This window comes from Mesorhizobium sp. M0058, assembly GCF_040323095.1.
Lineage (GTDB): Bacteria > Pseudomonadota > Alphaproteobacteria > Rhizobiales > Rhizobiaceae > Mesorhizobium.
The window spans coordinates 335,301-447,351 of the sequence record NZ_JAMYUQ010000002.1 but is presented as its reverse complement, the minus strand read 5'-3'; the positions used below and the strand labels follow the sequence as shown (position 1 = coordinate 447,351).

The window sequence follows — 112,051 nt, the reverse complement described above, 5'->3', positions numbered from 1 at the left end:
TAGCGATACTCGCCTCGCAGCAGCAGATTGTCGGTCATGGCATAATCCAAGCCCACGCCTATCGTCCATCCTGTGAATGTATCTCCGAACGAAGGTCCGCCTCCATTATTACTTATGTCGACATCGCCAAACGCAACGCCACCCGCAATATAAGGAAGAAAGCGATCAACGGCATATCCTAGGCGCAGTCTTGCCGCCGCACTCCAGTTGAGTTCTTCGGTGGCGATGCCGCCCGGGATCGGGATACCAGGAGCGCTGAAGACTTGGCCGCTGCCATCAACATTCGCATATACGACGTCCAGCTCCGCGCCAATCACAATGTTATTGGACATCTGATAGTTGTAACCGGCGTAGACGCCACCAAGGAACCCGTCGGGATCTGTGTCGACAAAGCCCGGCCCACCGATTTCGTCTATGTTGCCATTCCCCCAAGCATAGCCTGCCTGTAGGCCGACATACCCACCCGTCCAGCTAAAGACCGGCGCGGCTTCTGCAACGATGGCATCGGCAGCATACGCCGACGAAGCCAGCAGAGACAACGACAGACCAAGAAGCAGCTTCTTCATAGGTGATCTCCTGTAACTAACCTTTTTGGTAGCAGAGCGCGCCGATTGATGCAGTTGTTTTTCTGCCACAGTTGGCCGAATTCAAATCGGCCGCCCGCACTTACATGAGAACCTTATGCCAACTCGCTGGTGGCGATCGGATCGCCCCTCGCCACAGTGGGCAACTGCTCGGCCACCCAAACTGTCCGGAACCTTCAGGCCGGGAACACTCATTCCGGTATCCCAGAATTAACATCGAGGAGGGTACGATAAAGGCTGTCGACCTCCTTGTCGTCGAACGCCTCGGTCAGCTCGCTTTCCGCAATCCCCTCAGCCTCCGCGTCGGCGATTAGGCGCTTTGCGAGCTGCTCGATCTCCGCTCGCTCTTTCGGCGCACCGGCGTCGGATAGATCGTGTTTTTTTATCCATTGGTTCAAAAATAGGACGGCCGGCTTGCTCATTCGGAAACACCTGGGGCAAAGTGCACGACGGCATCGACCAGCGTCCGATATAGGCTATCAACCTCTTCGTCGATCTCTTCGCGCTCGATCGTCAAGGCTTTAGCGTCGGCATACAATTTGTGTATGTACTCACTTACCGAAACGGCGTCGGTTTTAGCCGTTTCGGGGAAATTGTTGCCGATCCAGCGATCGAGAAAGTTGACGCCGCGTGTGCTCATGAAGCCTAAGCTCGATCCAGCGCTTAGGTTCCAGCAGGGCGCTCGACGGCAGCTTCGTCGACCTCGGCTTCCATTTCGTCGTTGACAGTCTTGGTCTTGCCGAAGGCGGCCACCGGCTCACCGTCAAAGCCCTGCAGCCACGCGTCGGCATGCTCTCCCCAGTAGGCTGGCACCGCACGTCTCCTTGCCATCCTTGCTCGCTTGGGCGTACATCCAGGCGTAGGTGGCGCGCTCCTGATCTTTCCTAGCCACGGCCATCTGTGTCATCCTCTCGGAAGTCCTGCAGTGAGGCGTGGCGCAGGTCATCCTCGCCGCGCAGGTGCTTTACGCGGCCGATCAGCCCCGGCTTGACCCATTGCGTCGCAGGCCGCTTCATGACGCCCTTGGGCGCCGTGCCTGGGTGCTCTTGGACGCGTTTCCATAGCCTCTCGCGCATTTCCCGGTTCAAGGTGACGAACGCGCTGCCGACATAGCGCCCTGTGCCCCGCTCGGCCATGAGAGCGAAAGCCGGCTTGCCCGCTTCACGCTCGACGCCGAGCAGATCGAACTCGTCGATCGCATAGCACTTGGCCTTCAGCCAGTTGGCTGACGGACCGCTGCGGTATTTGCTGTCCTTCCGCTTCGACACCATGCCTTCAAGTCCGGCTTGGTCGAGCAAGTGGAGGATCGCCTTGGCTTCGCCGGGCAGAGGCTCGCTGAACTGAATACGCCGCCCGGGCTTGATCATGCTGGCCAGGATCTCGCGCCGCACCTCAAGCGCCATGTCGCGCAGATCGTGCCCATTGAGGTGCAATAGATCGAAGGCGACGAAATAGAGGTCTTGCTGTCGGCGGGTGATCGCTTTGCGCAGATCGCCGAAGTCCGAAAGGCCAGCTTCGTTCAAGACGATGATCTCACCGTCGACAATCGCGCTTTCGGCACCAAGACTCTTTGCCTCCCCCACCAGGTCGCGATATTTCGCAGTCCAGTCGTGGCCGTTGCGCGTATAAATGCGTGTGCCGTCTTCATCGATGATCATCTGCGATCGGTAGCCGTCGAACTTGACCTCGTGGGTCCAGCCTTCACCCTCGGGAGGGTTCTCCACAAGGGTCGGCATCAACGGCTCGATGAACTTCAAACGCATGCACTGATCCGCCCTCCGGCGATTCAATAAGATTGAGCTAAAATAGTTCCGAAACCGGAAATCAGCCTCTTGGGTGCAACAAACACGTCAACTCGGCGTTGCGGGATGAGCGAAGGAGGAATCGATATGGCCGACGACAAGAGCAAGCGGGACTTTCGCGATCGGGACCGGGTCTCGGCCGATGAGGATTATGAAGTCGAGTATTTCGCAGCCAAGGCCGGGATCACCCCGCAGCAGGTCAAGGAATTGATCGCGAAGCACGGCAACCAACGCGAAACGCTGGAGCGAGAAGCGAAGGCTCTGCGGAAATAATGACCAGGCTATCGGATCTCGGCAGACCAATAATTGGGCACCGACATGAAGGCCCGCCCGCGAGCGAACTCGCGCATTTCCTCCCTTGCCCTGTTTGCGGGCAACAGATCGATATGCGCGATTTTCGCCAGGTCGCTTATCATGCCGATCCGGATCACGATCAGCCTCTCGAACTAGACGCTTAGGAACACAAGTGTCGAAATACCACGTTGAGGAAATGGATGGCGATACCGTGACGGCTACCCACATCGTGCACGCGACAACGCCGATCAGGGCGGCGCGGGAAGCGACGGAGCGCGACGTCACCCTGCGCACCAGCGAACCCATTTGGATCAGGGTTGCCGACGAGAAGCGCGGGCACGTCTTCGAATACTGTTTCAGCCTGTAGCTGGCGATCCAACCCGGCTGAGTTTGGATGGCATACCATGCCGTCGACTTCGATACGCAAGTTCGACTATGACCCGAACACCAGGGTTCTCTCGGTTTGGTTTGTAGCGAGCGGGAAGCATTACGAGTTTTTGGACGTACCTGCTGAGGCCGTTGCCGCGTTCAAAGCTGCCTTTGCCAAGGGCGTCTATTTTAACAGCCACATCCGCAATCGTTATGCATTCCGGCTCGCGGCAGGGAGGGCAGCAGCCGCATCGGGCGATTGACAGAATTTCAGATTCGAGGCGGCCCGCGCCATCGCAGGGGAGCAACTGTGCGAATTGACCAGGTTCCGAGGGCAAACGAAAAGCCGGCCGGCCGGGCCAGCGGGCGCGTATTATACTAAGCTAAGTGCTGGGCCTATTTGCCCATCATCATCGCAGTTTTGCAGAAGTTTTCATGGGCCTGTCGGACAGGTCTGCCACGACGGCGTGACCCACGGCGACGGGTCGGCAAACAGCGCACTCCTGCGCATCCACTGGGCTTACGAAGTCGGTCGGCTGCTCTGCGATCATAGTGCCCTTATCGGAGAACCGCGCTGAGCTCCGCGCAGTCACCGGTCTTGGCTACGGCCGGATCTATGATCAAAGCCCTGAGCCGGAGCCATCCGGGGTCTACGCCTGCCGCCCCGTATTTATTGTCACAACAAGGGGAACAACGGCAGCTCGGCCGTGTTGGGCCAGTTAAGCAATATTGCAGGAGCACAACATGCATTTCGTCAAAGCGCTTTTGGCTGCGATCACCATCGGTCTCATCAGCCCGGGGGCAATGGCTCAGACCGCGACGCCGTCCCCGCAGGAATTTGTCAAAGCAGCTGCGAGTTCAGACATGTTCGAGATCCAGTCGAGTGAGTTGGCGCTGCGGAAATCGAAGACATCACGAGTGAAGGAATTCGCTCGCATGCTGATCAAGGACCACACGACTTCTTCCAAGCGGCTCATTGCGGCGGCAAAGAAGGACGACGTCGCAGTGGCGCCGGAGATGACAAGCAAGCATGCTGCCCAATTGGAAGCGTTGAGCAACGACAGCAGCGGGGCGTTCGATAACGCCTATATCGACGCCCAGGTGGCAGCGCACCAGGAAGCCCTGACGCTGATGACCTCCTATGCAGAAAACGGTCAGGCAAAACATCTGGCGGCTCATGCGAAAAAGACCGCGCCGGTGATCCGGCAGCATTTCAAACATGCCCAGCAACTGAGCAAGAGCGGTTCTCAGGGCTGAGTGGATCTGGCCACGACGTTGGTTCTTCGCGGCGCTGTGGAGTCTGTGGCCAACACTGCCTCCGCCCTCAGGAACGCTGCAACCTTTAAGCGGTGGTCGATGCAGGAACTCTAAAGGTGCGTCGCTCAGGTAGTCCGGCGTGCAAGCACCAGCGTCGTCGAATTTGCCAAACGAACAGGAGACCTGACATGCCAAAGCTAAACGAGACCTCGCATTCGAGACGAAGTGACTTCGCCAATGATGAACCCATTCGCCCGGAGGATGCCGCCGTGTTGGACAGCCCCGTGGGCCACGAAGACAGGCACGGCGCGGAGCCAGGTTTCGTGGGAGCCGACGATGTCGACCAGCCGCTCGGCGCAAGGCCCCGCAGCGAAATTACCGGTCGTCATGATGAAGGGGCAGGCGCCAATGAGACGATCGACGGCTTAAGCGAAACCGAGGAACTGACCCGCAGCTACGCCGAGGACATACCAACCGGTGACAATGATGAGGAGGAGGAAGACATCCCTGTCTTCGAAAGAGGCCGAAGCAACACCGAACTCTGAGCGCGCCAGGTTGAACCCCGCACGGTGAGGAACATGACAATGAGCACATTCGGACTTCGGGTTGCGTCTTTGGGGCTCCGGGCCTTTTTGGGACTGGCGGCCTCGCTGACTTTGGGCGTCGAGGCATCTGCGCAGACAAGTCAGCCCGCGCAGCAATCCGGCGACTCGTCGCAAACAGCCAAGCAGGGTCGACTGCCGGCGCAAGGATCGTCGCCGACCGCCAAGGATGATGTCGGCGTTGACGTCTCGCTCGGCCGGCCGGAGGTGAAGCAACAGGTTGCAAGACATCTGGGAGTGGCTGAGACCGAGTTGCCACTGGCGGTGCACGTACCGATCGCGCTCGCTTCGCAAGTCTGCGGGCAAGAGGTATTTACCGCCCGCGCCAATGTAAACCGAAGCTGCACCGCGACGAAATTCATTCCGGAAATCGCCGAGGCGGCACGCAACCATCCACAAACCTCCGCGGTACCGGAGCAGTAGCACCGAAAATGTCCGAACCCGGCGCGACGGTCGTGCCATGCTTACCCGAGGGTAGCGCTCCAACCCGGGGTAAATCAGCCAGCCCCACCGCCGTCTGTTTTTGGCGGCATGCATGATGGCGTTCGCCGCCATCTCTTAACCAATGTGAATGCTGTTGCTCCGCAGCCACGCTACGAGATCCTGTCCGAAGCGGAGGCAGGCAGATGCCACTGGAATCCCTGATCGATCAATATGTGAGCAGCCGCAAGCGGCGGGGTCTTTTGTCGATACGGCACGCTCTCGAGGCGTTGAAAGAGGCCGTTCCGGCGCTGTCGATCGGCGAAAGCCATCTTGTCAATATGATCGCCGAGCGAGCGCTCGCCTTTGGCCTCGCCATCCACTTCGATCATTCCGGCGAGAATGCCGGGTAGACTCCACGAGCGTCTGCTGATGCTACAGGACGAGGAACTCGGTGTTCGCGTAGCTTCATTGCCTGGTGGGCGGATCTTTCCGAGGCTGCTCCCATCCGTGTTCTGGGCGGGTGGTTAAAGTCGCCGAAGCGATGCCACGGCGTGCACCGAGCCCACCCCGGCATTGGACAAGCTCCCCCAGCTTTCGCCAGTTGGAGCTTTCGTCTACTCGCAGCAGCCCTAGCGAGGCTCGATCAGCCTCCGCGTTCGGCGGTCTCGGAAGTTTTGCTCCAGCGGGCGGTTCGGGCCGGCGAATTGAGGTTGAAACGAGAAGATGATGACGGACAACAAAACCGAGCGTGATTTTCGCGACAGGAACCGGGTCTCGTCCAACGAACGCAACGAACTCTTCCATTTTGCCCAGCAGAACGGCATCACGCCTGAGCAGGTGATGGAGCTCATCAAAGCCGTCGGGAATGACCGCGCCTCGTTGCGGCTGCGAAGGAATTGAAATCAGTTTCCCGGGGCGGCTCGCTTACGGCATGAAGCCTCGCTGCCGAGGAGAACCTTGAGCCGTGGTGAGAATTTGAGTGTAGCATCATCCTGACGCACACGCGGAGCAGGTCGAGCGTGAAAGTGAAAATTGTACCCCTGCCCAACATGCGGCAAGCGCTGGAGGTTCGAGGCTGCGCAGATCGGCTATGGTCACCCCGAACCATAATCCACTCCAACCCGAGTCCTGGACGCACGGCGTGGCACCGAGCCTACTTCCTGCCGTCGTTCAATAATAATCCCGCGCCGCAGTCAGCCAGCGAGATCACCGTCGTCTGCCGGACGCGTGTCGGCTTCCAAACTGACAACGCACCGCCTTTGTAGCGACGCTTTCCAGCCACGATCACCTGCGCAGCTTTGCCGCGCTCGCTGCGCACCAATAAATTCCATCTCCTTCCCTCACACTGATCTTGTTCAGGCGGTCGTTTTGCCGCTGCGGTAGGCGCTGTCCTTCCGCTTCGATCGCGGTAGCGCCCAGTATCAACGCTGCCAGATCAAACCGCACAATCAGCACCTCAAAGCTGATCAGCAGAAGCAGCAGTGAATCAGGACCTCGTCGATCAGGGTCAAAGGGCCAAGCACATATGTCTGGGCACGGTGACCGTGGCATAGCCGGCGCTGCAATGACGGCGTCGGTGCCCGTCTTGTGGAGCCGGAAAGCCCAACTTAGAAAACAGTCGGCGGTGCCGATCTCGAAGAAATTCTAGCCCGGCACGGTGAACAGGCTGGGGGCCGCATCGCGATCTAGGGTTCAGCACAACTCCGGCGGCATCGAGACGATCGACCTCAGCCCGGTCGGCGGCCCTCGGCCACGTCCATGACCAGCACGCGCAGCATGGTCAGCTGGCGCTTACCCTCCATGGCGCGCCCGTCGGCGACGGTCTGTCTCTTTCGGCTCAGGAAAACGTCACTCTGAGTTTGCTAAACGCGGTGCTGGACCGGTTACCACGCGTCAGATCTGGATCATCACCTTGCCGGCCTCGATTCTCATCGGATAGATCGCGAGCTTGACGCAGACCGGCGCGCCCTTGACCTGGCCGGTCGCAGAGCGGCCAATGTGCTTCAAGGCATTCGATGACGTCGTCGATCACCAGCCCTTCGGCTAGATGCGCCTTCTCATGGGTCCAATATCCGTCGGTGGCGAAGAGCTCGTCATCGGGCGAGCGGCAAACCGCGAGGATCGAAGCAGATGACATACTCTTCCTCGATGTCATCGACCGCGCACGCTTCAATCCAGTCGGCCATCTCCGGCTCCCGCACCATCCGCTATGGCTATTCAGCCGCCGCCGACATATCCACCTGGTGAAATTCGCCGCGATAGGGTCTGGCTGTCGGCGGCAATTCGCGCTTGAGATAAAAATCCTCGTACCGCAGCTGCTTCAGCAGCACCGGCCAGACCTCGCGATAGGCATGCCACATCGACGGGTTCGCTACCGGCAGGTCGTGCTTGATCAGCTCGTGCAGCCTCGGCAGCGCATGATAGGGCACCATCGGGAACATGTGGTGTTCGACGTGATAATTCATGTTCCAGTAGATGAAGCGGCTGACCGGGTTCATGTAGACGGTGCGGGTGTTCAGCCGATGGTCGACCACGTTGTCGGCCAGGCCGATATGCTGCAGCAACCCTGTCAGCACCATGTGCCAGCTGCCATAGAGGCGCGGCAGGCCGATCAGCACCAGCGGCAGCAGCGACCACGTGAACAGCGCCAGCCCGACTGTCGCCGCATAGATGGCGACATGCCAGCGCGCAGCGATCACCGCCTTGTGCTGCTCCATCTCGGGGATATAGCTCTTCTCTTCATCGGACAGCTTGCCGAACGCCTGGCGCACCAGCGCCGGCAGCGAATAGCGGAAATCGAGAATACCGGTGAAGGCGAGCGCCGCCCGCAGCAGATCTGGGGGGCGCATGACGGCGATTTCGGCATCGCGGCCGACGATGATGGTATCGGTGTGATGGCGGGCATGGCTCCAGCGCCATTGCACGGGGTTGCGCATCAGCATGAAGCTTGAGATCTGGTAGACGACATCGTTCATCCAGCGCGTCCGGAACGCGGTACCGTGGCCGCATTCGTGCCAGCGCGAGTCGCTGGACGAGCCGTAAAGCACGCCATAGACGAACAGGAACGGCACCACCCACCACGTGGCCCAGAACCATACGATGCCGGCGGCCGACACCAGGATCGCGGCGACCCAGATGATCGTGTCGCGGATCGCCGGCCCGTCGGAGCGTTGCATCAACTCCTTGATCGCCTTGCGCGGGACATCGGTGTGATACCATTCGGCCGAAGCCAATCCGGTCTCAATGGCGCGCTTGGTGCTTTCACCGACCAGGCTGTAGTCGCGCTTCCTGCTTGCCGTCATCGTCATCTCCGCTTTCCCGCCTGCGCTCCGCAAGGGCCGCCTGGGGCCGGCCGGGCCGCGCCTGCTTCCGTATTCCGGCGCACTTCCCGCCCGCCGCGGCAACCGATCGTGCGTTTCAAGCCGGTCACGCCTGCAGTCTCGCAAAAGCGCCCGACGGCGCAGGGTAATCCTGTTGCGGCTGCCGGGCGATCGACCCTATCCTCGCTTCCGCTTGGGCGATCTGGCCGGCACCGTCGAGCACCCGGAACACGGCGTCATAGGAGCGGCTTTCGCCATGGTCCAGCCAGATCATCTCGCCCCGTTCGCGCGCGGCGAGATTGCCCAGAACATGATGCGTCGAAGGTTCGATTCCCAACGCATATAGGCCGGCCTGGAAGTTCTGCCACTGATAGGTGCAGGGCAGCTGATCCTTGCGGGTAACGACCTCGAAGCCGAGGCCCAGGTGGTCATTGACGACGGCCACCGGCACCTCGCCCGCCGCATCGGAGCCAAGCTCGTGCTCCCAGACCTGCTCGCTGAACCCCAGCTGCGGCGCCGGCACGGTTCGGTAGCCGACTTTCTGCGCCTCGTAGCGTTCGCCGGCGTGCGCCGCCCAGACGACATCCCGGATCGGCGCCAGGTAGCGCGAACCCTCGTCGAGCAAGGGATGGCTGACATTGACGTGATAGAAATACATATGCGGCGTGCGGCTGAAACCGTGATTGACGACGCGGTCCGACAGGCGGATCTCGCTGCCGCCGACATCGGCCTCGATGCGGCGCAGCAAATGGAGATCCTCGCCGAACACGGTTGCCTGCTGGACGATGCCTTCCGCCCACAGCACGCAGCGGTCGCCGTCCCAGGCCTCGCCGTAGCCGGTCAGCCGCGCCGGCACGGTGCCGATGCGGCCATGCAGCGAGTGCAATACCCGCTTGCGCCCGGGATAATTGTAGCTTTCGGCCGGCACGTCTTGCCGGCCCAGTATATGATCGAGGCCGCAGGTGACGAGCAGCCCCGAGAACGACCGGCCAAAGGCGAAACCGTCCTCCCCTTCATGCTCGTGCAGTCCGGGGTGGCGAAAGCCACTCGGCGAATGCCAGCCGATCGCCTGGCCCCGGAAGTCGCAATCGGCGATATCGAGCGCCCGGTCGACCAGCGCCGTGAAGCGCAGGCCGGAGCCGGTGCGGAACTCGAGCATCCGGATGCCGCGCTCCACGCCGTCGCCGAGCGTCATCAGCCGCACGCCGGCAAACTGCGACAGCATGCCGGACCGCTCGGCCACCTGCCTTCGCGACAGCGTCTTGCCGTAAAGCTCTACCATGCGACGTCCTTCACTTTGCCCTCGCCTCCTTGAGCAAGGCCGACATGTCGGCGCCGGTGATGATGCTTTCCACCGTCAACAGGTCGGTGTCGGCGACCGTCTGTTCCGCGACGATTTCGCCGCGGCGCATGACGATGATGCGGTCGGCGACCTGGAACACGTGGTGGATGTTGTGGGTGATGAGCAGCACCGAGTGGCCGGCGTCGCGCACCTCCTTGACGAAGCGCAGCACGCCGTGGGTTTCCTCGACGCCAAGATTGTTGGTCGGCTCGTCGAGTATGATCACCTTGGCGGCGAACTGCATGGCGCGCGAGATCGCGATCGATTGCCGCTCACCGCCCGAGAGCGTGCTCACCAGTGCATCGGCATCGAGCTTTTTCGAAATGCCGACCCGCTTCAGCAGCGCCGAGGCGGCGTTGCGAAGCTTGGCGAGATCGAGCGGCGCAAACACGCCGAGCCAGCCGAAATTGACCGGCTCCCGGCCCAGGAAAAGATTGCGCGCGATGCTGAGGTCCGGCGCGAGCGATGTGTCCTGATGGATGGTCTCGATGCCGAGGTCCATCGCGTCGCGCGTCGAGCGGATCGATGCCTTCTCGCCGCGCACGAAGATGTCGCCGTGGTCGGCCGGGAAGACGCCGGAGATCGCTTTGATCAGCGTTGACTTGCCGGCGCCATTGTCGCCGAGCAGGGCAACCACCTCGCCTTCGTTGAGGGTGAACGAGGCGTTCTTCAGCGCACGCACGTTGCCGAAGGACTTTTGCAGGTCTTGCAGACGCAGCACTTCCATCGTCAGCTCCTTGCGGCGTTCTTCTGCAGCAAAGCGTGCAGGATGAGCATGGCGAGGATGATGACGCCGACGAAGATGTTGTATGCCAAGCCCGGCACGCCGATCAGCACGATGCCGTTGCGGATGGCGCGCAGCATCAGCGCGCCGACGATGGTGCCGAGGATGGTGCCGCGCCCGCCGGTGAGCGCCGTGCCGCCGACCACCACCATGGCGATCACTTCGAGTTCGTAGCCGGTGCCGGCCACCGGCGAGGCGGCCGAAATCCGGAACGCGCTGATCATGCCGGCCAGCCCGGCCACCACCGAAGTCAGGATGAACAGCCAGATCTTCACCGCGTCGGCCGGCACGCCGCGCGCCACCGCTGCGTTGCGGTTGCTGCCGATGGCGCTGATCCAGTTGCCGAGCTTGGCGTAGCGCAGGATGTAAATCGCCAGCAGCGACAGGCCGATGAACCACCAGAGCGAGGTGTAGAACCGGAACGAGCCTACATTGAAGCTGCCGGCAAGCAGCGTGACGAAGAAGCCGGGCTGGTCCCACGACTTCAGGGGGAATCCCTGCGTGATGTAGAGCGCCGCGCCGCGCACGACGAGCAGCATCGACAGCGTGACCAGGAAGGAGGAAATGCCGATCTTGGTGACGATCAGCCCGTTGATGGCGCCGATCGCGATGCACAGCACAAGCCCGGCCAGGAGGGCGACGCCGATGTCGATACCGCCATTCTGCACCAGCAGCATCACCACGACGGGCGCAAGGCCGAACACGGCGCCGACCGACAGATCGAACTCGCCCGCCGTCAGCAGCAGCGTCATGCCGAGAGCGATGATGCCGAGCTCGGGCAGGAACGCCATCATGTTGGATATGTTGAGCGGCGACAGGAAGTTGCCGTCGGCGATGGCGAACACCACGAGCAGCACGATGAGGATGATGAGCGAGGAGAATTGCGGCGAACGCAGCAGCGCAGACCTGCCCTTCGCTCGCTGCGTGTCGTCGTCTGCTGTGATTGCCATATCTGTCAGGACCATGCGTTTCGTCCGGCGCCCGCCATTTCGCGGCGGGCGCCGATTGTCGTCACTTGTTGTAGAGTTTCAGGATCGGCTCGACGCTCGAGGTGTCGTAGAGGCTGAATGTGTGAATGTCGTAGCCGATCGGCTCGCCAGAGGCCGCAAGCCCGAGCAGCGCCACCGGCATGAAGCCCTGCGCCGACGGGTACTGCCAGGCCGCAGCATTGACGAAGCCGGACTTGACCGCCTCGGCCGTCTCCTTTGAGTTGCCCCAGCCGACGACCGGGACCTTGCCGGCCGACACACCGGCCCCGTCGAAGACGCGTTTGATGCTTGCTGCCACGGAATCGCCCAGTGCAATGATTGCCGGCGGATTGTTGGCGACCATGTAGTCGGTCATCTTGGCGATGATGCCGGCCGGGTCGGTGCCGCAATCGACCACGTCGTACTTGATGCCGAGCGGATCGAAGACGCTGGCGATGCCCTCGGTCTCGAGCTGCTGGTAGCTGGCGCCCGGCACTTCGACCGGCAGGAACACCTTGTCGCCCTGCTTCACCATCTTGTGGTCGACGAGATACTTGGCCCAGATGACGCCCGCTTCCCTGAGGTCGGCCCCGACATAGGCCTGCCGCCCGGTCGCCGGATCGTCGGTGTTGAAGAACACGATCGGTATGCCGGCGGCCTTGGCGGCCTTCACCTCCTCCGTCCACAGGCCGGGCTGAGCCGAGGTGGTAGCGATGCCGTCCGGCTTGGCGGCGAGCGCCGAGTTGAAAGCCTCCTTCTGCGCCGCCATGTCGCCGCCGCTGAACGAGATCTTGCAGGTCACCTTGAGCTGGTCGCAGGCCTTGGTCGCGCCGGCATTCCAGTCGATCCAGAACGCGTCCGAAGGGCCACCATGCGACAGCAGATAGAAGGTCTTCTGGCCGTCCTGCGCGAATGCCGGCAGGCTCAAGGAGACCCCGGCTACCAGCGTTGCCGCGGCAGCCACTTTCAATGCGAATTTCAACATTCATTCCTCCCTTGGTTGGAGTTGCGCCGCCATGCGCCGGCGGCGCAACCGGCGCTCACAGGCCGTTGGCGCGGAACTTCCCGTCGAGGAATTTCTTCGCGCGCGGCACGTCGTCTTCCGAGAGATGCTCGATGATGACCGGGATGTTTGGGTGCTTTTCCGCCAGCCGCTGCAGATAGAGATCGTAATTCAGCGATCCCAGCCCGGGCGCCGGCAGCTCGATCTCGCCGACGCCGCGGAACGTGTGGCTCTCCATCGCATCCTCGTCGCCGATGTCGGCATGCTTTTCCGACTTGTCGCTGCCCGAACGCTTGACGTCCTTGGCATGTGCGATCTTGATTTTGTCGGTCAGCGTATCGAACACCTGGTTCAGGATCTGGTCCATCCGGTCGATGTTGTGGGTTTCGAAATAGTTGGTCGGATCCATCAGCAGGCCGAGGCCCGGATGGTCGACCTGCGCGAACATCTTCACCGTCTCCTCGACCGAACCGACGACATTGTTGACGTAGGTCTCGAGCAGGAAGACCGCGCCGTGGTCATAGGCGGTCTGGGCAAGCTCGGCGATCACCTTGCGGCATTCCTCGAATCCTTCCTCGGTCTTGTTCTTCGGGTGATGCACCCAGTCGGATTCGGTGTTGTAGGTACCGGTCTCGGAGATCACGTAGGGCGAGCCGAAGGCGCGCGCATTGCGGATGATCTCCTTGAGATAGCCGACGCGCTTGTCGCGCTCGGCCTTGTCGGGATGAATGATGTTGGTGTAGCCCGACACGCAGCAGATCGGCAGGTTGTTGTCGCGGAAGACGTCGCGCACCTGCTTGGCCTTGTCCTCAGTGATCTGCCCGGCCGACAGATCGATATCCCTGAAATGCAGGTCGATCTGCACCGTGTTGAAACCGAGCCCGCGGATCTTCTTTGCCGTCTCTTCGAGGCCGTACGGGAAATAGCCCGTGAAAATACCTGCCTGCATCATGATGTGAACTCCTCCCTAAGCGATTCAGTTGGCTGATTTTATCGAGATTTCGGAAACCTTGACGGTGCGGCCCTCGTCGATCGAGCGGTAGCCGGCCTCGACCAGCGCCATCGTCTTGACGTTGTCGGCAACCGATAATGCCGGCGGCGCACCGGTCTTCACCGCGTGCTGCAATTGCTCCATCACGCCGATGAAGGCATGCGGGAACCACATCGTGTCCCAGCTCGGGCTGACCCATTCGCCGCCGGTCGTCTCGGTCGAGGCATAGGTCAGCGTCGAGGCCACGCCTTTCGGCCAGCCGATCGTGCCTTTGGCGACACCCTTGGTGCCGTCGACGCGCCAGTTGATGTGCTGGTCGTCCAGATAGCCCTCCTGGCGCGGTCCGGACCAGACATCCTCCAGCGACACGGCGAGCACGCCGGAGGGAAAGCGCAGCGTCGAGACGGCGATGCCGTCGCTATGCTCGAATGTCGTGCGCGGGTCCTTGCGTGTCAGAGTGGTGATTTCCGAGGGATCGCCGAACAGGAAGCGCAGCACGTCGAGATGATGCACGCTCATATTGGCGAGCGTCAGCCGGTCGTAGTCCTGAAGGAAAGTCTGCCAGTGCGGGATCGCATGCATGTCGATCTGCGCAAAGACGATGTCGCCCAGTGCGCCGCTGTCGATGATCTGCTTCAGGACGCGCATCGACTGGTCGTAGCGCATGTTCTGGTTGACCGAGAGGATCTTGCCTGACTTGACTGCCTCGTCGCGCAGCTTCACGGCTTCATCGACCGACAGCGCCAGTGGCTTCTGCGCCAGGATCGCCTTGATGTGAGGCTGCTTCAGCGCATGGCGGATCAATGCCGGCTGCTGGTCGGGTGGAAAGGCAAGGTCGACGATCTCGATCTCGGGATTCTCGATCAGCTGTTCCGGCGTGTCGTGGACGGTCGGGATGTCCCAACGCGCGGCGACCTTCTGCGCATTGGAACGGGTGCGCGAGGCGATCGCCACCACGTTGAACTCCGCTTCGCGATAGGCTGCCAGATGGCACTCGGCCATGATCATGCCGGCGCCGATGCAGCCGATACGGTATTCTTTCGTGCGGACCTTCACGTCCGGCTCGAAGCCTTCGCTCGCCATGTCTTCCTCCCGAAGTTCTGTTTTCGCAGCCGCGATCATCTCGCCAACGCGCCTCCGTCCTGCCCGAAATAGTGCACCCGGGCCGGCTCGCAGGATATCGCTACCGCCGCATCCGGCCTGATGTCGGGCTGGCCGCGCAGCAGCGCCTTCAGCCGCGCCTCTCCGGCGGCGAGCGTTACCACCGTGTAGCCGCCAAGCGGCTCGACCTCGAACACGCGTGCCGGGCGGCCAACGCCCCCGTCGACCCAGGGCCGGACCTTGATGTCCTCCGGCCTCAGCCCGATTTCGATCGCGTCGGCCGGAGCAGCGCGATCGTCGATGCTGACCGCGCCTTCGGCGGCCTCGATGCCACCGTCGCCGCGCACCGATTTGAGGATGTTCATGACAGGCGAACCAAGCAGTCGCGCCACATAGGTGTTCGCCGGGCGGTCGTAGATCTCGGACGGGGCGCCGATCTGCCGGATCCTGCCATTCTCCAGAATGGCGATGCGGTCGGCGATCGACATCGCCTCTTCCTGGTCATGGGTGACGTAGATCAGCGTCTTGCCGAGTTCGCGCTGGATGCGCTTGAGCTCGACGCGCGTTTCCTCGCGCAGCCGCGCATCGAGCGCAGAGATCGGGTCGTCCATCAGATAGGCGTTCGGGTCGCGCACCAGGGCGCGGGCTATGGCCACGCGCTGCCGCTCGCCACCGGAAAGCTGCGCCGGCGGCTTGTGCAGGATATGGCCGATGTGGAGCTTGGCGGCCACGTCGGCGACACGCTTCTCGATCTGGGCCTCGGCGACCTTGCGCTCGACCAGCGGGAAACGCACATTGTCGCGCGCGCTCATATGGGGGAACAGCGCCAGGTTCTGGAACACCATGGCGACATTGCGCTCGGCCGGCGAGACGGTGTTGACCGGTTTGCCGCCGATCAGGATCTCTCCGGCATCAGGCGTCTCCAGCCCGAGCACGAGGCGCAGGATTGTCGATTTGCCCGCCAGCGGCGGCCCGAAGAAGCAGAAGAATTCGTTGTCATTGACGGTGAACGAGGCGTCGTCGACGGCGAGCGTCGTGCCGTAGCGCTTGCTGACATTGCGAAAGACGATATCGGCCATGTCAACCTGCCTTCATCGCAATGCCGCTGCGGGCATCGAAGACACGCACGGACGATGCCACGGGGGCGACGACGGCAAGCTCGCCGATCGACAGTCCGACATTATTGTCGAACACCGCCTTCACGGCGGTCTCGCCATCGCCGAGATGGACGACGGTCCTCGCGCCGATCCGCTCGACGAAGCTCACCGGCATGGCGAGGCCCTGCCCGCTCTGCACCAGCGACACCTGTTCGGGCCGGAAGCCGTAAAGCACCTCGGAGCGCGATCCGCGCAAGGTGGCGGCCAGCTCATCCGGCAGCGTCGGCGTGACCCCCAGCGGCCCGAGATCGACCACCAGGCCCCGATCGCTCTCCGCCGGCCTCCCCCTCAGCAGGTTCATGCCCGGGGCGCCGATGAAGCGTGCGACGAAGACGTTGGCCGGATTGTTGTAGACTTCCAGCGGCGTTCCCACCTGCTGCAGCACGCCGTGATCCATGACGGCAATGCGGTCGGCCATGGTCATGGCCTCGAGCTGGTCATGGGTGACGTAGACCATCGTCTGCCTGAACTGGCGCTGCAGCTGCTTGAGCTCGGTCCGCATCACCGCCCGGAAGGCGGCGTCGACATCGGACAGCGGCTCGTCGAGCAGGAAGATCGCCGGCTCCATGATTGCCGAGCGCCCGATCGCCACCCGCTGCAGGATGTTGACCGAGAGCCGGTCGGCCTTGCGGTCGAGCAGCGGCGTCAACTGCAGCAGCTCGGCGGTGGCGCCGACGCGGCGGTCGATCTCGGCTTTCGCCGCACCGCGCATCCGCGGCCCATAGGCAAGGTTCTGGCGCACCGTCATGTGGGTGAAGATGGCGTAGTTCTGGAAAACGAAGCCGACGCCGCGTCGGCCCATGGGCACGCCGGCCATGTCGCGCTCGCCAAACAGGATCTTGCCGCTGGTCGGCTCTTCCATGCCGGCGATCATGTTCATCGTCGTCGACTTGCCGCAGCCCGAAGGCCCGAGCAGCGCCATGAACTCGCCATCGGCGACATCGAGATCCATGGTCTTCAGCGCCGTGAACTCGCCAAAGGTCTTGACCAGGTTGCGCAGCTGGATCGCGCTCATGCCGGCACCAGCCTTGCCCGCGCCATGCGCTTCATGGCGAATACGGCAACGATCGAAAGCACGACCAGGATGGCCAGCGCGATCGCCGCCACATAGCCCCAGATCAGGTCCTGCGTCGTGACCTTGTAGATGTAGACGGAGATCGTCTCCGTGGCGACGCCGGGGCCGCCGCCGGTCATGATGTAGAGCGTGTCGAAGATCTTGAAGTTCTCGATGACGCGGATCGCCAGCGCGATGATGATGATCGTCTTCATCTTCGGCAGCACGATGGTGACGAAGCGCTGCCACGGGTTGGCGCCGAGCAGGGTCGCCGCCTTGATCTGGTCCTGCGGCACGCCGACCAGGCCGGCAAGCAGGATCAGGAACATCAGCGGCGTCCACTGCCAGATATCGGCGATGATCACCGCGATCAGCGCCAGTGTGGGGTCAGACAGCCAGGCGATGGTGACGCGGGAACCGCTGAGTGCCGACAGGATGTCGTTCAGCGGCCCGCCCGACTGGAACAGCATGAAGAACATGTAGCCGGCCACCGCCGGAACCACCATCATCGGCATCAGCAGGATCGAATAGAAGATCCGCTTACCCGGAAAATCGTCCGCGAACAGCGTCGCCAATGCCAGGCCAAGCAGGAATTCGACGGGCACGCACACGACCATGACGATGGCCGTGCGCCTCAGCGCGCTCCAGAAGCGCGCATCGGCGGCAAGGTCGGTGTAGTTGGCGAAGCTGTTCCACATCTCCCATGCGTTCCACCAGCCGAGGCCGGAGAGCGGCGACCAGTCGGTGACGCTGATGTAGAGCTGCATCAGCAGCGGGAAGACGGAGATGAAGAGCACCAAAACCTGCGCCGGCAGCGTCAGCCGGAATCCCAGCCGCGCTCCCTCGTCCCGCAGCGCGGGCTTGCCAAGCGCGGCCTTTGCGTCCTTTGAGACAGTCACGGTCACCGCGCTCATTGCTTGAGCGCGCCGAACGTCAGTCCGCGCACCAGATGGCGCTGGATGGCGATGCCCATGATGACCGGCGGCACCGCGGCGATAAGACCGAGCGCGGCCTTGGCGCCATAGAGCTGCCCGGTCATCGAGGAGGACAGCGAGGCCATGTAGACGGGGATCGTCACCCATTCACGCGTCGTCAGCAGCAGCGCGATCAGATAGTCCGACCAGTTGAGGATGAAGACGAAGAGGGCGGCGCTGGCCAGGGGTGCGCGCATCATCGGCAGCGTGATGCGCGTGAAGACGCGCAACCGCGAACAACCTTCGACAAGCGCCGCTTCCTCGATCTCGCGCGGCATGTCGTCGAAGAAGGTCTTCATGAGCCAGAAAGCGAACGGCAGGGTGACGATGCCGTAGATCAGGGCCAGGCCAAACCAGCTGTCGGTGAAGTTCAGGAAGGCCCACATGATCATGACCGGGATCATCACCGCCATTGGCGGAAACAGCCTGAGCTGGATCAGCGCCAGCGGCAGGTTCTGGCCGGAGCCGAAACGCGACAGCCCGTAGGCCGCAGCCGTGCCCGCCGACATTGCGATCGCCGTGCCGAACACCGAAGACAGCAGCGACGACAGGATCGGCTTCAGCGCGGTGCGGTCGAGCGCCACGATCAGATTGTTGTTGGACTCGCCGAAGACGAACTGGAAATTGCCGAGCGTCGGGTTCTTCGGCCACCATGTCAGGTCGGCGCCGGTCGCCGACCATTCGGCGATCGGCTTGAAGGCCATCGACACCGTCCACAGGATCGGTACCAGCGTCACCGCCATCGCTGCGAAGATCGCGGCGTAGCGGAATATCTCGAAGGGGACGGAACGCTTCATCTGGCTGCTTTGCTGGTGGCGTTGACTGCTGAGGGGAGGAACAGATGCTCCTCCCCTCCAGCGCTGATCCAGGGAGACGGATCAGCTGATCGGGTCGAGAACCGTCGGCCAGGCCTCCTTGTTCGTCCTGATGGCTTCGAGCAATTTGTCCTCGCCGATGCGGCGGGCGATCTTCTTCCACTCCGCTTCCGTGTCGGCCATCGCCTGTTCCGCTGTCTTGGCCTTGGTCAGCGACGCCATCAGATTTTCGTCCAATGCGTTGTGGAAGGCGGTGGCGCCGGGATAGTTGATCGTCGGCACCGTGCGGGCGACGGTCTCGCGCACCACGTCGATGTGGTAGGCGTGGTAGGTCTGGCGCACCAGCGGATCGGAGAAATCCGAGAGCCGGAACGGATCGAGATAGCCGCCCGGATTGGCGCTCATCCAGGCATAGATGCGGGCGGAGCCCAGCCACTGCAGCAAAAGGTAGGCGACCTCCTGGTTTTTCGACTGAGACGAGACCATGCCGGTCAGCGAGAACCACAGCACGGAACGGCTGATCAGCTTGCCGTCGACTTCGCGGCCGGGCGGCAGCATCGAGCCGATCTTGCCGGTGACGGCTGAATCCTTGTTGCCGGCATTGTCGAGGAATTTCGGCAGGTTCGAGAAGGCGCAGGTCATCGCCGCGCCGCCCTTGGCGAAATTTCCATACTGCTCCGGCCAGCCCCAGGAGATCGCGTCCGGCGAGTGATGAACGAGCGAGCCGACATATTCGTTGGTGGCGGCAATGCCGTGCTCGGAATTGATCAGCGGCTTGCCGTCGTCGCCGAACAGGAACTGGTTGGGCGATGCCATCGAGACATAGCGCTGATACCAGTTGGTGTAGCCCCAGCCCTGGTTGCGCAGGTCGGTGGAGCCGAACAGGCCCTTGTCGGGGCGCTGGAAGAAGCCCGCGATGTCACTGTGCTGCTTCCAGGTCTTCGGCGGCGCCAGATCGTAGCCGAATTTGTCCTTGAACGCCTTCTGCTCGGCGGCGTCGCCGAACAGGTCGGTGCGGTAGACCCAGGTCTGGAAGTCGCCGTCCAGCGACACGCCATAGTTGGACCCGCGATATTTGTTGAGCAGCGACACGCCCTTGGCGCCGTCGACATAGCCGGTCTTGGGATCGTCCCATTCGGGCTTGTACTGGGCGACGAAGTCGTCGAGCTTGGCGATGCCGCCGGTCTCGGCAAGGTCGCCGAGGCGGTTCCATTCCGTCGAGTAGATGTCATAGGCCCCACCCTTGGTGGAGATGTCCTGCATCGTCTTGGTGAATTCCTGGCCGTTCGGCAGGCCGACGATCTCGATCTGGATGCCGGTTTCCTTTTCCCACAGCTCCTGGATCGACGGCGCACCCGCCGGGAAAGGCTGTGTGAGTTGGCCAATCGAGCCATCCGACAGGCCAAGTACGATCTTGGCCGGTGCCTTGCCAGCTCCCTTCAAGGCCTTGGCCGCCTCAACGGCACGGCCTTCCGGCGTGTCGGCGCCATATTGATAGCGCTCGGCGCCCTCGAAACCGGTGGGGCCGCCGACCATGCCTGGCGCCAGCGCGTCGGCCGCAAGGGCACGGCCGGGACGGATGAATTGCGGGGCGATACCTGCCGCGGCTACGAACACCGCCGCCTTTCCTCCGGAGCCCAGCAATCGGCGTCGCGATATGCGGATCAGATCAGACATTGGAATTCCTCCCTCAGGGCCAATGTTTCCTCCACGAGCCCATTGAGGGATATTGACGGCAGCACCGGAAGGCTGTCAACATCGTAAATACTCAAAATACATCGTAACACCGCAACCGCAGAGAAAATACGTCATGCAAAGGTCGGCACACGGGCTCAATGCCTCGATTTGATGGGAAATCTGCCTTTCTGGCACGCGACTATCACGCCGGGCGACGCGATTTAGCCCAACCTCCTTGCGCATCGGCTAAGGCTCGATACATCATTTCCCATCAGAATCGCTGATGGCTGGCAGCTGTGGTGCCGTCGGACGGGCTAGCGGCATTGTGCGATCTGATGCATTGAGGAGATGAAGACGGTGCGTTCCACCTTGACTGACATAGCCCGGGAAGCCGGCGTTTCCGCCGCCACCGTCGACCGCGTGCTGAACAACAGGCCCGGTGTGCGGGCGCGCACGCGTGAGATCGTGCTCGAAATGGCGCAGCGCCTCGGCTACATCGCGGAGGGCCCGAACGGAGCGCCGCCCAGGCCCTCACCTGGAGAGGTCATCCGTCTCGACTTCGCTCTGCCGGCCGGCACCAATTCCTTCATCAAGATGCTGCATCGACACATCGAGGCGCAGGCCTTGGCGCGCCCCGATCTCGACGTCCACATCGCCACCATAGAGGGCTTCAACCCCGACCGGCTCGCCCGCCTGCTGCAAGAATTGCGTGGACAGACACAAGGCGTCGGCGTGATCGCGCTCGATCATCCAACGGTGCGCGAGGCGATCCGCTCGCTGTCGGCCAATGACGTCAAGGTAGTGACCATCGCCTCCGACATCCTGCATGTTCCGAGAGTGGCCTATATCGGCATCGACAACCGCGCCGCGGGGCGGCTGGCCGGCTATCTGCTCAACCGATTCATGGAATCGGGACGCCCAAGCAAGGTGGCGCTGTTCGCCGGCTCGCTGTCCTATCGCGGCCATGAGGAACGCGAGATGGGATTCCGGCACATCTTGACCGAGGAGTCGCCCAATCTCGAGATCGTCGAGATGCGCGAAATGCTGGATGACCGAGAGAAGGCTTATTCGGAAGCATCAGCGCTTCTGGACCGGCACCCCGATCTTGCCGCGATCTACAATGTCGGCGCCGGCAACACCGGCATCGCTCGGGCGCTCAAGGAGCGTGGACGCGCCAAAGACATTCTCTTTCTCGGCCACGAGGTGACAGACGGCACCAAGGAACTTTTGTTGGATGGGACGCTCGATGCGGTCATAGATCAAAATCCGCGCGTCGAGGCGCGGGAAGCCCTCAACATTTTAAGCCACTCTGTCAGGCACCTGACCTATGAACCGCATCAACCACGACTTCAGGTGATCTTCAAAGAGAATATACCTGAAATCTGATCAATGGATCCGTGATCTTATCGGAAAGCACTGCGTTGGCGTCGCCACCGGTCCCAAATACGAACGAGAGCCCGAATGATCTCTTGAAAGCCGCCGATCTGGCACCATTCCGCGCGAAGTCGGAGGGACAAGATCGGGTCGTGGTTGATGGTGCATGAGAAGGCCGCCGCCCGTTGCAACTCGGTCAGCCTTTCCGAACCTAAAAAGACCAAGTCCACTCATAGCACCTAGTCGCGAACGATTGGGGCGAAGAGGGTTCTGGATGTCGGCACGAAGCCGACGAATGGCATACGCCCGTCCGTCCGCGACGATCACCTGAGGCATCGCCCCGGCCCCAGGCGCACGAGCAGATATGTCGCAGGCAACCTCGTGTGTTATACACGCACGCTGACTTTTTGGGTCGGACACGAGATCGATGGACCAGGAAACGCTTCTTGCCGCAGTCCTCTTAGCTGATGTCGTGGGCAGCACGCCACTCTATGAGCGGATCGGAGACGATGCCGCTCTACAGCAGGTCTCGGATTGCCTGGACACGATGCGCGAGATCGTCGCCAAGCACGGTGGTGATTTCATTTACTCGAAGGGCGATGACATACTCAGCCTCTTCGAGAGCCCGGAAATGGCGCTGAGGGCCGTCTGCCAAATCAGCCACCAACTGACTAAAGGTCCGTTAAGCGCCCGTATCGGATTGCATTTCGGGGCGGTCATTCGCGCGCGGGGCGCGATATTCGGTGACGTTGTCAATGTCACAGCAAGGTTGTCCACCACGGCGAACCCCGGAGAGGTGCTGATCAGCCAGAGCTTCTGCGAAGCCCTTTCCCCGAGAAGCCGCAAGGGCCTGCGGCTCCTCGACAAAATGGCCTTGAAGGGGAAGCAAGAGTTCTTCGATGTCTATACCCTGTGGAGCGACGATGGGGCCCCCGGTACGCAGATCACCAGCCATGGCGCCACTACAGATAGACGCTCGGTCCTGCCGCGGCAGATTCATCTGGTCATCCGCTACAGAGATCAGCTGCGATCCTGTCGGAACGGCGAATCCGTGACAATCGGCAGATCGGCGGAATGCGACATCATCGTCGAGCGGCCCTGGGTATCGAGGCGCCACGCCGCCTTCACCATATTGAATGGCAGAGCTCGGCTTCTCGAACGAAGCTCTTCGGGCACGTTTGTGTCCATGGGACTGGGCCATGAAGTATTCGTACGCCGTGAAGATATTATCCTCTTCGGCTCCGGCGTCATCTCGCCTGGAGTGAAGTCGGCACTCGACGAAGCCCAGCTTCTTCACTACGAAATTGTCTCGGATTGACCCGGCCCGGCTACTAGCTCGACCGGTTTAGAGCTGGTTCGCTGGCGCCCTCAATGTCGCGCCGTACTCTTTGACAGCCATTGGGATCGACCGTTCACAAATGTGCCAAGGCCAATCCAGGAACGTCTGACTTCCGTTCCCTCGCTGAGTTCGACGGAGCCGCGGGCCGGTGCATCTCCCTCGCAGGATGCGGAGTTCTACCTGCTCCTAAGCCACATTCGGCAGGTGGATGGCTTCGGCAGCAAGCTGGCCCGCTCGATCGATGACGCGCTAGGTCTTGCCGCGAAAAGGCCGGTGCGTGCGAATTGTGCTGGACTGTCGGCCAGACAATGAGCTGGCGACGGGAGCGGCCGGCTGAAGCGGAATGCCCGGACCAATTCCCTGCCCTGTGTCGCCTTGATATCCCCAGGCGCTGAAGGTCAGCACAGGCTGTTGCAGCCCGGGTCGACGAACGCTTCATCAGACCATTTGCGCCGCAATAGCTCCTCGACCACCTGCGAAGGCTCGCGATTGGGCTACCGTCACGAAATTGGCGCAGAAGCGCAGACCACTGACATATCGCGACGTCGAGATGGAGCTCGATACCACCGTGTTTGCAGCACCGGGGGGAGATTCCTCTTGGGCCGATCGAGTTCAAGTTGGTGCGCCACATGCTCGAGGATCCTGAAAGGTGATCAGCCGTGATGAATTCATCGCAGCCGGCTGGTCGCAGAAAGCCAGTGTGAGCGCCCAGGTGGTCGACGTTCACATGAGCCAGTCGCGAAAGTTGTTGAAGCAGTCGTCGCAGAGTTGCCATTCGCACCGTGCGGCTTGCCGGCTATTCTCTCGATGACACTGCGGGCTGACGATCTCGGCGATCGGGTTCAGAAAGGTCGCTGCGTGACGCCGCAAGGGGACCGACGCGATGGGAAAGGTCTTGGTAGCTAGGGGACTTAGCGCCACCAACATTGCAGCCGTGGCGCTACGCTAATCGAGAGAAAGTCGAGGCGTATAGAACAAGCGACATGAGCGTGTCGGATTGTTTGCATTCAAACAACCTTTGCGACGCTATCCGTGCCTTCGCCTTGCTGGTGCCGGAGGAAATCATGACGTCGCCCGACAATTCGGTCGAACTCGTTCGCGACAAGAAGTGGACGGTCCGCATCACCGCCTACGGCAGCACCCTGACGTTTCCGTTCGAAGCGGAAAGCTATGCACGTTCTTATGCCGATGGTCAGGCATTCCGTCTCGGGGTTCAGGTGGCGGAACTGAAGCGATGCGGCTGACAGCTTGTCGACGTGTTGGCGGATAGCCTGCATTGCCATCGGAACGAATAGGTCGCTGATTGCAGCCTCGCGATTTTTCCATCAAATCCCGCCTGCAATCTTGACAGCAACTCGGCAAAATCCCTCGCCGACTAGTGTTGTCGTATGAGCTGAAGCTTTCCTCGCCGCCGGTGGTAGGCGGGATACGCTGCCGGGAGAGCCCTCTTTTCGCATAGACGAGAACCTTGTGCTTTTCCATCTCAAGGCTGATTGGCGGCTGGATGCGCGCGCCGTCTTTCATGTTCTGCCATCGGCCCGCGCGGAGCGTGGAATCAACGGTGGGGAAGCGGATGATGTTTCCTGTTTGCGCTCGCGTAGCGCAAGAAACGCTGCGAAGAGCATGATAGCCATGCCGATGATGTCGATCAGGCTAACCTCCTCGCCGTAGGTGATGATGCCAAGCACGACGGCAATCACGGGTGAGACGAAGGCAAATGCTCCGGCGCGCGAGGCGCCGATTTCGTGCAGGAGCCGGATAAATAGAGTGTAGCCTATGAACGAACCAAACAGCACGAGGAACAGCCACCCGACCCAGGCCGGCCAGCCCCAATCGCCTTTTAGAGCCGCGGCCGCGCCTGGCTCCACAACGAGTGAGATGAGAATTAGGAATGCGCCCCCGAAAAGGGTGGTGAAGCCGGCGATGAAGTCCGATGAATATACCTCAAGAAGCGGCCGCGCGAGCACCGAACCCCATGCATAGATTAAAGCTGCCGACGCCACCGCTGTCATCGCCAGCAGCCGGAGCCCCCTGCCCTGCTGGTCTGCGTGTGTCCAACCAGCATAGGCTTCGGGCCCGAACAGGACGCACAGACCGGCCGCACCGAGCAAAATCGCAAAGAGCCTGCGGCCGTCATAGCGTTCGTCCCCCAGAAGCAACGCAAACCCAAGCAGCGTGACGGGGGTCAGCGAAAGCTCAAGAACAGCCGCGGTGCCCGTATCGACGTAGAGCATGCCCCAAAAGAGTGGGCCATAGCAAAGCGGAATCATAAACAACGTAACAACGAAAAGGCGCGGCCAACTCCTTTTCGCCACCCCTGGTAGAGCAGCGCCCCTTAGGCGCGTCGCACTGAGGATCAGCAAGCCGGCTACTGTAAAACGCGTGCCTGCGAACATCAGAGGCGGCACGGTGGCGATCCCTGCCTTGATACCGATCCACGTGGTGCCCCAGATCACACATAAAACCAAAAATGTCGCTGTGTTGCGGTTCATCGGAAGCAGCCTTCGCTGGGCGTTGTTGGTTCGTCGTAACGGCCATAAGACGTTTATTTCGTTACAACGGCCTCTTGCCAATACGGTTCCGCCAACCGATGTTTCCGGGATGGATTTTGCGAAGACTATCGTCGACATGCGCATGGTTGGCGGTCACGCCTGCCTGGACTTCGTCAACACGGTCGACGCGCGACGCGATGTATGGGGCCCAGACCTCTTGCAGACCTATGCCGACCTGGTCGTCTGGGCTGGACGTGCCGATTTGATCGACGTCGATGAGGCGCGAGCACTGCTCGCGGAGGCTTCCGCCCGCCCGCTCCTTGCGGAGGCGACATTGGAAAAGGCCAAGATTTTGCGCGAGGCCGTTTACGCGGCTCTCCAGGCCGAGGCGGCAGGCGCCCGGGTGCCGGACGATGCCTTGCAAATCGTGCGCGATGCAGTCGCCCTAGCCCTGCCGAAGCGCTCGCTTTTCCCGTCCGGCGACCGCCTCGCTTGGCAGTGGACCGACGCAGCCAGTCTGAACACGATCGGCCACCGCGTGGCCTTTGAGACAGCCGAGTTTTTGGTGTCCAGGAATGACCGCCGCCGCGTGCGCGAGTGCACCGGGCCGAACTGCGGTTGGCTTTTCATTGACACCTCGCGTGGCGGGCGCAGGCGGTGGTGCTCGGATGAGAGCTGCGGCACACGCAGCCGGGTAAGGCGCTTCAGGGCAAAAGCCGCAGGGAACATGGCTCCCAACAGCAAGATTAGTATCTGACGCCAGGCTTGGATGACCAACGCAGCATAGTTGGCTTCACGCTATCCCTGTCGCTGTTTGTCCAACGAAGCTGGTCTCGCGAGCGACTGTGGCCAAGACTGTGGAGAACACAGCCGGCGCGGCAAGCCATCATCGCGTTCCAGAGCGGGTTGCTTCGGGGCCGCCTACCTCGCCACGCTTCGATCGGTCGATCTGCTCAAACTTGACGGGAACTCCGGTAGCGTTACGGCGTTTTTCTCAGTCCGAAACAAACAAGGATAGGTGCCATGGACTGGAACCGTGTCGAAGGCAATTGGAAGCAGGTAAAGGGCAAGGTCAAGGAACAGTGGGGCAAACTCACAGACGATGATCTGGACCGTATTGCCGGCAACCGCGATCAGTTGGAAGGCAAGATTCAGGAGCGCTACGGCATTGAGAAGGACCGCGCTCAGCGCGACATCGATGACTGGTATGGCCGGCAAGGCTGGTAGGTCGCCGGTTCCAAACTGAACTTGAAAAAGGGCTCCGAGAGGTACGGCGCCCTTTTTTGCCGCGCTTCCTGTCGCCTTTTCGTCTCACGACAATAGCGCTCACCGAGAGACGTGGAACCGCCAAAGGTGCCCGTCGTTATCTGGTTCTCGAAATTACATTGGGGGATTAGTTGGACAGAGACGACGCCTCAGCGATCGCAACTGGAGTTAGTGGGCTCGACTACATTCTTCGTGGCGGCTACGCCAGGAACCGCTCCCATCTTATCGAAGGGAAACCAGGTTCTGGAAAAACCACTCTTGGCCTCCAGTTTTTATCGAGGGCGCCAAGAAAGGCGAGACATGCCTTTACATCACTTTGTCAGAAAGCAAGCGCGAACTGCTCTCGGTTGCTGGCCGTCACGGCTGGGACCTGAAGGGGGTGCAAATTCTTGAACTTGTGCCGCCGGAGCTCAGTTTCGATCCGGCGCAGCTACAGACCTTGATCCATTCCTCGGAATTGGAACTCGGCGAAACCGTGCAGTCTGCCATGGCCGAGATCGGACGCGTCAGACCCGATCGCGTGGTGTTCGATTCGCTCTCTGAAATTCGACTTTTATCGCAAGGGTCATTGCGGTATCGGCGCCAGGTGTTGGCATTGAAGAGCTTCTTCATGCTCAACAATGTGACGGTGCTTATGCTCGACGACCTGACGGCTGAGCAGGATGACCTCAATTTGCATTCGATCAGTCACGGCGTCATTCGGATGGAGCAGCTGTCGCCCGTCTATGGTGGAGAGCGTCGGCGGCTACGCGTGATCAAAATGCGCGGCGTGCAGATCCGGGGCGGCTTTCACGATTTCGTAATTCGCCCAGGCGGCGTTGTCGCCTATCCGCGGCTCGTTGCAGCCGAGCATGAGGTGGCCGAGCATGATACGCCGGCCATGAGCAACAACCGGATCGACACCCTGCTTGGCGGCGGGCTGGCCCGTGGTACCAGCACGATGCTGATGGGGCCGTCTGGCGTTGGCAAGTCTACCATTGCCTGCACCTATTGCTATGCCGCACTCGAGCGTGGCGAGCGTGTGCTGGTGCTTTTGTTTGACGAGACAAAGCGCATCTTCTTGGCGCGCGCCGCCGGGCTCGGCATGCACCTGGAGCCGTTTGCCGAGGACGGCACGCTGATGCTTGAATCTGTCAATCCGGCTGAGCTTTCACCAGGCGAATTATCTTCGCGCATCCAAGCGGCCGTCGAAGAATCCAATGTGCGGATCGTCGTGATCGACAGCCTAACCGGCTATCTCAATGCCATGTCCGAAGAACAGCATCTGGTGCTTCAGATGCACGAGATCCTCACCTATCTCAATCAGAAGGCAGTGGCGACGATCCTGCTGTTGGCCAATCACGGGCTGTTTGGGCAAACGGCAGCGCCGGTCGATATGACCTATCTCTGCGATTCCATCATGCTTCTGCGCTTCTTCGAGAACGCAGGTCAGTTGAGACGCGCGATTTCCGTTGTCAAGAAACGTGTCGGCCCCCACGAAGAGACGATTCGTGAGTTTAAAATCGGCGGTAACGGCGTGGCCGTAGGTGAGCCACTGGAACAATTCCGCGGCATCCTGATGGGATCTCCGGAATTTGAAGGCAAGCCGACAGACCTTCTGAGGGATAAGGCGCTGTGATGTCGTCCAGCCCCGCCGTTCTCGTGCTGGCGCCGCTTGGCCGTGACGCGAGGATCGCGGCCTCCATCCTGGCTACAAACCAGATTGCCTCGCGTGTGTGCGGCAGCTTGGAAGAGGCAGTGCCGCTTCTCGACGAGGCTCAGTGCCTTGTCGTGGCCGAGGAGGCCCTGCTCAGTTCCGATCGAACGCAGTTTGCGGCCTGGCTTGAAGCCCAACCCGCATGGTCGGATTTTCCGATCGTGCTTCTGACGATGCGGGGGAACGAAGTCGACACGCGGATGGCATTTCTGGACCGCTATCTGATCGTGCTTGAACGGCCATTTCTGGCTTCGAGCCTCGCCAACTCGGTGCGCTCCGCCTTGCGTGCCCGCGCCCGCCAGCGCGAGGTCCAGTCCTACATCGAACAGAAGCGGGAGGTCGCCGATCGGCAGAAATTGCTCATCCGCGAGCTGCATCACCGCGTCAAGAACACGCTGGCCAACGTTCGCGCCATGATGGGCGCGACGGCCAAGTCGAGCGGCAACGTCGATGATTTCGTACGCGATTTTTCAGCCAGGCTCGTTTCCCTGGCCCAGACCCATTCGATGCTTACCGACGATTATTGGCAGACTGCCTCCCTGCACAAGCTGCTCGAAAGCGAGCTTGACCACTATGAGACGCGCGACAGGCCGCGTATCGTTATGGAAGGCCCGAACGTAGCGCTAGTCGCCGACATTGCGGTCCCTGTCGGGATGGCTTTCCACGAACTGGCCTCCAATTCGTCGAAGTTTGGCGCGCTTTCGCAAACGGGCGGCCGCCTTGATGTCCGCTGGTCGTTAGGCGGGTCCGGCGATACACAGATCGTCAATCTTGACTGGCGGGAACGAGATGGGCCGAAAGTCGAGCAGCCCAGTCGCCGCGGGTTTGGCACGACACTCCTGGAAAAAGTCGTGACCGTGCAATGCAACGCCAAGATCGAATTGAACTACCATCGTGACGGCTTGCAGTTCACCATGGCCTTGCCGTTGCGAAACACGCGCCTTGTGCCGGCTTACTGAGCGGCAACGGAAAGGCAGGCTGGGCGCCGCGATAGGGATTAACTGAGCGTCACTCGGCAGGCTGGTCTAGCGCTTTAGCCAAAACATCAGTTCCGAAAAAGACCGCCTCTATATCTCCCATGTGCCTCTGCAACATTGCGAGAGCTCCGGCGTGGTCTATGCGGCCGACCTTGGTGATGAAGTCGAAATCGTGCCGCGGCGCTGTGACCCGGGTCATGCGTCCTAGACGAAACTTTGGGCTCCCGGAGCGCAGTTTTGTCGCCTTCGTGGTCACCCCCGCCATTTTGCTCACGATCCTCGTTGATAGCCGGATGCGCATCTGAATCATCTGCGACCCGTCGGGGTTCCGACTGGCGTCGTAAAAAAACAAGAGGCCCGCAGGCAGGCTCGATCGACGGTCAGCTATCCCGAACAGCAAACGAAATCACCCTCGCCTTTGGCCAACCAACTTTCGCCAGATCACCTTCGCAATGCCTGCGGCCCCAGTCCGGTCGGACAGCCCGCGCCTCTGGCGGCCGAAGTGAGGCGCCGGGAACATACAACGTCGGTCGTTGTTTCTCTGATCAGGAGGAAAGATAATGGCAGACGATAAGAGCAAGCGTGATTTTCGAGATCGCAACCGTGTATCAGTCGATGAAGATTATGAGGTTCGCTATTTCGCCAAACAGCATCGTATCACGCCAGAACAGGTCCGCGAGCTAATCAGAGAACACGGCAACGACCGGAAGAGGCTCGAACGCGAGGCAAGAAACGGGCTGATATCGGCTGATGGTCGCGACGCATCACGCGGCTTTTCGACGAGCGGGTCTGAATGGCTGCGCGAGCGTGAAAACGTCTGGCCGGATGCCCGCCTCGACTTGCTTCCATGTGACCGGGTGGGCAATTGGGAAGCCGAGCCGCGCTCGCGGGGAAAAAGCGCCTATTGCGGTATTGCCCCGTCCGTTGCGGAGATAGTCGAGAAAGATCCGGCCTCCTCGGGCGGCGGGGTCAGCTGACAACAGGTATCGGTCAGGATCGGTATCAACCAGACGGTGGGCGAGCGACTTGGCCAGTTTCCGGGCGCTGTCATGGTTCATCTTCGCAACGAGTGGGGCCATCAAGTGGATGCCTTTGCCGCCAGTGACCTTTGGCCAGCTCTCCAAGCCTGCCGCTTCCAAGATGCCCCGTAGCGCCAGCGTGGCCTCGATCACAGCGTCCCATGGCACGCCTTCTCCGGGATCGAGGTCGAGGACGAGCCGGTCCGCATGTTCGATGTCGTCAATCGTCGCGTTCCAAAGATGAAGCTCAACGGCATCCATCTCGACCAAGCCAAGCAGACCATCCATGTCATCTATCCATACCCGAATGCCTTCGCCGCCTTCGCGCTTTTGAACGCGGAGCTGGTGCACGGACGCCGGTATCCGAGGTAGCGGTCCCTTGTGATAGAAGGTTGCGCCGGAGGCGTGGCGGACCAGCTTCAGCGGTCGCCGAACCAGATGAACTAGAGCTTGATCAGCGACCCGCCGCCAATAGTCTGCCAGCTCTTCCTTGGAAGGTGCAACCGCATCGGGTAGCAGTTGGAGAATGTTCTCGCGCGGGACGCCGTGTTGGCCATCCGACCTCCGCTTGGACGGCGATGGAGGCTTGGGCGGGATTGCCTGAAGGTCCTCGCGGAGTCCCTTGAAGACCGCCTCACGCAAGATGCCCCGGTCCGACACGCCACTGAATTGCACCTCGGCGAGAACGTCTGGTTTGACCCATGTCGCCTTGGGCTTTTTGATCGGCTCCGACAGCGGTGACTTGGCGACAACAAGCGGATCAAGCCGCTCCCTAACGCGCCGGGCTGCGTCCAGCGTATAGCCGGTCTGGGCCTTCCCGGCATAAAGCAGCCGGTCGCCCTCTCGCCTGCCGATGTACAACGATGCGATGCGGCGCGGCTGCGCGCCAAGTTTCTCGACGAAAGCCACGATTGGAAAAGTGTCGCTCTTGACACATTTGACCTTGACCCAACTGGTCTGGACGCCCGAGCGGTAGTGAGCATCCGCTCGCTTCGATACGATTCCCTCTATGCCCATCCGGCAGGCATGGTCGAACATATCCTTGCCGTTCACCTCCAGATGCTCGGCATAAGTCAGGGTTGGCTCGGTTTCGGTCAGCAGCTTCTTCAGCGCAGCCTTGCGCTTCACTAACGGTTGTTCCCGTAGATCACGGCCATCGAGGTACAGGAGGTCGAAAGCGTAGAGAGTCATCCGTAGCGAACTTGGGTTGCCCAGCTCCCGTTCCAGGGCTTGATAGTCCGGCAGGCCGGTGTCGCCCAGGACGACAGCTTCACCATCGATGATAGCGGATTTGACCGGCAGGCTTGCCGCGGCCTGAACAATCCCCTTGTAACGGTGGGACCAATCGTAGCCGCGACGCGTGAATGCTCGCGCCTTTCCGCCTTCAACGACCAGCTGCGTCCTGTAGCCGTCATATTTGATCTCGTGAAGCCAATCTCCGCCTTCGGGAGCTTTCTCGACCAGTGTGGGCGATTGGAACTCGATGAACGAAAGCCGGTCAATGGCACTGGTCATATGCTCGCGACTCCAGGAATCGCGACTCAAGCCCCAGCGCCCCTGTCGGTTCCGAGCCTTTTAGAAGAATTGCATCGCGACGATTGGTTATCCGCCTCACTTGTTGATGTGACGGCGCAGCAGAGTGACGTTGCGATTGTTCGCCTTAAAATAGACGTCGAAGATCGAGCCGAGAATTGGGACACTTCCTACGAGCGTATCCAGCAGCACGTTGCCTAGCATGCGAGCGACCAAGCCATTTCCGGCACCGACGTTTCGAGCTCGCAAGACGATGTAGGCCGAGACAATGCCCGTCGCCGCATCTCCGAGTACGGGGACCAGACCTACGAGCGCATCCAGTCCAAAACGAATTGATGTGCCTGGAATGCGCCAGCGGGAATCGAGTAGCGCGGCCAATAGATCCAACTCGGCAAGTACGTTTGCTGTATCACCACCGTGACCGCCCTGCCCGATCATGCCAACTCGCGCGCCAGTACGATTTAGTATCTCTCCCTGATGGATAGCCGTCACCTTAGATATCGCTTTGACCGCCTGAATTCGCTTGCGTCCTGTGCGATGGCACGTCGTCGAGCAAGGTCGTCTCACCGGAGCTTTTCGGCGCCTCAACGGGCAATTCACCAGTAGGCGTCATTTTGCTGACGGCCTCAGGCAAATCTCGCGTGATCCGGCTTATGAGCTCCTCGCGCGAAAGGCCGGTCTGCATCGAGAGGGAAGTCAGGGTGTCTTCGTCTATGGCTGCTTCCACCTCGCTTGGCTGGATCGGCTCGTTCGGCCCGGTGCCTACCCACGAATCGACCTTCGATCCGGCGCCTGCCCCTCTGAACCGGTCGAGAATATCGCCAAGCGCGGCCCCCGAAACGCCTTTTGAAAGCTGATCCAGAATCCCGCCTTGCGGATCATTTGGGTTGCGATCACCCGCTCCACGGATCATGTCGCCGATCTTGTCGCGATTTTGGTATGCCAAGACGCCGAGCATCGCGATCGCCAATTTTCCCAGGTTAGCCATTGGTACCTCCACTGTTCAATGGACAAGGGCTCAACATCACAAAAGTTCCGACTGGCGACGATCTAATTGAATAAGGGCTGGCGTATCGACACAGACGTGAGCGGTGCTGCCTAACCGGCTTGTTTCCGTTTGCGGTGCAGCTTCGGCCTCGCAGACGTTGATCGTGCAAAGCTCGTTGCCTGCCTGATCGCGCATGCGCACTAACCATCCGGTCATATCGTCATCGCCCAGATCAGCCAACAGGCCGATTCCGCAACGGATCGCTTCGGCGCGAGCGGCCTCAAAACTTGGCGTCTCGGCAGGCGGAACCTAGCGAGCCTGGTCGCCGTCGCGATAGTACAACGTATAAGCGAGATGGATTCCACGCGCTGCCTTAGAGTATGGAACTACCACCCTCATCTTTGACGGGGGTTTGGCCAAACAGCGAACATCGGCTAGGCCTAAGACGATCGATCGAGGTCGACTCGCGCGACGGCGTAGGCGCCAAGCGAGATGCTTTGATCATCCAGCGGTCTTGCGGAACTTTCCATGAAGTCGGGATCGGTTGCCGCCCGCTCGAACTGCTCGGCGCCGAGAAGAGCAATGCGGGCGCTGCTCGGCGAATCCGAAAGCCGCACAGATTGCGTCTTGGCGGTAAGGTTAGCGACCCACAGGGTCACGCGGCGATCTTTTTCAGCCGCGATCGTGGCGACGCCGTCAGCGCCGGAAGTTCCTACGGACAGCAAGGTGGCTCCGCCGAGCTTTGAGAGACCAGCCAAGACATGGAAAGCGGGATAGACCGTTGGGCCATCCTGCTGATCATACCATGGCTGCACGAAATCAGCCTTCCTATGGATTTGGCCAAAGGGGCCGGCGAAGTCACCGAACGCGACGGCCTCGATTCCTTCGCGAGCGCAGGCCGCGAAATATCCGACAGTCCAAGCCGCATTGAACAGCCCGCGCTGACGAGGATCAATGCGCGATAGACAGACGCGAGCGTTCGCTTCATTCGGCGTAGTGGATTTTCCGTATGGGTTCTCACGGCAGCCGAGCTGGATGGGACCGATACGCAGTGGCAAGCGTTCCCCCATGAAAGCATGCGCGGAGCGGATTAGATGGGGGATTGCCTGAAGTGTCTCCATCACCGAGACATCATCTGCGGCGTGCACGCTGGGACAGGTGGTGAAGGTCACGTAGTCGAGCGCTTCGGCTGGCGGACGCTTGCGGTTGAGTTCGGTGAAGTAAGCGGCCATGCCGCCGCCCAGCGCGATGCCCGGGAAAGCCCGGCGAGCGGCGGAGTAGCTTTCGTGGAAGCTGGGCATAGTCGGCCACGGTGCTCCCGGCTGTACGGATGTCATGTCCTGCGCCGGAAAGACGGAGACAGCTTCTAGTTTGAGGCCGAGTGAGTGGACAGCATCCGCGACCGGCGCCAATTCGCCGAATGGATCGCGCGTGCCCTTGGTGACAATCTCGAGGACCACGCCAGCGCCGGTCAGCCGTGCGAGCGCGGCGTAGCTTTCTAGTTCGTCCTGGCCGTGTGCGATCCGGAGATCGACCTGGCAGACCATCCACTGGGGAGCCATTCGTCGTAGGAGCTCGGGGGTTTCGAGCGCGTGCTTTGCCTCGTCGGCGGCGACGCCGACGCCAGTGCGGGGCACTCGGCCGACCGGTCCGCCGATCGTCAGGTTGATGAGTGGATTGCGATTTTCAGACGTCCCGGCAGGGAGCGTTCCTGACACGTGAAGCCGGACGGCCTGCGTGAATTTCTGGCCCCTGGGCAGTCTGTAAGGCCACGGGCGACGCAGAGGGCGGACATATGTTTTATAGGAGGCGTCAGACCAATTGCGTTGGTCCTCCATCTCAAAGGCATCACCCTCCATGGTGCATGTCGCCCAGATCCCAGGCGCGATTTCGTGCGACAACGCCCGGATGTCGGTGAACGGACATTTTGGATCGATGTGGTCCGGAAAGAACGATAGCTCGTCGTGACCATCCTCATGCAGCACCTTTATCGGCTTGCCGGCCAAGCCCTCGATCGGATGAAGGACCACGAAGCCGGTCCGATTCGTCAAAAGGTCAGTCTCGGGCTCTGCCTCCGCCACAAACGACAGCGCACCATCGCCACTGCCTGAGACGCGCGCCCGGTAAATCAGGCGGCCGGATGTTGCGGCACATGTTGCACGGTATTCAATGGCGAACGCATCCGGCCTCTCGTCGATCCGCAGATCATCGAGAACGGTGGTACATGTTCCCCAGTTTTCGTCCCGTACAAGAAACGAGATTCCGCGCAAGATCTCGATCGTCCCGATGCGGATGTAACGCAAGGCGCCATTGTCGAACGCGACCGACAATGATCCGGCGCGCAGTGTGCGCAGCGGTGCCTCGAGCTGTTCGGTGCCACACAAGCGGACTGCCAGGGAAGCTGTCGAGGTCAAATTGCCCGCTCCGTCGTGGCGTCGAAGATCGAGGCCCGGTTCATGTTGATGTCGATCGCAAGCTTCTCGCCCGGACGGCTGACATCGTGCGCCTGCAGCTCAGCCATCACCGGCGCGCCGGCCAGTCGGAATGTCGCGTAACTGCGCGAGCCGGTCGGCTGCAGCAGGTCGATCGTTGCCTCATAGCGAAACGTGCCCTGCTCCGGCATGGCAGTGTGCGCACGAGTGAGGTGTTCTGGCCTCAACCCGAGCAGCACCTGCTGTCCGTCCGCGACGCCCTTCAGCCCCCTGCCGGGCGCTAAGGGTAGCAGTGCATCTGCGAGCCGGATGGCAGCGGCGCCTGCGTCCAAGGCAAGGGTGCCTGGCAGGAAGCTCATCCGCGGCGAACCCAGGAACCCAGCGACGAACGTTGAGGCCGGGTGCTCGAACAACTCGAGTGGCGCGCCCTGCTGCTCTATCAACCCGTCGCGCATCAGCACGATACGGTCAGCCAACGTCATCGCTTCGATCTGGTCATGGGTGACGTAGATCATCGTTGTCGCAATGTCCTGGTGAAGGCGTTTGATTTCGCCGCGCATTTCGTCGCGAAGCTGTGCGTCGAGGTTGGACAGCGGCTCGTCGAACAGAAAGATGCGGGGGTTGCGGACTATGGCGCGGCCGATGGCGACGCGCTGGCGCTGGCCACCGGATAATTGGCGCGGAAAACGCCCCAGCAAGGGAGTGATGCCAAGCATGCGTGCCGCCTCGGCCACGCGCACCTCGACCTCTGGCTTCGGCATCTTGCGAGCCTTGAGGCCGAAGCCAATGTTCTTGGCCACGCTCATATGCGGATAGAGCGCATAATCTTGAAACACCATTGCCACGTCGCGATCGCGCGGCCGGAAATCATTGACCACCTCGCCGCCGATCTCGATCGTGCCTTCCGATATCTCCTCCAGGCCGGCGATGGTCCGGAGCAGCGTGGACTTGCCGCAGCCGGACGGTCCAACCAGGACGGTGAACTCGCCGTCGCGGATGTGGAGGTCAATGCCGCGCACGGCATGGAACGCGCCGTAGCGCTTGTGCAAGCCGGTAATTTTGACTTCGGCCATGCGGGAGCTTTCCTAACCGCGAACGGCGCCGAGCGTCAGCCCGCGCACCAGATGACGTTGAGCAAGGACCCCGAGGGCGATCGATGGCACAAGGGAGACGATGGCAAGGGCCGCGGCTTCGCCATATTGCGCGCCCTGGAAGCCGATGAAGGCGCGGAAGACCGTTGGCAGTGTAAAGGCAGTTCGGCTGGTCAAGATCAGAGCGAAGAAGAACTCCGTCCAGCATGCAATGAAGGCGAAGACAGCCGCCGCGACGATGCCCGGTGCTGCGAGCGGCATGGCAACGCGCCAGAACGCCTCCCATCTCGTGCAGCCATCGACGAGGGCCGCCTCCTCCATCGACTTCGGCATGCCGCGGAAATAGGCGAACATCATCCACACCGAGACCGGCAGCGTGAAGACCGTATAGGCGATGATCAGGCCGACATGAGTGTCGTAGAGCCCGACCTGGCGATAGATCAGGAACACCGGCAGCACGATCCCGATCGGCGGCAAAAAGCGCTGCGACAGCACCCAGAAAGACAGATGCTTGCCGCCGGTGTCGTAGCGCGCCAGGCTATAGGCCATCAGCGTGCCGAGCAGCGCCGAAAGCACCGTGGCCGAAAGCGAAATAATCAGGCTGTTGATGAGCCCGTCGAGACCACGATAGGCGAACAGCGCAGCTTTGTAGTGGACAAGCGTCGGAGCGGCGGGGAACCAGACAGGCGGTACGGTGAGGTAGTCGTCGCTGGGCTTGATGGAGGTGTTGAACATCCAGTAGAGCGGCCACAGCACGAACACCAGGAAGAACCCCAGCAGCAGAATTCGGCCGATCGGCAACGACCGGCGTTTCCTGCGGCGGGCGGGCGCGACGGCGGCCATCAGACCGGTTCTACCTTCAAGAGCCGACGCACCAGCAACGTCACGATGAGCGCCGTAAAGATCAGGAACAGCCAACTTCCTGCTGTTGCCTGCGACAGATGAAACTGTGTGAAGCCGATGGTATAAAGATAATAGGAGGCCGTGTAGGTTTGTGTTCCCGGGCCACCCCCTGTCATGATGAAAATGGTGTCGAACATACGGATTGCGTCGAGCAGACGGAAGGTCAGCGCCAGCAGCATCATCGGCCCGAGATGCGGGAGCGTGATCGCCCAAAAAACCTGCCAGGCGTTGACGCCGTCGAGTTCTGCCGCCTCATAGAGATTGGGTGGGATTGCGGTCAGCCCGGCGAGCAGGATGACGAACATGAACGGCGTCCACTGCCAGACATCGGCGATGATCAGCGAGACGTAGAGCCACGGGCGCTCCGTCATCCAGCCGATCGTAACCTCCTGCCCCAATAGTTGCGTCAGGATATAGTTCGTCGGTCCGAAAGGCCGCTGTAAAAGCAGCGTCCAGGCTTGGCCGACGATGACCGGACTGATGAACAGCGGCACGATCAGGATCGACATGATCACACCGCGGCCCGGAAAGCTGCGCACCATTGTCAGCGCCACCAAGAGGCCGAGAACGAATTCTATAGCGACGCTGATGCCCGACAGCGATGCTGTCAGCAACAGGGACCAACGTGCTACGGGATCGAACACGACCCGCTCGAAGTTCTTCAATCCGACAAAGGCGTGGCCCGGCACCTGGAAGTCGTAGTTGATGAAGGATACCACCAGCGAGAACAGAAGCGGATAGATCGACAGTGCCAATATCAGCAGCACAGCGGGGCCGACCAGCAGCCACTTGAAATGACGGTCTGCCCATTGAGCAAAGGCAGACAGCCGGGGCGGTGCGCCGGCTGCCTTCAAACGACGGATCGTGGCGGTGGGCTGCATAGGCGTATCCAAAATCGCCGCTTAGCGGGGAGGTGTTGCGAGCCAAGCGCCCGCAACACCGATTGCTCCAGAGAAGTCCGCCTGCCCTCAGAGGGTGACCGCCATGCCAAGTTTTTCCACCGTGTTGTCGGCGGTGGCGCCAGGCAGTTTCAAGAACTCGGTGTAGAAGCCCTTCTGCGAATCCACACCCAGTCGGTCGGTCGTCTCGTTCCACTCGGCGGCCGCCGTTTCAAGCGACGCCTTCGGATCCGCACCAGCCCACACCGCCGTGCACATGCGATCGATGCTCAAGAAGTAGTCCTGCGCGCCTGGCATGATCGGGTCGAGCAGACCGACATTTGCCGAGTTGTTGAGGTTGGCAAGGTACTCCTTGGCACTCGGGAAGAGCGCGCCGTAGAGCTCGGACTTGAAGTGCGAGATGCGGTACGGGTCGCGTAGAGCGTAGGGCAGGCGGCGACGTGGCGTCCGCCAATTCCAATGTTTGCTGCGCCAGCGCCCAATCGGTCATTATCCCCAGCAGCGGGCCGGACACGGCCAACATACCGGTCATCTGACCGAAGCGGGTCGGAACCTAGGAGGAGACTGATTTTCGGCGCGCCGCCGCGGCCTCTTTGCGGCGACCTTACGGGAGGAAATGCTTGACCGCTGCGCCGGCGGCGAGTGAAGCAAAAGGAAAATGGGAGGACCAAGCACTATGAACGATCGTGAAAAACGTGACTTTCAGGCAGGCCTCGAAGCTGAGGTCGACGCCTTCATGCGCGGCGAAACCACCCGCCGAACTTTCATCATGCAGCGTGGTCGCGAGCCGCGCGGCGTGGTCAATCGCGAGGTGCTTTCGAGCGAGCTGTGGAAGACCAGGCTGTCTGGGCTCGCCGCCCGCTTTCGGCCAGGCGCAGGCCGCAGCCCTGAAAGCATCGAAGGGAGGGCCTGCGGACGGTTCCGCCTTTCGCGCGCCTCGATTACCGCTTTGACGTCGGCGGCACCGTTGCCAGCAAAGCACTGGTCGGTCCAGCAAAGCGCGTGCGGCGCCAGGATGACATTGTCGAGTTTGAGGATCGCATCGTCTGCGTCGGGAGGCTCTTGTTCCAGCACGTCGAGACCGGCGCCGGCGATGCGGCGCTCCTGCAGTGCTTGCGTCAGCGCTTTCTGGTCGACGATCGGGCCGCGCGCGGTGTTGATCAGGTAAGCTGTCGGCTTCATCAGGGCGATCCGCTCAGCATTGACGATGTGGTGGGTCTGGGGCGACAGGGGGCAACTCACCGACAGCACGTCGGCGCGGCGAAACAGATCCTCCAGCCCGACCAGCTCGACGCCCAGGTCGGCAGCGACCCCCTTGCCGGCAAACGGGTCATGGGCAATGAATTGCATGTCAAAGGGCTTCGCCAAGCGGAAGACCTCGGCACCGATGTTGCCGATGCCCAGCGACCCAAGCGTACGCCCGACGAGGCCGACCCCCATATGTTCGGAGCGCTTCTCAAAACCAACAGACCCTTTGCGGGTGAGCGCGTCCTTTGTCAGCAGCTTGCCGGTCAGCGCCAGGATGAAGGTGATGACGGATACGGCGACGGGCCGTCGCACGCCATCGGGCGTGATGACCAAGGCAATACCGGCTGCGGTGCATGCCTCAACGTCGACAGTGTCGTAGCCGACCCCGAAGCGGGCAACGACGGCCAGGCGGCCGCTCCTGGGGACACTCGTGGCATCGAAACGATGGGCGAGGAGGATCAGCGCATCGAAATTCTCAAGTTGGTCGCCGCGAAGCGGACTGTTTGACTCCAGGAACACCATCTCGACACCTATCGCATTGCGCAGCGGCTCCAGATCGAAATCTGGGTAGGTCGGCGAGCCGTCCGGCCTGCGGAAATCACCGGAAAGCGCCACCCTGAATTTCACGCTGTCCATCGTCTCTTCCGCTCCTATTGGCACCCGGCCCGGATCTTGGAAACCGCGTCGGCGATCGCGTCGTGCAGGACCCAAACGTCGCCTGAATAACATATGAAATCGAAGCCCTGTGCGTAGAACTCGTGTCCCTGGGCGACGTTGGGCACCAAGCGTCCAAGCGATTTGTTGTGCTTCTTGGCGGCGGCCACGATTTTGGCCATTGCAGCAGTGAAAGTGGGGTGGGCGAAGTCGCCAGGAATGCCGAGCGAGACGGACAGATCGAAATGCCCAACCCACAGACAATCGACCCCGTCCAGTCCCGCGATGCCGTCAATGTTCTTGACGCCGTCGGCGGTCTCGATCAGGCAGATGAACGTGGAGCGCTTGTTGGCGGCCTCGAATTTATCAGCGACCGAGCCTGGGCGGTAGCGGTCATGAGCGATCTGCAGCGCCACACCGCGGGCGCCGGCAGGGTGGTACTTCATGGAGTTGATGATGTGCTGCGCCTGTTCGACGCTGCTCACCATCGGCGCGATCAGGCCTTCGGCGCCCATGTCCATGGCGCGGGCGAGGAAATGGTAGTCCTGCGACGGCACACGCACCATGACCGGCAGATCGGCCGCCTCGAAATAACGGATCGCACTCTTCAGCGTTTCCAAGCTAAATCCCGAATGCTCCATGTCGAAAAAGACGAAATCGCAGCCAGCGGACTTCAGGATGTGACCGATTCCCGGCGTGGCGAACTCGGCGACGAGCGTACCGAGCTTGACCCGCCTGTGAGAAGCTAACGCCCTGAGACTTGGCTCCGACATGCACTTCCTCCCGTTCGCCCCAATGGGCCAATCCGCCTATGTTCGCTTCAATGCGTGGCTTCAAGAACGAGGTCGCAGGTCGTCACCAACTTGGTCACGACGAGCGGCGCGCTCTGCGTATTGAATTCGTCGAAATGAGCGGTGCGGCAGTGGTCCTCGAATGCGGCCTCGCTATCGTAAATCTCATAGAGCAGGACCCGATCCAGTTCGCCGCGCGCCTCCGTCACGTCAAAGCGGCGACAGCCGGCCTCGGTGCGCATCGAGGCGGTCGCATTGGCGTCGACAAGTTCTCGGAATCTGTCCCGGGCACCAGGCCTCAGGCGGAAATCGACCCAGACGACAAATCCGGTCATCACTTGGGCCCCGCAAGTTGCAGATACCGCTTGGCCACATATTCGAGATGGCCGCGCATGGCCGCCTCTGACGCGTCTGGATCGCGCGCGGCGACGGCCTCGAAGATTTCGCGATGACCCTGGTAAGCCTTGCGGTCTTCACCCTTGGCCAATGTGGTGCGACGCTGTTCGAGCAACCATTCAGCCAAGGCCGCGTGAATAGCTGTAAAGATCCGATTGCGGGTGATTACCGCCAGCACGTAATGGAAGTCTACGTCCGTGCGCTCGAAGCGCGCCAGATCGCCGATCGACTGCCGGTTGAGTTCGAGCGCCTCCTTGAGGCTCTCAATGTCTTCCGGGGTAGCATGCACGGCGGCGTTGCGGGCAAGACCGACCTCGAAAAACAAGCGCGCGCTCTGGAAGTCGTGAACCCCTCCCGGCGCCGAAATCATGTGCCGAGCCGGCCCTGAAAGGGCGTCAATCACGAATTGAGGAGTGGGTCGAGTGACGCGGGCACGCTCCCCCGATTTTACCTCGACAAGGCCCATTTTGCTCAGATGCAGCAGCGCCTCACGGATGGAAGGCCGCCCTACCCCGAACTGCCGCATGAGTTCCCGTTCAGATGGGAGACGGTCGGCTTCGGCCAACTCTCCCTCTCGGATCATCCGTTCGAGGTGCGCTGCCACCTCGTCCGAAAGCTTCCGCTGCTTGATCAGAACTCCGATCATGTGGCATACCTGTTATACCAATCAGGTACGTTATGATCCCGTAGCACCCTTGTCAACGATGTCTAAGCATCCGGTAGCCGAGCCGTTTAATCACTCCGCCGATGTCGAGGCGTCCTTTGCACACGCCTTCAACGTCTTCACCAAGGATATCGGTGACTTGAGGAGCGCGAGCACACTCTGCTCGGTGTTCCGATCGGGGACCGTCTTCGAACCCTGGGTCGGGTGGTCAGTTTCAACTGCGGTGTGGACCGCAGTGAGTGCCACCGGGCCGTGTGCTGGCCGAGACCTACCCAACCGCCTGCTTATGAGCTGCAACATGAGCCCTCGATGGCAAAGTAGACCTCGACCTGAGCAAGACCCGCGAATGGAAGTGGGGTTCACAGCCGAGGCGGAAAACGCGAACTCTCGCTGGTGGACCCATTTGGCAATACGCCTGCTCCATCTCGTAATCTTTTTGCGCCGCCGCAATGCCGCAAAGGAAGGTGGTTTCGGGTCAGTTCTCTCTAGGCTCCAGAGCGCTCGTCACGTTGTGCCCATCCTCGTGCGGTGGGCGGCCGCCGCTTGAGGATGCGTATTTGAAACTGGTTTTCTCAAGATCTTTTAGTCCTGAGGGCCTCAGGCGGGGGCACTTGCCATTTAGTTATCGTCACCTGCAAATGCCGAACCCGCACTCGACGCCAATCTACGCGCTGGCCAGTTTGCGACATCTGGTTTCGGCGATTCCGCTTTCAGTAGCGACGATCATGCTGGACGGCTGATATGAGGCGCGTTCCCGCCTGGCAGCTTAGGTGCAGCAAGCAGGACGTCGGCTTTCTTGCCTCGACCTGGCCTAAGCAGTCATTCAATTCGTGGCCTCAAGCAGCTCATCCACGCTCCTCCTGACGCGGCGTGCCATCCAGCCGATCTCGGGCTGATGTGCGTGGACGGCAGTCGTCCTTTGACCACCGCTTCTGGCGGCGCCGATTGGCGAGCCGCCTCGCCATCATTAGTTATGGAACGGAAAAGAAACCATTCAGCATCAGACTACCGCTTTTCGACGCACCTTTTCGAATATGTCGGAACGAGCGCTTGTCGCGCAGCCCACGATGCCCCCCATTGGTGAACCGGTTCCATGAAGAGTCTGACAATACGCCACCGCATCCTCGTCAGTTTCGCAGCCGTTCTGGTGGTCATGTCCGTGATAGCCCTCATTGCGTACGCCTGGTTTCTTCAGGCGGGGGAGGAGGCGACTGAGGTCGAGAAGGGCATCCTTCCGGACCTTTATCACAGTACCGAGATCATGACGGGCCAGATGGCGGCCCATAGTCTGCTTCAGGAATATGCCCTTCAGGACAACCCGTCAGACAGAAGCACGGTTGAAAACGCGATCACGACCAATCGCAACCAGGTGCAGCGGTCGATGGACGACTATGAGGCAACGATCGTCTCCGATATCGACAAGCAGAATTATGCAGCCGTCAAACAACTCGCCAACCAATTCCGTCTGGCTGAAACTGCTGTGCTGGAAACAAGCCGGGCTGCCTTGTCAAAAGGTGAAACTCCCAATGAAAGCCCAGCTATCAAGAACGAAGTAGAGCCGATCTTTGTAAAATTGCAGTCCGCTCTGCAGGCCATGGTTGAGGATCACAGAGGCGAGGCAAACAGCGCGACGCAGCGGATCAGCTCGATCGTCAGAACGGCCGAAGTCGGTTTGAGCGTTGGCTTGTTGATAGCCCTCGGGCTAGCCCTTCTTTTGGGTTACCAGCTGTTTCGCGCCATTACAGGTCCGCTCACCCGTTTGGTCGACGCGGTTCAATTGATGCGGCAAGGCGACTTCAGCGAACGGCTCGATCTGAGGCGCCGAGACGAATTCAGCGTGCTTGCCGACGGCTTCAACGCAATGGCGGACGATCTCACAACCCTCATTGGTCAGGTTCAAAGGTCCAGCATACAGGTCGGCACGTCGATAACTGAGATCGCCGCCACCTCCAAGCAACAGCAGGCAACTGCGACTGAAATCGCAGCGACCACAACAGAAATCCGAGCGACAGCCAAGGAAATCTCCGCCACATCAAACGAACTGGTCCGCACGATGAACGAGGTCTCCACAGTTGCCGAACAAACCGCTGCCGTGGCTGGCGGGGGGCAAGCGGGGCTGACCCGTATGGAAGAAACCATGCAGCAGGTCATGGAAGCGGCTGGCGCGATCAATTCCAAACTGGCGATCCTGAGCGAGAAAGCCGGCAGCATCAATCAGGTGGTGACGACCATCACCAAAGTGGCCGATCAGACGAACCTGTTGTCGCTCAACGCTTCCATCGAGGCGGAGAAGGCAGGCCAATATGGCCGGGGTTTTGCAGTGGTGGCGACGGAAATCCGAAGGCTCGCGGACCAGACAGCTGTCTCCACCTACGATATCGAGCAAATGGTCAAGGACATCCAGTCGGCAGTCGCGGCCGGGGTGATGGGCATGGACAAGTTTTCCGAGCAGGTCCGTCGGGGTATGCAGGACATCCAGCAGGTCGGCGGGCAACTCTTCGAGATCATTCAGCAGGTTCAGGGGCTGGTGCCACGTTTCGAAGTCGCCAATGAAGGCATGCAAGCACAGGCGACCGGCGCGGGGCAGATCAGCGACACGCTAACCCAGCTAAGCGAGGCAGCTCAGCAAACAGTCGAGTCCCTTCAGCAATCGACGCTCGCGATCGACGAGCTCAATCAAGTCTCAGGCGGCATGCGAAGTAGCATATCGAGGTTCAAGCTACGAGCATAGCGAGCCGGTAGCAGGAGGTGACAATGCTATTCCTCGCCTTCAGCATGGGTCCGGATCGCTACTTGATCGATGTCCACAAAATTGAAGAGGTGCTGCCCTATATCGACGTGAAAGTTCTTCCGGGTGCGCCAACTGGTGTGGTGGGTTTGGTCAGCTATAACGGAATACCCATCCCCCTGATCGATGTCACCCTTCTTGCGCTTGGCCGACCATCGGAGCGCCTGTTGAGCACCCGGATCGTTGTGACGCGCTATCCGGCGGATGATGGCGAGCGACGCCTGCTGGGGCTGATCGCGGAACGGGTGACGGATACGATCGAGCGAGACCCGGCCGATTTCGCGCCGTTCGGACTGGAACCAGGAACCCCGCCTTATCTTGGGCCGGTGGCTTCCGATGGTTCGGAGATCATTCAGTGGGTCAAAGTGGAAGCGCTGCTTTCGGAAGAGATTCGTACCGCTTTGCTCCGCCAGGCGGCAACAGGTGATCAATGACCGGAGCAATAGAAAAGCTCCTGACGGAAACCATTGGACTGGACAGTGCCAGCGTTGGTCCGACAGTGGTTCGTCAGGCGGTCAGAGAACGGATGGAAGCATGCCGGATAACCAACCCTCAGGCCTATAGGGAACACTTGGCCGGTTCCTCGCAGGAGCTGCAGGAGCTGATCAATGCGGTGGTGATCCCAGAGACCTGGTTCTTTCGCGACCGAGAAGCGTTCACGATGCTGGCGCGGCATGCGCGCGCGCACAAGCCTGCTCAGCCGATAAGAATCCTGAGCCTGCCATGTTCAACCGGCGAAGAGGCTTACTCGGTCGCCATGGCCATGTTCGATGCCGGCTTTGAGGCGCATGAGTTCAAGATCGATGGCGTGGACGTCAGCAGCCGCAATATCGGGACGGCTGAACGCGCCATCTATGGGCGCAATTCGTTTCGCGGCAGCCATCTAGAATTCAAGGATCGCTATTTCGAAGCGGCCGAGGGCGGGTTGCGGCCTGTTGCTGGGGTGCTGAAACAGGTTCGGTTCATGGTAGGAAACTTGTTCGGTTCTCACGCGCCTTTCGGGCAAGAGGTCTATGACATCCTGCTTTGCCGCAATTTGCTGATCTATTTCAATCGAGAGCTGCAGGATCGCGCATTGATCTGCCTGAAGGACCTGCTGGCCAAAGACGGACTTCTTCTGGTCGGTCCGGCGGAAGCAGCTCTTCCAAGGGTGCATGGCTTTCTTTCCGCTGAATGGCCATTGGCCTTCGCCTTTCTGAAATCGGAGCCCGTCAAGACCACGGCGCCGAAAGTTTCGGCCGCCGTCCCGGTGCGGACGCCAAGCCCTAAGGTCAACAAGAGCGAGCCTCTTCGTCCGTTCCGACCGACAATTGGCAATGAAGGCCGCGGGCAGGCTCCGGCCAAGCCGCTTGCACACGCCTCGGAAAGCCTCATCGCGGTTGAACGGATCGCCAATGCAGGACGCGTAAAGGAGGCACAGGAGGTCGCCCTGGCGCATCTCAAGGAGTTCGGTCCTTCCGCAGAAATCTTCTACCTGCTGGGCCTCGTCCAGGATGCGGATGGTTCTGCACCCGAAGCCGCGCAAAGTTATCGCAAGGCGCTCTATCTCGCGCCAAATCATCGAGAAGCTCTTGTCCATCTGGCCTTGCTGCTTAGCAAGCAAGGCGACCATAACGGCGCCGAGGCGCTGGCCGGCCGGCTGGGTCGGGTCCAGAAAAGGAGCGGCAGTTGATGGCGGCTTCGACAAGGATCGCTCAGCCGGTGGAGGAGATCGAAATCAACGACTGCTGGCGGCAAATAGGCGTACGGGGTGACAAGTCATGTCCGCTACTAGAGCAGCATCTCCACTGCCGCAATTGCCCGACCTACAAGAAGATCGCACGACGCCTCCTCGACCGTGCAGCTCCCTCGGCATCTCGCGACGAATGGCCTGACAACGCTGGTCGTGCAGGGATCGATTCGGCAGACAGCGACGCGCTGCAGACGGCCGTTCTCTTCCGTTTGGGGGAGGAATGGCTGGCACTTCCGGTCGGTATTTTTCATGAAGTGGCTGAATCTCGTCGCGTTCATTCACTTCCACATCGCAGGAACAGTGCACTGCTCGGCATTGCGAATGTCCGTGGTGAATTGCTCATTTGCCTTTCCCTGGCCGAATTGCTCGGGATAGACGAGCGCAAGGAAGGGGAACAAGGCACACGAACCAAGGTATTTCGCCGCCTTGTCGTGGTAGGCGAGCGCGACAAGCGGGTTGCTTTTATGGTTGATGAGATCCACGGCTTACATCGGTACCAGGAACGCGACACTCTCGCTGTTCCGGCCATGATTGGGAAGGCACTGTCTGCCGCTACGGTTGCCGTGCTGCCATGGCAAGGACGAGCCGTTGGCTGTCTCGATCCACGACAACTGCTCACGATGCTGGATCGGAGCATCGCATGACAGATGAAGACTTCAGCCAGGTTTCGATGCTCAGCCTCTTCCAGGCCGAACTGGAGACGCAGTCACGGGCTCTGACCTCTGGACTTCTGGCACTCGAACGCGATCCTATCGCCGCCGACGCCCTGGAAGCATGCATGCGTGCCGCGCATTCCCTGAAAGGAGCTGCCCGCATCATCGACCTGATGCCCGCAGTCAAAGTTGCAAATGCGATGGAAGACTGCCTGGTCGCAGCGCAACGCGGGCATCTGAGGGTGCGACGGGAGCATATAGACGCGCTTCTGCAAGGTTCTGACCTTTTGAAATTGATCGCATCGGGATCATCGAGCGAGAGCGCCAACTCAGAAGTCGAAACCTTTCTCGCGAAGTTCGAGGGGTTGTCCCTCCCCCAGGCAAAGCCCGGTCCCCAAGATTCTGCAGCTGATTTCGCAACTCCAGATCATGCCCAGGAGCAACTGGCGACGACCTCTTCAGCGAACCTCCTCGTTGGGGCGGTACCGCAAGCCCACGGCAGCATCGGCTCTGATAGAATGGTTCGGGTGACGGCAGACAGCCTGAACCGATTGCTCGGGCTGGCTGGCGAGTCGCTGATGGAAGCTCGGCGGCTCAGGCCATTCGCTGACGGGCTGCTACGGCTGAAGCGACTTCAATCGGACCTCGCAAGTGCGTTCGACAATCTTCATGCAGTGCTGCCGCCGGTTTCAAACGATGCGGCGGTGGTGGAGGCGCTGGCTGAAGCGCAGCGAAAGCTTCGGTTGAGCCAAGCGTTCCTGGCGGAGCGTTTCGATGAGTTGGATTCAGTGGATCGGAAAGCGACCGATCTTGCCAACAGATTGTACGACGAAACGTTGGCGAGCCGGATGCGGCCTTTTGAGGACGGCGTGCGACACTATGCGAGAATGATCCGCGACCTCGGTCGTACCCTTGGCAAGCGGGTGCGACTGGAGATCGTAGGCGGCTCGACCGGCATCGACCGCGATATCCTCGAGCAGCTCGATGCCCCTTTGGGGCACCTTCTGCGCAACGCTGTAGACCATGGGCTTGAACCGCCTGAGGAGCGCCTCGCGATGGGCAAACCTGAAGAGGGGCTCATCAGGCTCGAAGCGAGGCACAATGCCGGGCTGCTGCAGATAGCCGTGGTGGACGACGGCAGGGGGATAGAGCTCTCGAAGCTGCGCGAGACCGTCGTCGCCCGGCAACTTGCAACCAGGGAAAGTGCTGAAACACTCAGCGAAAGCGAATTGCTCGCGTTTCTGTTTCTGCCAGGCTTTTCCATGAAAGCGGGCCTTACCGACGTCTCAGGTCGCGGTGTGGGGCTCGATGCAGTGCAAGCCATGACGAAGGAAGTCCGGGGAGTCGCAAGCGTCTCCTCAGAATTTGGCCACGGAACCCGATTTCAACTGCAATTGCCGCTGACACTGTCGGTCCTGCGCACGCTGCTCGTCGATGTCGATGGAGAGCCCTATGCTTTTCCACTCGCTGCCATTTCCAAGACTTTGAAACTGCAGCGGACGGAGATCAACGTCCTGCAGGGCCGGCCGCATTTTCGATTGAACGATCGACAGATCGGGCTGGTCACCGCTCGCGAGGTGCTCGATCGAGGTGAGCCCGGATCGGAACCGAACGAACTATCGGTCGTCGTCGTAGATGCGGGTCGGGGCGATGCGTACGGCCTGATCGTTGACCGTTTTCTCGGGGAACGCGAGTTAGTGATCAGACCTCTCGATCCACGGTTTGCCAAGATCAAGGACATCAGCGCAGCGGCCCTGATGGAAGATGGTTCGCCCGTTCTGATCTTCGATGTCGACGATCTGATCCGATCGGTGGAAAAGCTTGCATCGTCCAGCGGATTTCGAGCTCTTCGGCGCGCCGCGGGCGGTCCCGAAGCGAGCAGGCGCAAGCGCGTGCTCGTGATTGACGATTCACTGACGGTTCGCGAACTCCAGCGCAAGATGCTCGGCAATTACGGTTATGAGGTCGAAGTGGCGGTAGACGGCATGGACGGGTGGAATGCCGTCCGGTCTGGTCCTTTCGATCTCGTCGTCACCGACATCGACATGCCTCGCATGGATGGCATCGAGCTGGTGAGTTTGATCAGAAAGGACGCTGATCTCAAGAACACACCCATTATGATCGTTTCATACAAGGATCGGGAAGAAGATCGCGCGCGCGGGCTCGACGCAGGTGCGGACTATTATCTGACCAAGAGTAGTTTTCAGGACGAGGCGCTGATCCATGCCGTCGTGGACATGATTGGCGAGGCGGCTGAATGAGATCGAGATTGGAAGCCAGCGAATGAGAATCGGCGTAGTCAACGACATGCCGATGGCGGTTGAACTTCTGCGTCGACTGGTCCTGTCGACCGGCGAACATCAGGTCGCGTGGATCGCGACCAATGGGCGTGAGGCGGTCGAGGTCTGCAGACGTGATCTGCCGGATCTGATACTCATGGATCTAGCGATGCCAGAGATGGACGGCGTGGAAGCGACGCGCAGAATCATGGCGGAAACCCCGTGCTCAATCTTGCTGGTGACCGCCAGTATCGAAGCCAACCTCGCCGGCGTCTACGAAGCAATGGGTCATGGCGCGCTTGACGCAGTCGATATTCCGTCGGTGGGCATCGAAGGCAACGCGTCCTCGCAATCCGCCCGGCTTTTGACGAACAAGATACGAACGATAGGCAAGTTGATCGGTGATGCGCCTACCCAGGCAAAAAGGCGGATGTCACGTGCGGCTGAGCCGTCAACTCGACGCCTGATAGCAATCGGCGCCTCTGCGGGCGGGCCGGCTGCCGTTGCCGCAGTCCTGAGCGCGTTTCCCGTTGATTTTGGCGGCGCGATTGTGCTCGTCCAGCATCTCGATGCTCAGTTCGTTCCAGGCCTTGTTGATTGGCTAGGGCAGCATACGCGTCTCCCGATCCGTCCGGCGGGGGAAAGGGATAGTCCTCAAGCGGGCACCGTTCTCGTAGCCAGTTCTGCGGATCATCTGGTTTTCAAGTCAGCTCAGCAACTTGGCTATACGCCCAGCCCCAAGGACAATGTTTATCGGCCGTCCGTAGATGTGTTCTTCGAAAGTGCGGCGCAATGGTGGCCTGGCTCAGTGATTGGTGTTCTGCTCACAGGCATGGGCAGGGATGGTGCGCGCGGGCTGAGACAGCTCCGTGACAAGGGGCATCTCACAATCGCGCAGGATAGAGCAACCAGTGCCGTCTATGGCATGCCGAAGGCCGCCGCCGACTTCGGCGCGGCTGTTGATATTCTTCCTTTGGGTGCGATCGGCTCACGTATAATCGAAGCCTGCGAGCGCCCCCACGTGAAAGGCCCGTTCCGATGACGCAAGAACCAGAGTTGGTCCCGCCACTCGCAGATAACTATTCATCCATGGTTCTGCTCATCGATGATCAGATCATGGTTTGCGAGGCGGTCAGGCGCGCTCTAGCCAACGAGCCCGATATATCCTTACACTTCTGCACCGACCCGTTGAGAGCGATGACGGTCGCGGATGAGGTAAAGCCAACCGTTATCCTGCAGGATCTCGTCATGCCCGGGGTGGATGGGCTACATCTGGTGCGAGAATACAGGAAGCATGCGTCGACACGCGCGGTTCCAGTCATTGTGCTGTCGAGCAAGGAAGATCCAGCCACCAAGGGCGAAGCCTTCGCTGCGGGCGCGAACGACTATCTCGTCAAACTGCCGGATCGTATCGAGTTGATTGCACGCATTCGATATCACACGCGGGCCTATCTGGATCACGTCCAGCGAGACTCGGCACACCGAGCGCTGAGGGAAAGCCAGCGACAGCTGATCAGTGCAAATCTAGAGCTTGAACGTCTGACGCGGATCGATGGCCTGACGGGTCTCGGTAACAGGCGCTATTTTGACGAATATCTGGCGGCTGAATGGAAACGCGCTTTTCGCGCACAGTCCCCACTGTCGCTGTTGATGATCGATGCCGACAACTTCAAACGATACAACGATACCTATGGCCATATGGCCGGCGACGATGTGCTCAAGCAAATCGCCCGCGTAATCCAGAGCGGTTCCGGCCGTTCCACCGATCTCGCTGCGCGGTACGGAGGCGAAGAGTTCGTCATCGTGCTGGTCGACACTATACTGGAACAATCCAGTGCGATCGCCGAGCGGCTCGTCCAGAGCGTGCGAGAGTTGAACATACCCCACGGCCCGGATCGCGTGACCATCAGCGTCGGCGTCGCAACAGCGGTGCCCACCGAGAACGAGACGCCAAACGATTTCGTCAATGCCGCCGATTTGGCTCTGTTTCGTGCCAAATCGGAAGGACGAAATCGTGTTGCGCTTCATATGTCCCGCAGCTAGAGAAGCTCACATCTCAGTCAACGAAGCGCGCCCTGTTCGATTTGAGGACGACCTTGGCGAAGTCGGGCATCTCGAGACCTTGCCGCACCAGGCCATCAAGAGTTTTCTCAGCCGCCCTGATGGGGGAGAGCCGGGCCAGCACCGTCTCAGCCTCCAGGCGAGGCACCACGGCGAGACCGTCGCGGTCGCCGACCAGTATGTCTCCCGGCGAGATAGTCACTCCTCCCACTACCACCGGGAATCCGACCGTGCCTGGACCATTGCGCGCAGGCGAGTTCGCAATGATCCCGGCACAGTAAACCGGCAACCCGACCGCCTCGATCCCGACAACGTCGCGCACGAGGCCGTCAGTGATGAAGCCGGCGACCCCCTTGTTGCGCGCCATGCCGAGCACGAGATCGCCAGTTACCGCCGTACCGGCAAAGCTGTCGGTGGCCGCGACGATGACATCGCCACTTGCTGCGGCATCCAGTGCTCCAAACAGGGCGAGGTTGTCGGCGGGACCGCAGTGACAGGTCACGGCGACGCCGACCATCGTCGCAGTAGCTGGCGACAGTGGCTTGATCGCATAATGCAAGGCGCCGCGTCCCCCCATCGCGTCTACGACCTGGCTAACCGGCACGCCCGCAAAAGCACTGATGATTTCTGCTGCGGGCCGTTCGAAACGGCGCTTGATGGTGAGCAGTGGTGGGTCTTCAATCATGTAGCGGCCCCATTCCCTGAACGAACGAAATACAGTCCGGCCCGAGGTCGCGCAGGCTCCGCGCGCCCATCAGTCCCATGACGCGGTCGATTTCCTTGCGGTAGAGTTCGAGCACGTGGCGTACCCCCTCCTCGCCGGCGACCGCGAGCCCCCACAACTGCGGCCGCCCGATCAGACAGCACGAGGCGCCGAGCGCCAGGGCCTTGACGACGTCAGAGCCTCGCCTGATGCCTCCGTCAATAAGCACTGGTACGCGGCCGGCGACAGCCGCGACAACTGCCGTCAACGCGTCCAGGGATGCGGCGGCGCCGTCAAGCTGACGTCCCCCATGATTGGATACGATGATGCCGTCGATTCCTCGGGCTACAGCCTCGGCGGCTTCGCTGGGATGCAGGACGCCTTTCAGCAACAACGGTCCGGACCAGACAGTGCGCAGCCAGTCGACATCGGCCCAGGAGAGTCCGGGATCGAGCATTGCCGCCATCCGGCCCGCCAATGCACCGACCGTCGCCGTATCTCCGGGGCGCGCGTAGTTGCCGAAGGTCAGTTTCGGGAGTCGGGTGCGCATACGAAGAAGCCACGCCGCCTTGGTGGCGGTCGCGAGGGTTCCGGCCACACCGAAGCGCGGCGGGATGGCAAAACCGTTGCGGATGTCGCGTTCACGGTTGCCAAGCATCTGGTTGTCGATGGTGAGCACCAGCGCGTCGTAGCTTGAGGCACGCGCCCGATGCACCATTTCTCGGGTGAAGCCGCGATCGGTGTAGACGAACACCTGCATCCACCGTGGGCTACTTCCGGTGGCTGCTATGTCCTCCAGCGTGCAGACGGATCCGTGGCTGGCGCAGTAGAATGTCCCTGCGGCCGCTGCGGCTCGGGCGGCTGCGCGCTCGCCGTCGGGCCAGAACAGCCCAGCCAGGCCGGTTGGCGCGATGCCCAGCGGGATGGCAAGTTTCGCGCCGAAGAGGTCAAGGGAAAGGTCTCGCGTCGTTGCACCGTTGAGCGGTCGCGGCAGAATGGCAACCTCGTTGAAAGCTTGCTCGTTCCGGCGCAGCGTTCGCTCATCCTCGGCACCGCCATCGGCGAAGTCGAACACCGGGCGTGGCAAAGTCCGCCGCGCGGCGATGCGGACCGCGGCCACGCTGTACAGGCGCTTCAACCCCGCCATCGAAGCAGACGATGCCGCACCGCCGGCGCCGGGGTCATCGCCTGTTGAGGCGGACGAGGAGCTACTCACGGTTGCTTTCCGCCGATGCGACCATGATGCGTCGGTCCACCGCCTCCCGGAACACGCACGCAGGAGAGTGTTCCCTCAAAGGAGGGATCGCTGCCGGTCGCCAGCACGCCGGCATTTGTCACCCAAAGCATCTCGCCCGAGAAGACGCAGTTGGTCGTTGCCTTGCCGCAGACGAAGAAACCTTCCGCTGTGCCGTTGGGCTTCAGAACGTGAATGCCGTTGGCGGCAATATCCGTGACATAAAGGCGGCCATCGGCTCCGACCTTCAGCCCGTCCGGGATCGGATTGGGCCCAGGCAAGCGGCCCAGGTCTTCGACGCAACCATCCGGACGCTGCCGCTTGACGCGCCCCGTATAGGACTCCCCCCAAATGATCGAGCCGTCGGCTTCGATCGCCACACCATTGGGGAAGGTCGGCTTGTCGAAGCCGAGAGCAAGGTACGCACTGCCGTCGGGGTTGACGGCAAAGATGTAGCTTGGGTCCGGATTCCCCGGGTTGTATGTGCCGGGATCGCTGAAGATGAGCCGGCCGTCAGCAGCAAATACAAGATCGTTTGGCCCATTGAGCCGAATGCCCGCGACTTCGCTCAGCAGGATTTCCGGCTTTCCGCCTTCGGCAACCCGCTGGATCGATGGCGTCGTCATGTCCGCGGCCCGCCAAGGTCCGGTCGTGCCGCCGTTCTGGCAGACATAGAGCAGGTCATCCGATCCGAGAACGCAGGCGTTGGGCGCTCCGGCAACATACGCGAACTGGCGAGCACTTCCGTCGCGATCTATGGCCGTCAGCTGGCTGCGATAGCTTTCGACGATGACAATTCGGCCATCCGGCAGCACCGTCGGGCCCTCGGGCCAGCCAAGGCCGGTCGCGACAACCTCGACGGCCAGCTTTTCAACCTCGTTCATCGTGCGACCCCCAGAACGGCAGCCTATCAAGATTTGTCGGGTATAATCCAGCCTGACGATCTGGCGGTCACCGGACCCGGCGACTCGAAAGATAGCCAGGCTGACGTGCGCGTTGCTGGGCCCCCCCTAGGCCGGCCCCCACCCCGACGCCGGTGAACCCCGACGGGCGGAGGCCTATGGCTACAGCGACGAGCCGATCGGTGTCTACACAGCTCGGTAGCACTGGCTTGCTCCTCCAGGTTGCGTGGCAGGATTAGGTGCTGCTGAGGCCAGCGTGCAAGGAACAAGTGCAGGTGGAGAAGGTTGAATCTCAGTTCCTCTCCCTCTAACACTCACAAAGTCCAACAATTCTCTGCTCCGCTGCCAGGCGCTCTGGAGCCCGAGCGTTTGCAGGGCGTGCGTGTGGCCAAAAGCTGGGGAGCGCCGCAGCGCCCAGGCGTGCAAATTGCTCTCTGAACGCCGATCCTTCTCCGAAGCTGGGGAGTAGCCCCAAAATCCAACAGCAATATCATGCCTCAACGGCGGTTTTGCCACTGCCAGTTTTGCGGTTCGCTCGCCTGTCAAAAGGGACAGTCTTTCGGGTCACGATCCGGAGTGGGTTGCCAAGGCTCCCGGAATCGAGGTGGCCCACTTTTGCGTCGGGGCTCCGCCACTCTTCAGATCAACAGCAACCAGCACCAATAAGCACCAATCACCATTTGCACAGCGAACGCGGTGAACCTGAGACTGACCGCGAGTTGGCTGGTTGAGACGAGGTGGATCACCGACTGCACTATACGTGCGCCTAACATCGTGGAGGCCAAGGGATCCGTGACATCTGTCTTTGAAATGATGATCGCGACTCCGAGCAGACCTCCGAAGATTGGAAGCCCTTCAATGCAGTTGGCGTGGGCACGGGCTAACCTCCGCATAAACGGGGAGAGGGCTCCGTTATCTGGCGTAAAGCCGTTTGCCGGGACTTGCCCAGAGATCACCAGGTAGCTCCGGATAACTTCCATCACGATCAGCAGGGCCAGGGCCCACGAGATGAAGCCAGTCAATGCGTAAGCACTCGCCGACATGTGCCCTCCCCGTTGCTAGCACTCTAGGTCGTTGTAGCCGATCAACTAGTCTAATGCTATTCGACGAGGAGGGGCGGCCTGTAGTGGGGCCGAAACGGAATAGCAGCTTTTGGACGTTGTGCCCGGAATAGCTGCCGTTCAGCCAATCAGCAGTGATTGACCGCTTTCGCCCTTTAGCGACCCTTCCGCGCCAGATCAGTCGATGCTTGAAGCTGCCATTCGCAGAGTGAAAGCGGCGTCGAGCATGGTCAGAAAGGCGCGCACGGCGGGGTTGGCGCGTCGGCTTGCCGGCCAGAGCACGGTGACATTGTTTCGCTCGACCGCGAACGTGGACAGCACTGGGACCAGTTCGCCGCGCTTCACATAGGGAGCCGCCATGAAGGAGGCGCCTATGCCTATCCCACCGCCGGCTGCCAGCATGATGAGCACCGCATCGCTGGCATCGGCGACCACACCGGAATTGGGCACGATCTCGATTTCACGGTCGCCAATCCGGAAGGGCCAGCGAAAGGCCTGGCCTGTGCTCTGATATCGAAGGTTGACGGTGTCGTGCCCTTCCAGGTGATCGGGATGGGTCGGTGTGCCGCGTTCCTCGAGATAGGCTGGCGAGGCGAAGCAGCAAAGCCGATGGGGTGCGAGCTTGCGTGATAGTAGCCGGGTGTCAGCCAGATCACCGATGCGTATGGCGACATCGATCCCTTCCTCGATCATGTCCACCATCTGGTCACCCAGCCTGAGATCGACGATCAGGTTCGGATGGAGCCGACGGAAAGCCGGTAAAGCCGGAGCGATCAGATGCAGTCCGATCGGCAGCGACGCGGCCACGCGCAACGTGCCCGATGGTTCGGAGCGCGCGGTCATTGCCGCCTGCTCTATTTCCTCCGCCTCGCGTAGCAGACGCAGCGCGCGCTCATGCAGGTCGCGCCCTTCGGGCGTGAAGGTGAGCGAGCGCGTTGTACGGGTAAACAGCGACACTCCTAAATGCCGCTCGAGCCGCTGGACGCTCTTGCTGACCGCCGACGGGGAAATCGACAGCGCGCGCGCCGCTGCCGTGTAGCTGCCCAGCGATCCCGCACGCGCGAAGGCGATGATGCCAGTGAGCCGATCCAAAGTGATATGTTCCGCCATGGCATTACTTAACCGCCATCGGCACCGATTATCAACCGGCGGTCATGCCGCTAGATTCGCTCCAATGACATGGATGAGCGGAGATTTCACCAATGAGCGATAAGATGAAGGCAGTCCGTCTGCACGCATTCGGTGGTCCCGAGATGCTGGTGTACGAAGACGCTCCTAGGCCGGGTGTGAAGCCCGGCGAGGTGCTTGTCCGAGCCCAGGCGGCCGGGCTTAATCCGCCCGACTGGTATCTGCGGGATGGCTATCGCGCACTGCCGCCAGAATGGCGACCCAACGCGTCCTTCCCACTGATTCTCGGCACGGACGTGTCGGGCGTCATTGAAGCGGTTGGCGCTGACGTCGCTGAGTTCAGCATCGGTGACGAGGTCTACGCAATGGTTCGCTTCCCCGATAACTTGATGACGGGTAGCAATGCCTACGCGCATTATGTCAGTGTGCCGGCATCGCATGTTGCGTTGAAACCAGCCGGCATCGACCATATTCATGCGGCTGGTGCGCCGATGTCGCTTCTGACGGCATGGCAGTTCTTGATCGAACTTGGCCACGACGAGCCGAATCCGTTCCAGCCCTTACCGCATGAGCCGGTGCCCCTCGACGGCAAGACGGTGCTCATCAATGGTGCCGGAGGCGGTGTCGGGCATCTGGCCGTCCAGTTGGCGAAATGGCGGGGCGCGCGCGTCATCGCGGTGACATCGGCCAAGAACGAGGCGCTGATGCGCGATCTCGGCGTGGATCAATTCATCGACTACAAGACAACCGCGGCGGAAGATGTCGTCCGAGACGTCGACCTTGTCCTCGACGCGGTGGGCGGCGCGGACATGGAGCGCTTCTTCCATGTTCTGAAGCCGGGCGGCGCGCTGTTCCTGGTCAACCCACTGGGCTTCGCTGGTCACGAAGAGACAGAGAGGCTGGGGATCACGGTCTCATCCACACAGGTTCGATCCAATGGCGCGCAGTTGGCAAAAGCCGCCCGCCTGCTCGACGACGGCCTTGTGCGTGTCGTCATCGACAGCACATTCCCGCTGGCCGAGGCATCGCGCGCACATGAGCGCGCCGCCGACGGCAGTATTCAAGGCAAGATCGTGCTGGCCGTCTGAATTGTTGCTTTCAGTCCGACCGACCATCGGGAGTGCAGACGATCGGGCGGGATTACGCCGTTTAGCCGACGAAGACCAACGACCGACGTCCGGCTGAATCGTGCTCGACTACAAGTGCCGCGATGGCTGCCGCGATCTTCGCGCCACCTTGCACTGACGGTTCGATAGGATTGGCGAAGTCCGCGTCCTCATTCGATACCAAGCGCAGGTCGACGAGCGGCAAACCGCGCGAGAACGCCGCCCGGGTGATGACGTCGTTGAGGACCGTCAGGGCAGTTGCGGCAAGTCTACGACGCTGTGAGTCGGGAAAGCGCGCCTCGTAGATCGTGCAGACAGCGGTGGGTAGGTTTTGGCCCAGCGCCCCCTCGAGCATCGTACAGTAGTCGTGCTCGAATTCCTCCCGGATATCGCTGATCCTGTCCAGAACCTCGGCCACCGAACAGGCCCCCTGCTCCAGAATCCCTGCATGACGAAGAGCATCATTGCCACCGACGCTGACGACAAGATGGCTAGCATCCTGGGGGAGCCGTTCAAGCTGCCGCTCGACGCCGCTTGTGATGGCGCCGTCGACGGCGTTTAGCGTTGCACGCCACCCCTCCGGCAACCGCTCCCGCAGCTGCCGCACTACGTCGGACCCGTGCGCGACATAGGCAGCGTTGTCAAAGATCGAATCCCCGAGAAGGACGACGTGTGGCATCGGATGCTCCGTTGAGGCCTCTGCCAATGCTGCATCAGCAGAGGAGGTAAGGTGGTGGGTTGTGACCGCGGCAGCGAGCACGGTCAGGAGATCACGGCGAGTCAGGCCACCTGCAGAACGGAGCGGCATCTCAGCCGTCCAGGAACGCCAGAAGCGCGGCATTCACCGCGCTGGCCTCTTCGCGCTGTACCCAATGCGTCGGCTTCTCGAACGTCTGCAGGCCCCGATCGTTGCAAAGGGCCAGACTGCGCTCGGCCAGGCCATATTCCAGAGCTTGGTCCTGCATCCCCCACAGTACAAGGGTCGGTGTCGTGATCCGCTGCTTCAGGCCTGGGCGGAAGCGCAGCGCCCGATACCAGTTGAGCATGCCGGTCAGCGCCCCCCGGCCGTTCCCAGGCCTGCCGATACTCTGCGATTTCCTCCGCCGTGAAGGCATCTGTTCGGCTGGATTTGATGAGCGCCCGTGCCAGCAGAGCCGAGTGCCCTGCTCCCAGAACAGCCTCCGGCAGCAAGGGGAACTGGAAGAAGGCGGCATAGCTGCTCCGCAGGAACTGGGTCGGAGATCGCAAGGAATGGGCAAGCAGCACCTCGGGATGGGGCGCGTTCAGGATGACGAGCCTTTCCAGGCGGTGCGGCAGCTTTGCGCCTGCGGCCCAGGCGACGATACCGCCCCAGTCATGACCGACGAGGTGAAACCTTCCGATGCCGAGCGCGTCGGCGATGGCAACGACATCGCCGACGAGCTTGGGGAGCGTGTATTCACGGATGGCTTTCGGCTTGTCACTGGTGTCGTAGCCCCTCTGGTCGGGAACGATGACCCGGAATCCGGCGGAAGCGAGCGCATCGATCTGCCGTCTCCAGCCGATCCAGAAGTCGCCGGGAGCAGTCTGTCCCGGTCCAGCCGCTAGGCTGGCAGCAGCGGAGGCGTCGATCAAAGTGAATACCTCGCGGAGTTGACGAGGAGTTCTGATAGGCAAGTTTCAATTTCGCGCTTTTTCCCGCAAATTCGAGAGCGTAAGGAATTGAAACCATTCGTTGATTAATCAGGGGTTTTCGCCGGCCTGTCACGCCGGAGGTCGCGGGTTCGAGCCCCGTCACTCGCGCCATTTCTCCTCAGGAGAAATGTGGCATAATCGTCTAGAATCATGATCTTGCATGAGGCAATTCAGATCCGGTCGGATCTGAATTCGATCTCTCCCGCAACGACGTCACCCCTTGGCCAGCAGCGCCTCGACCTCATGCAGCGTCGGCATGGATGGCGCCGTACCCGGCCGCGTCACCGAAATGCCGGCGACGGCGCAGGCGAAGCGGACGGCTTGCAGCGGCTCCACGCCTTTGGCGAGTGCGGCGGCCAGGCCGCCATTGAAGGCATCGCCCGCACCGGTGGTTTCGACCACCGGGCCGGCATTGACCACCGGGACATGGTCGGACCGAGCGGCCGTGTGCAGCAGCGCGCCTTTTTCGCCGAGCGTGATGATGACCGAGCCGACGCCTTTTTTGAGCAGGCTGTCGGCGGCGCGGCGAGCGTCGTCGATCGAAGAAACCTTGATGCCGGTCAGTTCCTCGGCCTCGGTTTCGTTGGGGGTCACATAGTCGCACAGCGTGTAGATGCGGTCCGGCAGCTTGGCCGCGGGCGCCGGATTGAGAATGGTGGTCACCCCTGCCCCGCGCGCGATCTCGAGTGCGCGCAGTGCCGCGTCGATCGGCTGTTCGAGCTGGGTGACGAAGACGCCGGCTCCACGGATCAGGCCGGCATTGGCCTCGATGTCTTCAGACGAGATCAGCATCGCCGCACCCGGGCTGACGATGATGGCGTTGTTGCCGGTCGTCTCCTCGATGAAGATATAGGCCGCGCCGGTATAGCTTTGCGGCGTGTCGATGACGGCGGATTTCACGCCCGCCTCTGCCCAGGTCGCCTTGGCCATGTCGGCGAAAGCATCGACGCCAAGCCGGGTCAGGAAAGTGATGTCGGCGCCGAGCTTGCCTGCCGCCACCGCCTGGTTCGAGCCCTTGCCGCCAGGTCCCAGCTTGAAGGAATTACCAAGAATGGTTTCACCCATGCGCGGCTGTCGATCGGCGCGGTAGGCGGTGTCGGCGACGAAAACGCCCAGAATGACGACAGGTTTGCCCGACGCCATGGCCCTACTCGGCGTCCGGCGGCACGACGCCCTTGCGAAAGGCGAAGCAGCCATAGAAGCGGCGTTCGCCGGTCTGGATGACGCAATAGGCTTTCTTGGCGCGCTCGTAGAAGGCATAGCGCTCGACCGAGATCATCGGCCAGGCCTTGCCTTCCGCCTTGTCGATCTCCTTCTGCACCTCTTTTTGCACCGGCGGAATCTCGTCCGGCTTGCCGACAATCTCCATGCGCGCGGCCGCGTCGTCGACGAAAGTGTCGAGCGGATAGAGCGACAGCACCGCCTTGGCGACATCGGCCGCCGGCGCATCGATGCGCAGCAGCTTGCCGAGCACGGTCTGGCGCGCCACCGAATCGGCGGGGAAATTGGTGTCGGCGATGATCAGATCGTCGCCGTGTCCCATTGCCCTGAGCGCTTGGAGCACATCGGCATTGAGCAATGGGTTGATCCCTTTGAGCATGGCAGTCCTCGTCAAACAGGTTTGGTCAAAGTCGATTGGAAATCAGAGCCGGTTGCCGGTCTCGGCGTCGAAGAGATGGACCTGGTCGAGGCGCGGCTTGAGATTGAGCGTGTCGCCGGGTTTGAAGTCGTGGCGCTCGCGAAACAGCGCCACCATCTCGCCGTCGCCGAAGCGCACGAAGACCAGCGTTTCGGAACCCGTGGGTTCGACCACCGAGATTTTTGCCGGCACGCCGTCGGGATGGATTTCGAGATGCTCGGGCCGCACGCCATAGACCACGGCCTGGCCCTCCTTGGCGGCGCTGCCGGCCGCGACCGGGAACAGCGTGCCTGCAATCTCGACCTTGTCGCCCTTGCGCACCACGCCTTTGAGCAGGTTCATCGACGGCGAGCCGATGAAGCCGGCGACAAACAGATTGGCCGGCCGGTCGAACAATTCCAATGGCGCGCCGACCTGCTCGATACGGCCATCGCGCATGACGACGATCTTGTCGGCCATGGTCATGGCCTCGATTTGGTCGTGGGTGACGTAGATGGTGGTGGTCTTCAGCCGCTGGTGCAGTTCCTTGATCTCGGTGCGCATTTGCACGCGCAGCTTGGCGTCGAGATTGGAGAGCGGCTCGTCGAACAGGAAGACTTGCGGATTGCGCACGATGGCGCGGCCCATGGCGACGCGCTGGCGCTGGCCGCCGGATAGCTGGCGCGGATAACGTTTCAGGTACGGATTGAGGTCGAGAATGTCGGCGGCGCGCTTGACCCGCTCGGCGACCACGGCTGGATCGGTCTTGCGCAGCTTCAGCGCAAACGCCATGTTCTGCTCCACCGTCTTGTGCGGATAGAGCGCGTAGTTCTGGAACACCATGGCGATGTCGCGCTTGGCCGGCGGCAGATTGTTGACGATGCGCTCGCCAATGGCGATCGTGCCGCCGGAGACGGTCTCCAGCCCGGCCACCATCCTGAGCAGCGTGGACTTGCCGCAGCCCGACGGGCCGACCAACACCACGAACTGGCCATCGGCGATATCGACGCTGACCTCGTGCAGGACCTTGACGGTTCCGAACGCCTTGGCCACATTGCTGATCGCGACTTGAGCCATCGTCCCCCCTTTTCTCGCGGTGAAGCTAGCCATTGCCAACGGCAAGGGCAAGTCGGTATGTTATCGATAAAAAGCCATTCGTGTTGACAAGGTAATCGATTACGCAAATATTAGCTGTTGCCAATCCGGCAGTCGGATTTTTATCCGAAAATCGGAGCTCCAGGCGACGCAGGGTGGGGTCCCACGTCCCCGTATGATAAAGGAGAACCGCCGACGTTTCGGCGTCGGAGGGATTGGCATTTAATTCACGACTGTTGTTCTGGGAGGAATAGATGAGAGTCGGTCTGTACGAAAAACTCGTCCGCGCGGGTGCCACCCGGCGTGACATACTCAAAGGCGCGGCCTCGATGGCCGCGATCGCCGCCGCATCGGGCGCTGGGCTCGGCGCTTTCACCCGCCCGGCTGAAGCCGCCAGCGAGCTACGCTCCAAAATTCTGCAGATCCCCGGCGTCGGCAAGGGTCAGCCGACGGATGCCGATTTCCAGAAGGTCGGCGAACTCTGCCTGGAAGCCACCAAGGCCAACGTCAAGGAAGGCGAATTCGCCGGCGTCGAGCTCACCTTCATGGGCCTCAACAACCAGAACCTGCACAATGTGCTGTTCCGCGGCTTCCTGAAGCCGTGGGAGGCCTATACCGGCGCCAAGATCAGCTGGATCGACCTGGCGCAGGCCGACTACAATGCCCGCCTGCAGCAGTCGATCGCCACCGGCACCGTCGACTTCGACATCATCGAGATGGGCGCGCCCTTCGAAGGCGATGTCTGCGGCAAGGGCCTGACGTCCGAGATGCCCGACTGGGTCAAAGAGCAGATCGACATGAAGGATGTCGTGGCCTATCTGCAGCCGCCGGTCGGCACCTGGGACGGCAAGCAGTACCGGATCACCGTCGATGGCGATGCGCACAACTTCAATTACCGCACCGACGTTTTTGCCGATGCCGACCTCGCCAAGGCGTGGAAGGACGGCGGCGCGGCCACCGAATGGGGTGTGCCGAAGACCTGGCAGGAAGTCCAGGCCGTCACAAAATTCCTCAAGGGCAAGAAGTTCAAGGATCAGGACGTCTTCGGCTATCTCGATGCGCCCAAGGCCTGGGGCGGTTTCGGCTTCTACTTCCTCGGCAGCCGCGCCACCGCCTATGCCAAGCATCCCGACGACAAGGCCTGGCTGTTCGATGCCGACACGATGAAGCCGCGCATCAACAATCCGGCCTGGGTGCGCGCCATCCAGGACGTCATCGACGCGCTGCCGTCGGAGCCCGCCGACCAGATCAACGCCGACCCGAACACGACAGCCTTCCAGCAGTTCCTGGCCGGCACCGGTTCGATGGTCACCTGGTGGGGCGACGTCGGCTCCAACGTCAAGACCAATGATAGCTCGGTCATCGGCGACGTCACCGGCTTCTCGGTCCTGCCGGGGTCCGACGACGTCTACAATGCCAAGACCGGCGCTTGGGACAAACTCGCCAGCGGCCCGAACTATGCGCCGAACTGCGCCTATCTCGGCTGGGGCGTCTACGTCATGGCCCGCGTCGATACTGACGAAAAGAAGAAAAAAGCGGCATGGTCGGCCGCCGCTCATCTCGGCGGCAAGGACCTGTCAATCTGGACGGCGATGTATCCGTCCGGCTTCCAGCCCTACCGCAACTCGCATTTCGACATTCCCGAATGGGTGGCGGCAGGCTACGACGAGGCGTTCATCACCTCGTATCTGAAGTCGGAAGCCGACAGCTACAACCATCCGAACGCGGCGATCGAGCCGCGCATCCCCGGCATCTTCCAGTATTATTCGGCTGCCGAGGACATTCTGGCCAACACATTCGCCGGCAAGATGAAGGCGCAGGAAGGCGCCGACGCCATTGCCGCGGCCTGGGAGAAGCTGACCGACCAGATCGGCCGCGAAAACCAGATCAAGCTCTACAAGGCCTCGCTCGGCGTGTAGGCTGATCCTATCGTGACAACAGGTCCGGCGGTGCAAGCCGCCGGACCTGACCGGCTCGGGCCGGTCGCAGGCTTGATTTTTTAAACGGACGGGGACGCGTGGCAGACCAGACCACCAATGCATGGCCGGCCAACGCCGGCCCAGCCGATCTGATCTCGCCGGCCCGCAAGCGGGCGGGTTTTGCCCTGATGGCGGCCGCCACGCTTGGCCTGCTGGCGGTGATCGCGTTTGAGATCCTCTACAAGAACGAGATCACCACGCTCGGCTTCGAGACCTGGCGTCCGATCGTCTACGCCTATGTTCTGTGGGGCGTGGCGCTCGGCATCGGCCAGGTGCTGACGCGCGGCGAGGACGGCCAGCGCGCGCTGTTCCTGCTGCCGGCGCTGCTGTTCACCATCGCCATGGTGATCTTCCCGACGCTGTTCGGCTTCTATATCGCGCTGACCGACTGGAACCTGTCGTCCTTTTCCGGCCGCAAGTTCAACGGGCTCGACAATTTCTGGCAGATGCTGGCCGATCCCTACTACCGCAACGCGCTGTTCAACATGGTGCTTTATGTGCTCGCCGTGCTGGTTGAGTATGTGATTGCCTTCGGCCTGGCGCTGCTGCTCAACGCGCAGATCCGGGCGCGCAAATTCTTCCGAGTCGTCTTCCTGATGCCGCTGATGCTGTCGCCGGTCGCGGTATCCTGGATGATCGGCAAATCGCTGATGGAGTACCGTTTCGGGCCGGCGGCGACGCTGGCGCGCCATCTCGGCTGGGAGAACCCCGCCTTCTTCTCCAACCCGATCACCGCCCGCATCTCGATCATGGTGCTCGACGCCTGGACCTTCATCCCGTTCATGATGATCATGCTGCTTGCCGGCCTGCAGGCGATGTCGCGCGACGTGCTGGAAGCGGCGCGCGTCGATGGCGCCACGCCCTGGCAGACTTTCTGGCAGGTCACCTTCCCGCTGATGCTGCCGGTGTCGGTCACGGCGGTGATCCTGCGCATCATCTTCAAGTTGAAGCTCGCCGACATCATCATCACCGTGACCTCCGGCGGGCCTGGCGGCGCCACCGATTCGGTGTCGAGCTTTATCTACCGCGAATACCGCGACCGCTCGAATGTCGGCTACGGCACCATGCTGGCGATGGCCTATCTCGTCATCATCGTCGTGTTCGTGACCTGGCTGTTGAAATTCGCCAATCGCTTCGTGCGCAACGTGAACTGACGAGGCACAATGAGCGTCCAGACCACCGACTATGCTGCCTCGGAAATCCGCTCACCGCTGGGTTTTCTGGCCAATCGCATCTTCATCTATGGCGCGCTGGCGTTCTGGGCCTTCATCTGCCTGTTCCCGATCTACTGGACCATCACCACCTCGTTCAAGACCGCGGTCGACGTCACGCAAGGACACCTCATCCCGTTCGTCGACTTCCAGCCGGACTGGAAGGGCTGGCGCTCGCTCGGCCTGTCGCCGGATTCGATCTTCCAGACCTCGACGGTGCGCGAGGAGTTTTTCAAGCGCTTCATGAATTCGGTCATCACCTCGGTCGGCGCGTCGAGCCTCGCCATCGTCATCGGCAGCCTCGCCGCCTATGGGCTGACCCGCTACCGCTATCAGTTCGCCTGGTTCAAGAACGAGGACATCTCCTTCTTCTTCCTGTCGCAGCTGATCCTGCCGCCGGTGGTGCTGGCCCTGCCCTTCCTGGTGCTCTACCGGGAAGTCGGTCTGCTCGACACACGCATCGGCCTGATCCTGCTCTACACGCTGATGGTGCTGCCGATCGTCATCTGGATCATGCGCGACCAGTTCAACTCGATCCCGGTCGAGCTCGAGGAGGCAGCGCTGGTCGACGGCCTCTCGATCTGGGGCGCTTTTTTCCGCATCGTCATGCCGATTGCGCTGCCGGGCATGGTCGCCGCTTTCATCCTGGCGATGGTGCTGTGCTGGAACGAGTATTTTTTCGCCGCGCTGCTGACCTCGACCGACGCCAAGACCATCCCGGTCATGGTGGCGAGCCAGACCGGCTCGCAAGGCATCAACTGGTGGTCGATGGCGGCGCTTGCCACCGCCGCGATCGCACCGCTGGCGGTCATCGGGATTGCGCTTGAGCGGTATCTGATCATGGGCATGACGGCGGGCGCGGTGAAGTAGGGCGAGAGGCGGCGTGCCCCTCTACTGTTGACCTCGGCGGGACAGCACCCCCCCTCTGGCCTGCCGGCCATCTCCCCCGCAAGGAGGGAGATCGGCAGCTTTGGCTGCATCGCTTTTCTTGCGACGTAGGTGATTGGCGAAAGCGGAAATGACATCTGATCTCCCCCCTTGCGGGGGAGATGTCCGGCAGGACAGAGGGGGTGTGAAGGATCGCTACAGAGCGACTTTGTCTGCTAGCGCCCCAATATCGCCCTCAGGTGATCCATGATCATCGCGACGCCCTTCTGCCCTAGCTCCGCCGAGGCCTCCGGCGCACTGGCCGTATACCACGCGGTATTCTCGCCAAAACGCCCGGCATCGACCGCTTCCGGACACAGTGCCAGCATCAATGATGTCTCGCCAACACCGGCGTGATCGAACGGATACTTCCCGTTCATGGCAGCCGACATTAGCGGGTGCACCTGCACCCAGTTGAAGAAATTCTCGCCGGCGGCGTGCCCGGCATAATAATCGGCCATCTCGTCTGAGCCCCACCAGCCCTCGCCGCGCTGCTTCTCGAGGAAGCGGAAAATCGCCTGGCGGCCGGCGGCCTTGAAGGCGAGATCGGTCGGCATGCCGGCGGCAAAGTTCTCGGTCTGGTGGTGGATGATGGCGTTGATGTTACGAAAGCCGATGCGCAGCAGGCTGTAGAACAATTCTTCGGCGAACGGCGCCAGCTGGTTGCCGCCGACCTGCACCGAGCCGTTGCCTTCAGGTGCTGCCACCACATAGCTCGCCGCACCGTAGTAGAAAGCCGGCAGGATGACGATGTCGGCCTCCTTCTCGTAGAGCTCCAGCGTCTTGACGACGGCCAGCGTGTCCATGCCGACAGCCATGTGCTCGCCGTGATATTCGAGCACGCCGAGCGGGAGAGCGACCGGCCAGTTCTCGGCGATCGCCTTGCGGATCTGGTGCGGCAACATCAGTTCGTAGCGCATGATCTATTCCATGTTGGTGTGGCGGGTGCGCATGGCCTCGGACGACTGGCCGGTCAGCGCCTTGAGCTTCAGCACCATCACCTCGAACAGCAGGAACAGCGCCCCTTCGAAGACCGAGCCCATCGGCAGCAGCGATGTCTTTTGTGGCCCCTGGTCACGCGCCATGGTCTGCGCCGGGATCAGCAAGGTGAAGTCGGCAAGCGCGACCGCACTACTGCCTGCCTCGGCGGTGAGCAAAAGCACGGTGGCGCCGGCCTGGCGGGCGACTTGCATCAAGGTAAGCACCGTCGTCGTCTCGCCCGGGCCGGAACTGACCAGGAAGACATCGGCTGGGCGAAGCGGTGGCGTGTTCATGTCGCCGACCACCGACACCTCAAGGCCAAGGTGATAGAGGCGCATGGCGAAACCCTTGAGCTGCAAGGCCTCGCGGCCGCAGCCATAGACGACGATCTTTTGCGCGCGGGCCAGGGTTTCGCAGGCGGTGTCGATGCCGGCTTCGTCGACGCGCGCCAGTACGGCGCCCAGCTCTTGCAGGGCGGTCGAAAACATATCCGAGCCGGCATTCGTCATGAGAGTCCCATCTGTCCGGCTGGGTTTGTGGCCGGTGATTTCGGGTTGCGCGCTTTCGGAAAAAGGCTTGTTTTTGTTCATGCTATCACCGCGAAAATGCCTGTCCAACGGCCATGGCGGCTTTTGCTGAGCCAGCGGCGTGATAGTGTCATGTCAGACAATCAATCCAGGAAATCAGCACGACATGAAGACACGGCATTTCGACCGCATCGGCAATGGCGGCCTCGACTTCACCGAGCTTGGCTTCGGCAGCGCGCCGCTCGGCAACCTTTACCGCGCCGTCCCCGACGCGGATGCCAACGCCACGCTGGAGGCGGCGTGGGCGACCGGCTGCCGTTACTACGACACCGCGCCGCTCTATGGCCTGGGCCTTGCCGAAACACGGCTCAATGCCTTCCTGCGCGGCAGGAAGCGCGACGATTATGTGCTGTCGAGCAAGGTCGGTCGCCTGTTGCGCGCCTGCCCGCCGGAGGAACGAACCGGCATCGGCAAGTTCTTCGACACACCGACGCGCAAGGAGGTCTACGACTACAGCTACGACGGCGTCATGCGCTCGTTCGAGGCGTCGCTGGAACGGCTTGGCGTCGACCGCATCGACATCCTTTTCGTCCATGACCTCGACATCTTCACCCATGGCAGCAAGGAGGCGTCAGACCAGCGCATCGAGGAATTCATGGCCTCGGGCTACAACGGACTGGTTGCGCTGCGCGACCAGGGCGTGATCAAGGCCTTCGGCGGCGGCATCAACGAATGGGAGGTTTGCCAGACGCTGGCGGAGCGTGGCGACTTCGACCTGTTCCTGCTGGCCGGGCGCTACACGCTGCTGGAACAGGAAGCGCTTGCCACCTTCCTGCCGCTCTGTGAGCAACGCGGCATCGGCATCGTTCTCGGCGGTCCTTACAATTCCGGCATCCTGGCGACCGGGCCGAAGCCAGGCGCCTATTACAATTACTCCGAGGCGCCAAGGGACATCATGGATCGCGTCGGGCGCATCGAGGCCGTCTGCCAGCGCCATGGCGTCAGGCTGATCGAGGCGGCGCTGCAGTTTCCGCTGCTGCACCCTTCCGTGGTGTCGGTCATCCCCGGCGGCCAGCGGCCGAGTGAAGTCGAAAGCAACCGCGCCCTGCTCGATGCCAAGCTGCCTGCGGCGCTGTGGGCGGACCTCAAGCAGGAAGGCCTGATGCGCGCGGATGCGCCGGTGGGCTGAAGGCTCGCCTCAGCGGGCTGACGGCCTGCCGCCATCGAGGCAAAAGAAAAGCCGGGCGAACCCGGCTTTTCAACATTCTCTGAAAAATTTTTAGTTGACCGCGTCCTTGAGGCCTTTGCCGGCCGAGAACTTCGGCACGGTACGCGCCGGAATCTTCACTTCCGCGCCAGTCTGCGGGTTGCGGCCAGTCGATGCCGCACGCTTGGAGACGGTGAAATTTCCGAAGCCGACGAGCCGTACATCGCCGCCCTTCTTCAGTTCGCCAGTGATGACGGAGAACACCGCCTCAACCGCCGACTGTGCGTCACCCTTCGAAATGCTCGCGGATTCAGCGACAGCGGAAACCAGTTCGTTCTTGTTCATAAAAATTCCCTTCCATGAGAAAACCGGAACTTTCGACTCATCCGGCAGGAGAGGGACTTTAGAAAGAAGCGCTCGCAAACCCAAGTCAAAAAGCCGGAAAAAAGTTGAAAAAAGCCCGGAAATGGTGGGTTTTTCACATGAAAAAGCCGGGCTCAAGGCCCGGCTCTCTCTTTGTGCACTGCAACTTTAGTAGTTTCTAATGTGCAAGCGACTTTCCAGCATCGTCAACGGTATCGGTGGAAGCCGGCGGATTGACTGGCTCGACCCACTCGATTGGCTCCGGCATGCGCACCAGCGCGTGCCTCAGAACCTCGCCGACACGTGAGACCGGAATGATCTCCATACCGTTCTTCACATTGTCCGGTATCTCCGCCAGATCCTTGGCGTTGTCTTCCGGGATCAGCACCTTCTTGATGCCGCCGCGCAGTGCGGCGAGCAGTTTCTCCTTGAGGCCGCCGATCGGCAAGATGCGGCCGCGAAGCGTTATCTCGCCAGTCATCGCCACATCGGCCCGGACCGGAATACCAGTCATGACAGATACGATGGCCGTCGCCATGGCAGCACCTGCAGACGGACCGTCCTTCGGCGTGGCGCCTTCGGGCAAGTGGACGTGGATGTCACGCTTGTCGAACAGCGGCGGCTCGATGCCGAAATCGATGGCCCGCGAGCGGACATAAGAGGCCGCCGCCGAGATCGATTCCTTCATCACGTCGCGCAGATTGCCGGTCACCGTCATGCGGCCCTTGCCGGGCATCATGACGCCTTCGACCGTCAGCAGCTCGCCGCCGACTTCCGTCCAGGCAAGACCGGTGACGACACCGACCTGATCGTCAGCCTCGACCTGGCCGAAGCGGAAGCGCGGAACACCGAGGTAATCGGCGAGGTTCGCCGCCGTGATGCTCACCGTCTTCTTCTTCGTCTTCAGGATCTCGGTCACCGCCTTGCGCCCGAGCTTCATCAGCTCGCGCTCCAGGCTTCTGACGCCCGCTTCACGGGTGTAGGTCTGGATGATGCCGCGGATCGCGTCCTCGCCGACGGAGAATTCCTTCGGCTGCAGGGCATGATCGCGGATCACCTTGGGCATCAGGTGACGCTTGGCGATCTCGATCTTCTCGTCCTCGGTGTAGCCGGCGATACGGATGATCTCCATGCGGTCCATCAGGGGCGCAGGGATGTTCAGTGTGTTCGCCGTCGTCACGAACATCACGCTCGATAGGTCGTATTCGACCTCGAGGTAATGGTCCATGAACGTCGAGTTCTGCTCGGGATCGAGCACCTCGAGCAAAGCCGATGACGGATCGCCACGGAAGTCCTGGCCCATCTTGTCGATCTCGTCGAGCAGGAAGAGCGGGTTGGACTTCTTGGCCTTCTTCATCGACTGGATGACCTTGCCGGGCATCGAGCCGATATAGGTGCGGCGGTGGCCACGGATCTCGGCCTCGTCACGCACGCCGCCAAGCGCCATGCGGATGAACTCGCGGCCGGTCGCCTTGGCGATCGACTTGCCGAGCGAGGTCTTGCCGACGCCGGGAGGGCCGACGAGGCACAGGATCGGCCCCTTCAGCTTCTTCTGGCGGCTTTGCACGGCGAGATACTCGACGATGCGGTCCTTGACCTTGTCGAGGCCGAAATGATCGGTGTCGAGCACGTTCTGCGCAAACGCCAGGTCCTGCTTGACCTTGGAGTTCTTGCCCCACGGGATCGACAGGATCCAGTCGAGGTAGTTGCGCACGACGGTCGATTCCGCCGACATCGGCGACATCGTCCGCAGCTTCTTCAACTCGGCTTCCGCCTTTTCGCGGGCCTCCTTGGAGAGCTTGGTCTTCTTGATGCGCGCCTCGATCTCGGCGGCCTCGTCGCGGCCGTCCTCGCCTTCGCCGAGCTCCTTCTGGATCGCCTTCATCTGCTCGTTGAGGTAATATTCGCGCTGCGTCTTCTCCATCTGGCGCTTGACGCGCGAGCGGATGCGCTTCTCCACCTGCAGGACGGAGATTTCGGCTTCCATGAAGCCCATCGCCTTTTCCAGCCGTTCCTTGACGGACAGCGTGGCCAGCATCTCCTGCTTCTCGGGGATCTTGATGGCGAGGTGCGAAGCAACCGTATCGGCGAGCTTGGAATAGTCGTCGATCTGGCTGGCGGCGCCCACCACTTCAGGCGAGATCTTCTTGTTCAGCTTGACGTAGTTTTCGAAGTCGGTGACGACCGAACGGGCGAGCGCCTCGACCTCGACCTCTTCCTCCTCCGGCTCGACCAGCGCCGTGGCGGTAGCTTCGTGGAAGTCCGGACGGTCGGTGAACGAGACGATCTTGGCACGCGACGCGCCTTCGACCAGCACCTTGACGGTGCCGTCGGGCAGCTTCAGCAATTGCAGCACATTGGCGAGCGTGCCGATGTCGAAGATCGCATCGGGCTCGGGATCGTCATCGGCGGCATTCATCTGGGTGGCAAGCAGGATCTGCTTTTCCTGACCCATAACCTCTTCCAGCGCCTTGATCGACTTTTCACGCCCGACAAAGAGCGGAACGATCATGTGCGGGAACACCACGATGTCGCGCAGTGGGAGGACTGCGAAGACGCCGTCGCTGGGAGCCTTGGATATTTTGGCCATTGTCCAACCTTTCATGTCGCGGCCGCTAATCGAGCCAACCGCGAATCTCATATTAACGACCGAGGATCGTTCCGCCTACCACCGTTTGTGACGGGAGTTTTACAGCACAGAATTCGGCACCACGGCCTTCCGATGTTAGTTGGATGCACGAGGGGCAAAGATCAAGGGTCGACACGTTCGTTCATCCACTCCGTCACAAGGATCGGTACCTCACCACAGCAAAACGGCGCCCCGCGGGCGCCGTTCCATAAAAAGGTTAGGCCAGATGCCAGATCAGGCGCTGACGTTGCCCTTCTTTTCCTTCTGCTCGGAATAGATGTAGAGCGGCCGGGCGCTGCCGGTCACCACTTCTTCCGAAATCACCACTTCGCGCACGCCTTCCAGGGCGGGCAGTTCGAACATGGTGTCGAGCAGGATCGCTTCCATGATCGAGCGGAGGCCACGGGCGCCGGTCTTGCGCTCGATGGCGCGCTTGGCGATCGCCGACAGCGCATTCTCATGGAAGGTCAGGTCGACACTTTCCATCTCGAACAGCCGCTGATACTGCTTGACCAGCGCGTTTTTCGGCTCGGTCAGGATCTGGATCAGAGCCGGCTCGTCGAGGTCTTCCAGCGTCGCCAGGACCGGCAGACGGCCGACAAACTCGGGGATGAGGCCGAACTTCAAGAGATCCTCGGGCTCGACCAGGCGGAACACGTCACCGGTGCGGCGATCCTCGGGCGAAGCGACGATGGCGCCGAAGCCGATGGAAGTCTTCCTGCCGCGATCCGAGATGATCTTGTCCAGCCCGGCGAAGGCGCCGCCGCAGATGAACAGGATGTTGGCGGTGTCGACCTGCAGGAACTCCTGCTGCGGATGCTTGCGGCCGCCCTGCGGCGGCACGGAGGCAACGGTGCCTTCCATGATCTTCAGAAGCGCCTGCTGCACGCCCTCGCCCGACACGTCGCGGGTGATCGATGGGTTGTCGGACTTGCGCGAGATCTTGTCGATTTCATCGATGTAGACGATGCCGCGCTGGGCGCGCTCGACATTGTAGTCGGCCGACTGCAGCAGCTTCAGGATGATGTTTTCGACGTCCTCGCCGACGTAACCGGCTTCGGTCAGCGTCGTCGCGTCGGCCATGGTGAAGGGCACGTCGATGATGCGGGCCAGCGTCTGGGCAAGCAGCGTCTTGCCGCAGCCGGTCGGGCCGATCAGCAGGATGTTGGACTTCGCCAATTCGACGTCGTTGTTCTTGCCGGCATGCGCGAGGCGCTTGTAGTGGTTGTGGACCGCCACCGACAGCACGCGCTTGGCGTAGGGCTGGCCGATGACATAGTCGTCAAGAACCTTCAGGATCTCCTGCGGGGTCGGCACGCCCTCGCGCGACTTCACCATCGAGGTCTTGTTCTCCTCGCGGATGATGTCCATGCATAGCTCGACGCACTCGTCGCAGATGAACACCGTTGGGCCGGCGATCAGCTTGCGCACCTCGTGCTGGCTTTTGCCGCAAAACGAGCAATAAAGCGTGTTCTTCGAATCACCGCTGTTGTTGCCGACTTTGCTCATTTTCCTGTCCTTTCATGGCCGCCCGCCGATGGTCTGGCTGAAAGGGCGCATATTCTATCTATCGCGGGAATTCGCCGCCGCCAGTGTCCCGGCTCCCGCAACGCATTCCGTACGAAACACAAATCAGAAAACGTCGCAATGATTCGCGCCAACCCTGCACAAAGCTAAGCCGTCGAAAATCAACATAGCCTTAACGTAGGCAATCCCATCCACCGAGGGAACAGCCAATTGTGGCCGAAATGCCGCAAATCCCAGCAAAAGCGCGTTATCCCGCCACCCAACTGCCATGCAGCGATTATGCCGCAGCGCCTTCGACCGGCTCGCGCGACGAAATGACCTTGTCGATGAGGCCGAAATCCTTGGCTTCGTCGGCTGTCATGAAATGGTCGCGGTCAAGCGTCTTTTCAATGTCTTCGTAGCTCTTGCCGGTGTGTTTGACGTAGACCTCGTTGAGGCGGCGCTTCAGCTTGATGATGTCCTGCGCGTGCCGCTCGATGTCGGAGGCCTGGCCCTGGAAACCGCCGGAAGGCTGGTGAACCATGATACGGGCGTTCGGCGTGGCAAAACGCATGTCCTTGTGGCCGGCGGTCAGAAGCAGCGAGCCCATCGACGCCGCCTGGCCGATGCACAGCGTCGACACCGCCGGCTTGATGAACTGCATGGTGTCGTAGATCGCCATGCCCGAGGTCACCACGCCGCCCGGCGAGTTGATGTAGAGATTGATCTCTTTCTTCGGGTTCTCGGCCTCGAGGAACAAAAGCTGTGCACAAACCAGCGTCGCCATACCGTCTTCGACCGGGCCGGTGATGAAAATGATGCGCTCTTTCAGCAGGCGCGAGAAAATGTCGTAGGCCCGCTCGCCGCGATTGGTCTGCTCGACCACCATCGGAACGAGGTTCATGTAGGTTTCGACGGGGTTCTTCATGGACTACCCTTTTTGGAGATGGGGATTCCGGCGCCGGAACATCGGGCAGAATCGGTTCTTGATGGTTAGAATGTAAATAGGATGCCGGCTCACCCTAGCGCAAGGCCGCCTCCTCCTAGCCATCTGGTTAAGTCGAATCAAGGTTTCCGCGCAAGGGAAAGTCCGAACGCGGCCAGCGGCGTTTTTGCGGTGTAGCAATTCCTTAACCGCGTCGCTTAACGAAATGCGGCGAAACCGCTTTCCCCCGGAGAACCTTCCCCTACAATTCAACATTGAACCTCACGTTTCGGGTTCAAACAGGGGGAGTGCCATGATCAGGAAAACTGCTTGCCTCGCCATCTCCGGCCTTGCCGGTCTCGGCATGGTGTCCGATGCGGTTGCCGGCGGCCGGGCCGCCGAATGCTATGAGCCGGTGCACAGGCCGGCGCTCTATGACACCGTCTATGAAGACGTCATGGTCAGTCCCGGCGGGCAGTTGGTCGACTATGATCCGCCGATCTATGGCACCATGGAGCGCGTCGAGCAGATCGCGCCGCCCCGAGTCACCTATGACATCGTACCGGCGAGAACCCGCACCGTTTACCGCACGGTCCAGGTCGACGATGGCGGCTATGCCTGGGAATGGCGCGTCATCCACGGCCGCAAGGTGCTGTGCAAGGTGTGGCGCAAGGCCCGCTACGCGCGTGTGGCCGAAACAGTGGTGGTTGAACCGGAGCGCACCCGCCGGGTTGTGCTGCCGGCCGAATATGAGAGCGTCGCCCATGAAGTGCTGGTGCGGCCCGAGCGGCGGCACGTCACCCAGATAGCGCCTTCATACCAGAGGATGGCGCGCCGGGTGGTGGTGCAGGAAGGCTCGACCAGCTGGCGCCGCGTGCATATTGCCAGGCATTGCGAGGATTAGACTTCGGTACTTCGCCGAGGTCCGCCTCGGTTGGCTCAATCCATAGGGCCGTCGGGTGCCAACATCCGGTCTGGCACCAAGCCGGCAAGCCGCGGTAATGGTCTGGCATGACCACATCCATGCCGCCCTACCTCGCCTTTGATCCAGCCACGCGCCGCCTGCGGCTCGATCCGCACGAACCGGCGTTTTTCCAGAACCCCTACGACGCCTATGCCGTCCTGCATGGCGCATCGAATGCCTTCTTCTGGGAGGAATTCGGCTTTTGGTGCTTTGGCGGCTTCGACGACGTCAACCGGCTGTTGCGCGACCGCCGCTTCGGTCGCCAGAACCCGGCCGGCATTCCCGACAGCCGCGGCATCGGCGAGGATCGCTCGCATTTGGCCGCTTTCGACGGCATCGAGAGCAATTCGATGCTGGAGCTGGAGCCGCCGGTGCACACCAGGCTCAGAACCCTGGTCAACCGCGCCTTCGTCTCGCGCCAGGTCGAGCGGCTGCGGCCGCGCGTGGAGGCGCTGGCCAATGAGCTGATCGACCGTTTCGAACCGCGCCAGGTCGATCTATTGCCCAGCTTCGCCGCACCTTTGCCGATCACCATCATTGCCGAAATGCTCGGTGTGCCGGTCGAAATGGGGCCGCAACTGCTCGACTGGTCGCACCGGATGGTGGCCATGTACATGCATGGCCGGACGCGCGAGATCGAAGAAGCGGCCAATCGCGCCGCGCACGATTTTTCCGACTTTTTGCGTGGCTATGTCGCTGAGCGGCGCAAGAAGCCTGGCGACGACCTGCTGTCGCTGCTGATCGCGGCGCAAGAGGATGGCCAGAAGCTGTCGGAAGACGAGTTGGTCTCGTCCGCCGTTCTGTTGCTCAATGCCGGCCACGAGGCGACCGTCCATCAAACCGGCAACGCCGTGCGCACGTTGCTGGCGCAAGGCGGCGACCCCGGCCGTTTCTTCACCTCGCCGGAAGCAACCGCTGCGACGGTCGAGGAGTGCCTGCGCTTCGACGCGCCGCTGCACATGTTCACCCGCTACGCCTATCAGGAGGTCGAGGTGACATCCGGGGTTGTCGTACAACCGGGGGAGACGGTCGGCCTGCTGCTCGGCATGGCCAATCATGATCCGCTTGCCCTTGCCGAACCTGGCGCCTTCCGGCCCGGCCGACCAGACCAGAAGAATGTCTCGTTCGGCGCCGGTATCCATTTCTGCATCGGTGCGCCGCTGGCGCGGCTGGAGTTGCAGGTGTCGCTGAAAACCCTGTTCGAGCGGCAGCCGCAACTCCATCTTGCGGAGGAGCCGCGCTTCCGCGACACCTATCATTTCCATGGGCTGGAAAAGCTCACTGTGAGCTTGTGAGGACGGCGGAGCCGACGCATGCCCGAGAAAATGAGATTCGCCTTTCTACAGGAACCACCCTTCTGCTTTATCGACGGATCGGGACGTCTGGGCGGCAGCGATGCCCAACTGGCCAAGAGGGTCTGCCTGACGCTCGGGCTGGAACTTTTGCCCATCGAGACCGAGTTTGCCGAGCTGCTGCCTGGGCTTGCCGAAGGGGTGGGACATGACCACCGGCCTGTTCATTTCCGAAGACCGCCGGAAGCTGGTCGACTTCACAAGGCCGATCTGGATGCTGGCGGATGGATTGCTGGTCGCGAAAGACAATCCCCGCGCCTTTGATGGCTATCGGTCCGTCGCCAATGATCGGACGGCGCTGATCGGCGTCATATCGGGCCAGATCCAGCACCGGACGGCCCTGCAAAACGCTATTCAGCCCGAACGGCTAAGGATATTTGCCACCCAGGCCGAAGCAGCTAACGCCGTCGCGGCCGGCGTGGTGCATGCCTATGCGAGTGTAGCGCTCGCGCATCGCGGCTATCTGAGCCGGCGACCCGACGCGCCTCTCGACGTCGTCGACGTCCCGGCAGTCGAAAAACAGCCAGCGCCCGGCGCTTTCGCTCTCGCCAAAGGCAGTGCCACCCTGCTCCAGCGCGTTGATTTATGTCTCAGTGATTTGCTTGGAAGTCCCTGGCACAGGGAGATGATGAGCGGATACGGCTTTTCCGACACTGACATCGATCGGCTTTTGTGAAGTCCAAGCGCGACCGAGCGGTCAGAGCTTGATCACATACTCCTTGCGGGTCGTTTCAAGCACTTCCCAACTGCCCCTGAAGCCTGGCCTGAGCACGAAGCTGTCGCCGGCGCGCACCGTGCGCGCCTCGCCGCCATCCTCGGCAACCACCGAGACGCCGGACAGGATGTGGCAGAACTCCCATTCGTCATATTCGATGCGCCATTTGCCCGGCGTCGCTTCCCAGATGCCGGCATAGAGGCGGCCATCGCGCTCCTCGACATTCCAGGTGCGGAACTTCGGATCGCCCGCAATCAGACGATCCGGCGCCGGGGCGCCATGTTCGGCGTCGACGCTGTCGGTCGATATTGCCAAGTAATGCGCGGACAGGGTTTGCCTCCAACAGATTAGTGAGTAGTGAGTAGTGCAGTGAGTAGTGAGTAGTGAGTAGTGAGTAGTGAGCGGAAAGCGCTCCCTCGAACGGGTGGCTAATCACTAGTCACTGCTAACTAGTGAATACCGACCACTACTCACTACTCGCTCAAAATCAAACCTTGGTCAAAGCCTGTTCCAGATCGGCGACGATGTCGTTGACATCCTCGATGCCGACGGAAAGCCGGACCGTGTCCGGTCCCGCGCCCGCCTTGACCTTCTGCTCGTCGGAAAGCTGGCGATGCGTGGTCGATGCCGGATGGATGACCAGCGACTTGGTGTCGCCGACATTGGCGAGGTGCGAGAACAGTTCGAGCGCCTCGACGAACTTGATGCCGGCCTCGTAGCCGCCCTTCAGGCCGAAGGTGAAGACAGCACCGGCGCCTTGCGGCGAGTATTTCTTCTGCAGCGCGTTGTTCTTGTCGCTGGGCAGGCCGGGATAGTTGACCCAGGCGACCTTGGGGTGGTTGGACAGCCAGCCGGCTACGGTGATCGCATTGTCGCAATGGCGCTGCATCCTGAGCGGCAGGGTCTCCAGCCCGGTCAGGATCAGGAAGGCATTGAACGGCGAAATGGCCGGGCCGATGTCACGCAGGCCAAGCACGCGCGCGGCGATGGCGAAGGCGAAATTGCCGAAGGTTTCGTGCAGGACAAGGCCGCCATATTCGGGGCGCGGCTCCGACAGCATCGGATATTTGCCGGATTTCGACCAGTCGAACGTGCCGCCATCGACGATGGCGCCGCCGATCGAATTGCCGTGGCCGCCGATGAACTTGGTCAGCGAATGGACGACGATGTCGGCGCCATGCTCGATCGGCCGCACCAGATAGGGCGAGGCCAGCGTGTTGTCGACGATGAGCGGCAAGCCGTGCTTGCGGGCGATGTCGCCGATCTTCTCGATGTCGACGAAGGTGCCGCCGGGATTGGCCAGGCTCTCGATGAAGATCGCCTTGGTCTTGCCATCGATCTGGCTTTCGAAAGTGGAGATGTCGTTGGTGTCGGCCCAACGCACCTCCCAGCCGAAATTCTTGAAGGCATGGCCGAACTGATTGATCGAACCACCGTAAAGCCTTGTGGCGGCGACGAAATTATCGCCAGGCCGCATGAGATTGTGGAACACGATCACCTGTGCGGCATGGCCGGAAGCAACGGCAAGTGCAGCCGTGCCGCCTTCGAGCGCCGCGATCCGCTCTTCCAGCACCGCCTGGGTCGGGTTCATGATGCGGGTGTAGATGTTGCCGAAGGCCTTCAGCCCGAACAGCGAGGCGGCATGGTCGGCATCGTCGAACACAAAGGAGGTCGTCTGGTAGATCGGCGTGGCGCGTGCGCCCGTCGCCGGGTCGGGCTTGGCGCCGGCATGGACGGCGAGCGTGTTGAAACCGGGCGTGCGGGTCATCGAAAACCTCTCTGAGCGGTAAACGTGTGAATGATGAAATGGTCAATGGTGAGCGATGAATGGTGGTCGCAAAGTCGGCCAGTCCCACCTTGATTGCAAGCCGCTCATATGCGGCTTTACCCGGCTTCCAGGAAAATCCTTCTATTCACCATTCACCATTCACTGCCTTACTTCTGGCGCACACCGAAACTCTGGAATCCCGACCGCATCAGCGGCTTCTTCGACGAAAGCACACCGGAGTTGACGCCGGTCCAGCCGATCTCGCCCGACAGCTTGCCATATTCGATCTTCGGGCAGCGGTTCATCACCACCTTGATACCGGCCGCCTCGGCACGCGCGGCCGCCTCGTCGTCGCGCACGCCAAGCTGCATCCAGATCACCTTCGGCAAGGGGTCGAGCTTCAGCACCTCATCGACAATGCCGGGCACCGATGCAGAGGCGCGAAAGATGTCGACCATGTCGACCGGCTCCGGCAGATCGGCAAGGCTGGCATAGGTCATGCGGCCGAGGATTTCCTTGCCGGCCTGCCCAGGATTGATCGGAAACACCGAAAAGCCCTTGGCCAGCAGATATTTCAGCACGAAAAAGCTCGGCCTGACATCGTTGGCCGACGCGCCGACCATGGCGATGGTCTTCACAGAATTGAGGATGCCGCCGATATAGGCATTGTCGTAGCTATCGTGATTCACTCGTCGGTCTCCCTCAGTGCTTCCTCCATAAAGGACTGCGGGTCCGTGCAGAAGTCGCGCATCATGCGAAAATGATCGGTATCGGTGAAATCTGTGGGGTCGAGGCCGAAACGGCTGATTCGGAAGAGCCGCGCGCCGGGACAAGCCATCAGCAGCGGCGAATGCGTCGCCATGATCACTTGCGCCGTGCCTGACTGGTCCATGCGCCGCAGCATCTTCAACAATTCGATCTGCCGCGACGGCGACAGCGCGCTTTCGGGCTCGTCGAGGATGTAGATGCCTTGCCGGCGGCAGCGCTCCTCGAAAAAGCGAATGAACCCTTCGCCATGCGACCACGATAGAAAGTCCGGTGGCGGCGGTCCGAACGGGTCTTCGAGTGCCGCCTGGTCGAGATAGCGCGCGACCGAGTAAAAAGATTCGGCACGAAAGAACCAACCGGCGGTGACTTTTGGCAGCCAGTGGCCGCGGAATGTATTCGCCAGTGCCGCACCGCTCTTGTCGATGGCGATGGAATGATCGACCGGACGATAGCCCTTGCCGCCGCCGGCCTCGTCGTAACCGGCCAGCGCGCCGATGGCTTCCAGCAGTGTCGATTTGCCGGTGCCGTTTTCACCGACAATGATGGTGATCGGCGTGGTGAATTCGAGCTCGAATTCACGGCCGCGAAACAGCGGCAGGTTCCATGGATATTTTTCCCAATCTTCCACGCGCTCGGGGTCAATCAGGATGCGTTTGAGATAAGGCGCCTTAAGCCGGGTCAGTTGCTTGCGATAGCCCATGCGGACGCTCAGTCCGGCAGCGAGATGGTGCCGTCATCCGCGATCGGGAAGGCCGGATTGTGTGCGACTTCCCAGACATGGCCGTCGGCATCGGCGAAATATCCATACCAGCCGCCCCAGAAGGCGCGGCCTGCCGGCTTGACGATCCTGCCGCCGGCCTTCTCGGCGGCCGCCAGCACGTCGTCGACTTCGGCATCGGAGCGGGTGTTGTAGGCGAGGTAGACCGCCGACGGTGCTGCGGCGAAGGCAATGCCTGAATCCTCCTCGGCGCTTGGCCTCGGGAACAGGCCGAGAATGGCGCCGCCCATCTGGAAGAAGGCGACGCCATCGGTGATGCCGGCGTGGCGCTTCAGGCCCATGCCCTCGTAAAAGCGCACGGCGCGCTCGAGATCGTCGGTGGCGATGGTGATGATGGAGATGCGCGGTTCCATGGATCGAAAAGCCTATTCGTCCGTCCATTCCGGTTTACGCTTGCCTATAAAGGCGCCGATGCCTTCCTCGGCGTCGCGGGCCAGCATGTTCTCGACCATGACGCGGCCGGTATAGGCATACGCGTCCGCCAACCCCATCTCGGCCTGCGCGTAAAAGGCTTCCTTGCCGGTCTTGACCACCAGAGATGATTTGGAGGCAATGGTTTGCGCGTATTTGGTGACGATCTGATTCAGGTATTCGCGCGGCACGACGCGGTTGACCAGGCCGAATTCCTTGGCGGTTGCGGCATCGATGGTCTCGCCGGTGAGCAGCATTTCCATGGCGTGCTTGTGAGACACGTTGCGTGACAGCGCCACCATCGGCGTCGAACAAAACAGGCCGATATTGACGCCCGGCGTGCAGAAGGTCGCTTCATGCGAGGCAATGGCGAGGTCGCAACTGCCAACCAACTGCAGCCCCGCAGCAGTGGCGAGGCCATCGACTTCGGCGATGATCGGGAGCGGATGGCGCACGATCTGCTGCATCAACGCCGCGCAAGCCGAAAATGTCTGCTCGAAAAACCCCTTGCCCTTGTCGGCGTCGGCGCGGCGCGCGGTCATTTCCTTGAGATCGTGGCCGGCGCAAAAGACTTTCCCGGCGGCCGCCAGGACGATGACGCGGACCGATTTGTTGGCCTTGGCATGGTCGAGCTCGGCGCTCAATGCCGCCATGACGGAAAGCGACAAGGCATTGGCGGGCGGATTGGCGAGCGTCAGGCGCAGCACGCCCTTGTCCAGCCCGGCGATGACCGGCCCGTCTATGGCAACAGGTTTGATCGAAAGGATTTCGGCCATGACAAGGGTCTCCGCGATTCCGCCGGGCGCCGCCAGACTATCTAATATCGGATCGAGTTTCATCAACACCCATCGCTTGCGCCAGAGGTGTTGCCAGAAGCGCATCATTGCGTTCATACAGGCCCGGCATAGAACGAGAGACCGACATGCCCGCCCAGGACAATCTCAAGCCGGTGCTGACGGCGGCTGAAGTCAATGCGCTGATGGCCAGCGTCTACCCGCAGCTCAACGACGAGTTCACGTCGTATGAGGCGCTCGATGTGTTTCCGGGCGGCTGCACGGTGCGGCTCAACGCCAGCGAACGGCATTTGCGTCCCGGCGGCACGGTGTCCGGGCCCTCGCTGTTCACGCTGGCCGACATTGGCGGCTATGTCTGCGTGCTCAGCCATGCCGGGCCGGATGCGCTTTCGGTTACGGTCAACCTCAACATCAATTTCGTCCGCAAGGCCGAGGCCGGCCCGATCGACGGCCATTGCCGCATCCTGAAGCTGGGCAAGAGCCTGATGGTGTTCGATATCGACATCGTCGCCGGACCGAAGGAACACACGGTTGCGCATGCGACCGGCACCTATTCGATCCCGCCGAAGCTCGCCGCCGATGTGGTAAAATAATACCTTTTAGTCAAACCTTTGTTTTTATTGCACTTTACGAGCAGACGTGCTTTTCCCGCGCCTTGACGTGCCCACTCCCCTCGCCTATAAGCCGTCACGAAGCAGCGGCCCGCAAAGGCCGCCGTTTTTGTTATTGGCGGCGGGCAAGTGTCTTGTCGCCAATCCAAGCAACAAGAAACGCCTTCTTCGGAAGGTCCAAATCGAAAGCAGAAATCCATGGCAACCTTTTCGCAGAAGCCTGCGGATGTGGTGAAGAAGTGGGTGCTGATCGACGCCGAGGGTCTCGTCGTCGGCCGTCTCGCCACTGTCATCGCCAATCATCTTCGCGGCAAGCACAAGCCCACCTTCACCCCGCATGTCGACGACGGCGATAACGTCATCGTCATCAATGCCGACAAGGTGGTGTTCACCGGCAAGAAGTTCACCGACAAGGTCTATTACTGGCACACCGGTCACCCCGGCGGCATCAAGGAGCGCACCGCGCGCCAGCTGCTCGAGGGCCGTTTCCCCGAGCGTGTCGTCGAGAAGGCCGTCGAACGCATGATCCCGCGCGGGCCGCTCGGCCGTCGCCAGATGAAGAACCTCCGCGTCTATGCAGGCACGGAACATCCGCATGTCGCCCAGCAGCCCGTCACCCTCGACGTCGGCGCGCTGAACGCCAAGAACAAGAAGGTTGCATAAGATGGCTGAGCTTTCCTCGCTCGCAGAATTGGGCGCCGCCACCGGCAACACCAACACCCAGCCGGCAGCACCCGTCCATGTCCAGAAGCTCGACAAGTCGGGCCGCGCCTATGCCACCGGCAAGCGCAAGAACGCCATCGCCCGCGTCTGGGTGAAGCCGGGTTCGGGCAAGATCGTCGTCAACGACAAGGAATTCGCGACCTATTTCGCGCGTCCGGTCCTGCAGATGATCCTCAACCAGCCGATCATCGCTTCCAACCGCGCCGGCCAGTACGACATCGTCGCCACCGTCATCGGCGGCGGCCTGTCCGGCCAGGCCGGTGCCGTTCGTCACGGCATCTCCAAGGCGCTGACCTACTATGAGCCGGCACTGCGCGCCGTGCTCAAGAAGGGCGGCTTCCTGACCCGCGACAGCCGCGTCGTCGAGCGCAAGAAGTACGGCAAGGCGAAGGCCCGCCGTTCCTTCCAGTTCTCGAAGCGCTAAGCGCTGCGACGTTCCAGACATCGAAAGGCCGCCTCCGGGCGGCCTTTTCTTTTGGGTCTCGGCAGTCACCCCACCCGGCGCTTCGCGCCGACCTCCCCATCGAGGGGAGGTAGGAGGTCGCGGCAGTTTTGCCGCCCGGACAATCCACGATGGTCCAGCGGCTAGCAAACCAGTTCGACCATAAAAACGCGGCACCCTACCTCCCCTCGATGGGGAGGTCGGCGCGAAGCGCCGGGTGGGGTGATGGCGCCGGCCTCGGTTCAAGTCTCAGAACTTGCCGGCCTTGATGTAATCGATAAACGCCCGTAGCGGCGCCGGAACCAGACGCCGTCCGGGATAGTACAGAAATGGCCCGGGAAAGCTCTGCCACCACGGTTCGAGCACGGGCTCCAGGGCGCCGCTTTCGAAGTGAGGGCGAAGCCACCCTTCAAAGAGAGCGACGATGCCGCTGCCGGCAATCGCCGCATGGACGGCAAGATCGCTCGCCCCGCCGATGCGCACGATCAACGGCCCCGTCGTGTCGACCCGCACCACCTCGCCGTCGCGCTCGAATTCCCACGGCAGCATCGAACCACTGGCAAAACGGCCGCGCAGACAAGCATGGCCAAGCAGATCGCTCGGGTGCTGCGGCCGCCCATGGCGATCGAGATAGGCGGGGCTGGCGCCAGTGGCGAAGCGCTGGACGCGGGTCCGATCGGCACCGCGATCATGTCCTGCTCCAGTCGCTCGTCATAGCGGATGCCGGCGTCGCAGCCGGCCGCCAACACGTCGACGAAGTTCTCATCGGCGATGACCTCCAGCCGAATGCCGGGATAGGCGGCGAGGAAGCCCGGAACGATGTCGGGCAATATCAGCCGCGCGGCGCTGACCGGGACGTTGAGGCGCAGCGAACCGGCCGGCCTGTCGCGAAAGCCATTAACCACGTCGAGGGCCGCCTCCACCTCCGACAGCGCCGGGCCAAGCCTTCCCAAGAGGCTGAGGCCTGCGTCGGTTGGAACAACGCTGCGTGTGGTGCGGTTGAACAGCCTGACGCCGAGCTGCGTCTCCAGGCGGCGCACCGCTTCGCTCAGGCCCGACGCGCTGCCGCCGCTGGCGCGAGCCCCTTCCCGAAAACCGCCGGCACGCGCCACCGTCACGAAAGCGTTCAGATCGCCAAGGTCCATCATTGTTCGCCATTCCGCACAAGCTGTACGGATTGTACCTTATTATCCCGAGGTTGAGCAGCGTCTATCTTCGCCTCCTCAAAGGAGACCGACCATGTCCACCATCCAAAAATCCGGCACATTCACCCTCGGCAGCCACACCGTGAAACGGCTCGGCTACGGCGCCATGCAACTTGCCGGCCCGCACGTTTTCGGTCCGCCGAAGGATCATGACGCGGCCATTGCAGTGCTGCGCGAAGCGGTGGCCTCCGGGGTCAACCACATCGACACCAGCGACTACTATGGCCCGCATGTAACCAACCAGCTGATCCGCGAAGCGCTGGCGCCCTATCCGCAAGACCTCGTCATCGTCACCAAGATCGGGGCGCGGCGCGGCAGCGACGGCTCCTGGCTGCCTGCCTATTCCGCCAAGGAACTTGAGCAGGCCGTGTACGACAATCTCAGGAATCTCGGCCTTGAGGTGCTGGATGTCGTCAATCTGCGCATCATGTTCGGGGTGATGGGTCCCGCCGAGGGCTCGATCGAGCCGCAGTTGACCGCGCTTGCCGAACTGCAGCGCAAGGGTCTGGTGCGCCATATCGGCCTGAGCAACGTCACCCCAGCGCAGGTCGAGGAAGGCCGTGGGATCGCCGAGATCGTCTGCGTGCAGAACCAGTACAATCTGGCGCATCGCGACGACGACGGGTTGATCGATGAACTGGCGCGCGCCGGTATCGCCTACACGCCGTTCTTCCCGCTCGGCGGTTTCAGCCCGCTGCAGTCGTCGACCTTGTCGGATGTGGCCGCGCGGCTCGGCGCCACACCCTTGCAGGTTGCGCTCGCCTGGCTGCTGCGCCGCTCGCCGAACATCCTGCTGATCCCGGGGACGTCGTCGATCGGGCATTTGAGAGAGAACCTGGCGGCGGCGGAACTGGAGCTGTCGGCCGATGTGCTAAGGGAATTGGATGGGGTGGCGAAAGCGGCGTGAAGATTTTGCGGGCGGCGCTGTCACCCCACCCGCGCCTTCGGCGCGACCTCCCCATCGAGGGGAGGTAGGAGGTCGCGGCAGCCTTGCATGCCTCGCAATCGCTACGACTGTCGGAATCTAAAGCGCCAACGCCCTACCTCCCCTCGATGGGGAGGTCGGCGCGCAGCGCCGGGTGGGGTGATGGCGCCGACGTACGATTTCTAATTGATACTCGCCGTATTCGCGGCTCGGCCGGCTTCGCCTCATCCACATAAGGCACCCTAAACCCGTTGGCCCCCAGCCAGCCAATGGCAGCCTTCGGTTCGTCGGTCTGGATGATGGTGGCGCCGCGTTCGGCCCAGAAACCGTGGTCTCGGCCGGCATGCCGGCCTGCACCGCCAGTTCATCGCCGCAGCCGCCGGAGAGGAAGCCGCCGGGCCTTGCACCTTGGCGATACAAGTCCTTCGCCAAGCTGTGACTGGCATCTTGCGTGCCGGTTCTGTAGTTGTGGCAGCCCGATGAACAAAGAAGGACCCGTAATGGCGAACCAGACCATCGACAACGCGTTCACCGCCCGCTCCAAGACGGGGCCTTCCTTCGAGCCGACCTATGCCGGCGCGCTGTCGTTCATGCGGCGCAAATACACCAAGGATGCAAAGGGCGCGGACGCCGTCGTGTGGGGCATTCCGTTCGATGCCGCCGTCACCAACCGGCCGGGCGCGCGCTTCGGGCCGCAGGCGATCCGCCGCGCCTCGGCGATCCTCGACAACGACCCGCAATATCCGTTCTCGCGCGACCTGTTCGAGCATCTCGCCGTCATCGACTATGGCGATTGCCTGCTCGATTCGGGCAATCACCAGAAGACACCAGGCACGATCGAGCGCGAGGCGGCGAAGATCCTGAAATCGGGTGCCTTCCTGTTGTCGCTCGGCGGCGATCATTTCGTCACCTGGCCGCTGCTCAAGGCACATGCCGCCATCCACGGGCCGCTGGCGCTGGTGCAGTTCGATGCGCACCAGGACACCTGGCCTGACGATGGCAAGCGCATCGACCATGGTTCGTTCGTCGGCCGCGCCGTCAATGAAGGCATCATCGACCCCGACCGCTCGATCCAGATCGGCATCCGCACGCATGCCCCCGATACGTTCGGCATCAAGATCCTTTACGGTCACGAGATCGAGGAGATGCGGGCTTCCGACATCGCCTATGCGATCGTCGACCGCACCGGCGGCAGGAAGACCTATCTCACCTTCGACATCGACTGCCTCGACCCGGCCTTTGCGCCCGGCACCGGCACGCCGGTTGCCGGCGGACCGTCCTCGGCGAAAATCCTGTCGACGCTGCGCCAGCTCGGCCAGGTCGATATTGTCGGCGCCGACGTCGTCGAGGTTGCGCCGGCCTATGATCACGCCGATATAACGGCGATCGCCGGCTCGATGGTGGCCATGCACTATCTCGGCCTGGTGGCCGAGCGAAAAGCGCGGGCGGAAGAGCTGAACAGCGGCAACCATGGCGCGGCAAACCATGGCCAGGGCATATAGGCCTGAATTAGCAGGGAATTGACGGGCACATGAAACCGAAAATCTTCATCGATGGCGAACACGGCACCACCGGCCTGCAGATCCGGGCGCTGCTGGCCGAGCGCGGCGACCTCGAGATCATCTCGATCCCGGCCGAGCGCCGCAAGGAAACGGCGGCGCGCGCCGAGTTCCTCAATGCAGCCGATGTCGCCATCCTGTGCCTGCCGGATGCGGCTGCCAAGGAAAGCGTGTCGCTGATTGCCAACGACACCACCAAGGTGATCGACGCCTCCACGGCGCATCGCGTCGCCGAGGGCTGGGAATACGGTTTTGCCGAGCTGGACAAGGATCAGGCCAAGATCATCGCCAATGCGAAACGCGTCGCCAATCCCGGCTGCTGGCCGCAAGGGCCGATCGCGACGCTGCGGCCGCTGGTCGCTGCCGGTCTGCTGCCGGCGGATTTCCCGATCACGGTCAATGGCATTTCGGGCTATTCGGGCGGCGGCCGGCCGATGATCGAGGACTATGTCGCCAAGGGCGAGGATGCCTCTGAATTCCAGGTCTATGGGCTGACCCTGCAGCACAAGCATGTGCCGGAGCTGCGCACCTATGCGAAGCTGTCGCACGATCCGATCATGCAGCCGGCGGTCGGCAATTTCGCCCAAGGCATGATCACAGTGGTGCCGCTGCAGCTCGGCGGGCTCGACCATGTGCCGGCCGGGGCCGAACTGCACGCGGCAATCGCCGACCATTTTGCCGCCATCAAGGGCGGCGTGGTCGAGGTAGCTCCTTACGAGCACGTGGAGCGCCTGCCCGAGATCAATCCCGAGGTCTATAACGGCACCAACCGCATGAAGGTCTATGTCTTTGCCAATGACGACCGGGCGCAGGCGCTGCTGATTGCGGTCTATGACAATCTCGGAAAGGGCGCCTCGGGTGCTGCCGTTCAGAACATGGATCTGATGCTCGGCCTTTAATTCAGTTGGAGAGAGCATTCTGTCGCCCGAAAACCGCTTAACACTTTTCGGCATCACGCTCTGAATGGACGCGCCTGCATTTCCAAAGCGCTGGAAGATCAGCGCGCCCGAGCTCATTGCGGAGACGTTTTCGAGCCGCATCTGGAAGGTGCGGCGTGAGGACGGCTCGCCGGCCATCGTCAAGGCGCTCAAACCATTCGACGATGTCGAGGACGAGTTGCGCGGCGAGCACTATCTCGCATGGCGGCGCGGCGAAGGCGCGGTGCGGCTGCTTGGCCGGGACGGCCACCGCATGCTGCTCGAATATGCCGGCGACACCCTGCTTTCCGACGTTCTGGCCAAAGAAGGCGACAACGCCGCGACCGCAATCGCGGCCGAGTTGATGGGGAGACTGTTCTCGCCCTCAAGACACCCTGCCCCGCCGGACCTGCAGCCGCTGCGGACACGGTTTGCCAGCCTGTTCAAAAAGGCCGGAGCCGATCGCGACGCCGGAGAGCACAGCCTCTATATCGAGGCCGCCGAAATCGCGGACCGGCTGCTCGATGCCCCGCATGCGGTCAAGCCGCTGCATGGCGACCTGCATCACGACAACATTTTGCACGGTGCGCGCGGCTGGCTGGCGATCGACCCGAAGGGCGTGCTCGGCGATCCCGGCTTCGACGCCGCCAATCTGTTCTACAACCCACTGGGGCGCGACGACCTCTGCCTCGATCCCGAGCGCATCGCGCATATGGCTGAGATCTTCGCCAGGACACTCGGCCAGACGCCGGCTGCCATTCTCGACCATGCCATCGCCTATGGCTGCCTGTCGGCCGCATGGCATCATGAGGACGAGAATGCGGTCGACGAGAACCGCGAGCTGTCGGTTGCGGGAGTGATCCGAAAGGTGCGGCTCAGCTTCTGACCGGCGCAGCCTCGCGCTTTAGACGTAGCGAGGCAGTTCGTTCGCGAAATAGATTATTGCGACGGCCAAGACACCGTAGACGATGTACCTGCGTTCATGGGCGGCCGCGTTGGCAGTGGATAGGCGCCCTTGTTGCCGCGCCAGTGGGCGGCGGCAAATCCCAGCAGGACCAGCGCGAAGGCCTGATGGGTCAGCGCCATGTGCAGCGGCACCTGCATCAGCAGCGTGCCGATGCCGATCGAGGCCTGCACCAGCACCAGCAGAAACAGCAGCGTTGCGCGGCGTGCGTGTGTCGTGCCCGGCAGCCGCCGGCGCGTCGCTATCATATGCCAGAGCGCGATGGCAAAGACCGTATAGGCGCCGAGCCGGTGGACGAACTGCACCGTCTTCGGGTTCTCGAAGAAATTGCGCCAGGCCGGTTCGAGCAGCAGCAGCTCGCCGGGGATGATCTTGCCGTCCATCAGCGGCCAGGTGTTGTAGCTCAGGCCGGCGTCGAGCCCTGCGACCAGCCCGCCGAGATAGATCTGGACCAGCGCCAGCAGCACGATGAAACCGGCCAGTCTTTGCGTCGACCGGCCGGCGGCAGGCTCCGAATGCGGCGCCAGCCCGCGCGCGACCACCATGGTGGCAGTGAAGATCAGGGCGGCAAGCGTCAAATGCGTCGCCAGCCGGTACTGGCTGACGGAGACGCGGTCGACCAGGCCGGAGGCCACCATCCACCAGCCGATGGCGCCTTGCAGGCCACCAAGCAGCAGAATACCGACCAGCTTTGGCCCAAGGCCGCGCTCGATGCGGCGCGTCGCCCACAAGACCAGCAACGGCAGGCCGAAGACCAGGCCGACACTGCGCGCCAGGATGCGGTGCGCCCATTCCCACCAGAAGATCGATTTGAAGGCGTCCAGGCTCATGCCCTTGTTGAGCTCGGCATATTGCGGAATCTTTTGATAAAGCTGGAATTCCTCCTGCCACTCCGCGTCATTGAGCGGCGGTATCACACCGTGGATCGGCTTCCACTCGGTGATCGACAGGCCGGAATTGGTGAGCCTGGTGGCGCCGCCGACCAGCACCAGCGCAAACAGCACCAGAAGCACGACATACAGCCAGCCGCGCACCAGCGCCCGATTTTTCAAGTCGCGATCGCGGTCAATGTAAGGCGCGGCGGCTGATATGGCGGCCATGGTTGGTCCCGGCAGGTTGACGTGGCGGATTGGTGAACCATCGCAACCCGGCTGACAAGACCGGACGGCGCGGCACGCCGTCGCGCCGCATCTCCCGGGTTGCACAGGCGCGCGGTTGGGCCTAAGCGGAGGCGATCAACGAGAACGCTCATGCCCATCCGCCTGAAAAAGCTGATCGGAACTTTCCTGCTGGTGGCGCTGGTCATCATCTATGCGCTGGTCGCGTCGATCATAGCGGTCGCGCAGCTGTCGCAATCCAGCCCGCTGGTGCACTTCCTGTTCTTCCTGTTCAGCGGCCTGTTCTGGGTGCTGCCTGCGATGGGCATCATCAAATGGCTGATCCTGGAGCCGCCGCCGAAAGGCTGAAGAGCCCGCCCCAGGTTAGATGGTGACCACCATTTTGCCGGCATTGGCCAGCGGCGTCGTTAAGCCCGACAACATGGTGCGGATATGGGCGACGCTCTGGTAGCGGCCGTTGATCGAAATGCGCGGCAGCGCGTGCAGGAAGCCGGCGTGCTCGGCGTGCAGCACGCCGTGGCGAGTGGTCACCGCCGAGGCGTAGCCGGCGTCGCGGGCAAAGCCCACTTCGCGGCAGCCGACAGCGCTGGCGTAACCATAGGGGTAAGCGAGATGACGGGGGTCTTCGCCGAGCTGCGCCTGCAGTTGGCGCCTGACGTCGACGATCTCATGGCGCGCATCGCCTTCGTCGAGCCGCTTCAGATTGCGGTGGTTGACCGTATGCGCGCCGATCGTCACCAGCCTGTGCCCGGCCACGGCGCGGATGTCGTCCCAGGTCATCAGCGTGCTTGGGCGCAAGCCATCGAGGTCGATGCCGTTCGAGTGCGCCAGATCGCGCAGCACGGCGCGCTGATCCTCCTCGCGCACCTCGAGCGTCAGATAGGCATGCAGACGCGCATTGGCGTGGAGTTTCTTGCCGTGGGTCGAGCAGTCTATGGTCACCGGCCCCTTCGGCGTCGCCAGCGTCAAACGCTCCCGCGCGTTGACGATATCCTCGACCACGTCCCACCATAAATCGGCGCTGCCGTCGATCAGACCCGGCGCGACATAGATGGTGATCGGCGCGTCGTGCTTTTCGAGCACTGGCAGCGCTTCGGTCATGTTGTCGCGATAGGCGTCGTCGGCGGTGATGGTGGCGAACTGGCCGTCCTTGCCGCCGGCCTTGATGCGCTCGATCGCCTCGTCGAGGGTGACGAAGGCATAGCCCCTCGACTTCATGTCGGCGACGAGAGCGTCGAGGAATCGCGGGGCGATGTTGAGGTGGCGGTTAACGCCGTCCGGCTTCTCCGGCGTGGCGGTGACCCGATGCAACATGAGGATGGCGCCAATGCCGCCGACAAACGGCTTGGCCAGCGGTGCAAGGCCGGTAAAGCGGGCGATATTAAGCGCCAGTTTCCGAACTGCCTCACCACCGTCGATCATTCATTCACCTTTTGCGCCTAGGCTCGATCCAAGCACGGAACGCGCCGACGCGAACTCCTGATCGCGACGAATACGCCTTAAGGATTGAGGTATGGTTGACGCCACCGCGTCATTTGACGGCAATCGGCTCGCCGCAAGCAAGGCGTCTGCGCGCACGCCGGCTGCCGACCAGACCAGTCTGTCGGTGTCGATCGCAGATGCTGCCGCGCTCGCCTCTTACGGCGAATTCTGCCGTTCGGCGCTGTTTGCGCCGGCGCAAAGCGCGGACTGGGTTCGTGCCTGGACGGCGCAGGCTAATCCCGATGCCGTCATTGCCACGCTGACAATCGAGGACAGGCCGGTCTTTGCACTGGCACTGGAAATCACGCGAACTGGTCCATTCCGCGTCGCCCGCTTCATGGGCGGGCGCCATGCCAACGGCAATTTCGCCGCCGCCGATCCGGCATGGCTGGCAAAGGCAGATGCTGGGGGGATCCGCAGGCTGGTGACGGCGATCGGCAAGGCGCGTCCCGACATCGATCTCGTTGCCTTGGAAAGGCTTCTGCCCGACCTCGATGGTGTTGCCAATCCGCTGGTGGCGTTCTCCAACTTTCCGAGCCCAAACCTGTCGCTCGCCGTCAATCTCGACGGTGGTTTCGATGCGCTGCTGTCGCGTGTGGGCGGCAAGCGCAAGCGCAAGAAGCACCGTTCGCAGACACGAAAATTCGAGGCGGTCGGCGTTCATCGCCGCATCGAGGCGCAGACACCCGAAGACGTGAACCGGCTGCTCGACGCTTTCTTCGAGATGAAGGAGTTCCGCTTCGCCAAGATGGGCATCGCCAATGTCTTCGGCGAGCCGGAGGTGCGGGCTTTCTTCCGTGCCCTCTTCGCCGGCGCGCTGGCCGAGGAGAAACCGGCCTTTGTGCTGCATGGGCTCGAAGTGGCCGGCAAGCTGCGTGCAATCACCGGCTCGAGCCGCTCGGGCAAACGCCTGATCTGCGAATTCGGCGCCATCGCCGAGGACGATCTCGGCCACACCAGCCCCGGCGATTTCCTTTTCTTCGACATCATCGAGGAAGCCTGCCAAACAGGCTTCGATGTCTATGATTTCTCGGTCGGCGACGAGCCCTACAAGCGGCTCTGGTGCGATATCGAGACCCAGCATTTCGAGGTGCTGGCGCCCCTGACGCTGAAGGGACGCGCCCTGGCGTCGGCGCTGCGGCAGGGCGCACGGGCGAAAGCCTTCATCAAGAACAACCCGACGGTCTGGAAGCTGACCAAGATGCTGCGCCGCAAGGCCGCCGGACAGGCAGCGCCCGCTCCCACGGACGACGAAAACTAGCGTTCAGAAATTCAGCGCTTCGCGGAGCGCCGGGCCGGCCCTGACCCGCAGGTCGAGATCTGCCTCGATGTGGTCGATATGGTGCAGCATCAGCCGGCTCACCAACCCGCAATCGCCGCTTTCCAGCGCGCCGACCATTTCCGTGTGCTCACTGTGTCCGCAGGCCGACACGCCGGATCGTCCGTAAAGGGCGATGACCAGCGACGAACGCGCCACCAGCTCCTCCATGAAGCGCTGCAGGATGGCATTGCCGGCGACGGAGGCGAGCAGCAGATGGAAATCGCCCGACGCCTTGATTTCGGAGCGCCGGGCGGCTGGGCCGCGCTCGGCGATGAAGCGGCCTTCCTCGTCGAGCTGCGCGCGGAACGCAGCGATATCGGTGGCTGTGACCCGCCCACAGGCGGCAATGGCTATGCCCGGCTCGATCAGCCGGCGCGATGCGAACACCTGGCGCGCTTCCTCGGGCGAAGGGTTGGCGACGAAGGCGCCACGGTTGCGCTCGGTACGCACCAGCCCCTCGAAGGACAGCATCTGCAGCGCCGCGCGCGCGACGGTGCGCGAGACGTCGAACAGCGTGCCGACCTCGCCTTCCGACAGCTTGGTGCCGGGCGTCAGCCGACGGTCGACGATGGCGTCCCGCAGATTGTCGCGAATCGCCTGGGCGCGATCCTGGTTGGCGCTGTCGGCGGAATGGATCTGATCGGCAATGTTCATGGCGATGATGGTTCCCAGCCTCTTCTAGCGCGACTCGTCGCCTGCGCACGAGAGGCAAAGTGGACACGAAGCCAAAAAAGATTGCATACGATTCTTGTGCAGATCGCGCACAATCGCCCATAATTTGTGCAATGCACAAGATAGCCTACCGGCTAGGCAGTGGGCAAGAACCCCGATTTCGCTGTCGATTCAAACGCTTGGGCCGATTGCCGCCGATTGGCACGCATAATGCATTGGTTAATGCGACCAAACGGGGAAGCCTGAATGTCCAAAGCCGCCGAGATCGACATCGTCTCCGTTTCGAAAGTGTACGGAACGACGACTGCCGTCGAGGCCATCAGCCTGAAAATACCGGCAGGCACCTATTGCTGCCTGCTTGGCCCCTCCGGCTGCGGCAAGACCTCGACGCTGCGCATGATCGCCGGGCACGAAAGCATTTCGTCGGGCGATGTCCGCCTCGGCAACATTGTCGTCACCGACCTGCCGCCGGCAAAGCGTGGCACGGCGATGATGTTCCAGTCCTATGCGCTGTTTCCGCATCTCGACCTTGTCGACAATGTCGCCTTCAGCCTGAAGATGAAGGGCGTCGACAAGGAGCAGCGCCGTGCCAAGGCGCTCGACATGCTCAAGCTGATGCAGATGGAGGCCTATGCGACGCGCCGGCCGGCGCAGCTTTCCGGCGGCCAGCAGCAGCGTGTTGCACTCGCCCGCGCTCTGATCACCGATCCCGAGGCGCTGCTGCTCGACGAGCCGCTGTCGGCACTCGACCCGTTCCTGAAGATACGCATGCGCGCCGAGCTGAAGAAATTGCAGACCTCGCTTGGCATCACTTTCGTCCACGTCACCCACAGCCAGGAAGAGGCCATGGCCTTGGCGGACCTGATCGTGGTGATGAATGACGGCCGCATCGAACAGGCGGCACCGCCGCGCGATGTATTCCAGCGGCCGGCCACGGCCTTTGTCGCGCGCTTCATGGGCGACCACAATGTCATCTCCGGCCGGGTCACCGGCGAGCGTGGCGGCATGGTCGTCTTCGACGTCAATGGTGGCGCCTCGCTCGCCGCCCGCGGGCAAGGCCGGGAGGCGGGCCAGGAGGTGGGCACGCCGATCGACATCGCCATCCGCACCGACCATGTGCGCATCGGCGAAGCACCCTCTCCCGGCCTCGGCTTCACCGGCATCGTCTCCAACATCGAATATCGCGGCGCCACGGTGAAGCTGTCGGTCACCGGCGGCGGCATCGACGATTTCACCGTTATCATCGACGATTCCGACTTCTTCGCCAAACCCGTCGCCCTTGGCGACGCCGTACCGCTCGCCTGGGATTCCGAGGACGCCATCGTCCTCGGCCGCCTTCATTCATGAATTCAACGAAGCAAAACAAAACAGGGGAATAGGAATGACAAAAACAGTAGAAACAAAGACCGGAATTTCGCGCCGTTCGTTGCTCAAGACAGGTGCGGCCGCCGTCGGCCTCGCCGCAGGCTCGGGCGCCATTACAGGCTTCCCGACCATCTGGGCGCAGTCCAACATCACGCTGCGCCAGTTCGGCACCGGCGTGTCGAACCTGAACGCGATCGCCGACAAGTGCAAGGCCGACCTCGGCATCACGCTGGAAATGACGGCGACCGATTCGGACGCGGCCGCCCAGCGCGCCGTGACCCAGCCCGACAGCTATGACATCGCCGACATCGAATACTGGATCTGCAAGAAGGTGTTCCCGAGCGGCGTGCTGCAGCCGATGGATGTCAGCAAGCTGAAATACTACGACGAACTGGTGCCGTTGTTCAAAACCGGCAAGCTGACGCCCGACAGCATCATTGCCCAGGGCACCGCGCCGCACACGGTCGGCTATGTCGAAGCGCAGGACTCAAAGACCTTCGCCAAGGCGCCGACCAAGTGGTTCACCATGGTGCCGACGATCTACAACGCCGATACGCTAGGCATCCGGCCCGACCTCGTCGGCCGCGACATCACCACCTGGGCCGACATCATGGACCCGGCCTTCAAGGGCAAGACCGCGATCCTTAACATCCCGTCCATCGGCATCATGGATGCGGCCATGATCATGGAGGCCACAGGCAGCATCAAATATGCCGACAAGGGCAACATGACCAAGGAAGAGATCGACAAGACGATCGACTTCCTCATCAAGGCCAAGCAGGCCGGCCAGTTCCGCGCCTTCTGGAAGTCGTTCGACGAGAGCGTCAATCTGATGGCATCGGGCGAAGTGGTCATCCAGTCGATGTGGTCGCCGGCCGTCGCCGCCGTCCGCTCCAAGGGCATCGCCTGCCGCTTCCAGCCGCTCAAGGAAGGCTACCGGTCATGGGGCGGCGGCCTTGGCCTTGCCGCCCATCTCAAGGGCGCCGAGCTCGACGCCGCCTACGAATACATCAACTGGTATACGTCGGGCTGGGTCGGCGGCTATCTCAACCGCCAGGGCTACTATTCCGCCAATATGGTCTCGGCCAAGAAGTTCATGTCCGAGGACGAATGGGGCTACTGGATCGAAGGCAAGCCGGCCAAGGGCGAGATCAAGGCGCCGGACGGCACCGTCATGGAAAAGGCCGGCGCCGTGCGCGACGGCGGCTCGTTCGAAGAGCGTATGGGCAAAGTCGCCTGCTGGAACTCGGTCATGGACGAGGACCGCTACATGGTGAAGCGCTGGAACGAGTTCATCGCCGCGTAGAGCGGACGCGTTCACTGTGATGTTGCGATCCTTCGCGCCCCCCTCTGTCCTGCCGGACATCTCCCCCACTTGGGGGGAGATTGGCAGCGTCATGGCCGGCTCTTCGTTAGCAACGTTGGAGTTTGGCGAAGGCCGTTATGAGAGTTCGATCTCCCCCCTCGTGGGGGAGATGTCCGGCAGGACAGAGGGGGGCGCGAAGGATCGCAAGTCATCGCGATCACGCGGAGGATTTTCCCAATGACAGTCGCTCTCGAACGCCCCGCCATCGCAGCAGCCAAGCCCGCCAGACGCCGGCGCTTCTCCATCAGTGCCGTCACGCCCTACCTCCAATCGGCGCCGCTGGCGCTCATCCTCGGTGCGTTCCTGCTCTTGCCAATCATCATGATCGCCGTCGTCTCCTTCTGGGACTACGACTTCGCCGCCATGTATCCGGATTTCCTGACGACGAACTATTTCGACGTGCTGGGATCATGGGTCACCTGGAAGACCTATCTCAACACCATCAAATTCGCTGCCATCGTCTGGGCCCTGACCTTGTTCATCGGCTTCTGGGTGGCCTATTTCCTCGCCTTCCATATCCGCACCACCGCCATGCAGATGGTGCTGTTCCTTGTCTGCACGGTGCCGTTCCTGACCTCCAACATCATCCGCATGATCTCGTGGATCCCGGTGCTTGGCCGCAACGGGTTGATCAACTCGGCGCTGGTGCAGTTGGGGCTGGTGCCAAAACCCATCGAATGGCTGCTCTATTCGGAATTCGCCGTGGTGTTGGCCATGGTGCATCTCTACACGCTGTTCATGGTAACGCCGATCTTCAACACGTTGATGCGCATCGACCGCTCGCTGGTTGAGGCCGCGCGCGATGCCGGCGCGTCCGGCTGGCAGGTCTTGTGGAACGTCGTCATCCCGCTGGCCAAGCCCGGCATGGCGATCGGCACCATCTTCGTCGTCACGCTGGTGATGGCCGATTTCTCCACCGTGCAGGTGATGTCGGGCGGCCAGAGCGCGTCGGTCGCACTGATGATGAAGAACCAGATGTCGCTGCTGCAGTATCCCGCAGCCGCCGCCAATGCCGTGGTGTTGCTGGTGTTGGTGCTCTTGATGGTCGCCGGCATCCTGCGCATCGTCGATATCCGCAAGGAGCTCTGAGGTGAGCCACGAAAAACGCACCCTCGAATTCTATGTGCTTGCGGTCTTCTTCACTCTGTTCGTGCTGTTCCTCTATGGCCCGCTGTCGGCGATCCTGATCCTTTCTTTCCAAGGCGAGACCGGCGGCCTCACCTTCCCGCTCAATGGCATGTCGCTGCACTGGTTCGCCAATCTGTTCGAGCGCCAGGCGGTCGGCGATTTCGGCGGCAGCTTCAAGCGCTCGCTCGTGCTCGGCCTCATGGTGATGATCGTCACCGTCGTCGTGTCGCTGCTGGCAGGGCTCGCTTTCCGGCAAAAATTTCGTGGCGCCACCGCTTTGTTCTACCTGGCGGTCGCCAGCCTCGTCGTACCCTCGATCATCATTTCGCTCGGCATCGGCGTCGTCTTCCAGCAGGTCGGCTTCCGCCCGGCCTGGTACACATCGGCCTTCGGCGCGCACCTGACCTGGACCTTGCCCTTCGGCGTGCTCATCATGTTCGCCGTCTTCAACCGCTTCTCGCCCGCCTATGAGGAAGCAGCGCGTGACCTGGGCGCCAACTCCTGGCAGACCTTCGCCCATGTCGTGCTGCCGATGATCGCGCCGAGCCTGATCGGCGTCGGCCTGTTCGGCTTCACGCTGTCCTATGACGAGTTCGCCCGCACGCTGATGACGTCGGGCACCTTCAACACGCTGCCGCTCGAGATCTACGGCATGACCACCAATGTCACGACGCCGGTGCTCTATGCGCTGGGCACGGTGACCACCGTGTTCTCCTTCCTGGTGATCCTGGCCACACTGGGCGCCATCCTCTATGTCGGCCGCAAGCGGGCCAGGGTTTGATCGTGCAGATACTGGTGGTGAACCCCAACACGACGGCGAGCATGACCGAGACGATCGCGGCGGCGGCGCGCGCCGTTGCCGGCGCCGGGACCGAGGTGATCGCGGTCACCTCCTCGATGGGTCCTGCCTCGATCGAGGGCTATTATGACGAGGCATTGGCCGTGCCCGGCCTTTTGATGGAGATCGCCGCCGGCGAACGTGCCGGGGCTCAGGCCGCCATCATCGCCTGCTTCGACGATACCGGCCTGGATGCGGCACGCGCCATGGCCTCCATTCCGGTCATCGGCATCTGCGAGGCCGCACTCAGTGTCGCCTCCTACATTGCCCAGCGCTTCACAGTGGTGACGACCACCGAACGCTCGCGTGTCCCTGTCGAGGGGCTGGTGCACCGCTACGGCATGGCCGGGCGTGCCCGCGTGCGCGCCGCCGACATTCCCGTACTCTCGCTTGAAGACGCTGCTTCCGGCGCTGTCGAGAAACTGCGCGCCGAGATCGCCCGCGCCATAGCGGAAGACCGCGCCGAGGCCATCGTGCTCGGCTGCGCCGGCATGGCCGACCTGGCACACCGGCTGCAGCAAGAGTTCGACCTGCCCGTCATCGACGGCGTCGGCGCCGCCCTCAAACAGGCCGAGGCGCTGATCGCATTGGGCCTGTCGACCTCGAAGCGCGGCTCCTATGCCAGTCCGCTGGCCAAGCCCTATCGCGGCGTGCTGAAATCCTTCTCGCCGGGGGTGGTCGCCGCGGAGTGAACGCTATGAAGCCTACCGTCCGCGCATTGTCTCCGCCGGAACTGACCGTTCTCATCGACTGGGCGGCGGCTGAAGGCTGGAACCCTGGCCTTGATGATGCCGCCGCGTTCCGGCCAACCGATCCTGAAGGGTTCATCGGCGCTTTTGTCGACAACGAGATGACCGCCGCCATCTCGGCTGTCGCCTATGGCGGCAACTTCGGTTTCATCGGTCTCTACATCTGCCGACCAGACATGCGCGGCAAAGGCCATGGCAAAGCAGTCTGGAATGCGGGCATGGCCAGGCTGGCCGGCCGAACGGTCGGCCTCGACGGGGTCGCCGCGCAGCTGGCGAATTATCGCCGCACGGGATTCAGCTCGGCGTACGAAACCATCCGCTTCAGCGGCCGTATCGCGACCCCGCCCGTCCGAAGCGAAGGGGTGCGCATGATAACCACGCAACTCGTGCCCGACATCATCGTCTATGACGCCCGCTGTTTCCCCGCGCCTCGACGAGCCTTCCTGCACCGCTGGGCGCAGCCGCCGCATTGCGGGTTCGCCGCGATCAGTTCACTCGGCACCATAGGCTACGCCGTGGCTCGTCCCTGCCGTTCGGGTTACAAGATCGGCCCGCTGTTTGCCGACGACACCGAGACGGCGATGCAGCTCATGGGCAGTCTGGCTGCCGCATGCGAAGGTGGCGACCTGCATATCGACGTTCCTGCCGAAAATTTCGATTTCACCACGGCGCTTTCAGCAATTGGTTTCAGGCCGACCTTCACCACCACGCGCATGTACAAGGGCCCGCCTCCGAAGGTCGACTCGCGCCGAATATTTGGCGTGACGACCCTGGAGTTGGGGTAGATCCCGGCGCCGACTGACAGGCTTGGTTTTTCGGGAGCCGGCGGGCGATGGACGAGCCGATCCGTAGTAGCGCCGCCTAAGTCGAATTGTCTGATGTCTCAGGCGGCGCTACGTCGTCCCGGCACGGGGTTACCCGGCGTCTCGTGGCCGATCGGCGTCACCAGAGTGAGGTCGGGATAGCCGCTTTCGATCAGCTCGACGGCGGCCTGCGCCACCTCATCGTCCGCCTGCAGCATGGACATGAAGACCTCGGTGCTGTCGCCGACCAGTCGGCTGATGCCTTGCGCATCGGCCGGTCCGCATTCGACGATGACCAGATCATAGGCGGTGGTCAGCGACTGCATGATGATCGGCAGCCGGTCGGCGGCGCGCATGGCGCGAACCGGATCGGCGGTGCCGACGGGAACGACATGGCAGTCCGAATAGAGGTCGGCGTGGATGACGTCGCTGAACTGCGCTTCCGAAGCCAGCAGATTGGTGATGCCGGGGAAAAGTCCGCTGTCCAGCATCGGCCGCGAGGCGGCACCTGACGCCGTGAGATCGAGCAGCAGCACGCGCAGGCCAGCGTCGGAGACTTCGCGCGCTACCAGCACTGCCGATGCAGCCGCCTCATCGCCTTCGGGCGACACGAAGATGGCGCGCGCAGCACCGCTGGCGATCAGCTTTTCCGCCGCCTTCTCGACATCGATCTCGCCAAGGCTGGAGCGGACAGGTTCGGCTTGCGGTTCGGAACCGGCAGCCGCTGCTCCTTCCAGCACTGAAGGAGCCGGCTCGGGCTCTGGCACCAGTTCAGACTCCACGGTCGTCGGCTGATCGTCCACTTCCACGACCTCAGGAGCCGGTTCCGGGTGGACGACCGGCGCCGACATTGCCGACATCGCAACCTGCTCGATACGCTCGAAGCGCGCCCCTGGGGCCGGACGCATGGCGCGGCCGGAAAACAGCTCCTGCAGCAGCGTGATGACCGACATCAGCAGCAGCGAGCCGACTAAGGCGGCGCCGACGATCGGCACGAGCTTGGGGAAATAGGGTTCCGACGGCACGCGCGCCTCGGAAAACACGCTGGCATCGACCGGCAGGTAATTCTTGCGCGAGGACACTTCGCGGAAGCTCGCCATATAGGATTCAAGCTGCTGGCGCCGGACGTTCGCCTCGCGCTGCAGCGCATCCAGCTGGACCTGCTCCTCGCCGGCCCGCGACGACGCCGCTTTCAGCTTGTTGACGTCCGATATCAGCTGGTTTTCGCGCGCCTGGGCGGTCTGCGCCTGCGTCAGCAACCCGCGCATGATTTTTTGCGCTTCGTTGCGGATCTGGCCGTCGAGATCGGCAAGCTGCGACCTCATCGCCCGCAGGCGGGGATGGTTGTCGAGCAAGGTGGTGGAAAGATCGGCGATGTTGGTTCTGAGCTCGATCTGACGCTCACGCAGCCGCTGGATCAGATCGGAAGACAGCACTTCGGGTACAGCGTCCAGCGAACCGCCATTCTGCAAAGCCTGGCGCACCCTTTCGGCCGTCGCCTCGGCCGAAGCGCGGCTGGCGCGCACACGCGACAGTTCGGTCGATAGCTCGGACAATTGCTGTGTCGCCAGCACCGAATTGTTGCCGCCCATCAACAGGTCCGACTGGGCGGAACGGAAGGCCGCGACCTTGGCCTCTGCATCCCTGACCTGCTTCTGCAGATCGTCGATTTCCGGCCCGAGGAAGGCGGTCGCGGCGGCGTTCGACTTGGTCTTGGCGTCCGCCTGATAGGCCAGGTAGGCCTTGGCGATGGCGTTCGGAATGTCAGCGGCAAGCTGGGGATCTTCAGAGGAAAATTCGACGGCGATGACGCGGGTCTTTTCCACGCCATAAACATTGAGCTTGTCGCGCATCTTCGTCAGCACGCGCTCTTCGAGCGGAATTTCTTCCGGATCGCTCTTCAGCCCGGCAATGACCAGGAGCCGGGTGACCGGCGACATGCCGAGCGCATAGTTGAACTCGGGCTTGTCGCCCAGCTTAAGGTCGGCAGCCACCTGCTTGAGAATGTCGGACGAGGAAATGACCTGAACCTCGGTTGCTACACCTTCCGCATCGAGCACAGGTTTGTCGTCTTCATTGGTGCCGGCAGGCCGCGTATAGGCCGATTCGCTCAACTGGATTTTCAGCTGCGTCGTGGCCTTATAATGCGGCGTGGCAAGCCACGCGAACGCGAAGGCGAGACCAGTGACGAGAAGCGTGATCACAAGAATGCGCAGCCAGTTCCGCGCCAGGCTGGCGAAGAGCTGTCTCAGGTCGACATCGACATCTGCGGCCGCGGACTGGTCGGACATGCATTCCTGCTCCGGACATGAGGCTAGATGGTAGCGTAAACAACTATGGTAACTCAGCCGTTAAGATCGCGGTAAGCAGCTGTTAGGGTTTGCTGACATCCGGTAAACAAAGCCAGCAAAACTATACGGCTTTTTGTCGATTGCCGCCAAATCGGCCGCGTCCCTTTACCGGCCATTAACCCTAACAGGATGATAACGAACCCAGATCCTTAAGGTTTGCCGCCGTGTCCTGGCGGCCATAGCGACGAAGGTGTGTGTCCGATCATGAAAAGCGCTGCTGGTCTGTTTCGCGCTCTGCTGGCCGTGTCGATGCTCGCCGGCTGCTCCAGCTACCGGCCGACGCCGGCGGCCTTCCACGAGGTACTCGACCAGCCCTATCGGCTCGGCGCCGGCGACCGTGTCCGCGTCACCGTGTTCGAACAGGACGGTCTGACCAACACCTACAGTGTCGATCAGTCCGGCTACATGTCCTTCCCGCTGGTCGGCGCGGTGCCGGCGCGCGGCCACACGGCCCAGCAGCTGGAAAAAGCGCTCGCCGACAAACTGCGCCAAGGCTATCTGCGCGACCCCGACGTGTCGGTCGAGATCGATCGCTACCGGCCGATCTTCGTCATGGGCGAAGTGGGCGCCGCCGGCCAGTATTCCTACGTGCCGGGCCTCACCGTGCAGAAGGCCATCGCGATTGCCGGCGGTTTCTCGCCGCGCGCCAACCAGGAAAGCGTCGACATCACCCGCGACATCAACGGCAAGGTGATGACAGGCCGGGTGGTTACCTCCGATCCGCTGCTGCCGGGCGACACGGTCTACGTTCGCGAACGCCTGTTCTGACATCAACGTGGCGGACCAGCTCAGGATCGTCCACTGCTTTCGCTCACCCGTCGGCGGGATCTTCCGGCATGTGCGCGACCTGACGGAGGCCCAGCTCGCCGCCGGACATGTCGTCGGCATCGTCTGCGATTCGACCACCGGCGGCCAATACGAGGAACGCCTGTTCGACCAGATGAAGGACAGCTTGGCGCTCGGCATTCATCGCACGCCGATGCAGCGCCATGTCGGACCGGGCGACCTCGCCTCGGCCTGGCGTACCTATCAAATCATCAAGGAATTGCGGCCGGACGTGTTGCACGGGCACGGCGCCAAAGGTGGCGCCTATGCCCGTCTGTTCGGCTCATTGTTGCGGGTATCAAGGTCTCGCGTAGCCCGCCTTTATTCGCCGCATGGCGGCTCCCTCCACTATGACGAAACGACGACCACCGGAAAGCTGTTCTTCGCGCTGGAGCGCTTCATGGGGCGCTTCACCGATTGCCTGCTGTTCGTCTCCGACTATGAGCGGCGCACCTATCGCAGGAAGGTCGGCGAACCGCCTATCCCGAACACGCTGGTCTATAACGGCCTGCGCGCCGCCGAGTTCGAACCGGTGGTCGCACAACCCGACGCGGCCGACCTGCTCTACATCGGCATGATTCGCGACCTCAAAGGGCCTGACATTTTCATCGACGCGCTGGTGCTGGCCGGGTCCCAGCTTGAGCGCCGCTTGACCGCGGTCATGGTCGGCGATGGCGACGACCTGCCGCGCTACCATGCGCAGGTGAAACGGCTGGGCCTCGGAAAACAGGTCCGCTTCTTGCCGCCGATGCCGGCCAGGGAGGCATTTTCGCTGGCCGATCTGGTCGTCGTCCCCTCCCGCGCGGAAGCCATGCCCTATATCGTGCTGGAGACGCTGGCGGCCGGCAGGCCGATGATCGCCACGGCCGTCGGCGGCATTCCCGAAATCTTCGGGGAGGGATCCCCTGCCCTGATCCGTCCCGATCCGCGCCAACTCGGCGACAAGATGGGTGAAGCGCTGCGCGATCTCGACGCCTACCGGCGCGCCATGCCCGATACGGCCAGCCTCAGGGCGCGATTCGGCGCCGATGTGATGGCCGCCGAAATCGAAAAGGCCTATTTCGCCGCGCTCAACAGATAGACGACCCTCCAAAACCACAAGTTGTCTCAAGGTTTTTTTAGCTCTCTTTCTGCTATCGTCATCGCGGAAGCTTGTGGGAAACCCGATGAACGAGACCGACCCCACGCGCCGCTTTTCGGCCGATGCGGTGCGCAAATTCGACAGTCCTGCCGAGAGCCCCACGCCCGGCGGCATGAACAGTGTTGCCCGCCAGGTCGCCTCGCAATACCGGCGCGATACGATGTCGCCGGTCATGGTCAGCGGCGTATTGCGCATCGTCGAATTCGGCTTGCTGTTCCTGTCGGGGCTCGCGCTCTACTTCCACTTTGTCGGCTTCTTCAACTATCTCGCCTGGCAATATCCGCTGACCATTGCCGCGGCGTCATTCGTGGCCGTGGTGCTGCTCGACGTCAGCGATTGCTACCAGATCTCCGCCTTGATGCGACCGATCTCCAATCTCGGCCGCGTACTGATGGTCTGGGCCGGCACCTTCGCGCTGATGGCGCTGACGGCCTTCATCATGAAAATGTCGGAGGATTATTCGCGTCTGCTGTTCGGCACCTGGTTTGTCGTCGGCCTGCTTCTGCTGTTCGGCCTCAGGCTGGTGATGTCGAAGCTGATCCGGCGCTGGGCGCGCAACGGCCGCATGGAACGCCGCGCCGTCATCGTCGGCGGCGGCAAGGCGGCCGAGATGCTGATCCGCTCGGTCGAGAAGCAGCCAGACAACGACATCCGCATCTGCGGCATCTTCGATGACCGCGGCGACAAGCGCTCGCCGCCGATCGTGGCCGGCTATCCCAAGCTCGGCACCATTTCGGAGCTGATGGAATTCGCTCGCATCGCGCGCATCGACATGCTGATCGTGTCGCTGCCGCTGACTGCCGAAACGCGCGTGCTGCAGCTGCTGAAGAAGCTGTGGGTGCTGCCGGTCGACATCCGGCTCTCGGCGCATTCGAACGCTTTGCAGTTTCGCCCGCGCGCCTATTCCTACATCGGCTCGGTGCCGATGCTCGATATCTTCGACAGGCCGATCAACGACTGGGATTCGGTCGCCAAGCGCGCCTTCGACATCGTCTTCTCGCTGATCGGCATCATCCTGTTCTCACCGGTGATGCTGGCGACTGCCATCGCCATCAAGCTCGACAGCAAGGGGCCGGTGCTATTCAAGCAGAAGCGGCACGGCTTCAACAACGAGATCGTCGAAGTCTACAAATTCCGCTCCATGTACACCGACCGCTCGGACCCGACCGCCAAGCAGACGGTGACCAAGAACGATCCGCGCGTCACCCGCGTCGGCCGCTTCATCCGCAAGAGCTCGATCGACGAGCTGCCGCAGTTCTTCAACTCGCTGTTCGGCACGCTGTCACTGGTTGGCCCGCGCCCGCATGCGATTGCCGCGCAGTCGCACAACCTTCTCTACAATGAGGTGGTCGACGGCTATTTCGCCCGCCACAAGGTCAAGCCCGGCGTTACCGGCTGGGCGCAGATCAATGGCTGGCGCGGCGAGATGGACACCAATGAGAAGATCCGCATGCGCACGGAATATGACCTCTATTACATCGAGAACTGGTCGATGCTGTTCGATCTGCGCATCCTGCTCATGACGCCGCTGCGGCTGCTCAATACGGAAAACGCCTATTGAGCGCGATTTCCCATGATTTGCCGCAGGCTGCGGTCAATGCCAAGCTGATCGCGCTGATATCGTCGGGGGCGGTGTTTTTTGGCGTCTTCCTGTCGGGCTTCGTCATCGACGAACCGGCGCCCTACGATCTTTTCATGCTCGGGCTGATCGGGGTGTGGGTGCTGTTTGGCCTGCGCATATCGCGCGCGGCCGTGCCGCTGCTCGTGCTGCTGATCACGATGAACATCGGCGGCATGATTGCCATGACGCAGATGGCCGTTCTCGCCAACACACCGCTCTATCTCGCCGTCTCGCTGTTTCTCGCGTTCACCGCGGTGTTCTTCTCGTCGGTGACGGCGGTGCAGCCCGGCCTCTACCGGCTGATCTTCATCGCCTATGTCGTCTCCGCGGTGGTGACCTCGCTGCTCGGCATTGCCGGCTATTTCCACGCTTTCCCGGGCGCTGAAATCTTCACCAGATACGACCGCGCCCAGGGCGCCTTCCAGGATCCGAACGTGTTCGGACCATTCCTGGTGCTGCCCGGCATCTATCTGCTCTATCTCCTGTTGACCGGCTCGATCGCGCGCATGCCGCTTCTGGCGGTGCCGCTGCTGATCATCACCGCTGGCATTTTCTTCTCCTTCTCGCGCGGCGCCTGGGGCATGTTCGCCGTCTCGGCCATCCTGCTCACCGGCGCCCTGTTCCTGCAAAGCAACACCGGCAAGTTCCGGCTGCGCGTCATCGTCATGAGCATTGCCGCCGTCACCCTGCTGGTGGTCGCCATGATCGTCATCCTGCAGCTGCCCGGCGTCGGCGAGATGTTTTCCAGCCGCGCCCAGCTCGAACAGAGCTACGACACGGCGCGCCTTGGCCGCTTTGCCCGCTACACGATCGGCTTCGAGATGGCGCTCGAACATCCGCTCGGCATCGGCCCGCTGGTGTTCGGCACCATTTTCGGCGAAGACACGCACGACATCTGGCTGAAGACGCTGATGGATTATGGCTGGCTCGGCTTCGTCTCGTTCCTGTCGCTGACGCTGTGGACGATCGCGGCCGGCTTCCGCATCCTTTTGCGCGACCGGCCATGGCAGCCCTATCTGCTCTGCGCCTACGTCGCTTTCATCGGCAATATCGGGCTCGGCACCTTCATCGACATCGACCACTGGCGCCATGTCTACCTGCTGCTCGGCCTGATCTGGGGCGCGATCGCGCTGGAATACAGGCATCAGCGCGGGTTGCGGGCGGTGGCTGCAATCCGAACCGATGGGAAAGCCGCCGAGTTCGGATGACTTCGCCTTCGGAACGAATTGCGACCGACGATTTCTTCTATCTCGCGATACCGGTCACCCGCTCGGGATACCGCACTGCCAGCATCGATTTGTTGGCGTGATCGGCAAAGATGGCGCTGACCTTTTCGGCGTCGAACCGCGCCCTGCGTTTGCGCTTCTCGTCGTTCAACAAGATGCCGCTGATGGCATCGAACTTGCGGCCAAAATTCTTCATCAACCCTCTCTTGACCGGCCAGCTGCGGCTGAAGCGTCCGGCCCAGGGGGTGCCTTTCGCCAGGTCGCGATAGACAGCCATGGCGTCGACCTCGACACCGACTGGCCGAGGCTCCCAAGGTTTGCCCCACGCGAAGTGCCGCGCATAGCACCTGCTGAAAGGGAGCTGGCTGCTGTAGTTGGTCATCACGTTCCAGAACGGGTGCATCGTCTGCCATCGGCCTTCGAAGGCCACGTTCAATGCGCCCTGATCCATTCCGTAGACATGCTCGGACGCCAGCTGCCGCGTGCGCTCCAGAAGCCCCTCAGCCCTGAGCAGGGGCATGTTGAAGAGAAGAACGCCGGCGTTGAATTTCGGCGCTCCAGGCTGCATCGGCAGATGTTGCCTGTACTTTGCATCGAAGTAACTCTGCTCGTCGTGAGCGGCCAGCAACGGTGCATTGAGCGGGGTGCTGCAGAGATCGGCTATCGATCGGTTGAAAAGCACGTCGGCGTCTGAATAGGCGATGCGGTCGTATGGCTCGAATTCAGGCAATTGATCGGCAAACAGCCTGATGTAGGTCGCAAGGGTGGGATGCGTTCCACGGTTGAAGTTCGTCGCCTCCATGAATTTCGTCACGTCGATGATGCCGATCCTCCCATCGAGCAAACGCTCACCGGCAGACCGGTCGTCACCGGGAATGACGCCGGTGTGCAAAATAAAGCCGTCGACGGCGCCGGACAAATCCAACACACGGCGCGCCGCCAAGCAGGTGTACGGAAAATACCTTTGATCGGCGGCGAAAAAGAAGCATGGCTTTTGCGACACAGTCTAATTCTCCTGCCCTGCGCCTTACGGATCAAAGTCGCGAATGTCTCAAGCGAAGCCGCCGAGTATTTCAGGAAATTGCACGGCCATCGCACCGGCAAGGGCATGCTCGGCATATATCCTATGCACCTTGCTCCCATCATACCTTGCCCGCCGCCGATACCGATCCTTGTCAGGCAACATCCCCATGATGCCGTCGAACCTGCGAGCGAATCGCCTCATGACGCCTCGCTCGAAGGGAATGCGCTGCCGGAAGGGCTGGAGCCAGGGCGTATCCCTTGCCAGACCGCGCCAGACGGCAAGCGCCTCAAGTTCCACGTCGACCTGGCTCCCCCACGGCTTGCCGCCGGCGAAATGCCGGGCATAGGCTTGGGCGAACCGAAATTCCTTCGTATCGTTGGACATCAAATTCCAGTTCGGATGCATCGTCTGCCACTTGCCCTCGAAGACGATGTTCAGCGCGTTCTGATCGTTCATCTGCCCGGCAACGGCGACATCTCTGGCGCGGTGCAAAAGTCCCTGTTCACGCACCAGCGGCATGTTGAAGACGATGATGCCGGCATTGAAGTAAGGCGCTCCCGGCTGCATCGACAATTTGTGCCGGTAGCCCGGGCGGAAGTACATATAATCGTCATGGGCGGCCAACAATGGGGCATGAAGTGTCTGGCCCAACAGGTCACCTATATCCCGATTGAAGAGGACATCACAATCAACATGGGCGATGCGGTCATAGTCCGCGAACTGAGGCAGTTGGTCGGCGAAAAGCCGAACAAAAGTGCCGACATTGCTTGGCCGGAAAGTATGACCGGCCTGCGCAAACAACGCCGACACGTCCATTATGCGAAGGCGATTCTTCAGCAGGCGTTCAGCAACACGCATATCGGCATCGCGTGCGCCGAAATGCAGGATGAAGCCTGGCGTTGCGTCTCCCGAAACGTCCAGAATTCTGCGCGCCGCCAAGCATGCATATGGGAAATAGTTGGCGTCGGCCGCTAGAAAAAAACAGGAATTTGCCACGCGCAATCCTTCTTATCGGTATTGGGCAAGCCATACCGTCTTGGCGTTGCGCCGACAAGGCCGGATGCCTCGCGACTTTTCCGGTCCAACGCGCCGTTTTAACGCTTGCACCATACCCCTTGAAAATATATGGCTTTGCGCGGTCCGGAGTGTAGCGCAGCCCGGTAGCGCACTTGACTGGGGGTCAAGGGGTCGTCGGTTCGAATCCGGCCACTCCGACCAAACAAATAGTTGGCCGCTTCCCCCAAGGTGGTTACCGTCTTTTCGACTTCCCGCAAACAAGATGCATTCTTAAGCCGTCATGCTAGGCGTGCCGCTCGATAAAGAGTTCGATGGGACCTGTGAGAAAAGCAGCCTCCTGCTTGATCTTCTCGTCGCTCCATTCCCACCACCGGATCGCCAGCAATTTCGCAATAACATCCTGTGAAAAGCGATACCGGATAAGCTTGGCCGGGACCCCGCCGACGATCGCGTATGGCGGCACATCCCTGGTGACAATGGCGCCGGCCGCAACAATAGCGCCATCCGCGATGTGGACGCCTGGCATGATCAGCGCTTGGCGGCCGATCCAGACATCATTGGCGATGGTAATGCCGACGGGTTTGCCGCCGTGCGAATTGAGATCGGTCGCGTTCATCATGCGGCTGTGGATCGGAAAAGTGGTTGCAGCCCAAGGCACGTGGCTTCCCCCGGAACATTCAAAGCTCACGTTGCCGGCGACCGAACAGAACGCCCCAAGGGCCAACGGAGTGGCGGCAGACGCTCCAAGCACCTTCTTCCGGCTCACCCCATAGGTGTGACGTCCAACGGTCACGCTTGGGGGCAGCTTGGATCGAAACAGATTCCTCATGCGCAGCCAGCCCGTCACGGTGACCTCTTAAGCTTCTGGAGCAAGAGATCCGCGGGAGTCCGCCATAGACGATATCGACTGGCCTTTGCAACCTGCTGGCCGACTGGCGCCATGCCGTGCGCGTTAAAGAACGCATGAACACGCGGCTCAGCGAACTGCTTTTTGCCTCGGGTATTGTAGTGTCGGATCGGCAGGCTATGAGGGCTTATGGTTCGGCCGTTTTGAGAAAGGGCTACCCCGAGGCAGAACTGCTCGGGCGCCCAAGTGTCGGTCACCTTATGAACGGCCTTGATAGCGGCGAAGGCGTCCACCATGGCTGTGAGGTTGTCCCGGTGGATCCCGACGATGCCGCTGTTCCACTTCGGTTCCTGGCCGGTCAGGACCTGGCCGCCGACGCTGATGTTCTTGCCCGGCAGCGCGTTCTGATAGATGCGATGCGGCCCTTCGCACAGGCGCATAGTGGAATGGGTCGCAGAGATCGAGCGGAAGCCCTTCGACGGGTCACCCACCGGGTACATGTCGGTGTCCATGAAAAGGAGCCGATCTGCTCGCTGCAAAAGCTCACGCATAGCCCCGGCCTTGATACCGAAATGGTAGCTTCCGCCGAAAGACCACTGGTCTTTCTGTTCGGCCGTTATGAGCATTGTCTCAACAGGATAAGCGCGAAATAGGTCAGTCCTGTCCGTTGCGACGACTATTCTGGCGGTCGGGCAATGGTGCAAAAGCTTGAGGGCGCTGAGTAGCGCGCCGCGATGGTAAAGCTCGTTCTCACCATAGGCGATGTAACCAAAAACGTCGTTCATTCCGCCACGTATAATGGGTCGTTCAATCTTCTACTAGCTGCGCTCGCAGTCGTTTTGCTCCCAGAAATCTCCTGCTGAAATCAGCCGACGATTACTACTGGCACACATCGACCCATTCGGCATCGACAATCTGTGCCATGCGCTCAGGGCTCAGCCGCACCGCGGCGTTGGTAGCGCCGGCCGCGGGCACGACTTCATCGAAGGCGCGCAGCGAGACGTCGCAATAGACCGGCAGCGGCGCCGGCAGGCCGAATGGGCAGACGCCGCCGACGGGATGGCTGGTAATCGCGACAACCTCGTCGGCGTCAAGCATGCGCGGCTTGCCGCCGAAACGGTCCTTGAATTTGCGGTTGTCGAGCCTCGACATGCCGCCGGCCACGATCAGCATGGTCTCACCGCCGACGCGCAGGCAGATGGTCTTGGCGATCTGCGCCGGCTCCACGCCATGCGCCTCAGCCGCCAGCGCCACCGTCGCGGAACTCGCTTCGGTGACGAGCACTTCGACATCGGGCGCATGGGCAGCCAGGAAGGCGCGCACGGATTCAAGGCTCATCTCGGCATTGTCCCATTCGAAAACGGTTAGCGTTCACACTGGATAGCTTCACGCTCGGTCGGCGGCAACCTCCCCGCCCCTCGACGGCTGCAGCGATACCAGGCCAGGCGGGTCGCGCCGCATGTCAGCAACGCAAGGCGCATCCCCCGTGCGGGAGATGTGTTCGGGCTGCTGCCTTGGTAGGTCGCAATAGATCAGGGCCGGCGCTGATGCTGTGCTCCCACGACCAACCGGAGAGATCATCATGCTCAAGCTCGCCTCGGCTCTGGCGCTGCTGCTTATCGGGACGGCGCCGCTGCTTGCCGACGACATGCCGATAAACGCGGACGCCATCAAATGGGGCCCTGCTCCTGCT

The 112,051-nt window shown here is 61.7% G+C and carries 113 protein-coding genes, 1 tRNA gene and 7 pseudogenes (2 of these 121 only partly in view); 54 read left to right on the top strand and 67 right to left on the bottom strand.

Translation table 11 applies throughout. The features are described 5' to 3' along the window. The 5 genes from NKJ75_RS05090 to NKJ75_RS05070 all read right to left on the bottom strand — a co-directional run. On the bottom strand, window positions 1-566 hold the 5' portion of the coding sequence (locus tag NKJ75_RS05090) for an outer membrane protein (protein ID WP_023673148.1). The gene continues 97 nt to the left of window position 1, outside the view; 566 of the gene's 663 nt are visible here — the first part of the coding sequence; the start codon lies at window positions 564-566; its stop codon lies beyond the left edge, outside the window. A 209-nt stretch (window positions 567-775) separates the two neighbouring features. Continuing rightward, entirely contained in the window at window positions 776-1,006 is a 231-nt protein-coding gene (locus tag NKJ75_RS05085; protein WP_023673149.1) for a DUF768 domain-containing protein, read from the bottom strand. Next, window positions 1,003-1,224: a DUF768 domain-containing protein gene (locus NKJ75_RS05080; protein ID WP_023673150.1), complete on the bottom strand. Its 222-nt coding sequence runs from the start codon at window positions 1,222-1,224 to the stop codon at window positions 1,003-1,005. The genes NKJ75_RS05085 and NKJ75_RS05080 overlap by 4 nt, the downstream gene beginning before the upstream one ends. A 23-nt stretch (window positions 1,225-1,247) precedes the next feature. Continuing rightward, window positions 1,248-1,397 carry a hypothetical protein gene (locus NKJ75_RS05075; RefSeq protein WP_023673151.1) on the bottom strand — a complete coding sequence of 50 codons (150 nt, stop codon included), beginning with the start codon at window positions 1,395-1,397 and terminating at the stop codon, window positions 1,248-1,250. Window positions 1,398-1,468: 71 nt separating this feature from the next. Continuing rightward, window positions 1,469-2,347: an ATP-dependent DNA ligase gene (locus NKJ75_RS05070; protein WP_352462975.1), complete on the bottom strand. Its 879-nt coding sequence runs from the start codon at window positions 2,345-2,347 to the stop codon at window positions 1,469-1,471. A 126-nt stretch (window positions 2,348-2,473) separates the two neighbouring features. On the opposite strand from NKJ75_RS05070, the gene NKJ75_RS05065 reads away from it, so the two are divergent. The 8 genes from NKJ75_RS05065 to NKJ75_RS05030 all read left to right on the top strand — a co-directional run bounded on the left by NKJ75_RS05065 (window position 2,474) and on the right by NKJ75_RS05030 (window position 6,231). After that, window positions 2,474-2,659 carry a DUF3606 domain-containing protein gene (locus NKJ75_RS05065; RefSeq protein WP_023700484.1) on the top strand — a complete coding sequence of 62 codons (186 nt, stop codon included), beginning with the start codon at window positions 2,474-2,476 and terminating at the stop codon, window positions 2,657-2,659. A gap of 193 nt (window positions 2,660-2,852) precedes the next feature. Continuing rightward, window positions 2,853-3,047, top strand: a complete 195-nt coding sequence (locus NKJ75_RS05060) for a hypothetical protein (protein ID WP_352462974.1) — start codon at window positions 2,853-2,855, stop codon at window positions 3,045-3,047. A gap of 37 nt (window positions 3,048-3,084) precedes the next feature. Beyond that, the gene (locus tag NKJ75_RS05055; protein ID WP_023673160.1) at window positions 3,085-3,312 is read left to right on the top strand and encodes a KTSC domain-containing protein; all 228 of its coding nucleotides are present in this window, start codon (window positions 3,085-3,087) and stop codon (window positions 3,310-3,312) included. 481 nt (window positions 3,313-3,793) lie between these two features. Continuing rightward, complete coding sequence (locus NKJ75_RS05050) at window positions 3,794-4,306, top strand: DUF4142 domain-containing protein (RefSeq protein ID WP_023746332.1); 513 nt, start codon at window positions 3,794-3,796, stop codon at window positions 4,304-4,306. 188 nt (window positions 4,307-4,494) lie between these two features. Continuing rightward, window positions 4,495-4,851, top strand: coding sequence for a hypothetical protein (locus tag NKJ75_RS05045; protein ID WP_352499260.1), 357 nt, complete (start codon window positions 4,495-4,497; stop codon window positions 4,849-4,851). Window positions 4,852-4,890: 39 nt separating this feature from the next. Then, complete coding sequence (locus NKJ75_RS05040) at window positions 4,891-5,331, top strand: hypothetical protein (protein ID WP_023707404.1); 441 nt, start codon at window positions 4,891-4,893, stop codon at window positions 5,329-5,331. 203 nt (window positions 5,332-5,534) lie between these two features. Next, window positions 5,535-5,741, top strand: a complete 207-nt coding sequence (locus tag NKJ75_RS05035; protein WP_023673164.1) for a hypothetical protein — start codon at window positions 5,535-5,537, stop codon at window positions 5,739-5,741. Window positions 5,742-6,057: 316 nt separating this feature from the next. After that, on the top strand, window positions 6,058-6,231 hold the full coding sequence (locus NKJ75_RS05030; protein ID WP_023731698.1) for a DUF3606 domain-containing protein: 174 nt from the start codon (window positions 6,058-6,060) through the stop codon (window positions 6,229-6,231). A 253-nt stretch (window positions 6,232-6,484) separates the two neighbouring features. On the opposite strand, the gene NKJ75_RS05025 is transcribed toward NKJ75_RS05030, so the two are convergent. From NKJ75_RS05025 to NKJ75_RS04960, 14 genes and pseudogenes are all read right to left on the bottom strand, one after another. Next, window positions 6,485-6,652, bottom strand: a complete 168-nt coding sequence (locus NKJ75_RS05025) for a hypothetical protein (RefSeq protein WP_156935602.1) — start codon at window positions 6,650-6,652, stop codon at window positions 6,485-6,487. 572 nt (window positions 6,653-7,224) lie between these two features. Then, window positions 7,225-7,517: pseudogene (locus tag NKJ75_RS05020) on the bottom strand (Rieske 2Fe-2S domain-containing protein). 27 nt (window positions 7,518-7,544) lie between these two features. Continuing rightward, the gene (locus NKJ75_RS05015; RefSeq protein WP_023685252.1) at window positions 7,545-8,639 is read right to left on the bottom strand and encodes a fatty acid desaturase family protein; all 1,095 of its coding nucleotides are present in this window, start codon (window positions 8,637-8,639) and stop codon (window positions 7,545-7,547) included. 118 nt (window positions 8,640-8,757) lie between these two features. Further along, the gene (locus NKJ75_RS05010) at window positions 8,758-9,933 is read right to left on the bottom strand and encodes an aldose 1-epimerase family protein (RefSeq protein ID WP_023673170.1); all 1,176 of its coding nucleotides are present in this window, start codon (window positions 9,931-9,933) and stop codon (window positions 8,758-8,760) included. A 10-nt stretch (window positions 9,934-9,943) separates the two neighbouring features. After that, window positions 9,944-10,726: an ATP-binding cassette domain-containing protein gene (locus tag NKJ75_RS05005; RefSeq protein ID WP_023693351.1), complete on the bottom strand. Its 783-nt coding sequence runs from the start codon at window positions 10,724-10,726 to the stop codon at window positions 9,944-9,946. Continuing rightward, the gene (locus NKJ75_RS05000; RefSeq protein WP_050586906.1) at window positions 10,723-11,727 is read right to left on the bottom strand and encodes an ABC transporter permease; all 1,005 of its coding nucleotides are present in this window, start codon (window positions 11,725-11,727) and stop codon (window positions 10,723-10,725) included. The genes NKJ75_RS05005 and NKJ75_RS05000 overlap by 4 nt, the downstream gene beginning before the upstream one ends. 61 nt (window positions 11,728-11,788) lie before the next feature. Next, window positions 11,789-12,730 (bottom strand): sugar ABC transporter substrate-binding protein, encoded by a 942-nt coding sequence (locus tag NKJ75_RS04995; RefSeq protein ID WP_023746325.1) that lies wholly within the window; start codon window positions 12,728-12,730, stop codon window positions 11,789-11,791. 55 nt (window positions 12,731-12,785) lie between these two features. Continuing rightward, window positions 12,786-13,700, bottom strand: a complete 915-nt coding sequence (locus tag NKJ75_RS04990) for a sugar phosphate isomerase/epimerase family protein (RefSeq protein WP_352499259.1) — start codon at window positions 13,698-13,700, stop codon at window positions 12,786-12,788. Between the two features lie 24 nt (window positions 13,701-13,724). Then, on the bottom strand, window positions 13,725-14,822 hold the full coding sequence (locus tag NKJ75_RS04985; RefSeq protein WP_352499258.1) for a Gfo/Idh/MocA family protein: 1,098 nt from the start codon (window positions 14,820-14,822) through the stop codon (window positions 13,725-13,727). Window positions 14,823-14,857: 35 nt separating this feature from the next. After that, window positions 14,858-15,919, bottom strand: a complete 1,062-nt coding sequence (locus NKJ75_RS04980; RefSeq protein ID WP_023746320.1) for an ABC transporter ATP-binding protein — start codon at window positions 15,917-15,919, stop codon at window positions 14,858-14,860. A gap of 1 nt (window position 15,920) precedes the next feature. Continuing rightward, window positions 15,921-17,012, bottom strand: a complete 1,092-nt coding sequence (locus NKJ75_RS04975) for an ABC transporter ATP-binding protein (RefSeq protein WP_352499256.1) — start codon at window positions 17,010-17,012, stop codon at window positions 15,921-15,923. Then, window positions 17,009-17,965, bottom strand: a complete 957-nt coding sequence (locus tag NKJ75_RS04970; protein WP_023834197.1) for a carbohydrate ABC transporter permease — start codon at window positions 17,963-17,965, stop codon at window positions 17,009-17,011. Before NKJ75_RS04970 ends, NKJ75_RS04975 begins: the two co-directional genes overlap by 4 nt. Beyond that, window positions 17,962-18,822, bottom strand: a complete 861-nt coding sequence (locus tag NKJ75_RS04965) for a carbohydrate ABC transporter permease (protein ID WP_023746317.1) — start codon at window positions 18,820-18,822, stop codon at window positions 17,962-17,964. The genes NKJ75_RS04970 and NKJ75_RS04965 overlap by 4 nt, the downstream gene beginning before the upstream one ends. Window positions 18,823-18,903: 81 nt before the next feature. Beyond that, a complete protein-coding gene (locus NKJ75_RS04960; protein ID WP_023746316.1) occupies window positions 18,904-20,517 on the bottom strand; it encodes an extracellular solute-binding protein in 1,614 nt (537 codons plus the stop codon). A 357-nt stretch (window positions 20,518-20,874) separates the two neighbouring features. Here NKJ75_RS04960 and NKJ75_RS04955 point away from each other — a divergent pair, with 357 nt between their 5' ends. The 4 genes from NKJ75_RS04955 to NKJ75_RS04940 all read left to right on the top strand — a co-directional run bounded on the left by NKJ75_RS04955 (window position 20,875) and on the right by NKJ75_RS04940 (window position 24,474). Then, window positions 20,875-21,903, top strand: coding sequence for a LacI family DNA-binding transcriptional regulator (locus tag NKJ75_RS04955; RefSeq protein WP_023834198.1), 1,029 nt, complete (start codon window positions 20,875-20,877; stop codon window positions 21,901-21,903). 415 nt (window positions 21,904-22,318) lie between these two features. Continuing rightward, window positions 22,319-23,209, top strand: coding sequence for an adenylate/guanylate cyclase domain-containing protein (locus NKJ75_RS04950; RefSeq protein ID WP_023746314.1), 891 nt, complete (start codon window positions 22,319-22,321; stop codon window positions 23,207-23,209). A 670-nt stretch (window positions 23,210-23,879) separates the two neighbouring features. Further along, window positions 23,880-24,041, top strand: coding sequence for a winged helix-turn-helix domain-containing protein (locus NKJ75_RS04945; RefSeq protein WP_081726106.1), 162 nt, complete (start codon window positions 23,880-23,882; stop codon window positions 24,039-24,041). Window positions 24,042-24,213: 172 nt separating this feature from the next. Next, window positions 24,214-24,474 (top strand): hypothetical protein, encoded by a 261-nt coding sequence (locus NKJ75_RS04940; RefSeq protein WP_023746312.1) that lies wholly within the window; start codon window positions 24,214-24,216, stop codon window positions 24,472-24,474. Window positions 24,475-24,750: 276 nt separating this feature from the next. On the opposite strand, the gene NKJ75_RS04935 is transcribed toward NKJ75_RS04940, so the two are convergent. After that, window positions 24,751-25,722: a DMT family transporter gene (locus NKJ75_RS04935; RefSeq protein ID WP_023746311.1), complete on the bottom strand. Its 972-nt coding sequence runs from the start codon at window positions 25,720-25,722 to the stop codon at window positions 24,751-24,753. On the opposite strand from NKJ75_RS04935, the gene NKJ75_RS04930 reads away from it, so the two are divergent. The 5 genes and pseudogenes from NKJ75_RS04930 to NKJ75_RS04910 all read left to right on the top strand — a co-directional run. Next, window positions 25,709-26,479: a CGNR zinc finger domain-containing protein gene (locus tag NKJ75_RS04930; RefSeq protein ID WP_352499255.1), complete on the top strand. Its 771-nt coding sequence runs from the start codon at window positions 25,709-25,711 to the stop codon at window positions 26,477-26,479. The genes NKJ75_RS04935 and NKJ75_RS04930 overlap by 14 nt on opposite strands. A gap of 266 nt (window positions 26,480-26,745) precedes the next feature. Next, window positions 26,746-26,949 (top strand): CsbD family protein, encoded by a 204-nt coding sequence (locus tag NKJ75_RS04925; RefSeq protein ID WP_023682266.1) that lies wholly within the window; start codon window positions 26,746-26,748, stop codon window positions 26,947-26,949. 170 nt (window positions 26,950-27,119) lie between these two features. Next, window positions 27,120-28,606, top strand: a pseudogene (locus NKJ75_RS04920) (ATPase domain-containing protein). Then, window positions 28,606-29,643 carry a sensor histidine kinase gene (locus tag NKJ75_RS04915; RefSeq protein WP_023746308.1) on the top strand — a complete coding sequence of 346 codons (1,038 nt, stop codon included), beginning with the start codon at window positions 28,606-28,608 and terminating at the stop codon, window positions 29,641-29,643. The pseudogene NKJ75_RS04920 and the gene NKJ75_RS04915 overlap by 1 nt, the downstream one beginning before the upstream one ends. Before the next feature lie 578 nt (window positions 29,644-30,221). Next, a pseudogene (locus tag NKJ75_RS04910) lies at window positions 30,222-30,371 on the top strand (DUF3606 domain-containing protein); the annotation flags it as partial. Window positions 30,372-30,425: 54 nt separating this feature from the next. On the opposite strand, the gene ligD reads toward NKJ75_RS04910, so the two are convergent. From ligD to nanR, 13 genes and pseudogenes are all read right to left on the bottom strand, one after another. Next, window positions 30,426-32,195 (bottom strand): DNA ligase D, encoded by a 1,770-nt coding sequence (ligD, locus tag NKJ75_RS04905; RefSeq protein ID WP_023705656.1) that lies wholly within the window; start codon window positions 32,193-32,195, stop codon window positions 30,426-30,428. A 96-nt stretch (window positions 32,196-32,291) separates the two neighbouring features. After that, window positions 32,292-32,651, bottom strand: a complete 360-nt coding sequence (locus NKJ75_RS04900) for a DUF4112 domain-containing protein (protein WP_032891802.1) — start codon at window positions 32,649-32,651, stop codon at window positions 32,292-32,294. Window positions 32,652-32,706: 55 nt separating this feature from the next. Continuing rightward, on the bottom strand, window positions 32,707-33,201 hold the full coding sequence (locus tag NKJ75_RS04895) for a YidB family protein (RefSeq protein ID WP_023705658.1): 495 nt from the start codon (window positions 33,199-33,201) through the stop codon (window positions 32,707-32,709). A gap of 36 nt (window positions 33,202-33,237) precedes the next feature. Further along, window positions 33,238-33,486, bottom strand: a pseudogene (locus NKJ75_RS04890) (hypothetical protein); the annotation flags it as partial. A 155-nt stretch (window positions 33,487-33,641) separates the two neighbouring features. Beyond that, on the bottom strand, window positions 33,642-35,615 hold the full coding sequence (locus tag NKJ75_RS04885; RefSeq protein WP_023705659.1) for a D-apionate lactonase family protein: 1,974 nt from the start codon (window positions 35,613-35,615) through the stop codon (window positions 33,642-33,644). Then, window positions 35,612-36,706 carry an ABC transporter ATP-binding protein gene (locus NKJ75_RS04880; RefSeq protein ID WP_023705660.1) on the bottom strand — a complete coding sequence of 365 codons (1,095 nt, stop codon included), beginning with the start codon at window positions 36,704-36,706 and terminating at the stop codon, window positions 35,612-35,614. The genes NKJ75_RS04885 and NKJ75_RS04880 overlap by 4 nt, the downstream gene beginning before the upstream one ends. A 12-nt stretch (window positions 36,707-36,718) precedes the next feature. Further along, window positions 36,719-37,567, bottom strand: coding sequence for a carbohydrate ABC transporter permease (locus tag NKJ75_RS04875; protein ID WP_050586890.1), 849 nt, complete (start codon window positions 37,565-37,567; stop codon window positions 36,719-36,721). Then, window positions 37,567-38,508, bottom strand: coding sequence for a carbohydrate ABC transporter permease (locus NKJ75_RS04870; protein ID WP_023705662.1), 942 nt, complete (start codon window positions 38,506-38,508; stop codon window positions 37,567-37,569). Before NKJ75_RS04870 ends, NKJ75_RS04875 begins: the two co-directional genes overlap by 1 nt. Window positions 38,509-38,595: 87 nt before the next feature. Further along, window positions 38,596-38,799 (bottom strand): hypothetical protein, encoded by a 204-nt coding sequence (locus NKJ75_RS04865; protein WP_352499254.1) that lies wholly within the window; start codon window positions 38,797-38,799, stop codon window positions 38,596-38,598. A gap of 429 nt (window positions 38,800-39,228) precedes the next feature. Continuing rightward, window positions 39,229-40,410, bottom strand: a complete 1,182-nt coding sequence (locus tag NKJ75_RS04860; protein ID WP_352499253.1) for an NAD(P)-dependent oxidoreductase — start codon at window positions 40,408-40,410, stop codon at window positions 39,229-39,231. Window positions 40,411-40,424: 14 nt separating this feature from the next. Then, window positions 40,425-41,201 (bottom strand): HpcH/HpaI aldolase family protein, encoded by a 777-nt coding sequence (locus tag NKJ75_RS04855; RefSeq protein WP_023726880.1) that lies wholly within the window; start codon window positions 41,199-41,201, stop codon window positions 40,425-40,427. Window positions 41,202-41,248: 47 nt separating this feature from the next. Beyond that, on the bottom strand, window positions 41,249-41,554 hold the full coding sequence (locus NKJ75_RS04850; RefSeq protein WP_023669450.1) for a putative quinol monooxygenase: 306 nt from the start codon (window positions 41,552-41,554) through the stop codon (window positions 41,249-41,251). Beyond that, entirely contained in the window at window positions 41,554-42,261 is a 708-nt protein-coding gene (gene nanR, locus NKJ75_RS04845) for a transcriptional regulator NanR (protein ID WP_352499252.1), read from the bottom strand. The genes NKJ75_RS04850 and nanR overlap by 1 nt, the downstream gene beginning before the upstream one ends. A gap of 1,111 nt (window positions 42,262-43,372) precedes the next feature. On the opposite strand from nanR, the gene NKJ75_RS04840 reads away from it, so the two are divergent. Genes NKJ75_RS04840 through NKJ75_RS04810 form a run of 7 tightly spaced genes read left to right on the top strand, consistent with a single transcriptional unit; the run spans window position 43,373 to window position 51,774 of the window. Further along, entirely contained in the window at window positions 43,373-45,010 is a 1,638-nt protein-coding gene (locus NKJ75_RS04840; protein WP_023689447.1) for a methyl-accepting chemotaxis protein, read from the top strand. A 23-nt stretch (window positions 45,011-45,033) separates the two neighbouring features. Then, window positions 45,034-45,501 (top strand): chemotaxis protein CheW, encoded by a 468-nt coding sequence (locus tag NKJ75_RS04835; RefSeq protein ID WP_352499251.1) that lies wholly within the window; start codon window positions 45,034-45,036, stop codon window positions 45,499-45,501. Next, complete coding sequence (locus NKJ75_RS04830) at window positions 45,498-46,739, top strand: CheR family methyltransferase (RefSeq protein ID WP_352499250.1); 1,242 nt, start codon at window positions 45,498-45,500, stop codon at window positions 46,737-46,739. The genes NKJ75_RS04835 and NKJ75_RS04830 overlap by 4 nt, the downstream gene beginning before the upstream one ends. Beyond that, window positions 46,739-47,443, top strand: a complete 705-nt coding sequence (locus NKJ75_RS04825) for a chemotaxis protein CheW (protein ID WP_023819373.1) — start codon at window positions 46,739-46,741, stop codon at window positions 47,441-47,443. The genes NKJ75_RS04830 and NKJ75_RS04825 overlap by 1 nt, the downstream gene beginning before the upstream one ends. Then, entirely contained in the window at window positions 47,440-49,713 is a 2,274-nt protein-coding gene (locus NKJ75_RS04820) for a hybrid sensor histidine kinase/response regulator (protein WP_023713485.1), read from the top strand. Before NKJ75_RS04825 ends, NKJ75_RS04820 begins: the two co-directional genes overlap by 4 nt. Window positions 49,714-49,735: 22 nt before the next feature. After that, window positions 49,736-50,773, top strand: coding sequence for a chemotaxis response regulator protein-glutamate methylesterase (locus NKJ75_RS04815; protein ID WP_352499249.1), 1,038 nt, complete (start codon window positions 49,736-49,738; stop codon window positions 50,771-50,773). Between the two features lie 47 nt (window positions 50,774-50,820). Continuing rightward, a complete protein-coding gene (locus NKJ75_RS04810) occupies window positions 50,821-51,774 on the top strand; it encodes a response regulator (RefSeq protein ID WP_023669440.1) in 954 nt (317 codons plus the stop codon). A 13-nt stretch (window positions 51,775-51,787) separates the two neighbouring features. On the opposite strand, the gene NKJ75_RS04805 is transcribed toward NKJ75_RS04810, so the two are convergent. From NKJ75_RS04805 to NKJ75_RS04785, 5 genes are all read right to left on the bottom strand, one after another. Beyond that, window positions 51,788-52,477, bottom strand: a complete 690-nt coding sequence (locus NKJ75_RS04805; protein WP_352499248.1) for an RraA family protein — start codon at window positions 52,475-52,477, stop codon at window positions 51,788-51,790. Beyond that, the gene (locus NKJ75_RS04800) at window positions 52,470-53,633 is read right to left on the bottom strand and encodes an alpha-hydroxy acid oxidase (protein ID WP_023713488.1); all 1,164 of its coding nucleotides are present in this window, start codon (window positions 53,631-53,633) and stop codon (window positions 52,470-52,472) included. Before NKJ75_RS04800 ends, NKJ75_RS04805 begins: the two co-directional genes overlap by 8 nt. A 74-nt stretch (window positions 53,634-53,707) precedes the next feature. After that, a complete protein-coding gene (locus tag NKJ75_RS04795; protein ID WP_023713489.1) occupies window positions 53,708-54,613 on the bottom strand; it encodes an SMP-30/gluconolactonase/LRE family protein in 906 nt (301 codons plus the stop codon). A 656-nt stretch (window positions 54,614-55,269) separates the two neighbouring features. Continuing rightward, window positions 55,270-55,674: an MAPEG family protein gene (locus NKJ75_RS04790; protein ID WP_023682292.1), complete on the bottom strand. Its 405-nt coding sequence runs from the start codon at window positions 55,672-55,674 to the stop codon at window positions 55,270-55,272. A gap of 195 nt (window positions 55,675-55,869) precedes the next feature. After that, window positions 55,870-56,802, bottom strand: coding sequence for a LysR family transcriptional regulator (locus NKJ75_RS04785; protein ID WP_023689456.1), 933 nt, complete (start codon window positions 56,800-56,802; stop codon window positions 55,870-55,872). A gap of 92 nt (window positions 56,803-56,894) precedes the next feature. Here NKJ75_RS04785 and NKJ75_RS04780 point away from each other — a divergent pair, with 92 nt between their 5' ends. Continuing rightward, a complete protein-coding gene (locus NKJ75_RS04780) occupies window positions 56,895-57,908 on the top strand; it encodes an NADP-dependent oxidoreductase (protein ID WP_023743583.1) in 1,014 nt (337 codons plus the stop codon). A 61-nt stretch (window positions 57,909-57,969) separates the two neighbouring features. On the opposite strand, the gene NKJ75_RS04775 is transcribed toward NKJ75_RS04780, so the two are convergent. The 6 genes and pseudogenes from NKJ75_RS04775 to NKJ75_RS04755 form a co-directional block, all read right to left on the bottom strand. Continuing rightward, on the bottom strand, window positions 57,970-58,605 hold the full coding sequence (locus NKJ75_RS04775) for an SGNH/GDSL hydrolase family protein (protein ID WP_023743584.1): 636 nt from the start codon (window positions 58,603-58,605) through the stop codon (window positions 57,970-57,972). Window positions 58,606-58,735: 130 nt separating this feature from the next. After that, window positions 58,736-58,972, bottom strand: coding sequence for an alpha/beta fold hydrolase (locus NKJ75_RS32825; protein ID WP_348524527.1), 237 nt, complete (start codon window positions 58,970-58,972; stop codon window positions 58,736-58,738). A 10-nt stretch (window positions 58,973-58,982) separates the two neighbouring features. After that, a pseudogene (locus NKJ75_RS04770) lies at window positions 58,983-59,540 on the bottom strand (alpha/beta fold hydrolase); the annotation flags it as partial. A gap of 273 nt (window positions 59,541-59,813) precedes the next feature. Beyond that, the gene (gene rbsK, locus NKJ75_RS04765) at window positions 59,814-60,743 is read right to left on the bottom strand and encodes a ribokinase (protein WP_023697413.1); all 930 of its coding nucleotides are present in this window, start codon (window positions 60,741-60,743) and stop codon (window positions 59,814-59,816) included. A gap of 4 nt (window positions 60,744-60,747) precedes the next feature. Next, window positions 60,748-61,200 carry an RbsD/FucU family protein gene (locus NKJ75_RS04760; RefSeq protein ID WP_023834209.1) on the bottom strand — a complete coding sequence of 151 codons (453 nt, stop codon included), beginning with the start codon at window positions 61,198-61,200 and terminating at the stop codon, window positions 60,748-60,750. A gap of 42 nt (window positions 61,201-61,242) precedes the next feature. Continuing rightward, complete coding sequence (locus NKJ75_RS04755; RefSeq protein WP_023831025.1) at window positions 61,243-62,295, bottom strand: ABC transporter ATP-binding protein; 1,053 nt, start codon at window positions 62,293-62,295, stop codon at window positions 61,243-61,245. Between the two features lie 272 nt (window positions 62,296-62,567). Here NKJ75_RS04755 and NKJ75_RS04750 point away from each other — a divergent pair, with 272 nt between their 5' ends. The 3 genes from NKJ75_RS04750 (at window position 62,568) to NKJ75_RS04740 (ending at window position 66,373) form a co-directional block, all read left to right on the top strand. After that, complete coding sequence (locus NKJ75_RS04750; protein WP_352499246.1) at window positions 62,568-64,232, top strand: ABC transporter substrate-binding protein; 1,665 nt, start codon at window positions 62,568-62,570, stop codon at window positions 64,230-64,232. Between the two features lie 98 nt (window positions 64,233-64,330). Further along, window positions 64,331-65,446: a carbohydrate ABC transporter permease gene (locus NKJ75_RS04745; protein WP_023689462.1), complete on the top strand. Its 1,116-nt coding sequence runs from the start codon at window positions 64,331-64,333 to the stop codon at window positions 65,444-65,446. 9 nt (window positions 65,447-65,455) lie between these two features. Further along, window positions 65,456-66,373 carry a carbohydrate ABC transporter permease gene (locus NKJ75_RS04740; protein WP_023669427.1) on the top strand — a complete coding sequence of 306 codons (918 nt, stop codon included), beginning with the start codon at window positions 65,456-65,458 and terminating at the stop codon, window positions 66,371-66,373. Window positions 66,374-66,606: 233 nt separating this feature from the next. Here the strand turns inward: NKJ75_RS04740 and NKJ75_RS04735 are convergent, their stop codons facing one another. Both NKJ75_RS04735 and NKJ75_RS04730 read right to left on the bottom strand, forming a co-directional pair. Further along, the gene (locus NKJ75_RS04735) at window positions 66,607-67,350 is read right to left on the bottom strand and encodes a creatininase family protein (protein ID WP_023689463.1); all 744 of its coding nucleotides are present in this window, start codon (window positions 67,348-67,350) and stop codon (window positions 66,607-66,609) included. A gap of 3 nt (window positions 67,351-67,353) precedes the next feature. Continuing rightward, window positions 67,354-67,920 (bottom strand): SIS domain-containing protein, encoded by a 567-nt coding sequence (locus tag NKJ75_RS04730; protein WP_023689464.1) that lies wholly within the window; start codon window positions 67,918-67,920, stop codon window positions 67,354-67,356. A gap of 184 nt (window positions 67,921-68,104) precedes the next feature. Between NKJ75_RS04730 and NKJ75_RS04725 the strand changes: the two genes are divergently transcribed. Continuing rightward, window positions 68,105-69,127 carry an aldo/keto reductase gene (locus tag NKJ75_RS04725; RefSeq protein ID WP_023669424.1) on the top strand — a complete coding sequence of 341 codons (1,023 nt, stop codon included), beginning with the start codon at window positions 68,105-68,107 and terminating at the stop codon, window positions 69,125-69,127. 90 nt (window positions 69,128-69,217) lie between these two features. Here NKJ75_RS04725 and NKJ75_RS04720 read toward each other — a convergent pair whose 3' ends face one another. The 4 genes from NKJ75_RS04720 to clpP all read right to left on the bottom strand — a co-directional run bounded on the left by NKJ75_RS04720 (window position 69,218) and on the right by clpP (window position 74,571). Next, window positions 69,218-69,490: an HU family DNA-binding protein gene (locus tag NKJ75_RS04720; protein WP_023669423.1), complete on the bottom strand. Its 273-nt coding sequence runs from the start codon at window positions 69,488-69,490 to the stop codon at window positions 69,218-69,220. Between the two features lie 196 nt (window positions 69,491-69,686). After that, window positions 69,687-72,098, bottom strand: a complete 2,412-nt coding sequence (lon, locus tag NKJ75_RS04715; protein ID WP_023682304.1) for an endopeptidase La — start codon at window positions 72,096-72,098, stop codon at window positions 69,687-69,689. 273 nt (window positions 72,099-72,371) lie between these two features. Then, a complete protein-coding gene (gene clpX / locus NKJ75_RS04710; RefSeq protein WP_023682305.1) occupies window positions 72,372-73,646 on the bottom strand; it encodes an ATP-dependent Clp protease ATP-binding subunit ClpX in 1,275 nt (424 codons plus the stop codon). Window positions 73,647-73,941: 295 nt separating this feature from the next. After that, complete coding sequence (gene clpP, locus NKJ75_RS04705) at window positions 73,942-74,571, bottom strand: ATP-dependent Clp endopeptidase proteolytic subunit ClpP (protein ID WP_023682306.1); 630 nt, start codon at window positions 74,569-74,571, stop codon at window positions 73,942-73,944. 310 nt (window positions 74,572-74,881) lie between these two features. Here clpP and NKJ75_RS04700 point away from each other — a divergent pair, with 310 nt between their 5' ends. From NKJ75_RS04700 to NKJ75_RS04685, 4 genes are all read left to right on the top strand, one after another. Next, window positions 74,882-75,472, top strand: a complete 591-nt coding sequence (locus NKJ75_RS04700; RefSeq protein WP_023689466.1) for a hypothetical protein — start codon at window positions 74,882-74,884, stop codon at window positions 75,470-75,472. Window positions 75,473-75,579: 107 nt separating this feature from the next. Further along, window positions 75,580-76,827 (top strand): cytochrome P450, encoded by a 1,248-nt coding sequence (locus tag NKJ75_RS04695; RefSeq protein WP_023834210.1) that lies wholly within the window; start codon window positions 75,580-75,582, stop codon window positions 76,825-76,827. An 18-nt stretch (window positions 76,828-76,845) separates the two neighbouring features. Then, window positions 76,846-77,148 (top strand): transporter substrate-binding domain-containing protein, encoded by a 303-nt coding sequence (locus NKJ75_RS04690; RefSeq protein ID WP_348625504.1) that lies wholly within the window; start codon window positions 76,846-76,848, stop codon window positions 77,146-77,148. After that, the gene (locus NKJ75_RS04685; protein ID WP_280790547.1) at window positions 77,033-77,560 is read left to right on the top strand and encodes a type 2 periplasmic-binding domain-containing protein; all 528 of its coding nucleotides are present in this window, start codon (window positions 77,033-77,035) and stop codon (window positions 77,558-77,560) included. The genes NKJ75_RS04690 and NKJ75_RS04685 overlap by 116 nt, the downstream gene beginning before the upstream one ends. A 21-nt stretch (window positions 77,561-77,581) precedes the next feature. Here the strand turns inward: NKJ75_RS04685 and NKJ75_RS04680 are convergent, their stop codons facing one another. From NKJ75_RS04680 to NKJ75_RS04655, 6 genes are all read right to left on the bottom strand, one after another. Continuing rightward, window positions 77,582-77,914 carry a cupin domain-containing protein gene (locus tag NKJ75_RS04680; protein ID WP_488505273.1) on the bottom strand — a complete coding sequence of 111 codons (333 nt, stop codon included), beginning with the start codon at window positions 77,912-77,914 and terminating at the stop codon, window positions 77,582-77,584. Window positions 77,915-78,086: 172 nt separating this feature from the next. Next, a complete protein-coding gene (locus NKJ75_RS04675; RefSeq protein WP_023743587.1) occupies window positions 78,087-79,367 on the bottom strand; it encodes an O-acetylhomoserine aminocarboxypropyltransferase in 1,281 nt (426 codons plus the stop codon). 167 nt (window positions 79,368-79,534) lie between these two features. Next, window positions 79,535-80,056, bottom strand: a complete 522-nt coding sequence (locus NKJ75_RS04670) for a CoA-binding protein (RefSeq protein ID WP_023711525.1) — start codon at window positions 80,054-80,056, stop codon at window positions 79,535-79,537. Further along, the gene (locus tag NKJ75_RS04665; RefSeq protein ID WP_023736498.1) at window positions 80,053-80,835 is read right to left on the bottom strand and encodes an AAA family ATPase; all 783 of its coding nucleotides are present in this window, start codon (window positions 80,833-80,835) and stop codon (window positions 80,053-80,055) included. The genes NKJ75_RS04670 and NKJ75_RS04665 overlap by 4 nt, the downstream gene beginning before the upstream one ends. Window positions 80,836-80,843: 8 nt before the next feature. Then, a complete protein-coding gene (locus NKJ75_RS04660; RefSeq protein WP_023689472.1) occupies window positions 80,844-81,266 on the bottom strand; it encodes a VOC family protein in 423 nt (140 codons plus the stop codon). A gap of 12 nt (window positions 81,267-81,278) precedes the next feature. Continuing rightward, the gene (locus NKJ75_RS04655) at window positions 81,279-82,100 is read right to left on the bottom strand and encodes an enoyl-CoA hydratase (RefSeq protein WP_023743588.1); all 822 of its coding nucleotides are present in this window, start codon (window positions 82,098-82,100) and stop codon (window positions 81,279-81,281) included. A gap of 146 nt (window positions 82,101-82,246) precedes the next feature. Between NKJ75_RS04655 and NKJ75_RS04650 the strand changes: the two genes are divergently transcribed. From NKJ75_RS04650 to rpsI, 3 genes are all read left to right on the top strand, one after another. After that, window positions 82,247-82,711, top strand: a complete 465-nt coding sequence (locus NKJ75_RS04650) for a PaaI family thioesterase (RefSeq protein ID WP_023743589.1) — start codon at window positions 82,247-82,249, stop codon at window positions 82,709-82,711. Between the two features lie 216 nt (window positions 82,712-82,927). Further along, complete coding sequence (gene rplM, locus NKJ75_RS04645) at window positions 82,928-83,392, top strand: 50S ribosomal protein L13 (RefSeq protein WP_023669409.1); 465 nt, start codon at window positions 82,928-82,930, stop codon at window positions 83,390-83,392. Window position 83,393: 1 nt separating this feature from the next. Next, window positions 83,394-83,876, top strand: coding sequence for a 30S ribosomal protein S9 (rpsI, locus tag NKJ75_RS04640; protein ID WP_023669408.1), 483 nt, complete (start codon window positions 83,394-83,396; stop codon window positions 83,874-83,876). 267 nt (window positions 83,877-84,143) lie between these two features. On the opposite strand, the pseudogene NKJ75_RS04635 reads toward rpsI, so the two are convergent. Further along, window positions 84,144-85,042: pseudogene (locus NKJ75_RS04635) on the bottom strand (LysR family transcriptional regulator). 91 nt (window positions 85,043-85,133) lie between these two features. Between NKJ75_RS04635 and NKJ75_RS04630 the strand changes: the two are divergent. Then, a complete protein-coding gene (locus NKJ75_RS04630; RefSeq protein ID WP_023834212.1) occupies window positions 85,134-86,006 on the top strand; it encodes an aldo/keto reductase family oxidoreductase in 873 nt (290 codons plus the stop codon). Between the two features lie 200 nt (window positions 86,007-86,206). Here the strand turns inward: NKJ75_RS04630 and NKJ75_RS04625 are convergent. After that, a pseudogene (locus tag NKJ75_RS04625) lies at window positions 86,207-86,426 on the bottom strand (glycerophosphodiester phosphodiesterase family protein); the annotation flags it as partial. 98 nt (window positions 86,427-86,524) lie between these two features. Between NKJ75_RS04625 and speB the strand changes: the two are divergent. From speB to NKJ75_RS04610, 3 genes are all read left to right on the top strand, one after another. Next, entirely contained in the window at window positions 86,525-87,526 is a 1,002-nt protein-coding gene (gene speB, locus NKJ75_RS04620; RefSeq protein WP_023669405.1) for an agmatinase, read from the top strand. A 29-nt stretch (window positions 87,527-87,555) separates the two neighbouring features. Next, on the top strand, window positions 87,556-88,482 hold the full coding sequence (gene argC / locus NKJ75_RS04615; protein WP_023743592.1) for an N-acetyl-gamma-glutamyl-phosphate reductase: 927 nt from the start codon (window positions 87,556-87,558) through the stop codon (window positions 88,480-88,482). A gap of 64 nt (window positions 88,483-88,546) precedes the next feature. Then, on the top strand, window positions 88,547-89,386 hold the full coding sequence (locus NKJ75_RS04610) for an aminoglycoside phosphotransferase family protein (protein ID WP_023669403.1): 840 nt from the start codon (window positions 88,547-88,549) through the stop codon (window positions 89,384-89,386). 53 nt (window positions 89,387-89,439) lie between these two features. On the opposite strand, the gene NKJ75_RS04605 is transcribed toward NKJ75_RS04610, so the two are convergent. Then, a complete protein-coding gene (locus tag NKJ75_RS04605; protein WP_023669402.1) occupies window positions 89,440-90,564 on the bottom strand; it encodes a COX15/CtaA family protein in 1,125 nt (374 codons plus the stop codon). Window positions 90,565-90,714: 150 nt separating this feature from the next. Between NKJ75_RS04605 and NKJ75_RS04600 the strand changes: the two genes are divergently transcribed. Beyond that, entirely contained in the window at window positions 90,715-90,930 is a 216-nt protein-coding gene (locus tag NKJ75_RS04600) for a DUF2842 domain-containing protein (protein WP_023669401.1), read from the top strand. Window positions 90,931-90,945: 15 nt separating this feature from the next. Here NKJ75_RS04600 and NKJ75_RS04595 read toward each other — a convergent pair whose 3' ends face one another. Further along, the gene (locus NKJ75_RS04595; RefSeq protein ID WP_023669400.1) at window positions 90,946-92,004 is read right to left on the bottom strand and encodes a polysaccharide deacetylase family protein; all 1,059 of its coding nucleotides are present in this window, start codon (window positions 92,002-92,004) and stop codon (window positions 90,946-90,948) included. 91 nt (window positions 92,005-92,095) lie between these two features. Here NKJ75_RS04595 and NKJ75_RS04590 point away from each other — a divergent pair, with 91 nt between their 5' ends. Then, window positions 92,096-93,325 (top strand): GNAT family N-acetyltransferase, encoded by a 1,230-nt coding sequence (locus NKJ75_RS04590; protein WP_023669399.1) that lies wholly within the window; start codon window positions 92,096-92,098, stop codon window positions 93,323-93,325. 3 nt (window positions 93,326-93,328) lie between these two features. Here the strand turns inward: NKJ75_RS04590 and NKJ75_RS04585 are convergent, their stop codons facing one another. Next, window positions 93,329-94,039, bottom strand: a complete 711-nt coding sequence (locus NKJ75_RS04585) for a GntR family transcriptional regulator (RefSeq protein WP_352499245.1) — start codon at window positions 94,037-94,039, stop codon at window positions 93,329-93,331. Window positions 94,040-94,303: 264 nt separating this feature from the next. On the opposite strand from NKJ75_RS04585, the gene NKJ75_RS04580 reads away from it, so the two are divergent. The 6 genes from NKJ75_RS04580 to NKJ75_RS04555 all read left to right on the top strand — a co-directional run bounded on the left by NKJ75_RS04580 (window position 94,304) and on the right by NKJ75_RS04555 (window position 100,288). Next, window positions 94,304-95,404 carry an ABC transporter ATP-binding protein gene (locus NKJ75_RS04580; RefSeq protein ID WP_352499244.1) on the top strand — a complete coding sequence of 367 codons (1,101 nt, stop codon included), beginning with the start codon at window positions 94,304-94,306 and terminating at the stop codon, window positions 95,402-95,404. Between the two features lie 34 nt (window positions 95,405-95,438). Continuing rightward, complete coding sequence (locus NKJ75_RS04575) at window positions 95,439-96,728, top strand: ABC transporter substrate-binding protein (protein ID WP_023682324.1); 1,290 nt, start codon at window positions 95,439-95,441, stop codon at window positions 96,726-96,728. A 237-nt stretch (window positions 96,729-96,965) separates the two neighbouring features. Then, window positions 96,966-97,877 (top strand): ABC transporter permease, encoded by a 912-nt coding sequence (locus NKJ75_RS04570; RefSeq protein ID WP_023682325.1) that lies wholly within the window; start codon window positions 96,966-96,968, stop codon window positions 97,875-97,877. A 1-nt stretch (window position 97,878) separates the two neighbouring features. Then, entirely contained in the window at window positions 97,879-98,697 is an 819-nt protein-coding gene (locus tag NKJ75_RS04565; protein WP_023682326.1) for an ABC transporter permease, read from the top strand. 2 nt (window positions 98,698-98,699) lie between these two features. Continuing rightward, complete coding sequence (locus tag NKJ75_RS04560) at window positions 98,700-99,446, top strand: aspartate/glutamate racemase family protein (RefSeq protein ID WP_023682327.1); 747 nt, start codon at window positions 98,700-98,702, stop codon at window positions 99,444-99,446. 5 nt (window positions 99,447-99,451) lie between these two features. Further along, window positions 99,452-100,288 (top strand): GNAT family N-acetyltransferase, encoded by an 837-nt coding sequence (locus NKJ75_RS04555; protein ID WP_023669392.1) that lies wholly within the window; start codon window positions 99,452-99,454, stop codon window positions 100,286-100,288. A 98-nt stretch (window positions 100,289-100,386) separates the two neighbouring features. Here the strand turns inward: NKJ75_RS04555 and NKJ75_RS04550 are convergent, their stop codons facing one another. Beyond that, entirely contained in the window at window positions 100,387-102,597 is a 2,211-nt protein-coding gene (locus NKJ75_RS04550; protein WP_023821110.1) for a GumC family protein, read from the bottom strand. A 264-nt stretch (window positions 102,598-102,861) separates the two neighbouring features. On the opposite strand from NKJ75_RS04550, the gene NKJ75_RS04545 reads away from it, so the two are divergent. The 4 genes from NKJ75_RS04545 (at window position 102,862) to NKJ75_RS04530 (ending at window position 107,452) form a co-directional block, all read left to right on the top strand. Next, a complete protein-coding gene (locus tag NKJ75_RS04545; protein ID WP_023669390.1) occupies window positions 102,862-103,425 on the top strand; it encodes a polysaccharide biosynthesis/export family protein in 564 nt (187 codons plus the stop codon). Window positions 103,426-103,432: 7 nt separating this feature from the next. Next, window positions 103,433-104,563, top strand: coding sequence for a glycosyltransferase (locus NKJ75_RS04540; RefSeq protein ID WP_352499243.1), 1,131 nt, complete (start codon window positions 103,433-103,435; stop codon window positions 104,561-104,563). Between the two features lie 85 nt (window positions 104,564-104,648). Then, window positions 104,649-106,184 (top strand): undecaprenyl-phosphate glucose phosphotransferase, encoded by a 1,536-nt coding sequence (locus tag NKJ75_RS04535; RefSeq protein WP_023689486.1) that lies wholly within the window; start codon window positions 104,649-104,651, stop codon window positions 106,182-106,184. Then, a complete protein-coding gene (locus NKJ75_RS04530) occupies window positions 106,181-107,452 on the top strand; it encodes an O-antigen ligase family protein (RefSeq protein WP_352499242.1) in 1,272 nt (423 codons plus the stop codon). The genes NKJ75_RS04535 and NKJ75_RS04530 overlap by 4 nt, the downstream gene beginning before the upstream one ends. A 37-nt stretch (window positions 107,453-107,489) precedes the next feature. Here the strand turns inward: NKJ75_RS04530 and NKJ75_RS04525 are convergent, their stop codons facing one another. Then, window positions 107,490-108,473, bottom strand: coding sequence for a glycosyltransferase family 8 protein (locus tag NKJ75_RS04525; RefSeq protein ID WP_023743602.1), 984 nt, complete (start codon window positions 108,471-108,473; stop codon window positions 107,490-107,492). A gap of 48 nt (window positions 108,474-108,521) precedes the next feature. After that, entirely contained in the window at window positions 108,522-109,490 is a 969-nt protein-coding gene (locus NKJ75_RS04520) for a glycosyltransferase family 8 protein (protein ID WP_084569958.1), read from the bottom strand. Between the two features lie 145 nt (window positions 109,491-109,635). Here NKJ75_RS04520 and NKJ75_RS04515 point away from each other — a divergent pair. Continuing rightward, window positions 109,636-109,712 (top strand) — tRNA-Pro (locus tag NKJ75_RS04515). An 82-nt stretch (window positions 109,713-109,794) separates the two neighbouring features. On the opposite strand, the gene NKJ75_RS32820 is transcribed toward NKJ75_RS04515, so the two are convergent. From NKJ75_RS32820 to NKJ75_RS04500, 3 genes are all read right to left on the bottom strand, one after another. Further along, window positions 109,795-110,358 carry a CatB-related O-acetyltransferase gene (locus NKJ75_RS32820; protein ID WP_280806358.1) on the bottom strand — a complete coding sequence of 188 codons (564 nt, stop codon included), beginning with the start codon at window positions 110,356-110,358 and terminating at the stop codon, window positions 109,795-109,797. Next, window positions 110,355-111,143: a hypothetical protein gene (locus tag NKJ75_RS04505; protein WP_352499241.1), complete on the bottom strand. Its 789-nt coding sequence runs from the start codon at window positions 111,141-111,143 to the stop codon at window positions 110,355-110,357. The genes NKJ75_RS32820 and NKJ75_RS04505 overlap by 4 nt, the downstream gene beginning before the upstream one ends. 94 nt (window positions 111,144-111,237) lie before the next feature. Beyond that, entirely contained in the window at window positions 111,238-111,696 is a 459-nt protein-coding gene (locus NKJ75_RS04500; protein WP_023743605.1) for a YbaK/EbsC family protein, read from the bottom strand. Between the two features lie 244 nt (window positions 111,697-111,940). Here NKJ75_RS04500 and NKJ75_RS04495 point away from each other — a divergent pair, with 244 nt between their 5' ends. After that, window positions 111,941-112,051 carry the beginning of a cupin domain-containing protein gene (locus NKJ75_RS04495; RefSeq protein ID WP_023743606.1) on the top strand. The gene runs 342 nt beyond the window's last position, so the window shows 111 of its 453 coding nt (coding positions 1-111); its start codon is at window positions 111,941-111,943; its stop codon lies beyond the right edge, outside the window.

Bases quoted from the DNA above. Each gene is read 5' to 3' on its own strand.
- NKJ75_RS05085 (WP_023673149.1), bottom strand. From the start codon at position 1,006: ATGAGCAAGCCGGCCGTCCTATTTTTGAACCAATGGATAAAAAAACAC.
- NKJ75_RS05080 (WP_023673150.1), bottom strand. From the start codon at position 1,224: ATGAGCACACGCGGCGTCAACTTTCTCGATCGCTGGATCGGCAACAAT.
- NKJ75_RS05070 (WP_352462975.1), bottom strand. From the start codon at position 2,347: ATGCGTTTGAAGTTCATCGAGCCGTTGATGCCGACCCTTGTGGAGAAC.
- NKJ75_RS05065 (WP_023700484.1), top strand. From the start codon at position 2,474: ATGGCCGACGACAAGAGCAAGCGGGACTTTCGCGATCGGGACCGGGTC.
- NKJ75_RS05055 (WP_023673160.1), top strand. From the start codon at position 3,085: ATGCCGTCGACTTCGATACGCAAGTTCGACTATGACCCGAACACCAGG.
- NKJ75_RS05050 (WP_023746332.1), top strand. From the start codon at position 3,794: ATGCATTTCGTCAAAGCGCTTTTGGCTGCGATCACCATCGGTCTCATC.
- NKJ75_RS05045 (WP_352499260.1), top strand. From the start codon at position 4,495: ATGCCAAAGCTAAACGAGACCTCGCATTCGAGACGAAGTGACTTCGCC.
- NKJ75_RS05040 (WP_023707404.1), top strand. From the start codon at position 4,891: ATGAGCACATTCGGACTTCGGGTTGCGTCTTTGGGGCTCCGGGCCTTT.
- NKJ75_RS05035 (WP_023673164.1), top strand. From the start codon at position 5,535: ATGCCACTGGAATCCCTGATCGATCAATATGTGAGCAGCCGCAAGCGG.
- NKJ75_RS05030 (WP_023731698.1), top strand. From the start codon at position 6,058: ATGACGGACAACAAAACCGAGCGTGATTTTCGCGACAGGAACCGGGTC.
- NKJ75_RS05015 (WP_023685252.1), bottom strand. From the start codon at position 8,639: ATGACGATGACGGCAAGCAGGAAGCGCGACTACAGCCTGGTCGGTGAA.
- NKJ75_RS05010 (WP_023673170.1), bottom strand. From the start codon at position 9,933: ATGGTAGAGCTTTACGGCAAGACGCTGTCGCGAAGGCAGGTGGCCGAG.
- NKJ75_RS05000 (WP_050586906.1), bottom strand. From the start codon at position 11,727: ATGGCAATCACAGCAGACGACGACACGCAGCGAGCGAAGGGCAGGTCT.
- NKJ75_RS04995 (WP_023746325.1), bottom strand. From the start codon at position 12,730: ATGTTGAAATTCGCATTGAAAGTGGCTGCCGCGGCAACGCTGGTAGCC.
- NKJ75_RS04990 (WP_352499259.1), bottom strand. From the start codon at position 13,700: ATGATGCAGGCAGGTATTTTCACGGGCTATTTCCCGTACGGCCTCGAA.
- NKJ75_RS04985 (WP_352499258.1), bottom strand. From the start codon at position 14,822: ATGGCGAGCGAAGGCTTCGAGCCGGACGTGAAGGTCCGCACGAAAGAA.
- NKJ75_RS04980 (WP_023746320.1), bottom strand. From the start codon at position 15,919: ATGGCCGATATCGTCTTTCGCAATGTCAGCAAGCGCTACGGCACGACG.
- NKJ75_RS04975 (WP_352499256.1), bottom strand. From the start codon at position 17,012: ATGAGCGCGATCCAGCTGCGCAACCTGGTCAAGACCTTTGGCGAGTTC.
- NKJ75_RS04970 (WP_023834197.1), bottom strand. From the start codon at position 17,965: ATGAGCGCGGTGACCGTGACTGTCTCAAAGGACGCAAAGGCCGCGCTT.
- NKJ75_RS04965 (WP_023746317.1), bottom strand. From the start codon at position 18,822: ATGAAGCGTTCCGTCCCCTTCGAGATATTCCGCTACGCCGCGATCTTC.
- NKJ75_RS04960 (WP_023746316.1), bottom strand. From the start codon at position 20,517: ATGTCTGATCTGATCCGCATATCGCGACGCCGATTGCTGGGCTCCGGA.
- NKJ75_RS04950 (WP_023746314.1), top strand. From the start codon at position 22,319: ATGGACCAGGAAACGCTTCTTGCCGCAGTCCTCTTAGCTGATGTCGTG.
- NKJ75_RS04940 (WP_023746312.1), top strand. From the start codon at position 24,214: ATGAGCGTGTCGGATTGTTTGCATTCAAACAACCTTTGCGACGCTATC.
- NKJ75_RS04935 (WP_023746311.1), bottom strand. From the start codon at position 25,722: ATGAACCGCAACACAGCGACATTTTTGGTTTTATGTGTGATCTGGGGC.
- NKJ75_RS04925 (WP_023682266.1), top strand. From the start codon at position 26,746: ATGGACTGGAACCGTGTCGAAGGCAATTGGAAGCAGGTAAAGGGCAAG.
- NKJ75_RS04915 (WP_023746308.1), top strand. From the start codon at position 28,606: ATGTCGTCCAGCCCCGCCGTTCTCGTGCTGGCGCCGCTTGGCCGTGAC.
- ligD (WP_023705656.1), bottom strand. From the start codon at position 32,195: ATGACCAGTGCCATTGACCGGCTTTCGTTCATCGAGTTCCAATCGCCC.
- NKJ75_RS04900 (WP_032891802.1), bottom strand. From the start codon at position 32,651: ATGATCGGGCAGGGCGGTCACGGTGGTGATACAGCAAACGTACTTGCC.
- NKJ75_RS04895 (WP_023705658.1), bottom strand. From the start codon at position 33,201: ATGGCTAACCTGGGAAAATTGGCGATCGCGATGCTCGGCGTCTTGGCA.
- NKJ75_RS04880 (WP_023705660.1), bottom strand. From the start codon at position 36,706: ATGGCCGAAGTCAAAATTACCGGCTTGCACAAGCGCTACGGCGCGTTC.
- NKJ75_RS04875 (WP_050586890.1), bottom strand. From the start codon at position 37,567: ATGGCCGCCGTCGCGCCCGCCCGCCGCAGGAAACGCCGGTCGTTGCCG.
- NKJ75_RS04870 (WP_023705662.1), bottom strand. From the start codon at position 38,508: ATGCAGCCCACCGCCACGATCCGTCGTTTGAAGGCAGCCGGCGCACCG.
- NKJ75_RS04860 (WP_352499253.1), bottom strand. From the start codon at position 40,410: ATGGACAGCGTGAAATTCAGGGTGGCGCTTTCCGGTGATTTCCGCAGG.
- NKJ75_RS04855 (WP_023726880.1), bottom strand. From the start codon at position 41,201: ATGTCGGAGCCAAGTCTCAGGGCGTTAGCTTCTCACAGGCGGGTCAAG.
- NKJ75_RS04850 (WP_023669450.1), bottom strand. From the start codon at position 41,554: ATGACCGGATTTGTCGTCTGGGTCGATTTCCGCCTGAGGCCTGGTGCC.
- nanR (WP_352499252.1), bottom strand. From the start codon at position 42,261: ATGATCGGAGTTCTGATCAAGCAGCGGAAGCTTTCGGACGAGGTGGCA.
- NKJ75_RS04840 (WP_023689447.1), top strand. From the start codon at position 43,373: ATGAAGAGTCTGACAATACGCCACCGCATCCTCGTCAGTTTCGCAGCC.
- NKJ75_RS04835 (WP_352499251.1), top strand. From the start codon at position 45,034: ATGCTATTCCTCGCCTTCAGCATGGGTCCGGATCGCTACTTGATCGAT.
- NKJ75_RS04830 (WP_352499250.1), top strand. From the start codon at position 45,498: ATGACCGGAGCAATAGAAAAGCTCCTGACGGAAACCATTGGACTGGAC.
- NKJ75_RS04825 (WP_023819373.1), top strand. From the start codon at position 46,739: ATGGCGGCTTCGACAAGGATCGCTCAGCCGGTGGAGGAGATCGAAATC.
- NKJ75_RS04820 (WP_023713485.1), top strand. From the start codon at position 47,440: ATGACAGATGAAGACTTCAGCCAGGTTTCGATGCTCAGCCTCTTCCAG.
- NKJ75_RS04815 (WP_352499249.1), top strand. From the start codon at position 49,736: ATGAGAATCGGCGTAGTCAACGACATGCCGATGGCGGTTGAACTTCTG.
- NKJ75_RS04810 (WP_023669440.1), top strand. From the start codon at position 50,821: ATGGTTCTGCTCATCGATGATCAGATCATGGTTTGCGAGGCGGTCAGG.
- NKJ75_RS04805 (WP_352499248.1), bottom strand. From the start codon at position 52,477: ATGATTGAAGACCCACCACTGCTCACCATCAAGCGCCGTTTCGAACGG.
- NKJ75_RS04795 (WP_023713489.1), bottom strand. From the start codon at position 54,613: ATGAACGAGGTTGAAAAGCTGGCCGTCGAGGTTGTCGCGACCGGCCTT.
- NKJ75_RS04790 (WP_023682292.1), bottom strand. From the start codon at position 55,674: ATGTCGGCGAGTGCTTACGCATTGACTGGCTTCATCTCGTGGGCCCTG.
- NKJ75_RS04785 (WP_023689456.1), bottom strand. From the start codon at position 56,802: ATGGCGGAACATATCACTTTGGATCGGCTCACTGGCATCATCGCCTTC.
- NKJ75_RS04780 (WP_023743583.1), top strand. From the start codon at position 56,895: ATGAGCGATAAGATGAAGGCAGTCCGTCTGCACGCATTCGGTGGTCCC.
- NKJ75_RS04775 (WP_023743584.1), bottom strand. From the start codon at position 58,605: ATGCCACACGTCGTCCTTCTCGGGGATTCGATCTTTGACAACGCTGCC.
- NKJ75_RS32825 (WP_348524527.1), bottom strand. From the start codon at position 58,972: ATGCTCAACTGGTATCGGGCGCTGCGCTTCCGCCCAGGCCTGAAGCAG.
- rbsK (WP_023697413.1), bottom strand. From the start codon at position 60,743: ATGGCGTCGGGCAAACCTGTCGTCATTCTGGGCGTTTTCGTCGCCGAC.
- NKJ75_RS04760 (WP_023834209.1), bottom strand. From the start codon at position 61,200: ATGCTCAAAGGGATCAACCCATTGCTCAATGCCGATGTGCTCCAAGCG.
- NKJ75_RS04755 (WP_023831025.1), bottom strand. From the start codon at position 62,295: ATGGCTCAAGTCGCGATCAGCAATGTGGCCAAGGCGTTCGGAACCGTC.
- NKJ75_RS04750 (WP_352499246.1), top strand. From the start codon at position 62,568: ATGAGAGTCGGTCTGTACGAAAAACTCGTCCGCGCGGGTGCCACCCGG.
- NKJ75_RS04740 (WP_023669427.1), top strand. From the start codon at position 65,456: ATGAGCGTCCAGACCACCGACTATGCTGCCTCGGAAATCCGCTCACCG.
- NKJ75_RS04735 (WP_023689463.1), bottom strand. From the start codon at position 67,350: ATGCGCTACGAACTGATGTTGCCGCACCAGATCCGCAAGGCGATCGCC.
- NKJ75_RS04730 (WP_023689464.1), bottom strand. From the start codon at position 67,920: ATGACGAATGCCGGCTCGGATATGTTTTCGACCGCCCTGCAAGAGCTG.
- NKJ75_RS04725 (WP_023669424.1), top strand. From the start codon at position 68,105: ATGAAGACACGGCATTTCGACCGCATCGGCAATGGCGGCCTCGACTTC.
- NKJ75_RS04720 (WP_023669423.1), bottom strand. From the start codon at position 69,490: ATGAACAAGAACGAACTGGTTTCCGCTGTCGCTGAATCCGCGAGCATT.
- lon (WP_023682304.1), bottom strand. From the start codon at position 72,098: ATGGCCAAAATATCCAAGGCTCCCAGCGACGGCGTCTTCGCAGTCCTC.
- clpX (WP_023682305.1), bottom strand. From the start codon at position 73,646: ATGAGCAAAGTCGGCAACAACAGCGGTGATTCGAAGAACACGCTTTAT.
- clpP (WP_023682306.1), bottom strand. From the start codon at position 74,571: ATGAAGAACCCCGTCGAAACCTACATGAACCTCGTTCCGATGGTGGTC.
- NKJ75_RS04700 (WP_023689466.1), top strand. From the start codon at position 74,882: ATGATCAGGAAAACTGCTTGCCTCGCCATCTCCGGCCTTGCCGGTCTC.
- NKJ75_RS04695 (WP_023834210.1), top strand. From the start codon at position 75,580: ATGACCACATCCATGCCGCCCTACCTCGCCTTTGATCCAGCCACGCGC.
- NKJ75_RS04690 (WP_348625504.1), top strand. From the start codon at position 76,846: ATGCCCGAGAAAATGAGATTCGCCTTTCTACAGGAACCACCCTTCTGC.
- NKJ75_RS04685 (WP_280790547.1), top strand. From the start codon at position 77,033: ATGACCACCGGCCTGTTCATTTCCGAAGACCGCCGGAAGCTGGTCGAC.
- NKJ75_RS04675 (WP_023743587.1), bottom strand. From the start codon at position 79,367: ATGACCCGCACGCCCGGTTTCAACACGCTCGCCGTCCATGCCGGCGCC.
- NKJ75_RS04665 (WP_023736498.1), bottom strand. From the start codon at position 80,835: ATGGGCTATCGCAAGCAACTGACCCGGCTTAAGGCGCCTTATCTCAAA.
- NKJ75_RS04660 (WP_023689472.1), bottom strand. From the start codon at position 81,266: ATGGAACCGCGCATCTCCATCATCACCATCGCCACCGACGATCTCGAG.
- NKJ75_RS04655 (WP_023743588.1), bottom strand. From the start codon at position 82,100: ATGGCCGAAATCCTTTCGATCAAACCTGTTGCCATAGACGGGCCGGTC.
- NKJ75_RS04650 (WP_023743589.1), top strand. From the start codon at position 82,247: ATGCCCGCCCAGGACAATCTCAAGCCGGTGCTGACGGCGGCTGAAGTC.
- rplM (WP_023669409.1), top strand. From the start codon at position 82,928: ATGGCAACCTTTTCGCAGAAGCCTGCGGATGTGGTGAAGAAGTGGGTG.
- rpsI (WP_023669408.1), top strand. From the start codon at position 83,394: ATGGCTGAGCTTTCCTCGCTCGCAGAATTGGGCGCCGCCACCGGCAAC.
- NKJ75_RS04630 (WP_023834212.1), top strand. From the start codon at position 85,134: ATGTCCACCATCCAAAAATCCGGCACATTCACCCTCGGCAGCCACACC.
- speB (WP_023669405.1), top strand. From the start codon at position 86,525: ATGGCGAACCAGACCATCGACAACGCGTTCACCGCCCGCTCCAAGACG.
- argC (WP_023743592.1), top strand. From the start codon at position 87,556: ATGAAACCGAAAATCTTCATCGATGGCGAACACGGCACCACCGGCCTG.
- NKJ75_RS04610 (WP_023669403.1), top strand. From the start codon at position 88,547: ATGGACGCGCCTGCATTTCCAAAGCGCTGGAAGATCAGCGCGCCCGAG.
- NKJ75_RS04605 (WP_023669402.1), bottom strand. From the start codon at position 90,564: ATGGCCGCCATATCAGCCGCCGCGCCTTACATTGACCGCGATCGCGAC.
- NKJ75_RS04600 (WP_023669401.1), top strand. From the start codon at position 90,715: ATGCCCATCCGCCTGAAAAAGCTGATCGGAACTTTCCTGCTGGTGGCG.
- NKJ75_RS04595 (WP_023669400.1), bottom strand. From the start codon at position 92,004: ATGATCGACGGTGGTGAGGCAGTTCGGAAACTGGCGCTTAATATCGCC.
- NKJ75_RS04590 (WP_023669399.1), top strand. From the start codon at position 92,096: ATGGTTGACGCCACCGCGTCATTTGACGGCAATCGGCTCGCCGCAAGC.
- NKJ75_RS04585 (WP_352499245.1), bottom strand. From the start codon at position 94,039: ATGAACATTGCCGATCAGATCCATTCCGCCGACAGCGCCAACCAGGAT.
- NKJ75_RS04580 (WP_352499244.1), top strand. From the start codon at position 94,304: ATGTCCAAAGCCGCCGAGATCGACATCGTCTCCGTTTCGAAAGTGTAC.
- NKJ75_RS04575 (WP_023682324.1), top strand. From the start codon at position 95,439: ATGACAAAAACAGTAGAAACAAAGACCGGAATTTCGCGCCGTTCGTTG.
- NKJ75_RS04570 (WP_023682325.1), top strand. From the start codon at position 96,966: ATGACAGTCGCTCTCGAACGCCCCGCCATCGCAGCAGCCAAGCCCGCC.
- NKJ75_RS04555 (WP_023669392.1), top strand. From the start codon at position 99,452: ATGAAGCCTACCGTCCGCGCATTGTCTCCGCCGGAACTGACCGTTCTC.
- NKJ75_RS04550 (WP_023821110.1), bottom strand. From the start codon at position 102,597: ATGTCCGACCAGTCCGCGGCCGCAGATGTCGATGTCGACCTGAGACAG.
- NKJ75_RS04545 (WP_023669390.1), top strand. From the start codon at position 102,862: ATGAAAAGCGCTGCTGGTCTGTTTCGCGCTCTGCTGGCCGTGTCGATG.
- NKJ75_RS04535 (WP_023689486.1), top strand. From the start codon at position 104,649: ATGAACGAGACCGACCCCACGCGCCGCTTTTCGGCCGATGCGGTGCGC.
- NKJ75_RS04505 (WP_352499241.1), bottom strand. From the start codon at position 111,143: ATGAACGACGTTTTTGGTTACATCGCCTATGGTGAGAACGAGCTTTAC.
- NKJ75_RS04500 (WP_023743605.1), bottom strand. From the start codon at position 111,696: ATGAGCCTTGAATCCGTGCGCGCCTTCCTGGCTGCCCATGCGCCCGAT.